The sequence below is a fragment of the Sphingomonas phyllosphaerae genome (assembly GCF_029623345.1).
Lineage (GTDB): Bacteria > Pseudomonadota > Alphaproteobacteria > Sphingomonadales > Sphingomonadaceae > Sphingomonas > Sphingomonas phyllosphaerae_C.
This window is the reverse complement of the sequence record NZ_JAPYKH010000004.1, coordinates 167514-278272: the sequence shown is the minus strand read 5'-3', so window position 1 is coordinate 278272 and position 110759 is coordinate 167514. Positions and strand designations below refer to the sequence as shown.

At 70.3% G+C, this 110759-nt stretch carries 112 protein-coding genes and 1 tRNA gene (2 of these 113 cut by a window edge); 56 read left to right on the top strand and 57 right to left on the bottom strand.

Going from position 1 to position 110759, the window contains the following annotated elements; all coding sequences use genetic code 11:
- The 3 genes from QBJ89_RS06335 to QBJ89_RS06325 all read right to left on the bottom strand — a co-directional run.
- Positions 1 to 363: the 5' end (the start) of a MipA/OmpV family protein gene (locus QBJ89_RS06335; RefSeq protein ID WP_277979675.1), read on the bottom strand. 522 nt of this gene lie to the left of the window's left edge; 363 of the gene's 885 nt are visible here — the first part of the coding sequence; the start codon lies at positions 361 to 363; its stop codon lies beyond the left edge, outside the window.
- Positions 364 to 436: 73 nt separating this feature from the next.
- Entirely contained in the window at positions 437 to 775 is a 339-nt protein-coding gene (locus QBJ89_RS06330; protein ID WP_183922992.1) for a DUF2141 domain-containing protein, read from the bottom strand.
- Entirely contained in the window at positions 732 to 1598 is an 867-nt protein-coding gene (locus tag QBJ89_RS06325; RefSeq protein WP_277979674.1) for a sterol desaturase family protein, read from the bottom strand. Before QBJ89_RS06325 ends, QBJ89_RS06330 begins: the two co-directional genes overlap by 44 nt.
- 45 nt (positions 1599 to 1643) lie before the next feature.
- Between QBJ89_RS06325 and QBJ89_RS06320 the strand changes: the two genes are divergently transcribed.
- A complete protein-coding gene (locus tag QBJ89_RS06320; protein ID WP_277979673.1) occupies positions 1644 to 2471 on the top strand; it encodes an inositol monophosphatase family protein in 828 nt (275 codons plus the stop codon).
- Between the two features lie 351 nt (positions 2472 to 2822).
- Here QBJ89_RS06320 and QBJ89_RS06315 read toward each other — a convergent pair whose 3' ends face one another.
- Both QBJ89_RS06315 and tsaD read right to left on the bottom strand, forming a co-directional pair.
- Complete coding sequence (locus QBJ89_RS06315) at positions 2823 to 3800, bottom strand: NAD(P)H-dependent glycerol-3-phosphate dehydrogenase (protein ID WP_277979672.1); 978 nt, start codon at positions 3798 to 3800, stop codon at positions 2823 to 2825.
- A complete protein-coding gene (gene tsaD / locus QBJ89_RS06310; RefSeq protein WP_223014306.1) occupies positions 3797 to 4822 on the bottom strand; it encodes a tRNA (adenosine(37)-N6)-threonylcarbamoyltransferase complex transferase subunit TsaD in 1026 nt (341 codons plus the stop codon). Before tsaD ends, QBJ89_RS06315 begins: the two co-directional genes overlap by 4 nt.
- Before the next feature lie 149 nt (positions 4823 to 4971).
- Between tsaD and hemC the strand changes: the two genes are divergently transcribed.
- Genes hemC through QBJ89_RS06295 form a run of 3 tightly spaced genes read left to right on the top strand, consistent with a single transcriptional unit; the run spans position 4972 to position 7423 of the window.
- Positions 4972 to 5874 (top strand): hydroxymethylbilane synthase, encoded by a 903-nt coding sequence (gene hemC, locus QBJ89_RS06305; protein WP_277979671.1) that lies wholly within the window; start codon positions 4972 to 4974, stop codon positions 5872 to 5874.
- A gap of 6 nt (positions 5875 to 5880) precedes the next feature.
- Positions 5881 to 6540 carry a uroporphyrinogen-III synthase gene (locus QBJ89_RS06300; protein WP_277979670.1) on the top strand — a complete coding sequence of 220 codons (660 nt, stop codon included), beginning with the start codon at positions 5881 to 5883 and terminating at the stop codon, positions 6538 to 6540.
- A 43-nt stretch (positions 6541 to 6583) separates the two neighbouring features.
- Positions 6584 to 7423 carry a hypothetical protein gene (locus QBJ89_RS06295; protein WP_277979669.1) on the top strand — a complete coding sequence of 280 codons (840 nt, stop codon included), beginning with the start codon at positions 6584 to 6586 and terminating at the stop codon, positions 7421 to 7423.
- 159 nt (positions 7424 to 7582) lie between these two features.
- Here QBJ89_RS06295 and QBJ89_RS06290 read toward each other — a convergent pair whose 3' ends face one another.
- Positions 7583 to 9190 (bottom strand): lysine--tRNA ligase, encoded by a 1608-nt coding sequence (locus QBJ89_RS06290; RefSeq protein ID WP_277979668.1) that lies wholly within the window; start codon positions 9188 to 9190, stop codon positions 7583 to 7585.
- 50 nt (positions 9191 to 9240) lie between these two features.
- Here QBJ89_RS06290 and QBJ89_RS06285 point away from each other — a divergent pair, with 50 nt between their 5' ends.
- From QBJ89_RS06285 to QBJ89_RS06270, 4 genes are all read left to right on the top strand, one after another.
- Positions 9241 to 9768 (top strand): sterol desaturase family protein, encoded by a 528-nt coding sequence (locus QBJ89_RS06285; protein WP_277979667.1) that lies wholly within the window; start codon positions 9241 to 9243, stop codon positions 9766 to 9768.
- A 461-nt stretch (positions 9769 to 10229) separates the two neighbouring features.
- Entirely contained in the window at positions 10230 to 11486 is a 1257-nt protein-coding gene (locus QBJ89_RS06280) for an efflux RND transporter periplasmic adaptor subunit (protein ID WP_277979666.1), read from the top strand.
- Positions 11487 to 11564: 78 nt separating this feature from the next.
- A complete protein-coding gene (locus tag QBJ89_RS06275; protein WP_277979665.1) occupies positions 11565 to 14744 on the top strand; it encodes an efflux RND transporter permease subunit in 3180 nt (1059 codons plus the stop codon).
- 26 nt (positions 14745 to 14770) lie between these two features.
- Positions 14771 to 16168 (top strand): efflux transporter outer membrane subunit, encoded by a 1398-nt coding sequence (locus tag QBJ89_RS06270; RefSeq protein WP_277979664.1) that lies wholly within the window; start codon positions 14771 to 14773, stop codon positions 16166 to 16168.
- A 7-nt stretch (positions 16169 to 16175) separates the two neighbouring features.
- Here QBJ89_RS06270 and QBJ89_RS06265 read toward each other — a convergent pair whose 3' ends face one another.
- The 3 genes from QBJ89_RS06265 to thrC form a co-directional block, all read right to left on the bottom strand.
- The gene (locus QBJ89_RS06265; protein WP_277979663.1) at positions 16176 to 16592 is read right to left on the bottom strand and encodes a DUF1810 domain-containing protein; all 417 of its coding nucleotides are present in this window, start codon (positions 16590 to 16592) and stop codon (positions 16176 to 16178) included.
- Between the two features lie 657 nt (positions 16593 to 17249).
- Entirely contained in the window at positions 17250 to 18119 is an 870-nt protein-coding gene (locus QBJ89_RS06260) for a class I SAM-dependent methyltransferase (RefSeq protein WP_277979662.1), read from the bottom strand.
- 7 nt (positions 18120 to 18126) lie between these two features.
- The gene (gene thrC / locus QBJ89_RS06255) at positions 18127 to 19524 is read right to left on the bottom strand and encodes a threonine synthase (protein WP_277979661.1); all 1398 of its coding nucleotides are present in this window, start codon (positions 19522 to 19524) and stop codon (positions 18127 to 18129) included.
- A gap of 96 nt (positions 19525 to 19620) precedes the next feature.
- On the opposite strand from thrC, the gene QBJ89_RS06250 reads away from it, so the two are divergent.
- Positions 19621 to 20847, top strand: a complete 1227-nt coding sequence (locus QBJ89_RS06250) for an SAM-dependent methyltransferase (RefSeq protein ID WP_277979660.1) — start codon at positions 19621 to 19623, stop codon at positions 20845 to 20847.
- Positions 20848 to 20959: 112 nt separating this feature from the next.
- On the opposite strand, the gene QBJ89_RS06245 is transcribed toward QBJ89_RS06250, so the two are convergent.
- Positions 20960 to 21394, bottom strand: a complete 435-nt coding sequence (locus QBJ89_RS06245; RefSeq protein WP_277979659.1) for an EF-hand domain-containing protein — start codon at positions 21392 to 21394, stop codon at positions 20960 to 20962.
- A 117-nt stretch (positions 21395 to 21511) separates the two neighbouring features.
- On the opposite strand from QBJ89_RS06245, the gene QBJ89_RS06240 reads away from it, so the two are divergent.
- Entirely contained in the window at positions 21512 to 22729 is a 1218-nt protein-coding gene (locus tag QBJ89_RS06240) for an argininosuccinate synthase (protein ID WP_277979658.1), read from the top strand.
- A gap of 130 nt (positions 22730 to 22859) precedes the next feature.
- On the opposite strand, the gene QBJ89_RS06235 is transcribed toward QBJ89_RS06240, so the two are convergent.
- Together QBJ89_RS06235 and QBJ89_RS06230 are read right to left on the bottom strand one after the other, a co-directional pair.
- Positions 22860 to 23894 carry a GGDEF domain-containing protein gene (locus QBJ89_RS06235; protein ID WP_277979657.1) on the bottom strand — a complete coding sequence of 345 codons (1035 nt, stop codon included), beginning with the start codon at positions 23892 to 23894 and terminating at the stop codon, positions 22860 to 22862.
- A 162-nt stretch (positions 23895 to 24056) separates the two neighbouring features.
- Entirely contained in the window at positions 24057 to 24602 is a 546-nt protein-coding gene (locus QBJ89_RS06230) for a peroxiredoxin (RefSeq protein WP_277979656.1), read from the bottom strand.
- A gap of 174 nt (positions 24603 to 24776) precedes the next feature.
- On the opposite strand from QBJ89_RS06230, the gene crtY reads away from it, so the two are divergent.
- Positions 24777 to 25937, top strand: coding sequence for a lycopene beta-cyclase CrtY (crtY, locus tag QBJ89_RS06225; RefSeq protein WP_277979655.1), 1161 nt, complete (start codon positions 24777 to 24779; stop codon positions 25935 to 25937).
- Complete coding sequence (locus QBJ89_RS06220; RefSeq protein ID WP_277979654.1) at positions 25934 to 27406, top strand: phytoene desaturase; 1473 nt, start codon at positions 25934 to 25936, stop codon at positions 27404 to 27406. Before crtY ends, QBJ89_RS06220 begins: the two co-directional genes overlap by 4 nt.
- Before the next feature lie 279 nt (positions 27407 to 27685).
- Here the strand turns inward: QBJ89_RS06220 and QBJ89_RS06215 are convergent, their stop codons facing one another.
- On the bottom strand, positions 27686 to 28030 hold the full coding sequence (locus tag QBJ89_RS06215; protein ID WP_277979653.1) for an MmcQ/YjbR family DNA-binding protein: 345 nt from the start codon (positions 28028 to 28030) through the stop codon (positions 27686 to 27688).
- Positions 28031 to 28228: 198 nt separating this feature from the next.
- Between QBJ89_RS06215 and QBJ89_RS06210 the strand changes: the two genes are divergently transcribed.
- The 4 genes from QBJ89_RS06210 (at position 28229) to QBJ89_RS06195 (ending at position 30699) form a co-directional block, all read left to right on the top strand.
- Positions 28229 to 28537 carry a hypothetical protein gene (locus QBJ89_RS06210; RefSeq protein ID WP_277979652.1) on the top strand — a complete coding sequence of 103 codons (309 nt, stop codon included), beginning with the start codon at positions 28229 to 28231 and terminating at the stop codon, positions 28535 to 28537.
- A gap of 61 nt (positions 28538 to 28598) precedes the next feature.
- Entirely contained in the window at positions 28599 to 29180 is a 582-nt protein-coding gene (locus QBJ89_RS06205) for a TIGR00730 family Rossman fold protein (protein WP_277979651.1), read from the top strand.
- Positions 29181 to 29204: 24 nt separating this feature from the next.
- Positions 29205 to 30161: a phytoene/squalene synthase family protein gene (locus QBJ89_RS06200; RefSeq protein ID WP_277979650.1), complete on the top strand. Its 957-nt coding sequence runs from the start codon at positions 29205 to 29207 to the stop codon at positions 30159 to 30161.
- 154 nt (positions 30162 to 30315) lie between these two features.
- Positions 30316 to 30699, top strand: coding sequence for a hypothetical protein (locus tag QBJ89_RS06195; protein WP_277979649.1), 384 nt, complete (start codon positions 30316 to 30318; stop codon positions 30697 to 30699).
- Between the two features lie 24 nt (positions 30700 to 30723).
- Here the strand turns inward: QBJ89_RS06195 and QBJ89_RS06190 are convergent, their stop codons facing one another.
- Genes QBJ89_RS06190 through QBJ89_RS06180 form a run of 3 tightly spaced genes read right to left on the bottom strand, consistent with a single transcriptional unit; the run spans position 30724 to position 32263 of the window.
- Positions 30724 to 31092, bottom strand: a complete 369-nt coding sequence (locus QBJ89_RS06190) for a Rap1a/Tai family immunity protein (RefSeq protein ID WP_277979648.1) — start codon at positions 31090 to 31092, stop codon at positions 30724 to 30726.
- Positions 31089 to 31937 (bottom strand): hypothetical protein, encoded by an 849-nt coding sequence (locus QBJ89_RS06185; protein WP_277979647.1) that lies wholly within the window; start codon positions 31935 to 31937, stop codon positions 31089 to 31091. Before QBJ89_RS06185 ends, QBJ89_RS06190 begins: the two co-directional genes overlap by 4 nt.
- 14 nt (positions 31938 to 31951) lie before the next feature.
- Positions 31952 to 32263, bottom strand: coding sequence for a hypothetical protein (locus QBJ89_RS06180; RefSeq protein WP_183922676.1), 312 nt, complete (start codon positions 32261 to 32263; stop codon positions 31952 to 31954).
- Positions 32264 to 32509: 246 nt separating this feature from the next.
- Here QBJ89_RS06180 and QBJ89_RS06175 point away from each other — a divergent pair, with 246 nt between their 5' ends.
- Both QBJ89_RS06175 and QBJ89_RS06170 read left to right on the top strand, forming a co-directional pair.
- Positions 32510 to 33856 (top strand): TldD/PmbA family protein, encoded by a 1347-nt coding sequence (locus QBJ89_RS06175; protein ID WP_277979646.1) that lies wholly within the window; start codon positions 32510 to 32512, stop codon positions 33854 to 33856.
- Positions 33849 to 34643 (top strand): 3'(2'),5'-bisphosphate nucleotidase CysQ, encoded by a 795-nt coding sequence (locus QBJ89_RS06170; protein WP_277979645.1) that lies wholly within the window; start codon positions 33849 to 33851, stop codon positions 34641 to 34643. Before QBJ89_RS06175 ends, QBJ89_RS06170 begins: the two co-directional genes overlap by 8 nt.
- 172 nt (positions 34644 to 34815) lie before the next feature.
- Here QBJ89_RS06170 and QBJ89_RS06165 read toward each other — a convergent pair whose 3' ends face one another.
- From QBJ89_RS06165 to gnd, 4 genes are read right to left on the bottom strand one after another with little or no spacing between them, the layout of a single operon-like run.
- On the bottom strand, positions 34816 to 35142 hold the full coding sequence (locus QBJ89_RS06165; RefSeq protein ID WP_277979644.1) for a hypothetical protein: 327 nt from the start codon (positions 35140 to 35142) through the stop codon (positions 34816 to 34818).
- 25 nt (positions 35143 to 35167) lie between these two features.
- The gene (locus tag QBJ89_RS06160) at positions 35168 to 35920 is read right to left on the bottom strand and encodes an HAD-IIB family hydrolase (RefSeq protein ID WP_277979643.1); all 753 of its coding nucleotides are present in this window, start codon (positions 35918 to 35920) and stop codon (positions 35168 to 35170) included.
- The gene (locus QBJ89_RS06155) at positions 35921 to 36727 is read right to left on the bottom strand and encodes a Cof-type HAD-IIB family hydrolase (RefSeq protein WP_277979642.1); all 807 of its coding nucleotides are present in this window, start codon (positions 36725 to 36727) and stop codon (positions 35921 to 35923) included.
- Positions 36727 to 37716 (bottom strand): phosphogluconate dehydrogenase (NAD(+)-dependent, decarboxylating), encoded by a 990-nt coding sequence (gene gnd / locus QBJ89_RS06150; protein ID WP_277979641.1) that lies wholly within the window; start codon positions 37714 to 37716, stop codon positions 36727 to 36729. The genes QBJ89_RS06155 and gnd overlap by 1 nt, the downstream gene beginning before the upstream one ends.
- A gap of 92 nt (positions 37717 to 37808) precedes the next feature.
- Here gnd and wecB point away from each other — a divergent pair, with 92 nt between their 5' ends.
- Entirely contained in the window at positions 37809 to 38951 is a 1143-nt protein-coding gene (gene wecB, locus QBJ89_RS06145) for a non-hydrolyzing UDP-N-acetylglucosamine 2-epimerase (protein ID WP_277979640.1), read from the top strand.
- 116 nt (positions 38952 to 39067) lie between these two features.
- Positions 39068 to 39847, top strand: a complete 780-nt coding sequence (locus QBJ89_RS06140; protein WP_277979639.1) for a sulfite exporter TauE/SafE family protein — start codon at positions 39068 to 39070, stop codon at positions 39845 to 39847.
- Positions 39848 to 39884: 37 nt separating this feature from the next.
- Here the strand turns inward: QBJ89_RS06140 and QBJ89_RS06135 are convergent, their stop codons facing one another.
- From QBJ89_RS06135 to QBJ89_RS06120, 4 genes are all read right to left on the bottom strand, one after another.
- Positions 39885 to 40679, bottom strand: coding sequence for a glutaminyl-peptide cyclotransferase (locus QBJ89_RS06135; RefSeq protein ID WP_277979638.1), 795 nt, complete (start codon positions 40677 to 40679; stop codon positions 39885 to 39887).
- A gap of 341 nt (positions 40680 to 41020) precedes the next feature.
- Positions 41021 to 41362, bottom strand: a complete 342-nt coding sequence (gene fdxA, locus QBJ89_RS06130) for a ferredoxin FdxA (protein WP_183922656.1) — start codon at positions 41360 to 41362, stop codon at positions 41021 to 41023.
- 54 nt (positions 41363 to 41416) lie between these two features.
- Positions 41417 to 41707 (bottom strand): RNA-binding S4 domain-containing protein, encoded by a 291-nt coding sequence (locus tag QBJ89_RS06125; RefSeq protein ID WP_183922985.1) that lies wholly within the window; start codon positions 41705 to 41707, stop codon positions 41417 to 41419.
- Between the two features lie 14 nt (positions 41708 to 41721).
- The gene (locus QBJ89_RS06120; RefSeq protein ID WP_277979637.1) at positions 41722 to 44217 is read right to left on the bottom strand and encodes a helicase-related protein; all 2496 of its coding nucleotides are present in this window, start codon (positions 44215 to 44217) and stop codon (positions 41722 to 41724) included.
- Positions 44218 to 44419: 202 nt separating this feature from the next.
- Here QBJ89_RS06120 and QBJ89_RS06115 point away from each other — a divergent pair, with 202 nt between their 5' ends.
- Positions 44420 to 45889, top strand: coding sequence for a M23 family metallopeptidase (locus QBJ89_RS06115; protein ID WP_277979636.1), 1470 nt, complete (start codon positions 44420 to 44422; stop codon positions 45887 to 45889).
- Positions 45890 to 45895: 6 nt separating this feature from the next.
- Here the strand turns inward: QBJ89_RS06115 and QBJ89_RS06110 are convergent, their stop codons facing one another.
- Positions 45896 to 46252, bottom strand: coding sequence for a hypothetical protein (locus QBJ89_RS06110; RefSeq protein WP_277979635.1), 357 nt, complete (start codon positions 46250 to 46252; stop codon positions 45896 to 45898).
- A gap of 129 nt (positions 46253 to 46381) precedes the next feature.
- On the opposite strand from QBJ89_RS06110, the gene QBJ89_RS06105 reads away from it, so the two are divergent.
- Positions 46382 to 47836 (top strand): S41 family peptidase, encoded by a 1455-nt coding sequence (locus QBJ89_RS06105; protein ID WP_277979634.1) that lies wholly within the window; start codon positions 46382 to 46384, stop codon positions 47834 to 47836.
- Positions 47837 to 47849: 13 nt separating this feature from the next.
- Here the strand turns inward: QBJ89_RS06105 and QBJ89_RS06100 are convergent, their stop codons facing one another.
- Positions 47850 to 48383, bottom strand: coding sequence for a YceD family protein (locus QBJ89_RS06100; protein WP_277979633.1), 534 nt, complete (start codon positions 48381 to 48383; stop codon positions 47850 to 47852).
- Positions 48374 to 48895: a ubiquinol-cytochrome C chaperone family protein gene (locus QBJ89_RS06095; RefSeq protein WP_277979632.1), complete on the bottom strand. Its 522-nt coding sequence runs from the start codon at positions 48893 to 48895 to the stop codon at positions 48374 to 48376. Before QBJ89_RS06095 ends, QBJ89_RS06100 begins: the two co-directional genes overlap by 10 nt.
- 132 nt (positions 48896 to 49027) lie before the next feature.
- On the opposite strand from QBJ89_RS06095, the gene QBJ89_RS06090 reads away from it, so the two are divergent.
- The 8 genes from QBJ89_RS06090 (at position 49028) to QBJ89_RS06055 (ending at position 58200) form a co-directional block, all read left to right on the top strand.
- Positions 49028 to 49501 (top strand): outer membrane protein assembly factor BamE, encoded by a 474-nt coding sequence (locus QBJ89_RS06090; RefSeq protein ID WP_219749826.1) that lies wholly within the window; start codon positions 49028 to 49030, stop codon positions 49499 to 49501.
- A gap of 322 nt (positions 49502 to 49823) precedes the next feature.
- The gene (locus QBJ89_RS06085; RefSeq protein WP_277979631.1) at positions 49824 to 51149 is read left to right on the top strand and encodes a glycosyl transferase family protein; all 1326 of its coding nucleotides are present in this window, start codon (positions 49824 to 49826) and stop codon (positions 51147 to 51149) included.
- Between the two features lie 266 nt (positions 51150 to 51415).
- Complete coding sequence (locus QBJ89_RS06080; RefSeq protein WP_277979630.1) at positions 51416 to 52177, top strand: hypothetical protein; 762 nt, start codon at positions 51416 to 51418, stop codon at positions 52175 to 52177.
- A gap of 58 nt (positions 52178 to 52235) precedes the next feature.
- On the top strand, positions 52236 to 53150 hold the full coding sequence (locus QBJ89_RS06075) for a sulfite exporter TauE/SafE family protein (protein WP_277979629.1): 915 nt from the start codon (positions 52236 to 52238) through the stop codon (positions 53148 to 53150).
- Positions 53147 to 53911: a TIGR02186 family protein gene (locus QBJ89_RS06070; protein WP_277979628.1), complete on the top strand. Its 765-nt coding sequence runs from the start codon at positions 53147 to 53149 to the stop codon at positions 53909 to 53911. The genes QBJ89_RS06075 and QBJ89_RS06070 overlap by 4 nt, the downstream gene beginning before the upstream one ends.
- A 76-nt stretch (positions 53912 to 53987) precedes the next feature.
- The gene (locus tag QBJ89_RS06065; protein WP_277979627.1) at positions 53988 to 55670 is read left to right on the top strand and encodes an ATP-binding protein; all 1683 of its coding nucleotides are present in this window, start codon (positions 53988 to 53990) and stop codon (positions 55668 to 55670) included.
- Between the two features lie 105 nt (positions 55671 to 55775).
- Positions 55776 to 56729 (top strand): aspartyl protease family protein, encoded by a 954-nt coding sequence (locus QBJ89_RS06060; RefSeq protein ID WP_277979626.1) that lies wholly within the window; start codon positions 55776 to 55778, stop codon positions 56727 to 56729.
- Between the two features lie 76 nt (positions 56730 to 56805).
- Complete coding sequence (locus QBJ89_RS06055; RefSeq protein WP_431522516.1) at positions 56806 to 58200, top strand: M20/M25/M40 family metallo-hydrolase; 1395 nt, start codon at positions 56806 to 56808, stop codon at positions 58198 to 58200.
- 205 nt (positions 58201 to 58405) lie between these two features.
- Here QBJ89_RS06055 and QBJ89_RS06050 read toward each other — a convergent pair whose 3' ends face one another.
- The 10 genes from QBJ89_RS06050 to QBJ89_RS06005 all read right to left on the bottom strand — a co-directional run bounded on the left by QBJ89_RS06050 (position 58406) and on the right by QBJ89_RS06005 (position 64684).
- Positions 58406 to 59044: a cell wall hydrolase gene (locus QBJ89_RS06050; protein ID WP_277979624.1), complete on the bottom strand. Its 639-nt coding sequence runs from the start codon at positions 59042 to 59044 to the stop codon at positions 58406 to 58408.
- Between the two features lie 172 nt (positions 59045 to 59216).
- Positions 59217 to 59552: a DUF1491 family protein gene (locus QBJ89_RS06045; protein ID WP_277979623.1), complete on the bottom strand. Its 336-nt coding sequence runs from the start codon at positions 59550 to 59552 to the stop codon at positions 59217 to 59219.
- On the bottom strand, positions 59549 to 60010 hold the full coding sequence (locus QBJ89_RS06040) for a PaaI family thioesterase (protein WP_277979622.1): 462 nt from the start codon (positions 60008 to 60010) through the stop codon (positions 59549 to 59551). The genes QBJ89_RS06045 and QBJ89_RS06040 overlap by 4 nt, the downstream gene beginning before the upstream one ends.
- On the bottom strand, positions 59997 to 60467 hold the full coding sequence (locus tag QBJ89_RS06035; RefSeq protein ID WP_277979621.1) for a PTS sugar transporter subunit IIA: 471 nt from the start codon (positions 60465 to 60467) through the stop codon (positions 59997 to 59999). The genes QBJ89_RS06040 and QBJ89_RS06035 overlap by 14 nt, the downstream gene beginning before the upstream one ends.
- Before the next feature lie 31 nt (positions 60468 to 60498).
- Positions 60499 to 61089 (bottom strand): ribosome hibernation-promoting factor, HPF/YfiA family, encoded by a 591-nt coding sequence (gene hpf, locus QBJ89_RS06030; RefSeq protein ID WP_277979620.1) that lies wholly within the window; start codon positions 61087 to 61089, stop codon positions 60499 to 60501.
- Between the two features lie 54 nt (positions 61090 to 61143).
- Entirely contained in the window at positions 61144 to 61839 is a 696-nt protein-coding gene (gene dnaQ / locus QBJ89_RS06025; RefSeq protein WP_277979619.1) for a DNA polymerase III subunit epsilon, read from the bottom strand.
- A gap of 8 nt (positions 61840 to 61847) precedes the next feature.
- A complete protein-coding gene (coaE, locus tag QBJ89_RS06020) occupies positions 61848 to 62441 on the bottom strand; it encodes a dephospho-CoA kinase (protein WP_277979618.1) in 594 nt (197 codons plus the stop codon).
- A 7-nt stretch (positions 62442 to 62448) separates the two neighbouring features.
- Complete coding sequence (locus QBJ89_RS06015) at positions 62449 to 63264, bottom strand: shikimate dehydrogenase family protein (protein ID WP_277979617.1); 816 nt, start codon at positions 63262 to 63264, stop codon at positions 62449 to 62451.
- Positions 63261 to 63848: a Maf family protein gene (locus QBJ89_RS06010; protein ID WP_277979616.1), complete on the bottom strand. Its 588-nt coding sequence runs from the start codon at positions 63846 to 63848 to the stop codon at positions 63261 to 63263. The genes QBJ89_RS06015 and QBJ89_RS06010 overlap by 4 nt, the downstream gene beginning before the upstream one ends.
- A gap of 5 nt (positions 63849 to 63853) precedes the next feature.
- On the bottom strand, positions 63854 to 64684 hold the full coding sequence (locus tag QBJ89_RS06005) for a pyruvate, water dikinase regulatory protein (protein ID WP_277979615.1): 831 nt from the start codon (positions 64682 to 64684) through the stop codon (positions 63854 to 63856).
- 320 nt (positions 64685 to 65004) lie between these two features.
- Between QBJ89_RS06005 and hemE the strand changes: the two genes are divergently transcribed.
- The 7 genes from hemE (at position 65005) to ribA (ending at position 71562) form a co-directional block, all read left to right on the top strand.
- Positions 65005 to 66045, top strand: coding sequence for a uroporphyrinogen decarboxylase (gene hemE, locus QBJ89_RS06000; protein ID WP_277979614.1), 1041 nt, complete (start codon positions 65005 to 65007; stop codon positions 66043 to 66045).
- 15 nt (positions 66046 to 66060) lie between these two features.
- Positions 66061 to 66516, top strand: a complete 456-nt coding sequence (locus tag QBJ89_RS05995) for a CopD family protein (protein WP_277979693.1) — start codon at positions 66061 to 66063, stop codon at positions 66514 to 66516.
- Between the two features lie 158 nt (positions 66517 to 66674).
- Positions 66675 to 67931, top strand: coding sequence for a transcription termination factor Rho (gene rho / locus QBJ89_RS05990; RefSeq protein ID WP_219755693.1), 1257 nt, complete (start codon positions 66675 to 66677; stop codon positions 67929 to 67931).
- A gap of 154 nt (positions 67932 to 68085) precedes the next feature.
- Positions 68086 to 68802, top strand: coding sequence for a TerC family protein (locus tag QBJ89_RS05985; protein ID WP_277979692.1), 717 nt, complete (start codon positions 68086 to 68088; stop codon positions 68800 to 68802).
- A gap of 73 nt (positions 68803 to 68875) precedes the next feature.
- Positions 68876 to 69484: a LolA family protein gene (locus QBJ89_RS05980; protein ID WP_277979613.1), complete on the top strand. Its 609-nt coding sequence runs from the start codon at positions 68876 to 68878 to the stop codon at positions 69482 to 69484.
- Positions 69485 to 69709: 225 nt separating this feature from the next.
- Positions 69710 to 70492 carry an exodeoxyribonuclease III gene (locus QBJ89_RS05975; protein ID WP_431522514.1) on the top strand — a complete coding sequence of 261 codons (783 nt, stop codon included), beginning with the start codon at positions 69710 to 69712 and terminating at the stop codon, positions 70490 to 70492.
- A 47-nt stretch (positions 70493 to 70539) separates the two neighbouring features.
- Positions 70540 to 71562, top strand: a complete 1023-nt coding sequence (gene ribA, locus QBJ89_RS05970; RefSeq protein WP_277979691.1) for a GTP cyclohydrolase II — start codon at positions 70540 to 70542, stop codon at positions 71560 to 71562.
- 141 nt (positions 71563 to 71703) lie between these two features.
- Here the strand turns inward: ribA and QBJ89_RS05965 are convergent, their stop codons facing one another.
- Positions 71704 to 72921 carry a UbiH/UbiF/VisC/COQ6 family ubiquinone biosynthesis hydroxylase gene (locus QBJ89_RS05965; RefSeq protein ID WP_277979611.1) on the bottom strand — a complete coding sequence of 406 codons (1218 nt, stop codon included), beginning with the start codon at positions 72919 to 72921 and terminating at the stop codon, positions 71704 to 71706.
- Between the two features lie 114 nt (positions 72922 to 73035).
- On the opposite strand from QBJ89_RS05965, the gene QBJ89_RS05960 reads away from it, so the two are divergent.
- Entirely contained in the window at positions 73036 to 75342 is a 2307-nt protein-coding gene (locus QBJ89_RS05960) for an FtsK/SpoIIIE family DNA translocase (RefSeq protein ID WP_277979610.1), read from the top strand.
- A 120-nt stretch (positions 75343 to 75462) separates the two neighbouring features.
- Here the strand turns inward: QBJ89_RS05960 and QBJ89_RS05955 are convergent, their stop codons facing one another.
- On the bottom strand, positions 75463 to 77871 hold the full coding sequence (locus QBJ89_RS05955; protein ID WP_277979609.1) for a ligase-associated DNA damage response DEXH box helicase: 2409 nt from the start codon (positions 77869 to 77871) through the stop codon (positions 75463 to 75465).
- 79 nt (positions 77872 to 77950) lie between these two features.
- A complete protein-coding gene (locus tag QBJ89_RS05950) occupies positions 77951 to 78130 on the bottom strand; it encodes a hypothetical protein (RefSeq protein ID WP_223011731.1) in 180 nt (59 codons plus the stop codon).
- Positions 78131 to 78209: 79 nt separating this feature from the next.
- Here QBJ89_RS05950 and QBJ89_RS05945 point away from each other — a divergent pair, with 79 nt between their 5' ends.
- From QBJ89_RS05945 to QBJ89_RS05935, 3 genes are all read left to right on the top strand, one after another.
- The gene (locus QBJ89_RS05945) at positions 78210 to 79220 is read left to right on the top strand and encodes a ligase-associated DNA damage response exonuclease (protein WP_277979608.1); all 1011 of its coding nucleotides are present in this window, start codon (positions 78210 to 78212) and stop codon (positions 79218 to 79220) included.
- Positions 79221 to 79359: 139 nt separating this feature from the next.
- Entirely contained in the window at positions 79360 to 81003 is a 1644-nt protein-coding gene (locus tag QBJ89_RS05940) for a S10 family peptidase (protein ID WP_277979607.1), read from the top strand.
- A gap of 129 nt (positions 81004 to 81132) precedes the next feature.
- Positions 81133 to 81942, top strand: a complete 810-nt coding sequence (locus QBJ89_RS05935; RefSeq protein WP_277979606.1) for a S1/P1 nuclease — start codon at positions 81133 to 81135, stop codon at positions 81940 to 81942.
- Between the two features lies 1 nt (position 81943).
- Here QBJ89_RS05935 and QBJ89_RS05930 read toward each other — a convergent pair whose 3' ends face one another.
- Both QBJ89_RS05930 and mgtE read right to left on the bottom strand, forming a co-directional pair.
- Entirely contained in the window at positions 81944 to 82351 is a 408-nt protein-coding gene (locus QBJ89_RS05930; RefSeq protein ID WP_277979605.1) for a DUF1489 family protein, read from the bottom strand.
- A gap of 17 nt (positions 82352 to 82368) precedes the next feature.
- A complete protein-coding gene (gene mgtE, locus QBJ89_RS05925) occupies positions 82369 to 83772 on the bottom strand; it encodes a magnesium transporter (RefSeq protein WP_277979604.1) in 1404 nt (467 codons plus the stop codon).
- A gap of 113 nt (positions 83773 to 83885) precedes the next feature.
- Here mgtE and QBJ89_RS05920 point away from each other — a divergent pair, with 113 nt between their 5' ends.
- Positions 83886 to 84341 carry a peptidylprolyl isomerase gene (locus QBJ89_RS05920; protein ID WP_277979603.1) on the top strand — a complete coding sequence of 152 codons (456 nt, stop codon included), beginning with the start codon at positions 83886 to 83888 and terminating at the stop codon, positions 84339 to 84341.
- A gap of 236 nt (positions 84342 to 84577) precedes the next feature.
- On the opposite strand, the gene QBJ89_RS05915 is transcribed toward QBJ89_RS05920, so the two are convergent.
- Positions 84578 to 85462, bottom strand: a complete 885-nt coding sequence (locus QBJ89_RS05915; RefSeq protein ID WP_277979602.1) for a LysR substrate-binding domain-containing protein — start codon at positions 85460 to 85462, stop codon at positions 84578 to 84580.
- 308 nt (positions 85463 to 85770) lie between these two features.
- Here QBJ89_RS05915 and QBJ89_RS05910 point away from each other — a divergent pair, with 308 nt between their 5' ends.
- Positions 85771 to 88065, top strand: a complete 2295-nt coding sequence (locus QBJ89_RS05910) for a CDC48 family AAA ATPase (protein WP_277979601.1) — start codon at positions 85771 to 85773, stop codon at positions 88063 to 88065.
- Positions 88066 to 88241: 176 nt separating this feature from the next.
- Here QBJ89_RS05910 and QBJ89_RS05905 read toward each other — a convergent pair whose 3' ends face one another.
- On the bottom strand, positions 88242 to 88577 hold the full coding sequence (locus tag QBJ89_RS05905) for an antibiotic biosynthesis monooxygenase family protein (protein ID WP_277979600.1): 336 nt from the start codon (positions 88575 to 88577) through the stop codon (positions 88242 to 88244).
- Between the two features lie 151 nt (positions 88578 to 88728).
- Here QBJ89_RS05905 and QBJ89_RS05900 point away from each other — a divergent pair, with 151 nt between their 5' ends.
- On the top strand, positions 88729 to 89343 hold the full coding sequence (locus tag QBJ89_RS05900; protein WP_277979599.1) for a class I SAM-dependent methyltransferase: 615 nt from the start codon (positions 88729 to 88731) through the stop codon (positions 89341 to 89343).
- 131 nt (positions 89344 to 89474) lie between these two features.
- Here QBJ89_RS05900 and QBJ89_RS05895 read toward each other — a convergent pair whose 3' ends face one another.
- From QBJ89_RS05895 to QBJ89_RS05885, 3 genes are all read right to left on the bottom strand, one after another.
- Positions 89475 to 91001: a peptide chain release factor 3 gene (locus QBJ89_RS05895; RefSeq protein WP_277979598.1), complete on the bottom strand. Its 1527-nt coding sequence runs from the start codon at positions 90999 to 91001 to the stop codon at positions 89475 to 89477.
- 467 nt (positions 91002 to 91468) lie between these two features.
- Positions 91469 to 92146 (bottom strand): RlmE family RNA methyltransferase, encoded by a 678-nt coding sequence (locus tag QBJ89_RS05890; protein WP_277979597.1) that lies wholly within the window; start codon positions 92144 to 92146, stop codon positions 91469 to 91471.
- Between the two features lie 25 nt (positions 92147 to 92171).
- Complete coding sequence (locus QBJ89_RS05885; RefSeq protein ID WP_277979596.1) at positions 92172 to 93209, bottom strand: Ppx/GppA phosphatase family protein; 1038 nt, start codon at positions 93207 to 93209, stop codon at positions 92172 to 92174.
- 149 nt (positions 93210 to 93358) lie between these two features.
- Here QBJ89_RS05885 and QBJ89_RS05880 point away from each other — a divergent pair.
- Positions 93359 to 93432, top strand: a tRNA-Gln gene (locus QBJ89_RS05880).
- Between the two features lie 166 nt (positions 93433 to 93598).
- Complete coding sequence (locus QBJ89_RS05875; protein ID WP_277979595.1) at positions 93599 to 93889, top strand: hypothetical protein; 291 nt, start codon at positions 93599 to 93601, stop codon at positions 93887 to 93889.
- Positions 93890 to 94108: 219 nt separating this feature from the next.
- Here QBJ89_RS05875 and QBJ89_RS05870 read toward each other — a convergent pair whose 3' ends face one another.
- A complete protein-coding gene (locus tag QBJ89_RS05870; protein ID WP_277979594.1) occupies positions 94109 to 94777 on the bottom strand; it encodes a hypothetical protein in 669 nt (222 codons plus the stop codon).
- A 252-nt stretch (positions 94778 to 95029) separates the two neighbouring features.
- Here QBJ89_RS05870 and QBJ89_RS05865 point away from each other — a divergent pair, with 252 nt between their 5' ends.
- The 4 genes from QBJ89_RS05865 to holA are packed head-to-tail and all read left to right on the top strand — an operon-like array spanning position 95030 to position 99520.
- A complete protein-coding gene (locus QBJ89_RS05865) occupies positions 95030 to 95464 on the top strand; it encodes a DUF3576 domain-containing protein (protein ID WP_277979593.1) in 435 nt (144 codons plus the stop codon).
- Between the two features lie 14 nt (positions 95465 to 95478).
- Positions 95479 to 97983: a leucine--tRNA ligase gene (gene leuS / locus QBJ89_RS05860; protein WP_277979592.1), complete on the top strand. Its 2505-nt coding sequence runs from the start codon at positions 95479 to 95481 to the stop codon at positions 97981 to 97983.
- Positions 97980 to 98510 carry an LPS assembly lipoprotein LptE gene (lptE, locus tag QBJ89_RS05855; protein ID WP_277979591.1) on the top strand — a complete coding sequence of 177 codons (531 nt, stop codon included), beginning with the start codon at positions 97980 to 97982 and terminating at the stop codon, positions 98508 to 98510. The genes leuS and lptE overlap by 4 nt, the downstream gene beginning before the upstream one ends.
- Positions 98507 to 99520 carry a DNA polymerase III subunit delta gene (holA, locus tag QBJ89_RS05850; RefSeq protein WP_277979590.1) on the top strand — a complete coding sequence of 338 codons (1014 nt, stop codon included), beginning with the start codon at positions 98507 to 98509 and terminating at the stop codon, positions 99518 to 99520. The genes lptE and holA overlap by 4 nt, the downstream gene beginning before the upstream one ends.
- Before the next feature lie 188 nt (positions 99521 to 99708).
- Here holA and QBJ89_RS05845 read toward each other — a convergent pair whose 3' ends face one another.
- Genes QBJ89_RS05845 through QBJ89_RS05820 form a run of 6 tightly spaced genes read right to left on the bottom strand, consistent with a single transcriptional unit; the run spans position 99709 to position 105244 of the window.
- Entirely contained in the window at positions 99709 to 100629 is a 921-nt protein-coding gene (locus QBJ89_RS05845; protein WP_277979589.1) for a ParB/RepB/Spo0J family partition protein, read from the bottom strand.
- Positions 100626 to 101408: a ParA family protein gene (locus QBJ89_RS05840; protein ID WP_277979588.1), complete on the bottom strand. Its 783-nt coding sequence runs from the start codon at positions 101406 to 101408 to the stop codon at positions 100626 to 100628. The genes QBJ89_RS05845 and QBJ89_RS05840 overlap by 4 nt, the downstream gene beginning before the upstream one ends.
- On the bottom strand, positions 101408 to 102016 hold the full coding sequence (gene rsmG / locus QBJ89_RS05835; protein ID WP_277979587.1) for a 16S rRNA (guanine(527)-N(7))-methyltransferase RsmG: 609 nt from the start codon (positions 102014 to 102016) through the stop codon (positions 101408 to 101410). The genes QBJ89_RS05840 and rsmG overlap by 1 nt, the downstream gene beginning before the upstream one ends.
- Entirely contained in the window at positions 102013 to 103725 is a 1713-nt protein-coding gene (gene mnmG / locus QBJ89_RS05830; RefSeq protein ID WP_277979586.1) for a tRNA uridine-5-carboxymethylaminomethyl(34) synthesis enzyme MnmG, read from the bottom strand. Before mnmG ends, rsmG begins: the two co-directional genes overlap by 4 nt.
- Positions 103726 to 103735: 10 nt before the next feature.
- Positions 103736 to 105010 carry a tRNA uridine-5-carboxymethylaminomethyl(34) synthesis GTPase MnmE gene (mnmE, locus tag QBJ89_RS05825; RefSeq protein ID WP_277979585.1) on the bottom strand — a complete coding sequence of 425 codons (1275 nt, stop codon included), beginning with the start codon at positions 105008 to 105010 and terminating at the stop codon, positions 103736 to 103738.
- Positions 105011 to 105244, bottom strand: a complete 234-nt coding sequence (locus tag QBJ89_RS05820; RefSeq protein WP_277979584.1) for a DUF6489 family protein — start codon at positions 105242 to 105244, stop codon at positions 105011 to 105013.
- 122 nt (positions 105245 to 105366) lie between these two features.
- Between QBJ89_RS05820 and QBJ89_RS05815 the strand changes: the two genes are divergently transcribed.
- A complete protein-coding gene (locus QBJ89_RS05815) occupies positions 105367 to 106059 on the top strand; it encodes a dienelactone hydrolase family protein (protein ID WP_277979583.1) in 693 nt (230 codons plus the stop codon).
- A 7-nt stretch (positions 106060 to 106066) separates the two neighbouring features.
- Here QBJ89_RS05815 and QBJ89_RS05810 read toward each other — a convergent pair whose 3' ends face one another.
- Positions 106067 to 106591: a thiamine phosphate synthase gene (locus QBJ89_RS05810; RefSeq protein WP_277979582.1), complete on the bottom strand. Its 525-nt coding sequence runs from the start codon at positions 106589 to 106591 to the stop codon at positions 106067 to 106069.
- A gap of 22 nt (positions 106592 to 106613) precedes the next feature.
- Between QBJ89_RS05810 and QBJ89_RS05805 the strand changes: the two genes are divergently transcribed.
- Together QBJ89_RS05805 and QBJ89_RS05800 are read left to right on the top strand one after the other, a co-directional pair.
- Entirely contained in the window at positions 106614 to 107294 is a 681-nt protein-coding gene (locus QBJ89_RS05805) for a YggS family pyridoxal phosphate-dependent enzyme (protein ID WP_277979581.1), read from the top strand.
- Between the two features lie 8 nt (positions 107295 to 107302).
- Complete coding sequence (locus QBJ89_RS05800) at positions 107303 to 108010, top strand: HAD family hydrolase (RefSeq protein WP_431522515.1); 708 nt, start codon at positions 107303 to 107305, stop codon at positions 108008 to 108010.
- Here QBJ89_RS05800 and pdeM read toward each other — a convergent pair.
- Entirely contained in the window at positions 107972 to 108649 is a 678-nt protein-coding gene (pdeM, locus tag QBJ89_RS05795; protein WP_277979579.1) for a ligase-associated DNA damage response endonuclease PdeM, read from the bottom strand. The genes QBJ89_RS05800 and pdeM overlap by 39 nt on opposite strands.
- A gap of 86 nt (positions 108650 to 108735) precedes the next feature.
- Between pdeM and QBJ89_RS05790 the strand changes: the two genes are divergently transcribed.
- Positions 108736 to 109242, top strand: coding sequence for an MmcB family DNA repair protein (locus tag QBJ89_RS05790; protein WP_277979578.1), 507 nt, complete (start codon positions 108736 to 108738; stop codon positions 109240 to 109242).
- A gap of 29 nt (positions 109243 to 109271) precedes the next feature.
- On the opposite strand, the gene QBJ89_RS05785 is transcribed toward QBJ89_RS05790, so the two are convergent.
- Positions 109272 to 109877: an ankyrin repeat domain-containing protein gene (locus tag QBJ89_RS05785; RefSeq protein ID WP_277979577.1), complete on the bottom strand. Its 606-nt coding sequence runs from the start codon at positions 109875 to 109877 to the stop codon at positions 109272 to 109274.
- 75 nt (positions 109878 to 109952) lie between these two features.
- Between QBJ89_RS05785 and QBJ89_RS05780 the strand changes: the two genes are divergently transcribed.
- Together QBJ89_RS05780 and QBJ89_RS05775 are read left to right on the top strand one after the other, a co-directional pair.
- Positions 109953 to 110543: an SCO family protein gene (locus QBJ89_RS05780; protein WP_277979576.1), complete on the top strand. Its 591-nt coding sequence runs from the start codon at positions 109953 to 109955 to the stop codon at positions 110541 to 110543.
- On the top strand, positions 110531 to 110759 hold the 5' portion of the coding sequence (locus tag QBJ89_RS05775) for a YcgN family cysteine cluster protein (protein WP_277979575.1). Its footprint extends 215 nt past the window's final position; the window shows 229 of its 444 coding nt (coding positions 1–229); its start codon is at positions 110531 to 110533; the stop codon falls past the right edge of the window. The genes QBJ89_RS05780 and QBJ89_RS05775 overlap by 13 nt, the downstream gene beginning before the upstream one ends.

Here is a 110759-nt window from a genome sequence, read left to right as displayed (position 1 = left end):
CTTGTCGTTGCTGCGGTTAAAGTTGACCACGCCGATCGGCCCGGCCTGGATGTCCCAGCTCGGCCCGCTCGGATTGGGGATGAGGTCGACCGAGGCGCGGTTGCCCAGCAGGGAGAAGGAAAAATTGTGGAACGAGCCGATCGCCGCCGGGCCCGGCACGAGACGATAGTCGTTCGATCCCTCATAGTCCGGCAGATAGGCACCCGCGACCGCCACCGTGACCGTGTCGCCGACCACGCCCGGGTCGGGGGTCGGGTTGGGCTCGGCCGGGACGCTCTGCGCCTGGGCAAGCGCCGCCGGCGCGGCGAGCAGCCCGCCGCCGGCGAGCACCGCGGCGAGGGCCGCGTAAGAGAGGACGCGCACGATGTGAAACCCCTGATGTTCTGATGTCGGGCGCGTAACTGATTGGAATCAGATTCGCTCCCGCACCGGATCGTCAGAGGATGTAGTGCATCTTCACCTGTTGCGCTTCTGCATCACTCGCCAGCGTGAAGCGTGCCGCCTTGAAGCGCGGCGGCCCGAACCGGATCGCGGGGTTGTTCGAGAAGCCGAAGCCTTCCTTGGGGATGCCCGCAAAGGTGTCGAGCTTGGCGTTGCCGTTCTCGTCATGGATCACCGCCACCGCATAGTCGCCACGCGGCAGCGCGGCGAAGCGCAGGCTGTGCTGCCCGGCGGGGATCGAACGGGTCACCGCGTCGCGGTCGTCGACGCAGCGCGGAAAGTTCGCCGGGTCAGCGGTGAGGCACACGCGGATCATGCCCTTGGCCGAGCGCATCTGCGCGATCGACACGTCGAGCGAGCCCACCGGCGCCGCGCTCACCAGCGGCGCCGCCACCAGCGCCACGAGCAGCGCGCGCGCGCGCCTGCTGGTGCGAACGCGTGAAATCACCGAGCCCGTCGTCCGTCCCGCAGAGACGGTCCCAGAAGCGGAAGTAGAGACCATAATTGCACCCGTACCGCTCATGATGCCGCTGATGATGGCTGGCCGTGATGAGCCAGCCGCCAAGGCGCCCCCCCCACATGAACTTCGGGAAGATTTCCCAGCCCATATGGTTGGTTACTCCCATAATCGTCATGATCGTCAGCACCAGTCCGAGCGCGCCGACATGGATCGGAATTGCGAGAACCAGTAGCGGAATGGCAACAGCCCCGCTCACCGCCTCGATCGGGTGGAACGCCATCGCCGCCCAGGCGGTCGGCGGGCGGCTGGCGTGGTGGACCGCATGCGCCAGCTTGAACACGCGCGGCCGGTGCATCCAACGGTGCGTCCAGTAGAACCAGGCGTCGTGCGCAACGAGGTACAGCAGCACCGAGACCGGCAGGTACCACAGCGGATAGGCGTGGACGTCCTCGTAGATCCGCGTCCAGCCGTGCGCCTGCCAGCCCCAAGCGAGCACGCCCGCGGGCACGCCGTAGATCGCGGCGGAGGCGAGGCTCCAGCCGATCTCGCGGCGGATCTGCGGGTCGAGCCCGGCGTAGAGGTCGCGGTGGCGCCACCGAGTCGCCAGCGCGAAGCCGCCGCTGGCGAGCAGGTAGCGCACCCCGACGATGAGCGTCATCGCCAGCGCCGACAGTGAGATAGCCACGATCACGTCCATGCAGTGGCTTCTAGCCTAGCGCCGCCGCGCGCGATAGGCAGGGCCATGCCCGTCCGCCCCGATGATATCGCGCTCGCCCATCGCCTCGCCGACGCCGCCGGCGCGGTGATCCGGCCCTATTTTCGCCAGCCGGCCGGGCTGGAGCTCAAGGCCGACCGCTCGCCCGTCACCCGCGCCGACCGCGAGGCCGAGGAAGCGATGCGCCGCCTGCTCGACGCCGAGCGTTCGGGCGACGGCATCGTCGGCGAGGAACACGGCACCAAGGAGGGCGTCACCGGGCGGCAGTGGGTGCTCGACCCGATCGACGGCACGCGCAGCTTCACCGCGGGGCGCGCGATCTTCGGCACGCTGATCGCGCTGGTCGAGGACGGCTGGCCGATCCTCGGCATCATCGACCAGCCGGTGCAGCGCGAGCGCTGGATCGGCGTCACCGGCCGGCCGACGCTGCTCAACGGCGCGCCGGCACGCACGCGCGCCTGCGCGGCGCTGGAGGGTGCGATCGTCGCCACCACCAGCCCGCACCTCTTCGCCGAGGGCGATGTGCCGCATTACATGGCGCTGGTCGCGGCGGCGAGCGGCGGCGCACCGCGGCAGGGGCCGATTTATGGCGGCGACTGTTACAACTACGGGCTGCTGGCGAGCGGACACCTCGACGTGGTGTGCGAGTCGGGGCTGCAGCTGTACGACTTCGCCGCGCTGGTGCCGGTGGTCGAGGGCGCGGGCGGGCGGATGTGCGACTGGAACGGCGACCCGCTCACGAGCGCCAGCGCGGGCCACGTGCTCGCGATCGGCGACCCCGCCCGCGCCGACGACGTGCTCGAGGCGCTGCATGGGGTGCAGGGGCATGGGCACGAGCACGGGCACGACCACTAGAGCGGCGTGCACGGGCCAGGGTGGAGCGCCCTTCCAATAATCCTCCCCTGAGAGGAGTGCGGGCTTTGGCTTGTCCCCGGCAAGCCAAGATGGTGTCCGGGGGACACCATCTCGCCCGCACTGGGCTTTGGCTTGTCCCCGGCAAGCCAAGATGGTGTCCGGGGGACACCATCTCGCCCGCACTGGCGCGCGCAGCGCGACGGGGGGGTACCGCCGGTCGTGAGTCCAGCGACACTCGTCGGCCGGATCACCCCTCCGTCAGGCCTGCGGCCTGCCACCTCCCTCGCAGCGGAGGATCGATCGGCGACGTCGCCGCACCCTCGCTATTCGGAAGAAGTTACCGCGCGCCCCTCACCCCTCGTCGCGCAGCGGCCGCGCCAGCAGCGCGTCGATCACCGCGCGCACCGGCGCGCCGTCGAGCAGCGCACACACCGCCGCGGTGATCGGCATCTCCACGCCCGCGGCTGCCGCCGCCTCGCGCAGCACCGGCGCGGTATAGGCGCCCTCCGCGACGGTGCGGCGCTCGGCCAGCAGCGCCCCCGCCGCCTCGCCGCGGCCGATCCCCGCGCCGAGCGAGAAGTTGCGCGAGGCGGTCGAGGAGCAGGTCAGCACGAGGTCGCCCAGCCCCGACAGGCCCGCCAGCGTCTCGGCGCGCGCGCCCTTGGCCAGGCCGAAGCGCGTCATCTCGGCGAAGCCGCGCGCGATCAGCGCCGCGCGCGCGTTCTGCCCCAGCCCCGCGCCCTCGACGACGCCGCAGGCGATCGCGAGCACGTTCTTCACCGCGCCGCCGATCTCGGCACCGATCACGTCGGCGCTGGCATAGGGGCGGAAGTGCGGCGCGGCGATCAGCTCGGCGATTCGCGCGCGCACGCCGGCGTCCACGGACGCCAGCGTCACCGCGGTGGGCAGGCCGCGCGCGACCTCGTGCGCGAAGGTCGGGCCCGACAGCACCAGCACCGGCGAGCGCGGGTGCTCGGCCGCGGCGACCTCGCTCATCAGCAGGTGGCTGCCCGCCTCGATCCCCTTCGAACAGACCACCAGCGGCTGCGCGTTCGCCGGCAGCGCCGCGAGCACCGTGCGCATCGCCTGCGCCGGCGTGACCATCAGATTGACCTCCGCCTCGGCGACCCAGGCGAGATCGGTGGTCGCGCGGATGAGTGGCGACAGCGCCGCGCCGGGCAGGTAGCCGGCGTTCTCATGGCCAGCGTTGATCGCCGCGACCAGCGCGGCGTCGCGCGCCCACAGTCGCACGTCATGGCCGTTGCTCGCCGCCACCTGCGCCAGCGCGGTGCCCCAGGCACCCGCGCCGATCACGCCGATCGCGCTCACGCCTTCACCCCCGCGCCGCGCACCTTCTCGGCGTCGGGATCGAGCGGCCAGCGCGCGCGCGCGGCGACGTCGAGCGGATCGGTCAGCCCGGCGGCCAGGCGCTCGGCGCCCGCCCAGGCGATCATCGCGGCATTGTCGGTGCACAGCCACGCCGGCGGCGCGACGAAGCGCATCCCGCGCTCGCCGGCGAGATCCTCCAGCGCCGCGCGCACCGCACCGTTGGCGGCGACCCCGCCCGCCACCACCAGAGCGGTGGCGTCCGCGGCGCGGCCGATCGCGCGGCGCGTGCGATCGACGAGGCAGTCGACCACCGCCGCCTGGAAGCTCGCCGCCACGTCCGCCGCGGGGTGGAGCGGCGCCATCCGCGCCACCGCCGCCTTCAGCCCGGCGAAGGAGAAATGCGGCTCGGCCGAGCCCCTGAGCGGTCGCGGCAGCGGGACCGCCCGCGGGTCACCGGTCCGCGCCGCCGCCTCCACCGCGGGACCTCCCGGGAAGCCGAGCCCGAGGATCTTGGCGGTCTTGTCGAACGCCTCGCCCGCGGCGTCGTCGATCGTGGTGGCCAGTCGGCGATAGCGCGCGACGCCCTCGACCAGCAGCAGCTGGCAGTGACCGCCCGAGACGAGCAGCAGCAGATAGGGGAAGGCGAGATCGGCGTCGGCGAGCCGCGGGCTCAGCGCGTGGCCCTCGAGATGGTTGACCGCGACCAGCGGCTTGCCCGCGGCATGCGCCAGCGCCTTGCCGGTGACGAGCCCGACCATCACGCCGCCGATCAGCCCCGGTCCCGCCGTGGCCGCGACCGCGTCGACGTCGGCCAGCGTCACGCCCGCGTCGGCGAGCGCGGCGGCGACCAGCGGTTCGAGCGCCTCGACGTGCGCGCGCGCCGCGATCTCGGGGACCACGCCGCCGAACGGGCGGTGCGCCGCCTCCTGCCCGGCGAGGCGATGCGCCAGCACCCGGCGGTCGCCGGTGACGAGCGCGGCGGCGGTCTCGTCGCACGAGGATTCGAGCCCGAGGATCAGCATGTGCGGGCTCTAACGCCTGCGCGCGCGCTTGTCGAAGGTGGGTTGTCGCAGGCAGCGCATGCCGCGGCTCGTCGCGATCCGCTTGTGAAGCCGGGCCGGGTTCCTCTAACGACCGCTTCTTCGAAGCTGCCGCCCGGATCATCGCTCCCTTGTCCCATGTCTTCAAGCTCGGCACGCGCGGCTCGCCGCTGGCGCTCACCCAGGCGGGGATGGTGCGCGACGCGTTGCACGCGGCGCACGGCTGGGACTCGATCGAGATCGTCGTGATCCGCACTACCGGCGACCGCGTGCAGGACCGCGCGCTCGCCGAGATCGGCGGCAAGGCGCTGTGGACGCGCGAGCTCGATCGCGCGTTGCTGGCGGGCGAGGTCGACGCCTGCGTCCACTCGATGAAGGACGTGGAGACGTTGCGCCCCGCCGCGATCGCGGTCGCGGCGATGCTGCCGCGCGCGGACGTGCGCGACCGGCTGATCGGCGGCGCCAGCGTGGCGACGCTGCGCGAGGGCGCGTCGGTGGGCACCAGCAGCCCGCGCCGCGCCGCGCAGCTGCGCCGCCTCCGCCCCGATCTCCGCCCGGTGCTGTTTCGCGGCAACGTCGACACAAGGCTGGGCAAGCTCGCCGCGGGAGAGGTCGACGCCACGTTGCTGGCGGCGGCCGGGCTCGAGCGGCTCGGGCGCCACGACACCGGCGTTGCGATCCCGCTCGACCAGATGCTGCCCGCCCCTGCCCAAGGCGCTGTCGGCGTCGAGACCCGTGCCGAGGGGTCCGCCCATGACGCGGTCGTGGCGATCGACGACGGCCCGACGCACCGCGCGGTCGACGCCGAGCGCGCGCTGCTCGCCGCACTCGCGGCCGACTGCCACTCGCCCGTCGCCGCGCTGGCGGTGTATGACAGCGACACGCTGCGGCTGCGCGCCGAGCTGCTCAGCCCCGACGGTGCCGAGCATGTGTCGGGCGAGGCGCGCGGCGACGATCCGGTGGCGCTGGGCGCGCGGCTCGCCGCCGAGCTGCTCGAGCGCGCGCCGCCCGCGATCCGCGCGCTGTTCGGCTGAGCCGCGATGCCGCGCGCCGCGCTGGTGCTCCGCCCCGAGCCGGGCAATGCGCACACCCGCGCCGCGCTCGCCGCGGCGGGGATCGAGGCGCGCGCGCTGCCGCTGTTCCAGGTCGAGCCGCGCGCCTGGGCGGTGCCCGACGCGCGCGACTATGACGCGCTGCTGATCACCAGCGCCAATGCGGTGCGCCACGCCGGCGCCGGACTGGCGCGGCTCGCCGCGCTGCCGGTGGTGGCGGTGGGCGCGGCGACCGCCCGCGCAGCCCGCGCCGCGGGGCTGACGGTGGCGCTGGTCGGCAGCGGCGACGCGACCGGCGCGGTGGCGCAGGCACGGGGCTATCCGCGGCTGCTCCACCTCGCCGGGCGCGACCGCGCCGGCAAGCTCGCGCTGCCCGCCGTGACAGTCTACGCCAGCGTGGCGGTGACGCCGCCGGCCGAGGCGCTGGCCGCCGCGCTCGACGCGGTGGTGCTGCTCCACTCGCCGCGCGCGGCGGCACGCTTCGCCGCGCTCGCCGCCGGGCTGCCGCGCGAGCGGGTCCGGCTCGCTGCGCTGAGCGAGGCGGTGCTCGCCGCGGCGGGCGGTGGTTGGCAGGCGCGCGCGGCCGCACGCGCGCCGACCGACCTCGCGCTGGTGGAATGCGCCGCCGGGCTCGCGATTGACCCGTGAGGCGTGCGCGGGGATAAGGATGTTCGGCGGCGAGGATGCGCGAGTGAGCGACGGGATGGACACGGCGCAGGGCGCACAGCGATCGCGGATGGGGCCGGTGCTGGTGATCGCGGTGATCGGCTTTGCGATCGGGCTGGCGCTGATGGCCTATGCCTCGCGCAACGCACCCGGCCTGTTCGGCCGCGCCACCGCGCCCGCCGCCGCACCGACTGTCGCGCCGACCGCGGCGCCGATCATTCCCGATGTCGCGACGCTGGCGCTACGCGAGGCCGCGCTCGCGGCGCAGCTCGCCAACCTTGAGGCGCGCGCGGCGCGGATCGACGGCGAGAGCGCGCAGGCGGAAAGCAATGCCGGGCGCGCCGAAGCGATCCTGATCACCTTCGCGGCACGGCGCGCGCTCGATCGCGGTGTCGGGCTCGGCTATCTCGAGGGCGAGCTGCGCCGTCGCTTCGGTACGGCGTTCCCGCGCGAGGTCGACGGCGTGATCCGCGACTCGCGCGCACCCGTGACGCTGGAGGATCTGCGCGAGGGGCTCACCGCCGCGGCGCCGACGCTGCTGGCGCAGAAAAGCGACTGGTGGGCCGGGATCGGCAGCGAGCTGCGCAGTCTGGTGGTGGTCCACCGCGCCGGCACGCCCTCGCCGCTGCCCTCCGACCGGCTGGCACGCGCGCGGCGCCAGCTCGGCACGGGCAACGTAGAGACCGCGCTGGCCGAGGTCGAACGGCTGCCCGGCGCAGGCGAGGCGAGCAACTGGATCGCGGCGGCGCGGCGCTACGTCGAGGCGCGCGCCGCGCTCGACACGCTTGAGTCGGCGGCGATCACGGGCGCGGCCACCGCGGCAGCGGGCGCGGCGCGGGCGGAGGCGGCGCCGGCGGAACAGTAAGCTAGCGGCCGCTCGCGCAAGGTCTACCCAGCTAACCGCCTCAGGGAGCTCCTGCGCGCGCGGGAGCACCCTGAGGCGACGAACGGTGCTCCTGCGCGCGCCGAAGTCGTGATGCGGTCGAGGATGAGGATAATCAGGGAAGGGCGTCGCCCGCCAGCCTCACCCCCGCGCCAGTGCCTCGGCGATCAGCCGCCGGCTGTTCTCCACGCCGTACAGCGCGATGAAGCTGCCCATGCGCGGCCCCTGGCTGGTGCCGAGCAACGTCTCGTACAGCGCCTTGAACCAGTCGCGCAGCTCGGCGAAGCCGCCCGCCTCGCCGAACGAGGCCTTGCCGATCTCGTAGACGATGTTCTGGATATCCTCGGCACTCGCCCCCGCCGGCAGCGCGGCGAGTTCGGCATCCAGCCGCTCGAGCGCAGGCACCTCGACTCCGATCGGTGCGCGGCGATGAAGCGTCGGCGCCACGAAGTCGCGCGCATAGGCCAAAGCATGGCCGATCAGCCGGTCGAGCGCGGGATAGGTCGCGGGCGAAGCGTCGGGCACGTAATTGGCGAGATAGCCCCACACCTGCTCGCGCGTCGCGTCGCCCCCCATCACGCCGACGAGGTTGAGCAGCAGCCCGAAGGTGATCGGCAGCGACTCCTCGGGCACCTTGCCGTCGTGGATGTGGTGCACCGGGTTGCCGAGCCGCTGCGCGATCGGCTGGGTCGGGTAATTGCCGCGAAACTGCCAATAATCGTCGACCGCGCGCGGGATCACGCCGAAGTGCAGCGCCTTGGCCTTCTTGGGCTCGCGATAGGCGAAGAAGGCGAGACTCTCCTCCGGGCCGTAGGTGAGCCACTGGTCGAGGCTGAGGCCATTGCCCTTCGACTTGGAGATCTTCTCACCCCTCTCGTCGAGGAACATCTCATAGTTGAAGCCCTCGGGCGGGCGCCCACCGAGCACGCGCGCGATCTTCGATGATTGCACGACCGAGTCGATCAGGTCCTTGCCCGCCATCTCGTAATCGACCCCGAGCGCGACCCAGCGCATCGCCCAATCGACCTTCCATTGCAGCTTGGCCTGACCGCCCAGCACCGACTGGACGATGCGCTCGCCGCTCGAGTCGGTGAAGGCGATCGTCCCGGCGTCGGCGTCGACCACCTCGACCGGCACTTGCAGCACCACGCCGGTGGCGGGGCTGACCGGCAGCACCGGCGAGTAAGTGGCGCGGCGCTCGGCCCGCAGCGTCGGCAGCATCACGTCCATGATGCCCTGATAGTGGCGCAGCACGCCCTTGAGCGCCTCGTCGAAGCGCCCGCGAGCGTAATATTCGGTCGAGGAGACGAACTCATACTCGAACCCGAAGCGGTCGAGAAATTGCCGCAGCATCGCGTTGTTGTGCGCGGCGAAGCTGTCGAACTTGCCGAATGGATCGGGGATGCGCGTCAGCGGCTTGCCGAGATGCTCGGCCAGCATCGCGCCGTTGGGCACGTTGTCGGGTACCTTGCGCAGCCCGTCCATGTCGTCGCTGAACGCGATCAGCCGCGTCCTCTGGTCGGACAGAGCATGGAAGGCGTTGCGCACCATCGTCGTGCGCAGCACCTCGTTGAAGGTACCGATATGCGGCAACCCCGAGGGGCCGTAGCCGGTCTCGAACAGGATAGCCTCGCCGCCCGGCTTGCCGTCGGGCCAGCGCTTGAGCAGCTTGCGCGCCTCCTCGTACGGCCAGGCCTTGGATTCGAGGGCGGCGGACGTAAGCTCGTCTGGGCGAAGATCGTCGGTCATGGTGCGCTGCGACGTAGCGAGACGCGCGCGCGATGGCTATATCGTCGCGCATGTCCTGGTGGGCCGCCCTTCTGCTGTTCCTCGTCACCGTCGCGCTAATGGAGGGATTCGCCTACGTGATGCACCGCTGGGTGATGCATGGGCCGGGCTGGTTCCTGCATGCCAGCCACCATCGCGCGCGCCCCGGCAACTGGGAGCTCAACGACCTTTACGCCGCGATCTTCGCGGTGCCGTCGTTCGTGATGATCCTGGGCGGGGTCCAGCTCGGCTGGTGGCCGGGCTTCACCTGGATCGGCGCGGGGATCGCCGCGTATGGCGCGATCTATTTCGGTTTCCACGACGTCATCGTGCACAAGAGGTTGCCGACGCGCTACCTGCCGAAATCGGCGTACATGAAGCGGATCATCCAGGCGCACCGGCTTCACCATGTGGTCGAGACCAAGCAGGGCACGGTCAGCTTCGGCTTCCTCGTCGCCCCCAGGCCCGAGTCGCTCAAGGCGGAACTCAAGCGCCGCGGCCGCGCCGGGGTGCGGCGCTCGACCGGCGCGGAGCTGGGTCATGTCGACCGTCAGGTGTGACGAAGGGATCCTCCCCCGCAGGGGGAGATAAGGGGAATGTCGACACGTCCCTGATGCACGATCCGGCGCAAACGATCGCGCTCACAAGTCGCACATTAGGTCTCGACAAAGAAAACTACCAAGCGGTACAAAAAAGCCGGTTGACCCACGTCAGGTCGCTTTCTATACCAGACGGTATCGAAACGACGGCGGCTGCGTGCCGCCGTGCGATCGACGGAGCCGCCATGGATCCTCTTTCCATCTTCGAGTGTGCCGCAACCTGATCAGGTCCGGCGTCGCGTAACGAATTTTCCCATGCCGTTCGCCGGGTGTCAGCCCGCGCGACCGGATACGTCCGCCCTCGCCCGACGCGTCGCATATCCGCGCGCCGGACCGTGGCCGGCCGACCATCGCACAGGATTTATCTTCATGGCCGATCGCGCCTGCCTGATCCAGCTTTCCGCCGTCGAGGAGACGCGCGCATGAACATGCACACCATCATCGACCCCACCGACTCGGTCGAGGCCGCCCCAGCGTCGCGTCCCAGCACCGCCAAGCGCGCCGCCTGGATCGGCGTCCCGCTCGTCGCGGTAATCGGCGCGGCGACGCTGCTCCACCGCGAGCAGCCCGCGGTCGCCGCGCCGCCGGCTCCCACCGTCACCGTCGCGCCGCCGCTCCAGCGCACCGTCGCCGAGTGGGATGATTATGTCGGCCGCTTCGAGCCGAGCCGCTCGGTCGAGGTGCGCCCGCGCGTCTCGGGCGCGATCAGTGCGGTGCATTTCACCGATGGTGCCACCGTGCGCGCCGGACAGCTGCTCTTCACCATCGACCAGCGCCCCTTCGCCGCGGCGCTCGCCGAGGCGCAGGCGGGCGTCGCCACCGCGCGCAGCGACCTGCTGCTCGCGCGCGCCAACCTCGACCGCGCCGGCCGGCTCGTGGCCGAGGACGCGGTGTCCAAGGGCGAGCTCGACCAGCTCAACGCGCGCGTCCGCGCCGCCAGCGCGCAGCTCGCCGCCGCCGAGGCACGCGTCCGCGCGCGCTCGCTCGACATGGAGTTCACCCAGGTGCGCGCGCCGATCGCGGGCCGCGTCTCCGACCGGCGGATCGATCCGGGGAACCTCGTCGCCGGCGGGGACACCAGCGGCACCTTGCTGACCACGATCAACGCGCTCGACCCGATCTATTTCGCCTTCGACGGCTCGGAAGCGCTGTTCCTCAAGAACAAGCGCGCGCGCGCCGCGGGCGTCTCGGCGCCCGACGTCGATGTGCGGTTGCAGGACGAGAGTGATTACCGCTGGCACGGCCGGCTCGACTTCACCGACAACGGCCTCGACTCGCGCTCGGGCACGATCCGCAGCCGCGCGGTGCTGCGCAACCCGGACCAGTTCCTGACGCCGGGGATGTTCGGCAACATGCGGCTCGCCTCGGGCGCGACGAGGCGCGCGCTGCTGGTGCCGGATGCGGCAGTGCAGACCGACCAGGCGCGCAAGACGCTGCTGACCGTCGCTCCGGACGGTACGGTCGCGGTCAAGCCGGTGACGCTCGGCCCGGTGCTCGCCGGCCTGCGGATCGTGCGCAGCGGGCTCTCGCCGAACGATCGCGTGGTGATCAGCGGCACGCAGATGGCGATGCCGGGCACCAAGGTGCAGATCCGCGCGGGCACGATCGCGCCGGTGAGCGGCGGCGACGCCCCGCCGGGCGCCGCCCCGATCACCGGCGAGGCCACCTTCACCTCCTGATCACGGCGGCGTCGACGCCGCCTCCGATCCGCCGCTCCCCAGCGGCCCCCATCCATCCTCGCATCCGGGGAGCCTGCCATGCGCCTCTCGCGCTTCTTCATCACCCGCCCGATCTTCGCCGGCGTCATCGCGGTGATCATCACCATCGTCGGCGCGATCGCTTACTGGGGCCTCCCCGTCGCGCAATATCCCGACATCGTGCCGCCCACGGTGACGGTCAGCGCCAACTACCCCGGCGCCTCGGCCGAGACGGTGGCGGAGACCGTCGCCGCGCCGATCGAGCAGGAGATCAACGGCGTCGACAACATGCTGTACCAGTCGAGCCAGTCGACCGGCGACGGCAACCTGACGATCACCGTCACCTTCAAGATTGGCACCAACCTCGATGCGGCGCAGGTGCTCGTCCAGAACCGAGTCGCGGTGGCGGTGCCGCGGCTGCCCGAGGAGGTGCAGCGGCTCGGCGTGGTGACGCGCAAGACCAGCCCCGACTTCCTCATGGTCGTCAACCTGATCTCGCCCGACAAGTCGCTCGATCGCGGTTACATCTCCAACTACGCGCTGACGCAGGTGCGCGACCGCCTCGCGCGCATCGACGGCGTCGGCGATGTCCGCCTGTTCGGCAGCCGCGACTATGCGATGCGGGTGTGGATCGATCCCGGCCGCGCCGCCGCGCTCGACCTCACCGCTGGCGACATCGTCGCGGCGCTGCGCGCGCAGAACGTTCAGGTTGCGGCGGGCTCGCTCGGGCAGCCGCCCTACGGCAATGGCAACGCCTTCCAGCTTAACGTCGAGACGCAGGGCCGGCTGGTCGATCCCAACCAGTTCGCCGACGTGGTGATCCGCACCGACGGCAGCGGCCGCCAGGTGCGCGTGCGCGACGTCGCGCGCGTCGAGCTCGGCGCGCAGGACTATAATTCGAACACCTATCTCTCGGGTCAGCCGACCGTCATCGCGGCGGTGTTCCAGCGCCCCGGCTCGAACGCGCTCGCCGCCGCGGAGAAAGTGACCGCCGAGATGGAGGCGATGTCCAAGTCCTTCCCCAAGGGCCTGGAGTATCGCGTGATCTACAACCCCACCGAGTTCATCGCCCAGTCGGTCGATGCGGTGATCCACACCCTGTTCGAGGCGATGGTGCTCGTCGTGCTCGTCATCCTGGTGTTCCTCCAAAAGTGGCGCGCCGCGATCATCCCGATCGTCGCCATCCCGGTCTCGCTGGTCGGCACCTTCGCGGTGCTCGCCGCGGTGGGCTATTCGCTTAACACGCTCTCGCTGTTCGGGCTGGTGCTGGCGATCGGCATCGTCGTCGACGACGCGATCGTCGTCGTCGAGAATGTCGAGCGCAACCTCGAGCAGGGGCTCTCCCCGCTCGAGGCGGCCAAGGTGTCGATGGACGAGGTGTCGGGCGCGCTGGTCGCGATCGTGCTGGTGCTGTGCGCGGTGTTCGTGCCGACATTGTTCCTCACCGGCCTGTCGGGTGCCTTCTACCAGCAGTTCGCGGTGACGATCGCCACCGCCACGGTGATCTCGCTGGTGGTGTCGCTGACGCTGTCGCCCGCGCTCGCCGCGTTGCTGCTGCGCCCGCATGAAGCGCACGGCTCGGGCAATCGCGTCACCCGCGCGCTGCGCTCGGCCGGCGATTCGTTCAACCGCGCGTTCGAGCGGCTGAGCCTCGGCTATGCCAACCTCACCGCCAGGCTGGTGCGCGCGCCCAGGCGGATGATGGCGGTCTACGCCGGGCTCATCGCCGCGACCGTGGCGCTGTTCTGGGCGACGCCGACCGGCTTCATCCCGGCGCAGGACCAGGGCTATTTCCTCACCGTGGTGCAGCTGCCCGCGGGCGCCTCGGTCGAGCGCACCGACGCGGTGGTGCAGAAGGTCGCCAAGCGCATCCTGCCGCTCGCCGGCGTCAAGGGCGTCGTCATGCTCGCGGGCTTCGATGGCCCGTCGCAGACGCTCGCGCCCAACACCGCCGCGGCCTACGTCCCGCTCCAGTCCTTCGCCGAGCGCGAGAGACTGGGCGTCACCTTCGCCGGCATCATGCAGAAGACGCGCGAGGTCACCGGCGACATCGACGAGGCGCGCATCCTCGTCGTGCCCCCGCCGCTGATCCAGGGCATCGGCTCCGCGGGCGGCTATCGCCTGATGGTGCAGGACCGCCAGGGCGCGGGCTACCAGGCGCTCGGCGCGGAGGCGGGCAAGCTGATCGGCGCCGCCAACCAGACCGAGGGGCTGGCGCAGGTCTACACCTTCTTCAACACCGCCACGCCGCGCATCTTCGCCGACGTCGATCGCGCCAAGTCGGACCTGCTCGGCGTTCCCCCGGCGCGCGTGTTCGAGGCGCTCCAGGTCTATCTCGGCAGCGCGTTCGTGAACGACTTCAACCTGATCGGTCGCACCTACCGCGTCACCGCCCAGGCCGACGCGCCGTTCCGATCGACCCCGGCGGACATCGCCAACCTCAAGACCCGCTCGGCCTCGGGCGCGATGGTGCCGATCGGCTCGGTCGCGACCTTCCAGGACCGCACCGGCCCGTACCGCGTGACGCGCTACAACCTCTACCCCGCGGTCGAGGTCGACGGCGACACCGCGCCGGGCTATTCCTCGGGCCGCTCGCTGGTGACGATGGAGAAGCTGGCGCACGACACGCTCCCCTCGGGCTATGGCGCCGAGTGGACCGGCATCGCCTTCCAGCAGAAGGCGGCGGGCAATACCGCCGGCATCGTCTTCGCGCTGGCGGTGGTCTTCGTCTTCCTGGTGCTCGCCGCACAGTACGAGAGCCTGCTGCTGCCGCTCTCGATCGTGCTGATCGTGCCGATGTGCCTGCTCGCCGCGATGGCGGGGGTGAACCTGCGGGGCATGGACAATAATGTGCTGACGCAGATCGGGCTGGTCGTGCTGATCGCGCTCGCGGCCAAGAACGCGATCCTGGTGGTCGAGTTCGCCAAGCAGGCGGAGGAGCGCGACGGCCTCACTCCGGTCGAGGCCGCCGTGCAGGCAGCGCAGGTGCGGCTGCGGCCGATCCTGATGACCAGCTTCGCCTTCATTCTCGGCACCGTGCCGCTGCTGATCGCCACCGGCGCGGGCGCCGAGCTGCGCCAGGCCTTGGGCACCGCCGTGTTCTTTGGGATGATCGGGGTGACCGGCTTCGGGCTGATCTTCACGCCGACCTTCTATGTGGTGTGCCGCGGGCTCGGCGTGCGGCTCGCCCGCCGCCGGCCCACGCGTCCGGACGACGCCGCGCTCCAGCCCGCCGAGTGACTCCTGTTACGGAATCGAGAGACACGATGATCAAGCATTGGCTCGCCGCCACCGCCACGCTGGCGCTCGCCGCCTGCGCCGCCGGCCCCGACTATCGTGCCCCCGCCACCGCCGCGGGCGCGGCCGCTCCCTTCCTCGGCACCGGTGGGACAACGCTCGCCGCCGCCCCCGACGATCACTGGTGGCGGCTGTACGACGATCCCGTGCTGAACGGGCTGGTCGAGTCGGCCCTAGCCGCCAACACCGACGTCCGCGTCGCCACCGCACGGCTTGAGCGCGCGCGCGCCTCGCTGCGGGAGGTCCACAACGACCGCACCCCGCAGGCGACGCTCGGCGCCAGCGGCACCTACAACCGCTTCTCGCAGGCGCAGCGCCCGCCGGGCGTGAGCGGCGAGACCTGGCTGATCGACGGCGGGCTCGACGTCTCCTACGAGGTCGACCTGTTCGGGCGCGTCTCGCGCGGGGTCGAGGCAGCGCGCGGCGACGTCGCGGCGGCCGCCGCCGACGCGGACGCGGTGAGGGTTGCGGTGGTCGCCGACACCACCCGCGCCTATGCCGACGCCGCCGCTGCGGCGGCGCGGATCGCGGTGGCGGAGCGGATCGTCGCCCTGCTCGACCGCCAGGTCGGCACCACCGAGCGCCGCACCGAGGCGGGTCTGACCACCCCGCTCGATACCGCACGCATCGCCGCGTTGCGCGACCAGCGCCGCGCCGACATCCCCTCGCTCGTCGCCGAGCGCCAGGCGGCTTTGTTTCGGCTCGCGACGCTGACCGGGCGCACTCCGCAGGAGCTGCCCCCCGTGGCGGGCGAGCGCGCCACCGCGCTGCGGATCGAGCAGGCCATCCCGGTCGGCGACGGCGCGGTGCTGCTCGCGCGCCGCCCCGACGTGCGCGCCGCCGAGCGCCGCCTCGCCGCCGCCACCGCGCGGATCGGGGTCGCCACTGCCGACCTCTACCCGCGCATCACCTTGGGCGGGTCGGTTGGGCAGACCAGCACCGGCTTCGGCAACCTCTTCGGCGCGGGGCCGCTCAACTTCCTGCTCGGGCCGCTGCTCAACTGGGCAGTCAACCCGGGCAAGGCGCGCGCGCGGGTCGCCGGCGCCGAGGCGGACACGCGCGCCGCGCTCGCCACCTTCGACGGCACGGTGCTGACGGCTTTGGGCGAGACCGAGACCGCGCTCTCCAATTATGCGCGCTCGCTGGAGCGCCGCGCCGCGCTCCAGCAGGCGCTGGGCCAAGCCGATCGCGCCGCGCGGATCACGCGCGCGCAGCGCCGCGAGGGGCAGATCGACAGCCTGTCGCAGCTCGACGCCGAGCGCACGCTCGCCGACGCCCAAGCGGCGCTGGCGCTGCAGGACCAGCTGGTGGCGGACGCGCAGGTGGACCTGTTCCGCGCCTTGGGGGGGCGCTGGAGCGCGGCGTGAGGCGAGGTCAGCGCTCCAGCAGCCGCAGCGTCGCCGGATCGGGTGAGTCGAAGAAGGCGTCGAGCGTGTCGCGTACCGTGGCGGGCGCGCCCGCTCGGTCGAACAGCGTCAGCGACGAGCGCAGCTTGATCGAGTCGATCCCGCCCATGATCGCGGCGGGGTCGCTGCCGCGGTGCGCCAGCAGCGCCGTGGCGCTCTCGACATAGCGGGCGCCGAGCAGCGGGTGCGCGAGATAGGCGCCCGCCTCGGCCAGGTCGCGGATCGCGTAACGTCGCGCCATGTCGCTGTGGCCGAGGCCGGCGATCTGGGGAAAGATGTACCACATCCAGTGGCTGCGCTTGGCACCCGCGCGCAGCTCGGCGAGCGCATTGGCATAACTGGTCGCCTGCGCGGCGACGAAGCGGTCGAGATCACCCTGGGTCATGCCGCGGGCAACGCGTGCCGCGCGGCGCGGTGCCGTGATCAGGCGATCACGGCACTCGCGAGGTCGACGTAGATCAGCAGCGCGGTGGTGGCGAAGCTGGCGGCGGTGAGCAGCAGCGCGTGCGGCAGCGAGGGCAGGCGGGTCATCGTCACGGCTCCGCTCAGGCGATCGGCAGGACGGGGACGGCGGCGCCGACCATCATCGCGGCGACGGTGAAAGCGGCGACGACGGTGGCGAGCGGGCGGGCGAGATCGGCGAAACGAGCGGTCATGATGGAGCTCCGTGGTGGGTGTCGGCCGGACCATCCGGTCGATGCCCGCCACTTTGCAGGGGGCGTGCCAAGTTGAGAAACTCGCGGAAATGCGCGGTTTCTTGATGATGCGGTCAGTGGGGTGGCGGATTTCACCGGCGTGATACGGCGGGATCGGCCAATGGTTGGCAGCAACCGGCGGGACCTCTGCTCGCCGCGCGCTGCTCCTCAGTCCGTCCTCCACGCACGGGCGGGGATCCAGACGCGCGGTACCCGGGACGGAGCCAAGACGTCAGCGTCTCTGGATCCCCGCCTGCGTGGGGATGACAGGGGAATAAGGCGTCAGCGCCTCACCGCGGCAGCCGCACCGCTTCCCCGCGGAGAAGCCAGGGGGCAGGCCCGTCCCGCTACCGCGACCAGCGTGCCCAGATTGCGGTCGGCAGCGCCAGCCCGCGCGCTTCCTCGCGCACCGCCAGTTCGCCCGCCTCGATCGTGCCGGGCAGGTCGGCAAAGGCTTGCCGCAGCATCTCGCCGATCGCCAGCGCGGACATGCGCACCGCGTAGACGGTGAGGAAGAGGTAGCGCGACTCGGCGTCGAGCAACCGGCGGCAGTCCGCGATCAGACCCGGAAGGTCCTCCTCCAGCCGCCACACCTCGCCGGTCGGCCCGCGGCCGTATTTGGGCGGATCGAGCAGGATCCCGTCATAGCGCCGTCCGCGCCGCACTTCGCGCGCGACGAACTTGGCGGCGTCGTCGATCATCCAGCGCACCGGCGCGTCGCTCAGCCCCGACAGCGCGGCATTGCCGCGCGCCGCCTCGACCGACTTCTTCGAGGCGTCGACGTGCACCATCCGCGCGCCCTCGCTCGCCAGCGCCAGCGTGCCCACGCCGGTATAGCCGAACAGGTTGAGGCACTCGGGCGACTCGACGCCGGCAAGCCGCTCGCGCATCCACGCCCACACCGGCGCCATGTCCGGGAAGAAGCCGAGGTGGCGAAAGGGCGTGGTCTGCGCGGTGAAGCGGACCTTGTTCCACGCCAGCGGCCAGCCGTCGCGCGGGACCGGCTCGCTGAAGTCCCAGCGACCGCCACCGTCCTCGTCGCTCCCCGGCACGAACGCGCCGTGCGCGCGCCAGTCGTCGCGCGCAGGCGCCCAGAGCGCCTGCGGCTCGGGACGGATGAAGCGGAAACGGCCGTAGCGCTCCAGCTTGCGCCCGTTCCCTGAGTCGATCAGCCCGTAATCGGCCCAGGGCTCGCCAGTGAGCGTGACGAGGTCCACGCGCGCCTCAGCCGCGCGGGACCGCGTGCGCGGCGACGTGCGCGCTCACCGCGGCATAGGTGGCGTCGAGCGTGACGCAGCGCTCCTCGCGCTCGAACAGGTCGCCGACGCGCGCCGGCAGCGACGGACGCACCCCGGTGGCGCGCTCGACCGCGTCGCCGAACTTGGCGGGATGCGCGGTGGCCAGCGTCACCATCGGCACGTCGGGGGTGAGATGGCGCCGCGCCGCCGCCAGCGCGATCGCGGTGTGCGGGTCGATCACTTGGCCGGCGCGCTCGCAGGCATGGCGCATCGCCAGCGCCATGCCGTCGGGGTCGACGCGCTCGCCGACGAAAAGCCCGGCCGCGCCCTCGCGCTGCGCATTGCTCAGCCGCATCGCGCGCTCGGCCTCGAAGCCGCGCATCTGCGTCGCCAGCGCGGTGCCGTCGCGCCCGCCGAGATCGTACAGCAGCCGCTCGAAGTTGCTCGAGACCTGGATGTCCATCGAGGGCGTCGCGGTGGGCACCACCTCGCGGCTGGAATAGTCCCCCGTGCTGAGCGCGCGCGCGAGAATGTCGTTGACGTTGGTGGCGACCACCAGCTTCGCCACCGGCAGCCCCATCCGCGCCGCGACATAGCCGGCGAAGACGTCGCCGAAATTGCCCGTGGGCACGCTGAACGCGACCGCGCGCGCGGGCGCACCGAGCCGTACCGCGGCGTAGAAATAATAGACCACCTGCGCCATCAGCCGCGCCCAGTTGATCGAGTTCACCGCGGAGAGGCGGAAGCGCCCGGCGAAGGCGGCGTCGTTGAACATCGCCTTCACCAGCGCCTGCGCGGTGTCGAAGTCGCCGCGGATCGCGATATTGTGGACGTTGGGCGCGCCAACGGTAGTCATCTGGCGGCGCTGCACGTCGCTCACCCGTCCCTCGGGGTGGAGCATGAAGATGTCGATCCCCGCCCGTCCCGCCACCGCGTCGATCGCGGCCGAGCCGGTGTCGCCGCTGGTGGCGCCGATGATCGTGAGATGCTCGGTCGTGCCGGTCAGGAAGCGCTCGAACAGCAGCCCGAGCAGCTGGAGCGCGACGTCCTTGAACGCCAACGTCGGCCCGTGAAACAGCTCGAGCAGCCACTGATCGTGGTCGAGCTGGACGACCGGGGTGACCGCGTCGTGCGCGAAGCGACCATAAGCAGTGTCGCACAGCGCGCGCAGCTCGTCTTCGGTCAGCGACCCGGCGACGAACGGCGCCATCACCGCCGCTGCAGTCTCGGCATAGCTTTTGCCCGCCAGCGCGGCGATCTGCTCCTCGGACAGCGTCGGCCAGGCCTCGGGGACGTAGAGCCCACCGTCGGCGGCGAGGCCGGCGAGCGTCGCGCCCGCGAAGTCGAGCATGGGGGCGGTGCCGCGGGTACTGACGTAACGCATGGGGCAGTTCGCCTAGAGCGCGAGGCGCGCGTGCGCAACGCTCACCGACGTATCGAGGCTATGGATTGCGCGATGCAACCTTATTAGCAGAGGCGGATGGCACTCATCGACGTCTTCCTCAGCCGCGCGATCAAGCGCGGGCGCCTCACCCTCACCAAGCCCGACGGCAGCACCGCCAGCTTCGGCAGCGACGACCCCGCGCTCAAGCCCGTCGCGATCCGCATCACCGATCGCTCGGTGTATCGCGCCCTCGCCGCCGACCCGGCGCTGGGGGCGGGTGAGTCGTTCATGGACGGCACGCTGATCGTCGAGCAGGGCGACATCCTTGACCTGCTGCTGCTCGCCACCGCGAACAGCCGCTGGGAGAATGGCGTCAACCGCCTCGCCGCCAATCGCTGGCGCACGCTCAAGGGGCAGATCCGCCACCGCCTCACCGGCAACCAGGCCAAGGCATCGAAGCGCAACGTCGCGCACCACTACGATCTGTCGGACCGGCTGTACGATCTCTTCCTCGACGCCGACAAACAGTACAGCTGCGCCTATTACACCGATCCGACCCACTCGCTCGAGCAGGCGCAGGCCGACAAGAAGGCGCATATCGTCGCCAAGCTGGCGCTCGCGCCGGGGATGCGCGTGCTCGACATCGGCTGCGGCTGGGGCGGCATGGCGCTGTACATTCACGCCAAGACCGGCGCCGAGGTGCTAGGCATCACGCTCTCCGAGGAGCAGCTCAAGGTCGCACGCCGCCGCGCCGAGGAGGCGGGCGTCGCCGACAGAGTGAAGTTCGAGCTGATCGACTATCGCGCGCTGGAGGGCCCGTTCGACCGGATCGTCTCGGTCGGCATGTTCGAGCACGTGGGCTTGCGCAATTTCCGCACCTATCTCAGCAAGTGCCGCGACCTGCTGAGCCCCGACGGTGTCATGCTGCTTCACACGATCGGGCGCGCCGACGGGCCCAACTTCACCGACAAGTTCACCGACAAGTACATCTTCCCCGGCGGCTATATCCCGGCGCTGTCGGAGGTGCTGCACGCCAACGAGTTCATCCGCTGGTTCGTCACCGACGTCGAGGTGCTGCGGCTGCATTATGCCATGACGCTGCGCGCCTGGTACGAGCGCACGGTCGCCGAACGCGACGCGATCGTCGCGCTGTACGACGAGCGCTTCTTCCGCATGTGGACCTTCTACCTGGCGGGCGCGATCGTCTCCTTCACCAATGGGCCGCTGGTGAACTACCAGATCCAGTTCAGCCGCGATCGGCTCGGCCTGCCGCTGACGCGCGATTACATGATCGAGGAGGAGCGGCGGCTGCGGGGCGCGTAAGAACGGTCGCCGGGTCCGATCCGTCGTGCTCCTGCGTGAGCAGGAGCCCAGGACCGCAAGCATATCCTTCCGTGGCCCTAAGCTCCTGCGGCCGCCGGAGCACGAGACGGCGTCACTTCTTCGGCGCCGCCCCGCCCTTCGCCACCCCGTCCGCCATGGCGCGGGCGCGCGCGGCCTCGGCGGCGTCGACCTTCCCGTCATGGTTGAGGTCATAGGCGGAGAAGACCGCTCCCATCAGCTGGTCCGATTCGGCGCGGCTCAGCCTGCCGTCCTTGTCGAGATCGCCGCGCGCCATCACCAAAGCGGCGACTCGCTTGGCATGAACCGCGTCCAGCGCCTTGCCGCGGATCTTCATCTTGGCCATCCGCCCCTCTAGCTCGGCGAGCGAGAGATAGCCGTCCTTGTTGGTGTCCGAGGCGGCGAACTCGGAATCGAGCTTGGCGGTGGCGGTGGCGCGCGTCTCCTGCGCCATGGCGGCGACCGTCAGCGCCGGCGTGGCGAGCAGCGCGACAAGCGCGGCGGCGAGCGTGGTGTGCGTCCTCAGCATGGGCGGCGGCTTGGCGACGGGCGCTTGTACGCGCGGTGAACGGACGCGCGCCGCGCCGGTACGGTTGCCTCGCGCGGCGCGCTCGCGTAGCGCCCGCGCGCGAAAGGAGCCTGCCCCATGACCGACCAGATCAAGCGCGTCGTCCTCGCTTATTCCGGAGGACTCGACACCAGCGTGATCCTGAAATGGCTCCAGACCGAATATCAGTGCGAGGTCGTCACCTTCACCGCCGATCTGGGCCAGGGCGAGGAGCTGGAGCCTGCGCGCGCCAAGGCCGAGCTGATGGGGATCAAGCGCGAGCATATCTTCATCGACGACCTGCGCGAGGAGTTCGTAAGCGACTACGTCTTCCCGATGATGCGCGCCAACGCATTGTACGAAGGGCTGTACCTGCTCGGCACCTCGATCGCGCGCCCGCTCATCGCCAAGCGCCAGATCGAGATCGCGGCACAGGTCGGCGCCGACGCGGTAAGCCACGGCGCCACCGGCAAGGGCAACGACCAGGTCCGCTTCGAGCTCGGCTATTATGCGCTCAACCCCGACATCAAGGTGATCGCGCCGTGGCGCGAGTGGGACCTGACCAGCCGCTCGAAGCTGATCGAGTTCGCCGAGGCGCACCAGATCCCGGTGAGCAAGGACAAGCGCGGCGAGGCGCCTTTCTCCACCGACGCGAACCTGCTCCACACCTCGTCCGAGGGCAAGGTGCTGGAGGATCCGTGGGACGAGGTGCCCGACTACGTCTATTCGCGCACCGTCAATCCCGAGGACGCGCCCGATCAGCCCGAGACGATCACGATCGACTTCGAGCGCGGCGACGGCGTCGCGGTGAACGGCGAGGCGTGCTCGCCCGCGACGCTGCTGGCCACGCTCAACGAGCTCGGGCGCAAGCACGGCATCGGCCGGCTCGATCTGGTGGAGAATCGCTTCGTCGGCATGAAGAGCCGCGGCATGTACGAGACGCCGGGCGGCACGATCTACGCGCTGGCGCATCGCGGGATCGAGCAGATCACGCTCGATCGCGGTGCCGCGCATCTCAAGGACGAGCTGGCGCCACGCTACGCCGAGCTGGTGTACAACGGCTTCTGGTTCTCACCCGAGCGCGAGATGCTCCAGGCCGCGGTCGATCATTCGCAGGCCAAGGTGACGGGCACGGTGCGGCTCAAGCTGTACAAGGGGCAGGCGGTCGTCACCGGGCGTCGCTCGCCGCACTCGCTCTACTCGGAGAAGGTGGTGACCTTCGAGGACGACCAGGGCGCCTATGACCAGCGCGACGCGGCAGGTTTCATCAAGCTCAACGCGCTGCGGCTGCGCCTGCTCGGCCGACGCGATCGGTGACAATAGTCGGGGGGCGCGCGCGGCGCGCCCGCCCCTCCTTCTCTGCCCCGCCAACGTGTCCGTCAGCCTCAGCGAGTCTGAGGCTGAGACCGGGAAGTCGGCAGCGTCGAGTCGCGGGGCTGAGCGCTCGCTAAGCCACGATCGTCCGCGCGCGCCCCTGCTCCTTTGCCCGATACAGCGCGGCGTCGGCGCGCGCCACTAACGCGGCGCGGCCCTCGCTCGCCGCCCCTTCCGTGACCCCCGCCGAGAAGGAAACGGTGCCGATCGGCTCGCCGGTCTCGCGCACGCGCAGCCGGCGTTCGCCGATGTGGACGCGCACGCGATCGATCCGCGCCGCCGCCTCGCCGGGTGTCACCCCCTCGAACAGCATCGCGAACTCCTCGCCGCCGTAACGCGCGACCAGGCAGCCGCCCTCGTCCGCCAGCGTGCGCGCCACGGTGCGGATCACGCGGTCGCCCACCGGATGGCCGAAGCTGTCGTTGATCCGCTTGAAATGGTCGATGTCGCACATCGCGACCGTCACCCGCGCGCCCGGCGCGAGCGCCGCGAAGGCCTCGTCGAAGGCGCGCCGGTTGGGCAGCTCGGTCAGCGGGTCGGTGCGCGCCGAGCCGCGCGCCTCGTCCAGCGCGGTGCGCAGTTCCTCGGTCTCACGCCGCGTGCTCTCCAGCTTGGCCTCGGCGTGCTGGACGCGCTCGATCATCGCCGCGGTGAGGCGGCTGATCTCCTCCACCCCGGCGCCGGCGCCCACGTCCCGCATCTCGGCCGCCGATCGCGCGAGGTCGCGACCGAAGTCGTTGGCCTCGGCGTGCGCGATCCGCACCGTGTCGCCGAAGCCGTCGAGCTGGTGAAGCACGCGCTCGATCATCGCCTCCTGAGTCGCCGCGTCGGCGGTCATCTCGGAGTCGTCGGCGGGGACGGCGGGCGCGCCGCCCAGCACGGTGCCGCCGAGCTGCTCGATGTCGCGTGCGGTCAACCGCACGCCGCCGTCGGTCAGCTCGGCGACCCGACGCGCGACCAGTCCGTCGGGCTGCGCGACCACGGCATAAGCGAAGGCATAATGCGCCGGATCGGGGCTCAGCCGGTGCGCCGACAGGAACGCGCCGACGCGGGTGAACAGGCGGTCGCCCGCCGTCCCCTGCCGCCCGTCGACCGCCCTGCTCGCCACCCGCTCGCCCCCGATCGGCTCCTGTCGAGCCTCGCCTCGTCCCGGCCGGCGCGCCCCCACGCACCGACGGCGCGCCGCCCGCGCGACCCGCCAGACCAGGACGTTAGCGCCCGACTCGCTAAGATATGGTGACCCGGCGTTGACTGCGCCGGATCACGTCGTTCAGCCTTGCTTGAGCTTCTGCACCGCGGCCAGCGTCATCGCGACATGCTCGGCGGGGTTCATGTCGTCGTGGACGAAGACGACCTTGCCGTCGCGGCCGATGACATAGCTGGTGCGGCTGGTGACGCTCTTGCCCTTCACCGCGCGGCCGAGCGCGACGTCATAGCCCGCCACCACCTTGGGGCCGGCGCTGGCGACCGCGAACTTGCCCGCGCACTCGCTCGACGAGAAACGCTGCAGATCCTCGACGTTGTCGGCGGACATGCCGATCACGGTCGCGCCCGCGGCACGGAAGGCGTCGACCTTCTCGGCGAAAGCGCGTGCCTCGGCGTTGCAGCCAGAGGTGAACGCGGCGGGGAAGAAATAGAGCACCACCGGCCCGCGACGCAGCTGCTCGTGCAGGCTGATCGGCACCACCTTGCCCGCGATCGCGCCGCGGGTGGAGAAATCGGGCGCGGCGGCACCGGGCTTGAGCGTCGCCGCGGCCGGCACGGCGAGCGCGGCGGTGAGGGCGGCGGTGACGGCGGTGATGACGGCGCGGCGCATGGCGAACGGCTCCAGCAGAGGAAGGCGCGTCTTGTAGCGCGCTAATCGACGTTAGGACAGGAAAAGGCGAGGCTTTCCATTTCGCATGGCCGTGGCGCCCGCCCGCCCCGGTCTCGCGCCGTCCACTGCCGCGCCGGGCTTCCCCGCGCGGCTGCGATAGGTTAGCGCCGGACCATGCCCGCGACCCACAGATGCGACCTGGCGATCGTCGGCGGCGGTCTCGCCGGTGCGCTGATCGCGCTCGCGGTCCACGCGCGCCATCCGCTGCTCGATGTCCGGCTGATCGAGGCGGGCGAGGCGATCGGGGGCAACCATCTCTGGTCCTTCTTCGGCGGCGACGTCGCGCGCGCCGACCGCCACCTGATCGCGCCATTGGTGGCGCATGCCTGGCCGAGCTACGACGTGCGCTTCCCCGCACACGCGCGCCACCTCGCGCAAGCCTATTACTCCGTTCGCTCGACCGGGCTCGACTCGCACGTCCGCGCCACGCTGCCGCGCCGCGCGCTGATGACCGGGCGGCGCGTGCTGGCGTGCAGCCCCACCGCCGTGGTCTTCGCCAACGGCGACCGGCTCACCGCCGCCGGGGTGATCGACTCGCGCGGCGCGGGCGATCTCACCGCGCTCGACTGCGGCTGGCAGAAGTTCGTCGGCCACGAGCTGCGCGTCGCCGGGGCGCACGGCGTGGCGCGACCGGTGGTGATGGACTCGACCGTGCCGCAGCTCGACGGCTATCGCTTCGTCTACCTGCTGCCCTTCGCCGCCGACCGGCTGCTGGTGGAGGACACCTATTACAGCGACGCGCCCACGCTCGACGTCGCCGCGGTGGCAGCGCGGGTCGACCGCTATGCCGCGGACCAGGGGTGGAGCGTCACCGAGACGATCCACCGCGAACAGGGCGTCCTGCCGGTGGTCTATGGCGGCGATTTCGAGGCTTATTGGCGCAGCGGCGGGAGCAAGCTGGCCAAGGCGGGCGTTCGGGCGGGACTGTTCCATCCCACCACGGGCTATTCGCTGCCCGACGCGGTGAGGCTGGCGCAGCTGGTCGCGGCGCAGCACGACTTCTCGGGTGCGGCGCTCCACGACCTTACTTACTCCTATGCGGCGCGGCTGTGGGCGGCGCGGCGCTTCTACCGGATGCTGGATCTCATGCTCTTCAAGGCCGCCGACCCCGACCAGCGCTACCGCGTGCTGGAACGCTTTTACCGCCTGCCCGCGCCGCTGGTGGCGCGCTTCTATGCGGCGCGCTCGACCGCGTTCGACAAGGCGCGCGTGCTGAGCGGGCGGCCGCCGGTGCCGCTCGGCCGCGCCATCGCTGCGCTGCGGGGCGCGGCATGACGCGCGCGGTGGTAGTCGGCGCCGGCTTCGGCGGCCTGGCGCTGGCGATCCGGCTGCAATCGGCGGGGGTCGAGACGATCGTGCTCGAGTCACGCGACAAGCCCGGCGGGCGCGCGTACGTGTGGCAGCGCGACGGCTTCACCTTCGACGCCGGGCCGACCGTGATCACCGACCCGGCCTGCCTTGAGGAGCTCTGGGCGCTGTCCGGCCAAACGATGGCGAGCGACGTCGCGCTCGAGGCGGTGCAGCCCTTCTACCGGCTCAACTGGCCCGACGGGACCAATTTCGACTATACCAACGACGACACGGTGCTGCGCGCCGAGATCGCCAAGCTCAACCCCGCCGACGTGGCCGGTTACGCGCGCTTCCTCGACTATTCCGCCGGGGTCTACCGCGAAGGCTATGAGAAGCTCGGCCATGTCGCCTTCCTCGACTTCGCGTCGATGATCAAGGCGGCGCCGGCGCTGGCGAAATACCAGGCGTGGCGCTCGGTCTATTCGATCGTGTCGAAATACGTGCAGGACGAGCGGCTGCGCCAGGCGCTCTCGTTTCACACCTTGCTGGTGGGCGGCAACCCGATGACGACCAGCGCGATCTACGCGCTGATCCACAAGCTGGAGCGCGACGGCGGCGTGTGGTTCGCGCGCGGCGGCACCAACCGGCTGATCGCGGGCATGGTGACGCTGTTCGAGCGGCTCGGCGGCACGCTGCGGCTGAACGACGCGGTGACGCGGATCGAGACGTTGGGCGACCGCGTCACCGCGGTGGAGACCGCCAGTGGCTGGAACACGCCCACCGACATGCTCGCCGCCAACGCCGACATCCTCCACGTCTACCGCGACCTGCTGCCCGGCTCGGGCGCGGCCAAGCGGACCGCGACGAAGCTCGAGCGCAAGCGCTACTCGCCCTCGCTGTTCGTGGTGCACTTCGGGATCAAGGGCACGTGGCCCGGCATCCCGCACCACATGATCCTGTTCGGCCCGCGCTATAAGGGGCTGCTCGACGATATCTACAAACATGGCGTGGTCAGCGAAGACTTCTCGCTCTACCTCCACCACCCGACCGTGACCGACCCCAGCCTCGCGCCCGAGGGTTGCTCGACCTTCTACGCGCTGGCGCCGGTGCCGCACATGGGCAAATACACCGGCGACTGGGAGACGGTGCGCCCGATCCTGGAGCAGCGCATCCTTGACGAGGTCGGGCGCCGGCTGATCCCCGACATCCACGATCGAATCGTGACGAAGTTCAGCTACGCGCCGACCGACTTCGCGGCGGACCTCAACGCGCATCTCGGCAGCGCCTTCTCGCTTGAGCCGATCCTCACCCAGAGCGCCTATTTCCGCGTCCACAACCGCGACGACGCGATCCCCAATCTGTATTTCGTCGGCGCGGGCACGCACCCGGGCGCGGGCATTCCGGGCGTGGTCGGTAGCGCCAAGGCGACCGCGGCGCTGATGCTGGGGCGGTAGCGGATCGCCCAGCGAAGAAGACGCTTTCGCAGACGAGTAGGGCGGCAGCGCGATGGCGCGGAGCGCCGCGCGGCGGTTCGACCCGTCGCGCGGCCGCACGCGAATGTTGAGAAAGTTGAGTCTCTGGGAGCCCGCCACGGCCGAATGTTGAGTCGCCTGCCCCGGCCCAGCCAGGCCCGCGACCGGGGCTCCCAGCTGCCGCGTGGGAGCAGGTAGATCGTGTATCGCCCGAGGCATCGCCCGGCAATGTAACGCCGCCACCGCTGCGTAGGACAGCGCTCAGGGCCGCTCGCCGCGCTCCTTGCGTTGCGTGACCGACGCGCGATCCCACCAGGCACGCTCGAGCAGCAGCGCGACCCGTGCGTCGGCGTCGGTGTCGTAGCGCACCAGTACCGCCGGCCAGCCGCGATAATGGTCGGTCTCCCAGAAGGTGGCGGGATCGGTCTCGATCAGCAGCTCCTTCTCGATCGGCGCGACATGGAGCACGAAGCTGGCGCGATCGGGCGCGGTCGTGGCGGCGAGCATCTTGCCGCGCAGCAGCAGTGCCGGCTTGCCGTAGCTGGTGCCGAGCACCACCCCGGGCAGCGTGAGCCCGGTCGCGACGACATCGTCCCAGTCCCTCATGACGCATCTCTCCTACGGGCGAGCATAGATCGACTGCCCCGATCTGGCGACGTCGGGTGACGATCGCCACCGCATCTGCTTCGCTGCGTGCGGAGATAGATCGAGAGGCCCGCCACGCTGCTGATCGCCGCCCTGCTGGCCACCGCCACGGTACCACCACCGCCCCGCTGCGGCCCGCGCGGTGTCGCGGTCGAGACGATGCGCGCGCTGCCGGCGGCGGCGCGGCTCGAGCTGACGCGCTTTCTCGCGACCGGCGGTATCGCCGACGCGGGGCAGCGCCATGACGCGATCGACGTCCGCCACCCCGGCGTGCCGCGCCATCGCTTCGTCCAGGCCGACCAACGGGGGGACGTCTGGATCGTCCGCTACGAATCGGGCGGCATCGCCGCGCGGTGGGACAGCGTCTCGCTGGTGCCCGTCGCCGCCGCCGGTCGCCCGCCGCGCTACGTGTCGCGCGCGGGTGACCGCTGCCCTGCGCCCCTCGCGGCCGCAACGTCGCGCCGCTGAGCGCGCGAGCGGCCGCGCGCGCCATTGCCCCCGGCACGCGCTTCCCGTAGCGCTCGCGGCCATGAAGCGCCTCGCCATCTACTGCGGCTCCGCCACCCCTGCCGATCCCTTCTACCTCGAGCTCGCGCGCGAGGTCGGCCGCACCCTCGCCGAGCGCGGCATCGGATTGGTCTACGGCGGCGGGCGGCTCGGGCTGATGGGCGCGATCGCCGACTCGGCGCTGGCCATGGGGGGCGAGGTGATCGGCGTCATTCCGCAGGCGCTGGTCGACGCCGAGGTGGCGCACCGCGGGCTCACCGAGCTGCACGTCGTCCCCGGCATGCACCAGCGCAAGCAGCTCTTCACCGACCTCGCCGACGGCTTCGTCACCCTGCCCGGCGGCACGGGCACGATGGACGAATTGTGGGAGGCGCTGAGCTGGGCGCAGCTCGGCTATCACGCCGATCCGGTCGGCCTGCTCAACGCACGCGGTTACTATGACGAGCTCGTCGCCTTCTGGGCCAAGATGGGCGAGGTCGGCTTCCTGCGCGCGCAGCACCGCGACCTGCTGATCGTCGGCGACACACTCGACACGCTGCTCGGCGCGATGGCGGCGCACGCGCCGACGCAGCCGATCGTCCGCATGGCCGCCAGCGACCTGTGAGCGCGCTTCTATGAGGAGGGCGGCGTGACCGACTCGCGCGCCGCGTTGGTGGCGACGGCGCGCGAGTCGATCGCGCGCGGCTCGAAGAGCTTCGCCGCGGCGTCGCAGCTGTTCGCGCCGGACGTGCGCGAGCGCGCCTGGCTGCTCTACGCCTGGTGCCGCCGCTGCGATGATCTCGTCGACGGGCAGGATCACGGCCATGACCGCCGCGCCGTCACCGACGCCCCCGCGCGGGTTGCCGAGGTGCGCCGGCTCAGTGCTGCCGCCCTGGCGGGCGAGCCGACCGGCGATCCCGCGTTCGACGCGCTCGGCGTGGTCGCGCGCGAGACGCGGCTGCCGCACGGCTTCGTCACCGACCTGATCGACGGCTTCCAGCTCGATGCCGATGACTGGCGTCCGCGTTCCGAGGCGGATCTGTACCGCTATTGCTACCATGTCGCCGGCGCGGTCGGCTGCATGATGGCGGTCGTGATGGGGGTGCCGCCCGAGGACGAGGCGACGCTCGACCGGGCCTGCGACCTCGGCCTCGCCTTCCAGCTCGCCAATATCGCGCGCGACATCGAGGAGGACGACCGGGCGGCGCGCTGCTACCTCCCCGACGAATGGCTCGCCGAGATGGACGTGCCGCCGGGCCAGCACATGAAGCCGCCGTTCCGCGACCGACTGGTGGTGCTGGCGCGGCGGCTGGCGGCGCGCGCCGAGCTGCACGAGGCGAGCGCGCGGGTGGGCACCAAGGCACTGTCCTACCGTTCGGCCTGGGCGGTGCTGGCGGCGGCGGGGATCTACGGCGACATCGCGCGGCGCGTCGCGGCGCGTGGGGCGCATGCCTGGGACCATCGCGTCACCACGGGCAAGCGCGAGAAGCTCACCTGGATCGCGCGTGCCGCGTGGCAGGCGGCACGGCGACAAGGGATCGCCGACATGCCGCGCGACCCGCGACTGTGGACGCGGCCGCGGTCATCGCCTCTGCCGTCGCGCTGAGCCGTGCTCCGGCGCACGGCGGAGCCCGGGTACCACAAACATCCTCCCAAGCCGCTCCTGCGGGCGCTGGAGCACAAGCGAGCGGGCGGTCAGGCGTCACCCGAAACCAACGCGCGCGCGAGTCATTGATCGAGGTGAGAGGAGCCCCGACCCGATGACGAAACTCGCCCTGACCGCCCCCTTCGCTGCCCTGGCCCTGGCCGCTTGCGGCGACCGGGTAGAGGAACATGCCGACCGGACCGGCAACGCCATCGCGGGCGAGATCGGCGCGGCCGCCGACAATGTCGCCGCCAGCGTCGAGTCGGTGACCGACACGATCGGCAATCAGGTCGACGGCGCCGCGGCGCGCTCGCTCGACCGCGCCGCCGACCGAATCGACGATGCCTCGCGCCGGCTCGAGAGCGGCGTGCGCCACCACGCCGACCGGGTGCGCGATCGCGCCGGAGACGCGCTCAGTGATGCGGGCGAGCGGCTGCGCGATCGCGACGCGCCCGCGAACCGCCGTGCCGATACACCTGCCGCCGACGAGCGACACTGAGTCGGACCCGACCGGCGAGCGCTGTTACCGCCGCTTGCGGACCGGCTTGGGCTTGGGCTGGGGTTTCGGCGCGGCCTTGCACGGGAAGGTTTCCTTCAGCCCCTGCCGCACCACGAAGGCGGGCGCCGCGCTCGACTTCTTGCCCTGTTTGCGCAGGTATTTCCGCGCTGCCGCGGTGACCGCGACATTGGAGCTGCGATCCGGCGCGGGGCAGATCTGGCGCGCGCTCGACAGCGCGTCGAAGGCAGCGAGCATGTAGCCGGTGCAGAAGTCGGCGGTGGGATCGTCGTCCTTGCCGCGGCACAGCTCGACCAGCTGGGGCGTCGTCAGCGAGCTGACCACCACCGGCCGGTCCGCCGCCGCGAGCAGCGCCGCAAGCAATAGCGCGCTCATCGCGCCGCGCCCGACCCGTTCGTGGCGCCAGCAGCGGCGAGATAGGGCAGCAGCCGCACGCGTGGAAACACCTCGTCCAGCGGCTTCACGTCGGGCGTGACGTAGACGATGCCGCCGCGCTTCTCGAACTGCGGACGCAACTTGCCGTTGTAGAAGCGCGCGCCGACGTTGATGCAGCCAAAGGAGATGCGATTGTCCTCGGGCGAGGGTGACAGCAGCCGCTCGACACGGTGCTCGTTCTTGTGGAGGCTGGTGACGACGTGCATCGCCACTGCATTGGCGTAGTCGACCCACAGCACGCGCTGGCGTCCGAAAGCGCGGCCGAATTTGGTGACGAAGCGGCCGGCGGGGGTGGTGCGCTCGGCCGGCCCGATATCGTCGAGGTTCTTGGCGCCAACGCCCGGCGTGGAGTCGTCGCCGATGCCGACGCCGAGCAGCACCGGCGTCTCGCCGAGAAAGTCGCCGTTGGCGGCGAAGAGATACAGCGTCGCGGCGGGCTTATCGATCACCGCATAGGGCAGTTTGCCGTTGTCATGCGAGGCAGCGACCCAGGCGATCATCCGCTCGGCATTCTCCGATCGCGGCACGACCGGCGCCGGCTCTACCCGCTCCACGACGGCCTTGGCCGACTTAGTGGCTTTGCGGGCCGGCTTCACCGCCGCCTTGGCGGCGCCGGCCTTGGCGATCGTGGGTTTGCGCGGCGACGAAGCCTGCGGCGCGGCGATCGCCGCGCCCGACAGCGCCAGCGCCGCCGCCATCGCGACGATCACGCGACCCGCGCCGCGAGACGGACGGCCGGCCATATCGATGATGGCCGGCCGTGCCGCCCCGCGACGCGCGTGCATCGTGTCGTCGTGGCTCAGCCGCGCGGGCGACGCGCGCGCTGCTGCTGGAGCTGCTGCATCTGCTGCTCCGACGCGTCGACACGGGTGCCGAGCTGGTCGATCCGCTGGCTGTTCTGCTGCGCCTGGGCGGCGGCGGCCTGTGCCTGGGTGAGCGCCTGGCCCGAGGTGCCCTCGACCGTGCGCAGACGACCGTCGAGCCCGTCGATACGCTGGTTCACGGTGGCGATCTGGTCACGGACGAAGCCCTTGGAGGCGCAGCCGCCGAGCCCGACGGCGCCGACCGCGATCAGCGTCAGGGCCGTGACGCGGGGAAGGTTGGAACGCATCTACTTACCTCTCGTACCAAAATGGACAGATAGCGCGAATGCGCGGGGCAGGAGAACGTTCCGGCGCCTGAACGAAACGTTAATAGACGGTAAACCGCGCGGTGAGCCGAGACGGGACAGGTGCCGCGACGATGGTGGGATCGACCAGTTCGTCACGCGCCAGGCACCGGGCTCGCATCCATTCCGCGGCACAAGGCGTTGGCCGAGGACTAGCCATCGTGCGGATCTCGGACCTACATCATTCTCATGCTCACCCCCGACCAGGCGCAGGAGCGCGCTACTGATATCGTCCGTCGCGCCCGCGCGGCCGGAGCCGACGCCGCCGATGCGGTGTTCGCCGCCAACGCCTCGAGCGAGGTGTCGGTGCGACTCGGCGCGCTCGAGGACGTCGGCCGCTCGGAGGGTGCTGACCTCGGCCTGCGCGTCTTCGTCGGGCAACGCTCGGCGAGCGTCTCCACCTCCGACGTTTCGCCCGAGTCGCTCGACATGATGGTCGAGCGCGCGGTGGCGATGGCGCGCGAGGCGCCCGAGGACCGCTGGGCCGGGCTTGCGCCCGAGTCGCGGCTCCTGCACGGCGCCGCGCCGCTGCTCGACCTCGCCGATCGCGACGAACCCGATCCCGCCGCGCTGCGCGACGCCGCCGCGCGCGCGGAAGCGGCGGCGCGCGCGGTCGACGGGGTCACCAACAGCGAGGGCGCGGGGGCGGCCTGGGGCCGGAGCGTCTGGGCGCTTGCGACCAGCCACGGCTTCGCCGGCGCGTATGAGGCGACCAGCCACACGCTCTCCGCCAGCGTGATCGCGGGAACCGGCGGCGCGATGCAGCGCGACTATGGCTTCCACGCCACCCGCCACCACGCGCATCTCGACGCGCCCGAGGCGATCGGCACGCTCGCGGGCGAGCGCGCCACGGCGCGGGTCGGCGCCGGGCGCGCGCCGAGCGGCGCGATGCCGCTGGTGTTCGACCCGCGCGTCGGCGCCAGCCTGCTCAGCCATCTCAGCGGCGCCATCTCGGGCAGCGCGGTGACGCGGCGCACCAGCTTCCTGCTCGACTCGCTCGGCACCGCGATCCTGCCGGCGGGCATCAACGTGATCGACGACCCGCACCGCCCCCACGGATTGCGTTCGCGCCCGTTCGACGGGGAGGGGCTGCCGGTCTCGCCCGTGGCCATCGTCAGCGACGGGATGCTCGAGACCTGGCTGCTCGACAGTGCCTCGGCACGCCAGCTCGGGCTCGAGCCGACCGGCCACGCCTCGCGCGGCATCGCCGGCGCGCCCGGAGTCACGACGAGCAACCTCTACATGGAGGCGGGCCACGTGCCGGTGGAGACGCTGATCGAGGACATCGTCGAGGGGATCTACGTCACCGAGCTGATCGGCCAGGGCGTCAATCCGGTGACCGGCGACTACAGCCGCGGCGCCGCGGGCTTCCTGATCGAGCGCGGCGAGCTCACCCGGCCCGTGATTGAGTTCACCATCGCGGGCAACCTGAAGGACATGTTGCGCGCGCTGACGCCGGCGAACGATCTCGTCTTCCGTCACGGCGTCAACGTGCCGACGCTGCGCATCGAGGGCATGACGGTGGCGGGTGGCTGACGCCGCGCTGGCCGACGCGGTGGCGGCGATCGCGCGCGAGGCAGGGCAGATGGCGTTCGCGCGCTGGCGCACCGACTTCGCGCGCTGGGAGAAGGCGCCCGGCAGCCCGGTGTGCGAGGTCGACATCGATGTCGACCGCATGCTCCACGCGCGGCTGAGCGCGCTGCTGCCCGACGCCGGATGGCTTTCCGAGGAGACCGCCGACCGCCCGGACCGGCTCGCGCGCGAGCGCGTCTGGGTGGTCGACCCGATCGACGGCACGCGGGACTATATCCGCGGGCGCGCCGGCTGGTGCGTCTCGGTCGCGCTGATCGAGCACGGTCGACCGGTGATCGGCGTGCTCGACGCGCCCGCGCGCGGCGAGGTCTGGCGCGCGCGCGCCGGCGCTGGCGCAACCGTGGCGCGCGAGGACGGCAAACGCTTCGATCTCGCGGCAGGTGACCGGCATGACTTCGAGGGTGCGCGCGTGCCGGTGGACGCGCTGCCCAAGACCGATCGCACCTTGGTCGCGGTGGAGAAGCCGAACTCGATTGCGCTGCGGATCGCGATGGTGGCGAGCGACCGGGCCGATCTCGTCGCGACGCTGCGCTGGGGCAATGAGTGGGACATCGCCGCGGCGGTGCTGGTGGCGAGCGAGGCCGGCGCGACGGTGAGCGACGCGCTCGGCGCGCCGATCCTGTTCAACAAGCCCGACCCGCGCGCCTATGGCGTGCTGGTGACCGCGCCGGGCATCCACGCCGCTTCGGTGAAGCATCTCGCCGGGCGCGCGCGGGCGGTGATCGGATAGCGGCGTTGGGTGGTCAACGATGCTTGGATTTCTCCCTTATGACCGTCATCCGGCACCTGGTCGGGGATCCACCGCGCCGCTCACTCAGGCCATGTTGATCTAGGGGTGCCGTAGATCCGGGACCAAGTCCGGGATGAAGGTAAGGGGGCGGAGAGTCGCGCCTCTCCCTCGTTCATCGCCGCTGGTCGCGGCGGTGCATCGGGCGCCAGCGCACCGCCGCGCAGATCACGGTCGGCCAGAACAGGGTGTTGATCACGTCGGGGATCGTGTCCCACCAGCGCCACGAGTGATAGTGGAGCCGGTCGAGGACCTCGTTGCCGAGCTCCGCCAGCGCCACCACCGACAGCGGCACGAAGGTGCCGAGCGAGCGCCGCGTCACCAGTCGCGCCAGCATCAGCACCGCCATCCCGGCGTGGATGTGCAGCACCGTGTCGGTGGTGCCGGTGCCGTCACCGATCCAGTGGATGACGCGCGCGTACAGCGCGGGTACGTCGATCATCGCGCGCGTCCGTCGGAGGCCGTGCTCAGCCCTGCTTCTGGCATGCGACGATCGCGGTCACGACGCTGATCGTCTCCTGCGGGTCGCGCACGCGGACGCAGTCCACACCCGCCTCATGCGCCGGATAATCGTTGCCGCCCGGGAAAATCGCGTCGCCGATAAACAGCATCTCGCCGAGCTGGATGCCGCTCTCCGCCGCCAGCTTGCGCAGGCCATACCCCTTGTCGACGCCTTCGCGGGTAATATCGATCGAGGTGGCGCCGCCCATGTTGATCGCCAGCCCCGGCAACCGCTGACGCAGGTCGGCCTGGATCACCTTGCGCTTGGCAAAATCGGGATCCCAGGTCTCTTTCGCCTCGAGCGGGGCCTGCTGGCCGAGCGCGGAGAAGGTGATCTGGCTGCCGCGATCCTCGATGCGCTCGCCCCAGGTCTGCTCGGGGACGAAGCCGGTCGCCTCGAGCGACTGGCCGAACGCGTCGATGATCTTCTGCTTCTCGGCGTCGTCGAACAGCTCGGCGTAAACCGTCTTCCATTCGCCGTCGCGGTGGACGTACAGCTTGGTGCCGGTGGTCGGCATCAGCCACAGCCGGTCGCGGTCGGCGCGGTCGGGCAGGCGGCTCGCCACCTGCTTCTCGAACTGCGGCCAGTCGCCCCCCGAGATCACCGCGACGTCGGCCACCGTCAGCAAGTCCGCCAACGTCTCGCCCATGTCGTCCTTGAGCGCCTGTTTGCTGAGCGCGAGGGTGCCGTCGAGATCGAAGGCGACGAGCTTCTTCATTCAGTGTCTCCGCGGCAGAACAATCGTTTCGATGGCGTGCGCTACGCCATCCTGGTCGTTCGCGCGAGTCACCTCGTGCGCCGCCTGTTTCACCGCCTCGGGTGCGTTGCCCATCGCGATCGGCAGGCCGGCACGCCGCAGCATCGGCAGGTCGTTGGCCTGGTCGCCGATCGCGGCGGTATCCTCCAGCGCGATGCCAAGCGCCTGGCTGAGCGCAGCAATACCGTCGCCCTTGTTGGCGCCCTTGGCGGTGACGTCGAGATAATAGACCTGCGACTGCGCCACCGTGGCACGATCGCCGATCGCGGTGTGGACGCGCGCGTAGAGCGCGTGGAGCATCGCCTCATCGTCGCTGACGAACGTGAGCTTGTCGGCGCGGTCGAGCAACGCGCCGAGATCCTCCGCCACCACGGGCTCCTGTGCCGAGCTGCGCCGCTCGCTGGTCGTGTGCGCACCGTCGGGATCGGTGGCGTACCAGCGGTCGTCGGCGAACAGCCAGGTGTCGACCTCGAACTCGGCGGCGATCATCAACGCCTCCCGCGCCACATCGACGGGAAGCGTTTCGTGGTGAACGATCGTGCCGTCGCGACGAAAGACGATGCCGCCGTTAAACGCGGCGACGTCGCCGTCGAAGCCGAGCTGGTCGAGCAACGGACGAATGCCCGACATCGGCCGCGCGCTGATCAGCGTGAAGGCGACGCCCTCGTCCTGCAGATGCTTCACCGCGGCGATCGTCGCCGCGGTGAGCTGCTTCTCCTTGTCGACGAGCGTACCGTCGACGTCGGACACCAGCAGTCGGATCGGCATTACTGCGGCATCTCGACGTGGCCGCCGAAGCCGAAGCGCATCGCCGACAGCGCCTTCTCGCCGAACGTATGCTCGACCCGGCTTCGATAGCGCGCGAACAAGGCGGTGGTGAGGACGTTCACCGGCACCGCTTCCTCCATCGCCGCCTCGATCGTCCACTGGCCCTCGCCGGAGTCGGCGACGTTGCCGCTGAACTTCTCGAGGTGCGGGTCGCTCGCGAGCGCCTGCGCGGTGAGGTCGAGCAGCCAGGACGAGATCACGCTGCCGCGCCGCCACACCTCGGCGATGTCCGCGAGGTTGAGGTCGTAGCGCTCGTCCTCTGCCAGCTTCTCCGAGGCCTTGCCCTTGAGCACGTCGAAGCCCTCGGCATAGGCCTGCATCAGGCCGTACTCGATGCCATTGTGGATCATCTTGACGAAATGCCCCGCGCCCGCTGGGCCGGCATGGATGTAGCCGTGCTCGGCGCGGTCATCGATCCCCTCGGCGCGGCCACGCGTGCGCTCGATCGTGCCCGCGCCCGGCGCGAGTGCGGAGAAGACGGGGTCGAGGTCGCGCACGACCTGGTCGGGGCCGCCGATCATCATGCAATAGCCGCGCTCCAGCCCCCAGACGCCGCCCGAGGTGCCGACGTCGACGTAATGGACATTCTTCTCGGCGAGTGCCTTGGCGCGGCGGATATCATCCTTGTAGAAGCTGTTGCCGCCGTCGATCACGACCTCGCCCGCGCTTGCGCTGCCCGCGATCTGCTCGATCACGCCATCGGTGATCGCGCCGTGCGGCAACATCACCCACCAGATCGCGGCGGCGCCGCTTTCCTGGCAGCGCGCGCGCGCCTCGTCGAGCGAGCCGACGGCGATCGCGCCTGCCTCGGCGAGCTTGGCGACCGCGTCCGTGTCGCGGTCATAGGCGACGATCTCATGCCCCGCCTGCATCAGGCGACGCGCCATGTTGCCGCCCATTCGGCCGAGGCCGATCATCACCAGTCGCATTCTGCTACCCTCCTCGCTCGCCGCTGAATCGCGCGGCACGGCCGCTAGGTTCCGCGCCGCAGCATGTCCTCCTCCCGCTAGAATAAGAGGACATGCGTGCGGCACCCCGCATCCTGCTCCTATTCGGCACCCGACCCGAGGCAATCAAGATGGCACCGGTGGTCGCGGCCCTGCGCCGTCATCCGGCGTTGACCGTGCGGGTCGCGGTGACCGGCCAGCACCGCGCACTGCTCGATCAGGCGCTCGCCGCGCTGGAGCTGGTGCCCGACGTGGATCTCGACCTGATGCGTGCGGGGCAGCCGCATCGCGCGCTGCTCGGCGGGCTGATCGACTCGGTTGCGGCGCTGCTCGAGGCGGAGCGACCGGTGCGGCTGGTGGTGCAGGGCGACACCTCGAGCGCCTGGGCGGGAGCGATGGCGGCCAACCTGTGCGGCGTGCCCGTCGCGCATGTCGAGGCGGGGCTGCGCAGCGGCGACCTCGCCGCGCCGCGCCCGGAGGAGGGCTGGCGCAGGGCGATCACCGCGGTGGCGGACTGTCACTTCGCGCCCACCGCCACGGCCGCCGCCGCGCTCGCCGCCGAGAACGTGCCGCCGGACGCGATCCACGTCACCGGCAACAGCGGGATCGACTCGCTTCTCGCCATGGCCGCCCGCGTCGCCGCCGTGCCGTCGCTCGGGGCGGCGGTGGCATCGTTCGCCGCCGCGGCGGACGCGCGCCGGATCGTCACCGTGACGGTGCATCGCCGCGAAAAGGACCGGGCCGCGATGGCGAGGGTGGCGCAGGCGGTATGCGTCCTCGCGCGGCGCGATGATGTCGCGGTGGCCCTGCCCACGCATCCGGCGCCGCAGGCGCTCGCGCTGGCGCGACAGCTGGCGCGCGAGCCAAGAGTGACGGTGCTGCCGTCGCTCGACTATCCGGCGATGGTACGACTGCTCGGCATGAGCCACCTGCTGCTCACCGACTCGGGCGGGCTGCAGGAAGAGGCGCCCGCGCTCGACCTGCCCGTGCTGGTGCTGCGCGACACGACCGAGCGGCCCGAGGGGATCGCCTCGGGTTGCGCCAGCCTCGTCGGGACCGACCCGGCGCGCATCGTCGCGGCGGCGACGCGGCTGCTCGATCACCCGGTCGCGCACGCGGCGATGGCGCGCGCGCGCAACCCCTATGGCGACGGCTGCGCCGGCGAGCGTATCGCGGCGATCCTCGCGCGGCTGCACGCGGACCACCCCCGCGACTAACCCCGATGCGCCCGCCGCCACGGCCGCCCCAAGCATTTCTGCGCTTGCCGCGCGCCCCCCCGGCGTCGCACATCGAACGCGATGACGCCGGGACATGCGATGGGGGTACGCGCGACGTGGACTGGCTGAGCACGCTCGCGGGCTTCCTGGTGGGCGCGATCGTCGGATTGACCGGCGTGGGCGGCGGATCGCTGATGTCGCCGGTGCTGATCCTGCTGTTCGGGGTGGCGCCCGCCACCGCGGTCGGCACCGACCTGTGGTTCGCCGCGATCACCAAGCTGGTCGGCGGCGCGGTGCATCACCGCCGCGACAATGCCGACTGGACAGTGGTGCGCCGGCTCTGCCTCGGCAGCCTGCCGGCGGTGGCGCTCACCCTGTGGTGGCTGTGGAGCCACCACGAGCGCGCCGAGAGCGGCGGTCTGATCGTGCGCGTGCTCGGCGCGACCTTGGTGATCTCGGCGCTGCTCACGCCCTTTCGCGCCGCGCTGGCACGCCGCTTCGCGCGGCGCGAGGGCGCGCGGACCGAGGCGCTGCTGCGCTTCCAGCCGGCGCTGACGGTAGCGGCCGGGGCGCTTCTGGGCACGCTGATCACGCTGACCTCGGTGGGCGCGGGTGCACTCGGGGCGACGCTGCTGCTGCTGCTCTATCCCTTCCGGCTGACCGCCAAGAGGCTGGTGGGGACGGACATCCTCCACGCCGTCCCGGTCGCGCTGCTCGGCGGGATCGGCCACGCGCTGATCGGCAACATCGACCTGCACCTGCTCGGCGCGTTGCTGCTCGGCTCGATCCCCGGCGTAATCCTGGGCGCGCGGCTGACCGACCGGCTGCCCGAGCGTGTCGTCACGCCGCTGCTCGCGGTGGTGTTGCTGATCGTGGGCGTGCGGCTGCTGGCCTGAGCCGCGCCCACGCACCCCGCGGCGACGCGCGCGATCCTCAGCGCGCCAGCCGGATCTCGAACAGCGTCGGCCAGCGCTTGCCGGTGACGAACAGGCGGCGCTTGGCGGCGTCCCAGGCGATGCCGTTGGCGACCGCCTCGGGGTCGCGCGCGCCGACCTCGGCGACGATCGCGCGGAGGTCGATCACTTGGGTGATGCGCCCGCTCGCCGGATCGATCCGCACGATCATCGGCTGGTGCCAGACGTTGGCGAGGATCGTGCCGTCGACCCACTCGAGCTCGTTGAGTTGGTCGACCGGCTGACCCATGTAGGTCACCTTGAGCGTCCGCTTGACCGCCAGCGTGACCGGATCGTGGAAGGTCAGATTGGCGCTGCCGTCGGAGCGGATCAGCGCGGTGCGATCGCTCGTCAGCCCCCAGCCCTCGCCGCTGTAGCGCGCGGTGCCGAGCGGCCGCAGCGTCGCCGCCGCCCAGCGGTGCGCGATCCCGTCGTGCCAGGTGAGGCTGACGAGCTGGTCCTTCCACGCCGCCAATCCCTCGCCGAACTGCGCCGGCGGGATGACGGCGCGCGTCACCGCCTTGCCGGTGGCAAGCTCGACACGGCGGACGTCGGAACGGCCTTCGAGCCCGACGCTCTCGTAAAGCGCGGCGCCATGCCAGATCAGTCCCTCGGTGAAGGCGTCGCGGTCATGCGGGAAGCGCGCGACGACGGTCGGGACCACCACCGGCGGTCGGGCGTCGGTGGCGACGGGTGCCGCCTGGGGCGCGGCCGGCGCCGGAGCGGCGAGCGGGAGGAGCAGCGCCAGGAGCGCGGGGACGGGCCGGCGGGTCATGGCCGCAGCGGTACGCGCGCGCCTCGCGGCGAGCAACCGCGCGTGCGCCTTACGTCACCTCGCCCGAGCAGAGGAACCTTTGCAGCGCGTTCGGTACCGCGCGAAATTCGGCTGTTCTCCGCGCTCGCAAGACTTTCGCGTAGCTGGTCTAAGGCCGTCATCCCGGCCCCTGAGCCGGGATCCATGATGCCGCGGCGAACAATGGCCGAGGCGTATGCGGCGCGGTGAATCCAGGCTAAGGACCGGGATAACGAGGTGGCATCGCAGAAGTCCGGCCGACGTGGGCGCCTTCGGGCCACCACGCGCGCGGGGCCACGAGGGAAAGCGTGCTAAAGTCTCGCTCAGTCGCCCTTGCCGGGCTCGGGCGAGAAGAATTTGTCGAACTTGCCGTCCTGACCCTTGAACGAATCGGCGTCGGGTGGGGTCTGGTCGAGCTTGCGCGTGACGTTGGGCCACTGCGCCGAGAAGGTGTTGTTGAGCTCGAGCCACTGCTCCAGCCCGCTCTCGGTGTCGGGCAGGATCGCCTCGGCCGGGCATTCCGGCTCGCAGACGCCACAGTCGATACACTCGGACGGGTTGATGACGAGCATGTTCTCGCCCTCGTAGAAACAGTCGACCGGGCAGACTTCCACGCAGTCCATGTACTTGCAGCGGATGCACGCGTCGGTGACGACGTAGGTCATGATCGGGATTTCCTCGCTTCTCGCGCGCCGCTTTTGCGCCGCATCACGCCCGCGTCAACGCTCCAGCGCGGGTTGCGAGCCGTTCTCGCCGCCGCCGGTGACCAGTTCCTGGTAGCAAGCCTGCGCCTCGGGCGCGGGTCCGCGCCGCCCCGGCAGTGCTTCGACGCGCAGCACGCGCACCCTGCCGGCGTGGAAGAAGGTGAGGATATTGCCGACCCGCACAGGGGCGTGCGCGCGGTCGATCGCGCGCCCGTCGATGCGCAGCCGGCCGTCGCACGCCAGCGCCTGCGCGACGTCGCGCGTCTTGGCGAGGCGGGTGAACCACAAATAGCGGTCGAGCCGCATCGCCTCGGCGCCGCTCACCGCCGCACCAGCTCGGCAAGTGCGGCGAAGGCGTTGTCGGGCGTGGGCCGCGATTCGCGCGCGCGGGCACGGCCGCGCCAGACGTACAGCGGTGGCCCCTCGGCGCTGACAGACGCGGGGCGGAAGCCAAGCTCAGCCATCAACCGCGCGATCGTCGCCGACTCGAGCCCGATCGACACCGCCAGGGCCGGATCGGGCGCGAACGGCGCGCGGCCGTCCGCGGCGCGCGCGTCGTGCGCGGCGCGCGCCACTCGCTCGACCAGGTCGATCCGCACCGCCTGCGCGCCGAGCGGGCGATAGCCCATCAGCGGCACCGCGCCCGTGCTGCCGCGCGGCAGCGTCGTCGCGCCGACGCGCGGCAGCGGGGGGGGCGACGTCCCCGCCGCGGCGAGCAGCGCGCGGCGCCACGCCTGTGCGCCAGGCTTGAGCAGCCGCGCGTCGAACAGGTCGAGCGCGCCGATCGTCACGCCCTGGCGTCGCAGCCAGTGGCGATCGCCCGCGCTGAGCGAATCGATCGCGGCACGCAGCGGCAGCCGCTCGGTGAACCCCGCGCCGCTCTCCAGCGCCGCCGCGACGCTGCGCAGTGCCGGGCTCGCCGCGGGCGCCCGCGCCGCCTCCGCCGCCGCCGCGACGCTGCGCAACACCCGGCCGATCGCCGCCGTCAGCCACGCGCGCAACCGCGCCATGATCGAGTCGCGCACGGCGGGATCGAGGCAATCGAGCGCCGCGTCGAGCGCGAGCTGCGGCCGCGCCAGCGATGCGCCGCGCTTGAGCCGCGCCACCGCCAGCCCGTCCGCCAGGATCACGCAGTCGTCGTCGAGCGCGAAGCCGGCGTCGTCGCGCGCCACCAGCGCGTCGGCGCGTCGACGGCGCTCGGCGCCAAGCCGCTTCTCCGCGGTGGCGAGCAGCAGGCGCTTGTCCGAAGCGGTGGCGTCGGGCGCGACGACGAAGCGAAAGCCCTCGAGCCGCCCGATCGCGTGCGTGTCGATCGTCACCTCGCCCTCGGCGTCGATCTCCACCGGCAGCGCGCCGACGCCGCTGCCGATCTTCTTCGCCAGGGCCGTGGTGCGCTTGTCGACGAAGCGCTGCGTCAGCTTTTCGTGGAGCGCATCGGACAGCCGCTCCTCCACCGCCAGCGTCCGCGCCGCCCAGTGCTGCGGGTCAGCCAGCCAATCGGGCCGCTGCGCGATATAGGCCCAGCTGCGGATCGCTGCGATCCGCCCCGCGATCGTCTCGACATCGCCCTCGATGCGGTCGAGCCTAGCCACCTCGTCGGCGAACCATTGGTGCGGCACGTAGCCTTGCGCGAGATAGCCGAACACGCGCCCGACGAAGCGCGCGTGCGGGTCGATGCCCAGCTTGGCGAAATCGGGGATGCCGCACGCCGCCCACAGCCGCGCGACATTGCCGCGCGCGCGGTCGCGCACCCCGACCTCGTCGGCGAGCCGCTTGAGCACGCGCAGGTCGGTCGCCTCGGGCGCGGCGCGCAGCCGCTCGTGCTCGGGGCGGCGCGCGAGCGAGGCGAGCAGGGCGTCGATCGAGGCGAGGTCGGGCGTGCCGTCGCGCCAGTAGAGCCAGTCGAGCCGCGGGAAGCGATGCGCCTCGATCGCCGCCACTTCCTCGGGCTCGAACGCCTCCGGCCCTTCCTCGGTCAGCCCGCCGAATGTGCCGTCGCGCTGGTGGCGCCCGGCGCGGCCGGCGATCTGCGCCATCTCGGCGACGGTGAGGCGGCGGCGCTGCTGACCGTCGAACTTGGACAGGCCGGCGAAGGCGACGTGGCCGACGTCGAGGTTGAGCCCCATGCCGATCGCGTCGGTCGCGACGAGATAGTCGACCTCGCCCGCCTGGAACATCGCCACCTGCGCGTTGCGCGTGCGGGGGCTGAGCGCCCCCATCACCACCGCGGCGCCACCGCGCAGCCGCCGCAGCATCTCGGCGGTGGCATAGACCTCCTCGGCGGAGAAGGTGACGATCGCGGAGCGCCGCGGCAGCCGCGACAGCTTCTTCGCGCCGGCGTAGCTCAGCGTCGAGAAGCGCGGCCGCTCGACGATCTCGGCCTCGGGCACCAAAGCGCGCAGCACCGGGCGGAGCGCCTCCGAGCCGAGGATCATCGTCTCCTCGCGCCCGCGCGCGCGCAGCAGGCGATCGGTGAAGACATGGCCGCGCTCGCGGTCGGCGCCGAGCTGCGCCTCGTCGAGCGCGACGAAGGCGACCTCGCGCTCCAGCGGCAGGCTCTCCGCGGTGCACAGGAACCAGCGCGCGTCCTTGGGGACGATCCGCTCCTCGCCGGTGATCAGCGCGACCCGCTCCGGCCCCTTGATCGCGACCACGCGGTCGTAGACCTCCCGCGCCAGCAGCCGCAGCGGGAAGCCGATCATGCCGCTGGCATGCGCACACATCCGCTCGATCGCGAGATGCGTCTTGCCGGTGTTGGTCGGACCCAGCACCGCGATCACGCGCGAGCCGTCGTGCGGGCGAGGGATGAGCGACATGACCCAGACTACATCGGGTCTGTGTTGACCGGATGCAATCGCGCTCAGTCTCCGGCGCGGCCCGCCGCCGGACACCACCGGCCCGCCGCAGCGATCGCCGCGGCGGGGTGCGGTTAATTTGACTTTAGCACCTCTTCTCCACAACGCTCGCACCCAAGCGCCGGGGGGTAGGTTCGGCGCGTGACGGAAGGCGGCGGCCGACGTGTTCTTGCGCGACGATCAGGGGATGGAGCTGGCGGGCGCCGGCGGGCGCGGCAGCGGTCGCGCGTTCGGACGCCAGCTGGTGCCGCTCGCCGAGCGCGGCGCGCTCGATCGCGCCCGAGTCGCGCTGGCCCGCGCCGACTGGGTCCCCGACCTCGGCCAAGACATCGGCAGCCGCACCTGGTGGCGCGGCCTCGCCACCTGCGCGGCGCTGTGCTGGGGGGCGTGGCAGCTCAACCCCGGACTCCCCGCGATCACCGGTGACGTCGCCGCGCCGGGCGACCGCGCCAGCCTCGAGGAGGCGCGTACCCAGGGGGTCGCGCCGCTCGCGCTCGGTGCCACCACCGGGCGGCGCATGGCGGCGACCGCGCTGGTGCGCCCGCTCGCCGAGACGCCCGAGCGCCCGCAGATCGAGCTCAGCGCCGCGCTCGCCGACGGCGACACGCTGCGCACCGCCTTGCAGCGCGCCGGCATCGGCGGCGGCGAGGCGGGACGGATCGCGGGGCTGGTCGGCGACGCGGTGGCGCTCGACTCGCTCAAGCCGGGCACGGTGCTGGCGCTGACGCTCGGCCGCCGCCCGACCAAGTTCCAGCCGCGCCCGCTCGAGCGGCTCGCCTTCCGCGCCGCCTTCGACCTCAAGCTGGTGGTGCAGCGCGCCGGCGAGGGGCTGGTGCTCGATCGCCAGTCGATCGCGATCGATCGCACCCCGCTCCACGTCACTGGCACGGTGGGCGCCGGACTCTACCGCTCGGCGCGCGCCGCGGGCGTTCCCGCGCGCGTGGTCGAGACCTATATCAAGGCGATCGCGGCGCAGCTGCCGATCGGCCAGCTCGGCAGTGACGACCGCTTCGACATCGTCGCCGACCAAGCGCGCGCCGCCACCGGCGAGGTCGAGATCGGCCAGCTGCAATATGCCGGCCTGGCACACGGCCGCCGGCAGCTGCGGCTGGTGCGCTGGGGCGACAAGGACGGCGAGGGCGGACAGATGCTGGACCCCTCGGGCACGATCGAGCACCGCGGCGCGATGGGGATGCCGGTGGCGGGGCGGATCACCTCCACCTTCGGGATGCGGATGCACCCGCTGCTCGGCTTCATGCGGATGCACAAGGGCACCGACATCGGCGCGCCCTACGGCAGTCCGATCTACGCTGCGATGGACGGGGTGGTGCAGTTCGCCGGGCGCGCCGGCGGCTACGGCAATTTCATCAAGCTGGCGCACGGCGCCGGCCTCGTGACCGGCTACGGCCATATGAGCCGCTTCGGCGTCGGCCAGGGGGCGCGGGTGCGGCGCGGACAGGTGATCGGCTATGTCGGCTCGACCGGCATCTCGACCGGGCCGCACCTGCACTGGGAAGTCTGGAAGAACGGCCAGCCGGTCAACCCGCGCACCTTGTCGCTGTCGAGCGTGCAGACGCTGCCTGCCGAAACGATCCGCGCGTTGCGTGCCAAGATCGCGCGGCTGATCGGATAGACGAGCTCAGCCGGTCGCGCTGCGCCCCGCGATCGCGCGCGCGTCGGTGACGGTGGCGGTGCCGGTATCGTCCAGCGTGATCAGCCAGGCGGACTGGTCGTCGCAGGTGGCGACCCAGGCGGCCTTGCCCGCGACCGGGTCGGTCGGCACCGAACGGTCGACCTGCTGGCACGAGCGGCCCGCGTCACGGATCGCGCGGAACAGCGCAACGTTGCGTTCCTTCTCGTTGAGCGCCTGCATCTTCGCGACATAGTCGCCGCGCGGCGTCGCCGCGGCGGCCTGGTTGGCGGTCTCGCCGCCACCGCAGCCGGCGAGCGCGAGCAGGACGGGGAGGGCGAGCGGGAAGAGCGGGCGCGGGGTCATGGCGGCACGCTAGCAGATCGCGGCGCGATGGCGCCAGTCTGGGGCGTTCTCCGCCGCGGCCGCCTGGCGGCGCCATATACAAGTAGCTGAGGTCACGATACCAATGAGGTGGGTTCGTAGGAGTAAGTGATGCGTACACCGCGGTGGGTGGGCGCGCTCGCGCTGGCAGGGATGCTGGCGGGGTGCGGCGGCGGCGATGATCGTGCCAGCGGGGGCGTCACGGGCGGCGGATCGGCTGCGGTGGGCGGCGGCACCGGCAGTACCGGAAGCACCGGCGGCTGCACGCTGCGCGCACGGCAGGACTGGGCGTTCTCGATCCTCAACGAATGGTACCGCTATCCCGAGCTGCTCGCGGGCAACGTCAACCCGGCCAGCTACAGCACGCTCGACGACTATGTCGACGCGCTCACCGCCCCGGCGCGCGCGCAGAATCGCGATCGCCATTTCACCTATGTCACTTCGGCGTCGGCCGACGCGGCCTATTATGCCTCGGGCAAGACCGCCGGGATCGGCGTTCGGCTCGCGCTGACCGCGAGCAACCGGCTGTTCGTTCGCGAGGCGTTCGAGAACACGCCCGCGTTTGCCGCCGGCATCGATCGCGGCACCGAGATCCTCGCGGTCGGGACCTCGACCGCCAACCTGCGCGACGTCAGCGACATCATCGCCAAGAACGATTATGACGCGCTCAACGCGCCGTTCGATGACACGACGCCTGGCAGCGCGCGCGTGTTGCGCGTCAGCGACGCCGCCGGAACACGGGTGGTGACGCTTACGACCGCCAATTACTCGCTGGCTCCGGTATCGTCGCGCTACGGCGTCAAGGTGCTCGACTCGGGTGGTCGCAAGGTCGGCTACATCAACCTGCGCACCTTCATCTCCAGCGCCGACGACGAGCTGCGCAGCGCCTTCGCCACCTTCCGCGCGCAGGGGGTGGCCGATCTGGTGATCGACCTGCGCTACAATGGCGGCGGACTGCTCGCCACCGCCGAGACCTTCACCGACCTGCTCGGTGGAGGCCGTTCGACCTCGGACGTGCAGGCGTACACCAGCTATCGCCTGTCAAAATCCAGCCAGGACCGCATCCGCTACTTTCGGCAGGAGGCGCAGGCGATCGCGCCCACGCGCATCGCCTTCATCGGCACCGGTGCGACCGCCTCGGCGAGCGAATATGTCATCAACGCGCTGATCCCCTACCTCCACGCCAATGTCGCGCTCATCGGCAGCAACACCTATGGCAAGCCGGTCGGCCAGATTCCGTTCGACAATCCGTCATGCACCGACGACCGGCTGCTCGCGGTTTCGCTCGCGCTGCAGAATTCGGCTCGGCAGGGCGACTATTTCAACGGCCTCGCCACCAAGGTCGAAGCGAGCTGCCAGGCGGATGACGACGTTTCCCACGCGCTCGGCGACCCCGCCGAACTCTCGCTGCGCACCGCGCTCGACTATATCGCCGGGCGGAGCTGCACCCCGATCGGCACGAGCGCGAGTGCGAGCCGCTCGACGCAGCTGTTCGCGCCGGCCAACCGGCCGCTGACCGTACCGCACCCGAACGCAGCGCAGCGCGACCAGCCCGGCCTGTTCTGATCCTCGGGGCGGCTCAGTCCTTCGGCGCGGCAAGCTTGGCCTTGAGCCCGGCGAGCGCGCCGAAGGGTCCGGCCTCCTCCTCGCTCAGCACGCCCGCCACGCGCAGCACCGCCTCGGCGCGCGGGCTGCGCGGGAACGGATCGAGCGCGAGCGCCATCGTCTCCGCCGCGACCTCGCCAAGGTCCACGCCCCCGCCCTCGAGCTCGACCGTATCGATCGAGTCGCCGCCGAGCTCGATCTCGTCGTCGCCACCGGCGCTCGGCGCGACGAAGCGCAGCGCGACGGGCTCGTCGATCGTCGCGGGCAGCGGGTCACCCGTGACCGAACAGGCCTGCACCACGTCCGCGCGCACGGTGCCGCTCACCAGCACACCAGCGGGATCGCGCCGCACCGCGAACGCGCCGGCGAGCCGCTCGACCGCGACCAGGTCGAAGCGACGCGCCAGCGCGGCGCGCTCGTCGGCGTCGGCCGCGATCGTCACCGCGCGATCCTCGCCGCCGATCGTGTCGAGCCGCTCCACGCGGGAGAATTCCGTCGTCACACCCATCGTCCTTCCATCAATTCACTCACGCTCAGCGGGTCGAGGTCACGGCGCAGTGCCTTGAGCTCGGCGCGCACGTGCGCCAGCGCGGCGGCGTCGGGCGTCGCGCCGCGATAGAGGTTGCGCACCAGCGCGGCGTCGAGCACGAGGTCGTCCGGAGCGGCCAGTCCCTCGCGATAGACGCCGAGTCGTCCGCCCAGCATGCCCATCATCTTACCGACATGCTTGCCCACGACCATGTCGCCGAAGCCGATCTGGCGCACCTGCGCGTCCATGTCGTCGACGAACCGCTCGGTGAGCCGCACCGAAGCGTCGGTACCGTCGGGCGTCTGCTCGAGCCGCAGCAGCACCATCGCCAGCACCGCGGCGACCATGTCGAAGCGACCGTCGAGCGTGTCTGGCACCGCGCCGTCGAGATACCAGTGCGGCCGGCGCGCGCGCGCCACCACCGCGTCGTACAGCGGCAACGCCTCGTTGCGCGGTCCGCGCCCGCGCAGCCACCCACTCAACCAACCCACCTGTAGCTCTTCCTCTCGACCGATCGGCGCGGCGCTTGTCTCGCCCCGCGCGGCGGCATATTGAGGCGCGAGGCCGCAATGTCCACGCGCGCGTGCCGCGCGGGCAAGCAGCTACGTTTCCGCGGAGTATCGATGCGCCCCCTTCTTCCTCTCGCTTTGGCTGCCGGCGTCCTCGCCGCCGGGTGCACGCCGCTGCGCTCGCACCAGGGCTATATCGTCGACGCCGATCTGGTGAACTCGATCCAGCCCGGGGTCGACAATCGCCAGTCGGTGCTGGCCACGCTCGGTACGCCCAGCTTCGCGAGCCAGTTTAACCAAGGCGACTGGTATTATGTGTCGCGCGACAGCCGCAACCTGGCGTTCACTCCGCCCAAACCGCGCGACCAGCTGACGATGCAGATCAGCTTCGACCAAGCCGGCAACGTCACCACGGTGCGCAAGTCGGGGATCGACCAGGTCGTCTCGCTCAAGCCGGACGGCAAGACGACCCCGACGCTGGGCCGCAAGCGCGGCTTCTTCCAGGACCTGTTCGGCAACATCGGCACGGTCGGCGCGGCGGGCGCGGGCGGTGGCGGTGGCCCGGGGGGCGGCAGCACAGGACCGTGATCTCGCCGTCGCGGGCTGCGCTCATGTAATCCTGCGCCGCGACGGTCGATTGACCCACCTACAAGACTCGGGTGTCTAGCGAGCCTACGAGCCTGTCACTCCTCACCCGCGGTTCGGCCGCGTCGCTACTAACGCCGCGACGCGGCCAGTACCGGCTTGGGGTCGGCACCGGTCCCGAAAGGGGGAAAGGGACCGCGGCGGCTAACGCGCGCGCTGGCGCTTTGTTCGCGACGGTTAACGCTTTCTCGCGAGCGTTGCCGATTGGCCACAGGTCAGCAGAAAAATCTGACGTAGATCATGTGTCAGCGACGGGACGGCGGCCGTGACCGGGCTCGATCTGCTCGACCGTGGCGGCATTGAGGCGACGCTGTTCGCCGCGGTCGTGCTCTTCGTCCTAGGCTTGGACGACCTGATACTCGATCTGATCGCGGCGGTGACACGACGCGCCGACTCGGAGATCCGAACCGGCTTGTCGTCGCCGCGCCTCCGCTTCGCGGTGTTCATTCCCGCCTGGCGCGAGGAGCAGGTGATCGGCGCGATGCTCCGCGCGACGCTCGAACGCTACGACCATTCCGCCTATCGCCTCTACGTCGGCTGCTATCCGAACGATCCCGCCACCGCCGCGGCCGTGCGCGCGGTCGACGATCCGCGAGTCCGGCTGGTAGTGGGCGACCATGATGGCCCCACTACCAAGGCCGACTGCCTCAACCAGCTGTGGCAGGCCCTCACCGCCGAGCCTGCGTCGCGGCCCGACGCGGTGGTGCTGCACGACGCCGAGGACATGGTCCACCCGCTCGAGCTGCGCACGGCCGAGCAGGCGCTGCGTGGCGCGGGGCTCATTCAGCTGCCGGTGCTGCCGCTGATCGATCCGGCGCAGCGCTGGGTTACCGGCCACTACGCCGACGAGTTCGCCGAGACGCACGCGCGCGACCTCGTGGCGCGCGCCGCGCTCGGTGCCTCGCTGCCGCTCGCCGGGGTGGGTTGTGCGATCCGCTACGACGCTTTGGAGCGGCTCGCCGGCGCCACCGGCCTGCCGTTCGCGGCGGACAGCCTGACCGAAGACTATGAGCTGGGGCTCCGCGCAGCCTCGCTCGGCATGGCGGTGCGCTTCGTGCGCCAGCGTGACGCGGACGGTGGACTGATCGCGACGCGCGCCTACTTTCCCGACACGCTGACGCATGCGGTGCGGCAGAAGGCGCGCTGGATCGGCGGGATCGCGCTCACCGGCTGGGACCGTACCGGATGGGGCGCGTCGCGCCTGGCCGAACGCTGGATGCGCTGGCGCGACCGCCGCGCGCCGCTCGCCGCCGCCGCGGTGGCGACGGCTTATGCCGCGGCGGTGCTCGCGACGATCAGCATGCTCGGCCACCACTGGCGCGGCGAGTCGCCGCCGGCGACAGGCCACGGCCTTCGTACGCTCGTCGCGGTCAACGGGATCCTGCTCGGCTGGCGGCTGATCGCACGCGCTCGACATACGACCGCGGCTTATGGTTGGCGCGAGGGACTGCGCGCGCTGCCGCGGATCGTGGTCGCCAATACGGTGCTGATGCTGTCGACGTGGCGCGCGCTGCGGCTCCACGTCGCCGCCCTGTGCGGCACGCCACTGCGGTGGGACAAGACCGCGCACCGCTTCCCGGACCTGCCATGACACGGGGCGGCGCGCTGCGTTGCTGGGGGCTGCTGCTCGCACTATGGATGGGCGCGCGCGGGGCGTGGCTGTGGCGCGAGAGCGTGTTGTGGCGGCCCTCGGCGGTGACGGTGACATCGACCGCCGGCCGTCCGCACGTCGCATCATCCCTCTCCTACCGGCGAGCAGCCGCGACCGCTCGCGTAGAGCCCCGGCGGTCGATGCCCGCCTCCGGCAATCGGTCCGACCATGTCTCTCCGTTGCGGCCGCTCGCCTTGCACCGACCCGTGCATCCACCGGTGCTGATCGCCGCGGTGGCGAGTGCGGCGGAACAAGTGCCGGCCCCGCTCTCCGGCGCTGTCGTCGCAGAGCAGCCGGCTTCGGCCGAGCCGATCATGCAGCAGATCGGGGACGTCGCGCTCCACGCCTCCGCCGGACCGTCCCCGCGCTGGTCGCAGACCGGTTGGCTGCTGCTCCGCAGCGGTGCGACGACGAGCACCGCCGCGCCCCAACTCGGCGGCGCACAGCTGGGCGTTCGAGTCGCCCGGGCGCTCGATGACAAGGGGCGACTCGCGGTCTCGCTGCGGCTGGTGTCGGCGCTCCAGGCGCGCGAGCGCGAGGCGGTCGCGGCGGTCGAGTGGCACCCGCCGGCGGTGCCGCTCCGCCTGCTGGCCGAGCGCCGCGTCGGCGTGGCGGGGCTGCGCGGCGGCTGGGGTCTCGGCGCCAGCAGCGGGGTCAGCGACCGGGCGCTGAGCCACGGGGCGCGGCTCGACGGCTATCTCCAAGCCGGCGTGATCGAGCGGCGCGGCGGCTACGCCGACGGCGCGGTAAGTGTCGAGCATTCCGTGACGAAGCGCGGCGGCGCCACGCTGCGGCTGGGCATCGGTGCTTGGGGCGCGGCGCAGCGCGGTGCCGAGCGGCTCGACGTCGGCCCGACCGCAACGCTGCGGCTCGGGCGCGCTCGCGCGACGCTGGCGTGGCGCGCTCGGATCGCCGGTGACGCGCGGCCGGGCTCGGGCGCGGCGCTGACGATCGGCATCGATCATTGAAGTCAGCGGATCGCGCGGTGGCATCGGCGCGTCGAACCGGCTAGCGGCTGGGAGCGTCATGGACATCTACCTGCCGATCGCGAATCTGTCGGTGAACGCGCTCGTGATGGTCGCGCTCGGCGCGGGCGTCGGGTTGCTCTCGGGCATGTTCGGCGTCGGCGGGGGCTTTCTCACTACCCCGCTGCTGATCGTCTACGGCATCCCGCCCACGGTCGCCGCCGCCTCCGCCGCGACGCAGGTGACCGGCGCGAGCGTCTCGGGGGTGTTCGCGCACTTTCGCCGCAACGGCGTCGACACGCGCATGGGCACGGTGCTGGTGATCGGCGGCGTCCTCGGCTCGCTGTTCGGCGCCTGGCTGTTCCGGCTGCTCCAGCGCTGGGGACAGATCGATACGACGATCGCGATCACCTATGTGCTGCTGCTCGGCTCGATCGGGCTGCTGATGCTGCGCGAGGCGGTGAGCGCGATCCTGGTGGCGCGCGGGCGCCGCGCCGCGCCGCCGCGCCGCCGGCGTCACCATCCGCTGGTCGCGGCGCTGCCCTTCCGCATGCGCTTCTACGCCTCGGGGCTGTACATCTCCCCACTGGCGCCGCTGCTGCTCGGCTTCTTCACCGGCATCCTGACGATCCTGCTCGGAGTCGGCGGCGGCTTCGTACTGGTGCCGGCGATGATCTACCTGCTCGGCATGGCGACCTCAGTGGTGGTCGGCACCAGCCTGTTCCAGATCCTGTTCGTCACCGCGGCGGCGACGATGGTCCACGCCACCACGACTCGCGCGGTCGACATCGTTCTCGCCGCCTTGCTGCTGGTCGGCTCGGTGGTCGGCGCGCAAGTCGGCGCGCGGTTCGCCGCGCGCGCCCGGCCCGAATATCTGCGCCTCGCGCTGGCGGTGATGGTGCTGCTGGTGGCGGGACGGATCGCGCTCGGGCTCGGCTGGCGCCCCGACGAGATCTACGCGGTGGAGCTGTCGTGAGGCGCGCCGCCTGGGCGCTGGTGCTCGCCGCCCCGCTGCTCACCGCGCAGAGCAAGCCGGTGCTCGTCCCCGACGTGTCGCAACGCGACATCGAGATCGCGTACAGCTTCACCGGCGCCGAGCTGCTGCTGTTCGGCGCGATCCTCTACCCCGGGGGCCGCGTGCCCGCGGGCGAGCGCCCCGCCGACATCGTCATCGTGGTGAAAGGGCCGACCCAGTCGATCACCATTCGCGAAAAGGAGAAAGTTGCGGGCATCTGGGTCAACGCGGGGCGGCTGCGCTACCGCTCGGCGCCGTCCTTCTACGCGCTGGCGTCGTCGCGCCCGCTCGGCCGGCTGGTCGACGCGCGCACCCGCGCGATCTACGAGCTCGGGCTCGACAGCCTCCAGCTCTCGCCCGCCTCCGCCGCGCCGACCGAGGTGCAGGACCGCTTCACCCGCGGTCTGGTGGAGCAGCGCCGTCGCGCCGGTCTGTTCTACGAGGCGCCGGGCGCGGTCGAGATCACCGACGGCGTGCTCTACCGCGCGCGAGTCGCGATTCCGGCGCGCGTGCCAGTGGGGCGCTTCACCGCCGAGACCTTTCTGATCCGCGATGGCCGCGTGCTCGCCGCCGCGGTGCGCGACATCGATATTCGTAAGTCGGGCTTCGAGCGCTTCGTCGCCGCGGCGGCGCAGCGTCACGAGATTCTCTACGGCCTGGCGGCGGTGGCGCTGTCGGTGCTGCTCGGCTGGGCCGCGGGGCGCTTCGCGCAGCGCGGCTGAGGCGCGCCTCCATCCTATCTTTACGAAGCCGCCGTAACGCTGACCTCCGCGGAATCGCAGGGAAAAGCAGCTTCGTATGAACGATATCGTCGGCCAGGGCGAGTTTCGCGCGGCGCTCGCCGCCGCCTTCCCGGACGCGCCGCTGGCGGCGCCGGCGCCCGCCGGTCCGGCACCGCTCGGCTATGTGCTCGAGATCGCGGGCGGGCAGGGCGAGCTGGTGCTCGACTCGCCCTCGCTCGCCGCGCTCGCAGGCCATCCCGATCCGCTGGTCGCCAGCGCCGGTCAGGTCGGCGGCCAGCTCAAGGTGCGCGCCGGCGCAATGTGGCTGGTGGCGACCGTGCGGACGGTGCGGCTGGGACGCGGCCAGGCCGACCAGGTGATCGCCGCGATCGACTTCATCGGCGAGGGCGAGATCGAGCGGCTGACCGGCCACCTCCACCATTTCCGCCGCGGCGTCACCGCCTTCCCGCTGCCGGGCGCCGAGGTGTTCGCGGTGACCGGGGCCGACCTCGAGCAGGTCCACGCCGCCTCGGGCCGCGCCGCGATCGCGATCGGCACCGTCCACCCGACCCGCGATGTGCGCGCCTCGCTCTACGTCGACGCGCTGCTCGGCAAACATTTCGCGCTGCTCGGCTCGACCGGCACCGGCAAGTCGACCGCCGCGGCGCTGATCCTTCACCGCCTGTGTCAGCTCGCACCGCAGGCGCATGTGGTGATGATCGATCCCCATGGTGAGTACGGCGCCGCCTTCGCGGACGAGGGCGCGCTGTTCGACGTCTCCAACCTGCAGATGCCTTATTGGCTGATGAACTTCGAGGAGCATTGCGAGGTGCTGCTGACCAGCGCCGGTCCGGAGCGTCAGGTCGACGCCGACATCCTCGCCAAATGCCTGCTCGCGGCGCGCGGCAAGAGTCGGCTGGGTCAGGAGATCGCTCGTCTCACCGTCGATGCGCCGATCCCCTATCTGCTCAGCGACCTCGCCCAGATCCTGCAGCAGGAAATGGGCAAGATGGACCGCGCCGGCGACACCTCGCCCTATCTGCGGCTCAAGAACAAGCTCGACGAGCTCAAGGCCGACCCGCGCTACGGCTTCATGTTCTCAGGACTATTGGTGGCAGACACGATGGCGGCATTCGTCCAGCGCATCTTCCGCTTCTGCGGCGACGGCAAGCCGATCTCGATCATCGACGTCTCGGGCGTGCCGAGCGAGATCACCGCGGTGGTGGTGGCGGTGCTCAGCCGCATGGTGTTCGACTTCGCGATCTGGTCGAGAGCCGAGCCGCAGCGCCCGATCCTCCTGGTCTGTGAGGAGGCGCATCGCTACGTCCCCGCCGGGCGCGAGGAGCGCACCGCCGTCGGTCGCATCCTCGGCCGTATCGCCAAGGAGGGGCGCAAGTACGGCGTCTCGCTGGGGCTGGTGACGCAGCGTCCGTCCGACCTCGCGGAAGGCGTGCTCTCGCAATGCGGCACGATCATCTCGATGCGGCTCAACAACGAACGCGATCAGGCGTTCGTCCGCGCCGCCATGCCGGAGGGTGCGCGCGGATTCCTCGACGCGTTGCCCGCGCTGCGCAATCGCGAGGCGATCGTGTGCGGCGAGGGCGTGGCGATCCCGATCCGGGTCGCCTTCGACACGCTCGAAGAGGGCAAGCGGCCCGCCTCCGACGATCCGATCTTCTCGGAGCTGTGGCGCGAGGGCGGTGGCGAGGAGCAGATCGTCACGCGCACGATCCAGCGCTGGCGCGGCCAGGGGCGGTAAGCGTCGGGGCGGGGACAGCCGCGTCATCTCACCGGCGGGGATCTCCGCTGGTGCGGCGTCCGGATCGGGCGTACCACCGTCGCCATGGAGAGATGGCTCGCGCTCATGCTGGCCAGCATCGCCCTGCCCGCGTCGGCGCAGGCGGGGGCGCCCTCGCCTGCGCCGACAGCCGCGCTCGGGGTCGTCCCCGTAACCCTGCCCGACGACCTGCCTGCCGACGCCGGCGACGCGCTCGACTTCCTCACCGCCGAGGATCGAATGACCGTGCCGGTCGAGATCGCCGGCGCGGGGCCCTTCCCCTTCATCATTGACACCGGCGCGCAGCGCAGCGTGATCTCGCGCCAGCTCGCCGCGCATCTCGGCCTCGCCGCGGGGCGCCGCGTGCGCGTCGTCGCGATGGCTGGGACGAGCGACGTCGATACCGCCATCCTTCCCTCGATTTCGGTGAGTCCGAAGCCGGTCGCGCGAGTCGGCGGCGAGCGCATCGAGGCGCCGATGTTCGAGGCGCGCCACCTCGGCGCGCCGGGCATGCTCGGCATCGACACGTTGCAGGGACAGGCGCTGACGATCGACTTCGACGCGCAGCGGATGCAGGTCACGCCGTCGAGCAAGCGCGAGCGGCTCAAGCGCGAGCCCGGCGAGATCGTGATCCAGGCGCGCAGCCTGTTCGGCCAGCTCGTCGTCACCAACGCGACGGTCGCGGGCCGTCGCGTGCGCGTCGTGCTCGATACCGGCACCAGCGTCAGCCTCGGCAATCTCGCGCTCCGCCGTCTGCTCTCCGGCCGGCGCGGCGAGACCACGGTGCTGACCAGCGTGCTCGGGGTACAGATTGCCGCCGATTATGCGATGCTGCCTGAGATGACGCTGGGACCGGCGAAGATCCGCGCGCTCCCGATCGCCTTCGCCGATGCCGCGCCCTTTCGCGTCTTCGGCATCGACGACAAGCCGGCGCTGATGCTTGGCATGGACGCGCTCCGACTGTTCCGCCGCGTCCACATCGATTTCGCCAATCGCGAGCTGCGCCTCCTCCTGCCGCGCGACCTGCGCCGCAGCGGCTGAGCCCCGTTGCGCGCCGCCCGCTTCGCTGCGAGGCTGGCGGCGGACGAACGAGGGAGGATCGATGCGCGGGATCGGGATGGCGGCGGTGCTCGCCGGGCTGTTGGCGGGGACGACGGCGGGGAGCGGCGCGGCGGCGCAGGCACGGCCGGACGAGAAAGCCTTCTTCGATCTATATCGCGAAATGGTCGAGACCAACACGGTGGTCAACGTCGGCAGTTGCACCCAGGCGGCCGAGCAGGTCGCGACCCGACTCAAGCGCGCCGGCTATGCCGACTCCGACGTGACGCTCTTTTCTACCCCGGAGCACCCGAAGGACGGCGGCGTCGTCGCGGTGCTGCGCGGCAGCGACGCGGCGCTCAAGCCGATGCTGCTGCTCGGCCACCTCGACGTGGTCGAGGCCAAGCGTGCCGACTGGCAGCGCGACCCGTTCAAGCTCGTCGAGGAGGGCGGCTATTATTACGCGCGCGGCGCCGTCGACGACAAGGCGATGGCGGCGATCTGGGCCGACGCGATGGTACGGTTCCGCCAGCAGAGCTATCGACCGAAGCGCACGATCAAGCTGGCGCTGACCTGCGGCGAGGAGACCACCTTCGCCTTCAACGGCGCGCAATGGCTGGCGCAGCACCGCCCCGAGCTGGTCGCGGCCGAGTTCGCGCTCAACGAGGGCGGCGGCGGGCGGCTCGACGCGCAGGGCAAGCGCCAGCTGCTGGCGGTGCAGGTCGGCGAGAAGGCGGCGCAGAACTTCACCTTCCTGGCGACCAACCCGGGCGGGCACAGCTCCACGCCCGTCCCGGAGAACGCGATCTACGAGCTCGCCGACGCGATCAAGGCGGTGCAGAATTACGAGTTCCCGGTGCGGTTCACCGACACGACGCGCGCCTATTTCACCGCCACCGCACAGCGCGTCGGCGGCGAGCAGGCGGTGGCGATCACGCGGCTGCTCGCCAACCCGCAGGACCGCGCCGCCGACGCGATCGTCAGCCGCGACAAGGTGATGCACTCGACGCTGCGCACCACCTGCGTGACGACGCTGCTGAATGGGGGCCATGCCGAGAACGCGCTGCCGCAGCGCGCCACCGCCAACGTCAACTGCCGCATCTTTCCGGGCGAGACGGTCGACGGCACGCTCGCCAGGCTGCGCGCGCTGGCGGGTAGCAAGGTGACGGTCACTGCCAACCAGCCGATCCGCCCCACCGCGGTGCCGCCGACGCTCGACCCGAAGATCATCGGCCCGATGGAGGCATTGGCGAAGAAGCATTTTCCCGGCGTGCCGCTGCTGCCGACGATGTCGACAGGGGCGACCGACGGGGTGTTCCTCGAGGCGATTGGTATCCCGGTCTACGGCGTGCCGGGGACCTTCCTCGATCCCGATTTCAACGGCGTGCACGGGTTGGACGAGCGGATCCGGGTGGAGTCGCTCTATGCCGCGCGCGACTATCTGTACGATCTCGCCAAGGCGTATGCGGGCTGAGGGCGCGAAGAGCACGCCCCTTCTCGCACAACATCGGCACCCCCGCGAAGGCCGGGCTCCAGGTGGGAAGGCAGTAGTGAGACCCACAACCGTTCCGTAGCTGGACCCCGGCTTTCGCCGGAATGACGATCGTGTCGGAGCCTGTAAGGGCCCGATCAGCGAGGCGCGGTGACGCTCATCCCATTACTCGCGAACGCGACGACGCTCAGCGGAAGAAGACGTGGTTGCCGATCGAGGCGACGCGCTGGCCGGCGGCGCGGCCGGTGCTGCGGTGGTGGAAGTAGAGCGCGTTCGACGCGTCGGTCTCCCACGCGTCCTTCATCGCGACCTTGGCCACCGCCATTGCGGTGCGCCAGTCGTCGTTCGACGGCGCCGCCGGCATCACGCCGCCGCGCACGAAGGAGAACTGACCTTTCTGGGTGATGACGTCGCACACGCTGCCGCCGAAGCGGCGCGACTTGGTGCGGTTGAGGATCACCTCGGCGACTGCGAGCTGCCCGCTCAGCGGTTCACCGCGCGACTCGAAATAGATCGCGCCGGCGAGGCAGCGCATGTCCTCGTCGGTGTTCGAGGGGATCGACTGGTCCGCGACCGCGGCGGCGAGGGTGGGATAAGCGACCTGATCGTCCGCCTGCTCGGCAGCGGCCTGATCGAGGATCTGGTCAGCGCTGTCAGGCGCTGGCGCCGCCGTCGCGGGAACCGCGTCGGTGACGGCGAGCTGGCTCGCGGTGACCCCCGGGAGCGTCGGCACTTCGGCGGCGAGGCCGGGCGCGCTCTGCAGGGCTAGCGAGACGATCGAGGCAGTGAACGCTGCGAAAGCGGCAGCGCGGGAACCTAAAGGCATTCCACGTCTTGTTTGTGCGGTGGGTACGCGGAAACGGTCGCTGAATCAGCGTTAGCTGCTCAAAAGACCGACCGGGTGCCCCCCCGACTGCGTCACCGTTCGGGATCGCACCCCGGATCGGCACAACGCCTGTTGTCGATCTCACCTCGCTACGGGCGAGGGGTTAACAGCGTCAATCGACCAGCATCGTTTCAGCGACGAACCGTTCGGCGTCCGGGACGTCCAGTTCGATCACCCACAGGTCGGGGTCACGACGTCGTCGTAAACGCCAATAATCCTCGATCGCGGCCGAGTCGCCGTCACCCGGGCCGGCCGCGATCAGCACGTCGCGGTCGTCGATCCCGCGCATCCGCTCCACCGCGCGCAGCGAGCGACCCTCGCACAGCAGCACCAGCACCGCGCCTGACTGCGCCTCACCCGAGGCGCGCACCACCGCCATGCCGCCACTGTCGTTGACTCGCCTGAGCAGCGCGCCGACCGCGAGGTGGGTGGGCAGCCGCGCGCTCACGCCGCGGCCGCCGCATAGCCGGGCAGGCTGGCGAGCGCGATCCGCGAGCGCATGAAGGTGCCGGTGCCGCGCGCCACCTCCTCGCCGTCGGCGGCGACCAGCCGTGCCTCGGCGACGAAGACGCGCCGCTGCCCACTGATCCAGCGGCCCTCCGCCACCACCTCGCCCTCGCCAAGCGGGCGCGTGAGCAGCAGGCTGAATTGGGTGGTGAGCAGGAAGCGGTCGGTCACCAGGCTGTTGCACGCGTAGAAGGCGGCATCGTCGAGCATCTTGAAATAGCTGGTGCCGTGCGCCGCGCCGGCGGCGTGGAAGTGGCGCTGGTCAACGCGGAAGCGGATCCGCGCCACGCCGGGCTCCACGATCTCGAGCCGCGACTCGAACAGACGGTTGATCGGCGCCGCGGCGTACAGCGACTCGAGCGCGCGGTGATGCGCCACGGCCCCCTCAGGCGGCGTCACGCGTATCGTCCGCGGTGAGCAGCGCGTAGATTGCGTCGGGCGAGCCCGCGCCGCGCAGCTTGGCGACCAAGGTACGGTCACGGAAGCGCCGTGCCACGCGGGCCAGCGCCTTGAGATGCTCCCCGCCGGCATGGGGCGGCGACAGCATCGCCACCACCACGTCGACCGCGACGTCGTCCACCGCGGCGAAGCCGAGCGGCTGCGCCAGCCGCGCCACGATCAGCGCCACCCGCTGCATGCCCGCGAGCCGCGCGTGCGGGATCGCGACGCCGCCACCGAAGCCGGTCGACCCCTCCTTCTCGCGCGCGGACAGCCCCTCGGCGATCGCGCGCGCGTCCAGCCCCACCCAGGGCGCCGCGAGCGCGCCGAGCTGGGTGAAGAGAGCCTTCTTCGACGCCGCGGGCAATCCCACGACGACGAGCTCAGGCACGAGCAGGTCGCTCAGGTCAGTCGCCATGATCGACGCCACGTAGGTGGTCGCGCGCGCCTCAGCCAGCGCGCTGTGGTTCGACCCATCCGATTGTGCCGTCGCCGCGGCGATAGACCATGTTGTACGAACCCGTGCCGGCGTTGCGGAACAGCAGCGCCTGGGTGTTGCGCAGGTCGAGCATCATCACCGCGTCGGAGACGCTCGCCTCGGGCACGTCGACGCGGGTCTCGGCGATCACCAGCGGTGCGTCGCCCGCTTCCTCCTCGTCGGCCGACTCGGCGAAGAGCGTATAGCCGGCGTTGTCGTAACCGTTGCGCTCCTGCTCTGCCTCGACCGCGGCGTGGGCAGGCGTGCGATCCTTGAGTCGGCGGACGTAGCGACGCAGCTGCTTGTCGATCTTCTCGGCGGCACCGTCGAAAGCGAGATGCGCGTCATGCGCATCGTGGCGGCCCTTCAGCACCAGCCCGCGCGTCACGTGCGCGACGATATCGCAGGTGAAGCCATTGTCATGCGGCCCCTTGCCGAAGGTGGTCTCGGCCGAGATGGCACGCGCGAAATATTTGTCAGCGATACCCTGGAGCCGGTCCTGCACATGGGCCTTCAGCGCCTCGCCGATCGCCACCTGGTGACCTGATACCCGGATATCCATCACTTCTTCTCCATCGTTGCCGGTCGAGCCCCCGCCCGGCTGGTGCTAAGCGCGTCATCCGGACGCGTCGGCCCCCCATAGGGGTTCTTTGACCCCCTTCAGAAACGCGGCGTGCGCAGCCAGTTCCGCCGCGTTCGCCGAAAAGAGCCGCGGCGGACGCGCGCGGGCCTGAGTCGGCGCGCCGCTGGCGGTCGCCGCGCTCACCATGATCGGCTCGCTCACGAGGCCGAGCCCGATCTGCCGACCGCCCTGGAGCTCGACATACACCTGCGCGAGCAGCTGCGCGTCGAGCAGCGCACCGTGCAGCACGCGGTGGGAGCGATCGATGCCGTAGCGATTACAGAGCGCATCGAGCGTGTGCTTGGCGCCGGGGTGGCGGGTTCGCGCGAGCTGGAGCGTGTCGACCATGCGCGAGCGGCACACCGCGGTGCGGCCGCAGCGCTCGAGCTCGCCATTAAGGAAGGAAAAGTCGAAACCGGCGTTGTGCGCGATCAGCGGCGCGTCGCCGATGAACTCGAGCAAGGCCTCGACCGCGAGCGCAAATACCGGATGCTTGGAGAGGAAGTCGATGCGCAGGCCGTGGATCCGCGCGGCCTCTTCGGGCATGTCGCGCTCGGGGTGGAAGTACGCGTGGAAGGTACGCCCCGTCTCGCAGCGGTTGACCAGCTCGACGCAGCCGATCTCCACCATCCGGTCGCCGCCGACGAAGCTCAGCCCCGTGGTCTCGGTATCGAAGACGATCTCGCGCATGCGCAGCGTTATCGGCCCGCCGCGGCGTGGGCGCAAGCGATCAGGCGCAACACCGCCGCGCGCGTCTCGGCGAGCGGCACGTCGGTGGCGATCACCGCGTCGGCGCGCGCGCGCTTCTCGGCGTCGGGCAGCTGGCGCGCCAGGATGGAGTCGAGCTTGGCCGCGGTCATGCCCGGCCGCGCCAGTGTCCGTTCGCGCTGCACTGCCGGCGCGGCGGACACCACCGCGACCTGGTCGACCGCGGCGTCGCCCCCGGTCTCGAACAACAGCGGCACGTCGAGCACCACCAACGCTTCGGCGGCGTGACGCGCGAGAAAGGCGGCGCGCTCGGCCGCGACCGCGGGGTGAACGATCGCCTCCAAGTCGCGCAGCGCGACTTTGTCCCCCAGCACGGCGGCGCCGAGTGCGGCGCGGTCGACCCCCGAGGTGCCGGTGGTACCGGGAAAGCGCGCCGCGATCGCCGCGACCAGCGCACCGCCCGGCCCCTGCAGCCGGTGGACCACCGCGTCCGCGTCGAACACGGGCACGCCCGCCTCCGCGAACATCCGCGCCACCGTGGTCTTGCCCATGCCGATCGAGCCGGTGAGCCCGAGTACGATCATCGCGCGCTCACGCCAGCAGCAGCGCGCGCAGGTCGTCGTCGCGCTCACGCGGCGGCGCAGCACCGAAGAACAGCTCGAATGCGAGCGCGGCCTGACCGATCAGCATCTCCAGCCCGTCGACGGTGTCGAGCCCGCGCGCGCGCGCAGCGGCGAGCAGCGAGGTCTCGAGCGGGGCATAGACGATGTCATAGACGATCGCGTCCTCGGGCAGCGGGTCGAGGTCGAGCGCCAGCGGCGGCTGTCCCGCCATGCCGAGCGCGCTGGTGTTGACGAGCAGCGCCGTATCGGGGCGCAGCCGCGCCTCGAGCGAGAGCGCGTCGCCCTTGAGCCCAAAGCCGGCGAGCAGCGCGGCGCCCTTGAGCGGCGTGCGGTTGAGCAGGGTGATCCGCCCCACCCCCACCCTCGACAGCGCGAACAGCACCGCGCGCGCCGCGCCGCCCGCGCCGACCACCGTGACCGGCGCGCCGGAGAGGTCGAGGTCGGCGATCGGCGAGAGGAAGCCGGCGGCATCGGTATTGGTCGCGGCGAGCTTGCCCGACTCGTCGCGGAAGACGGTGTTGGCGGCACCGATCGACGCGCGCACCCCGCCGGGATCGGGGACATGGTCGAGCGCCGCGACCTTATGGGGCACGGTGACGTTGCAGCCGCGCCAGTCGGGATCGCGCGCGCGCTCCGTGAAGAAGCGGCCGAGATCGTCCGCGACCACACGCTCGGCGCGATAGTCGCCGGCGATCCCGAGCCGCTCGAGCCAGAAGCGGTGGATCAGCGGCGACTTGGAATGGGCGATCGGGTCGCCGATCACTTCGGCATAAGGGGTCGTCACGTCGGCAGCACCTCACGCGTGCGGAGATAGTCGAGCACCGGCAGCAGCGGCATGCCGAGCACGGTAAACTGGCTGCCCGACACCTTGGCGAAGAGCTGCACGCCGGGGCCTTCGATGCGGTAGCAGCCGACGCAGCCCGCGATCGCCGGCCATTCGGCGTCCAGATAGGTCTCGATGAACAAGTCGGACAGCGGGCGGACGACGATCCGCGCGGCATCGACCACGCGCCACACCGGCCGTCCGCCCTCGGCGATCACCGCCGCGCTGACGAGATCGTGGTGACGCCCCGACATGCGGCGGAGGTGATCGCGCGCCTCGTCGCGAGACTCCGGCTTGTCGAGCACGCTGCCGTCGTCGAGCACCGCGAGGCTGTCCGAGCCAAGCACCAGCGCCCCCGGGTGGCGCGCCGAGACCTTGAGCGCCTTGAGCTCGGCGAGCGCGTCGGCGAGGTCGCGCGGGCGCGCGCCCGCCATCGCCGCCTTGAGCGCGGCCTCGTCGGCGTACGCCGGCTCGGCGGTGAAGGGCACACCCGCGGCGGACAGCATGGCGGTGCGCGAGGCGCTCTGCGAGGCGAGGATCAGCATGGCGGTCAGTCCGTGGCGCGGGTGGCGGTGCCGCGGCGCTCGTTGACCAAGGCGATGATCGCCGCGGCGGTCTCCTCGATCGAGCGCCGCGTGACGTCGATCACGGGCCAGCCATTGTCGGCGAAGATGCGGCGCGCGAAGGCGATCTCGCGCGCCACCGCGTCCTGGTCGACGTAATCGGTCTCGGGCGCCTGGTTGAGCGAGAGCAATCGGTTGCGCCGCACCTGGATCAGCCGGTCGGCACTGGTCGTCAGCCCCACCACCAGCGGATAGTCGAGCGCGAACAGCGAGGCCGGCGGCGGGCTCTCGACCACGATCGGGATGTTGGCGGTCTTGTAGCCGCGGTTGGCGAGATAGATCGAGGTCGGCGTCTTGGACGATCGGCTCACCCCGGCGAGAACGATGTCGGCCTCCTCCCAGTCCTCGTGCGCGATCCCGTCGTCGTGCGCGATGGTGAACTGGATCGCATCGACGCGCGCGAAATAGGCCGCGTCGAGCACGTGCTGGCGGCCGGGGCGCGCCTTGGCCTGCTGGCCGAGCAGCATCGACAGCGCGTCGTTGACCGGGTCGAGCGGCGCCACCGTCGGCAGGCCGAGCGCGCGGCAGCGGCTCTCCAGCGCGGCGCGGGTGACCGGGTTCACGAGCGTGAACACGACGAGCCCGGGATTCTGCGCGATCTCCTGCAGGATGCGATCGAGGTGCATCTCGGTGCGCACCATCGGCCAGAAATGCCGCACCGTCTCGACGTCGTCATATTGCGCCAGCGCCGCCTTTGCGATGTTCTCCAGCGTCTCGCCGGTGGAATCGGAGAGCAGATGGAGGTGGAGGCGCACCATCCTCAGCCGCCTGGGGATCGAACTGTGGACAACATGGGGACGCGCGCTAGCGCAACTCACCCCCGCCGCCAAGCGAGCGTCTCCGCGGTGGATGAATCCGATTCCATCCACAATCTCGTCCGCAGCCGCGATGTTCCTCCACAGCCTGTGGATAGCGGGGACGAGGGGTCGCGAATCCCCGACTCCTCGTCGGACCCGCGCGGTCAAGCTGTTGGCATTTCCGGTGACGGCGGATTAAGCCACCGCAACCCACGCGCCATCCGCATCAACAACCTTCTTCAAGATTCTCTTATCTGAAGGGGGCGAGGACGATCTCACCCGTGCTTACTGCCTCGGACCAGACCACCAAATCGCTGTTGCGCACGCTTCGCGGCGAGCGGCAGGAGCGACCGCCGCTGTGGCTGATGCGCCAGGCCGGGCGCTATCTGCCGGAATATCGCGCGCTGCGGGCCGAGAAGGGCGGCTTTCTCGCGCTCGCGACCGATCCCGAAGCCGCGGCCGAGGTGACGCTCCAGCCGATCCGCCGCTTCGGCTTCGATGGCGCGATCCTCTTCTCCGACATCCTGATGGTACCGTGGGCGCTCGGGCAGGAGCTCAGCTTCGGCGCCGGCGAGGGGCCGCGGCTCGCGCCCGCGCTGGTCGACGCCGCGCTGGCGTCGCTCGAGCCGGCGCCCGCGCGGCTCGATCCGGTTTATGCCACGGTGCGGCGCGTCGCCGCCGCGCTGCCGCCGACAACGACCTTTCTCGGATTCGCCGGATCTCCCTGGACGGTGGCGACCTATATGGTCGCAGGCCAGGGCAGCCGCGACCAGGAGGAGACGCGGCTGTTCGCCTATCGCGATCCCGCCGCCTTCGCCACGATCATCGACGCGGTGGTCGCGCTCACGATCGACTATCTCGCCGCGCAGCTCGACGCCGGGGTCGAGGCGGTGCAGCTGTTCGACAGCTGGGCGGGCAGCCTCTCGCCCGAGCAGTTCGAGCGCTGGGTGATCACGCCCAACCGCGCGATCGTCGACGGCCTGCGCGCGCGGCGCCCGGGCGTCACGATCATCGGCTTCCCGAAGGGCGCGGGCGGCAAGCTCGCCGCTTATGCCGCGGGCACCGCCGTCGACGCGATCGGACTCGACGAGACCGTCGATCCCGGCTGGGCCGACCGCGTGCTGCCGCCCGGGCTGCCGGTGCAGGGCAATCTCGACCCGCTCGCACTCCGGATCGGCGGCGCCGCGCTGGACCGCGGAATCGACCGCGTGCTCGCTGCCTTCCCGGAGCGGCCGCACGTGTTCAACCTGGGCCACGGCATCGGCCAGCACACGCCGGTGGCGCACGTCGAGCATCTGGTCGCGCGCGTCCGCGGCGCGTAAGGGCGGGACATGAACATGGCGGGTTTCCTCGGCGCGACCTATGATTGGGTGAAGGCGGCGCACCTCATCTTCGTGATCTTCTGGATGGCGGGCATGTTCATGCTGCCGCGCTACCTCGTCTATCATCAGGAGGGTCTCGCCGACCCCGCTGAGGCGGCGCGCTGGGTCGAGCGCGAGGGCAAGCTGCGCGCGATCATCCTCACCCCGGCGATGATCCTGGTGTGGATCCTGGGTATTGCGCTCGCGCTCAACGCCGGCATCGCCGATGGCACGCCCGGCCTCGGCTGGCTCCACGCCAAGATCGCGCTGGTCGTGCTGCTGTCGGGCTATCACGGCTGGGCGGTGGGTTATGCGCGCAAGCTTGGCGCCGGCCGCGCCACGCTTTCCAACCGCGCGCTGCGGCTGGTCAACGAGGTGCCGGCGATCGCCGCGGTGCTGATCGTCATCTTGGTGATCGTGAAGCCGTTCTGAGCCGCGTGCGCCGGCTTGACTAAGCCGCGCACGACTCTTACCTCGCGGTCACGGCGCGACCGGTCCCGGTCTCCCGCCTCCTCTACAGCTTCGTATCTCGAGCGTATTCTTCGCCGGCCGAGCTTCCCCCCACTCCCGAGCACATCGGACACGTCTACATGCATCTCAAGGATTTGAAGAAGAAGGCCCCGGCCGACCTCGTGCAGCTCGCCGAGGAACTCGGGGTCGAGGGCGCGTCGACGCTGCGCAAGCAGGATCTGATGTTCGCCATTCTCAAGGTCCAGGCCGAGAACGGCGAGCAGATCATGGGCGAGGGCACGATTGAGGTGCTGCCCGACGGCTTCGGCTTCCTCCGTTCGGCGCAGGCCAATTATCTCGCCGGGCCGGATGACATCTACGTCAGCCCCAATCAGGTGCGGAAGCACGGGCTGCGCACCGGCGACACGGTCGAGGGCGAGATCCGCGGGCCCAAGGACGGCGAACGCTATTTCGCGCTGGTGAAGATCACGCAGGTCAATTTCGAGGATCCGGACCGCGTCCGACACCGCGTCAACTTCGACAATCTCACGCCGCTCTACCCTGACGAGCGACTCAAGATGGAGATCGAGGACCCGACGATAAAGGACAAGTCGGGCCGTGTGCTCGACGTCGTGGTGCCGATCGGCAAGGGCCAGCGCTGCCTCATCGTCGCGCCGCCACGCGTCGGCAAGACGATCATGATGCAGAACATCGCGCGCGCGATCAGCCACAACCATCCCGAGGTGTTCCTGCTCGTGCTGCTCATCGACGAGCGCCCCGAGGAAGTCACCGACATGTCGCGCACGGTGATCGGCGAAGTGGTCTCCTCCACCTTCGACGAGCCCGCGACGCGCCACGTGCAAGTCGCCGAGATGGTGATCGAGAAGGCCAAGCGCCTGGTCGAGCACAAGAAGGACGTGGTGATCCTGCTCGACAACATCACCCGCCTCGGCCGCGCCTACAACACCGTGGTGCCCTCATCGGGCAAGGTGCTGACCGGCGGCGTCGACGCCAACGCGCTGCAACGCCCCAAGCGCTTCTTCGGCGCGGCGCGCAACATCGAGGAGGGCGGCAGCCTCACCATCATCTCGACCTCGCTGATCGACACCGGCAGCCGCATGGACGAGGTGATTTTCGAGGAATTCAAGGGCACCGGCAACGCCGAGATCGTGCTGGACCGCAAGGTCGCCGACAAGCGCATCTTCCCCGCGATCGATGTCGGCAAGTCCGGCACGCGCAAGGAGGAACTGCTGGTCGAGAAGGACAAGCTCAGCAAGATGTGGGTGCTGCGCCGCATCCTGATGCAGATGGGCACCGTCGACGCGATGGAGTTCCTGCTTGGAAAGATGAAGGATTCCAAGACGAACGACGACTTCTTCGACTCGATGAACCAGTGAGCCGCGCGCGCGCCCGCGGTCGTCGGGGGCGTGCGTGACAGGCGGGTGAAAGCTCACCCGGCGTAGCAGGCGGCTACTTTTCGCGGGCGGTGCGTTGGTTCGACGTGCCGCCCGCTCGTATCTTCAGGGGAGTGATGTCGTGAGCCTGATCGCCATGCTGGTCGCCGCGGGGGCAGCCGTCGCGCCCCAGGGACCCGGGTCGCTCGGCGACATCTGGCAGCATATCGTCGCCGACTTCTCCAATCTCGGCGATCCCGCCGCGCTGGCCGCCTTCGGCTCGGTGCTGATGATCGACCTCGTGCTGGCCGGCGACAACGCGATCGTCGTCGGCGCACTCGCGGCGGGCCTGCCCTCGGATCAACGCAAGAAGGTGATCCTGATCGGCATCGGCGCCGCGCTGGTGCTGCGCATCTTCTTCGCGCTGATCGTGACCTGGCTGATGGGAATCGTCGGGCTGATCTTCGCCGGCGGCCTGCTGCTGCTGTGGGTGAGCTGGAAGTTCTGGCGCGAGATCCGCGCCGGCGGCCATCAGCCCGACGCTGAAGGCAACGGGGACGCCGCGGTGGCACCCGCACGCAGCTTTGTCGGCGCCGCCTGGGCGGTGGCGGTGGCGGACGTGTCGATGAGCCTCGACAACGTGCTCGCCGTCGCGGGCGCGGCGCGCGAGCATCCTGGCATCCTCGTCGTCGGCCTGCTGCTGTCGGTCGCGCTGATGGGGCTGGCGGCGAACTTCATCGCGCGGATCATCGATCGCTATCGTTGGATCGCCTATGTCGGCCTCGCCGTGATCCTCTTCGTCGCGGGCAAGATGATCCATGAGGGCTGGGTCGGCGCCGAGAACACGCCGGGGCTGGCGACGCTGTTCGGCTGAGGGGATCGCGTCGGGTTCACGGCGCGTTCAACGCCGCCGCGGCAGCACAAGCCGCGAAGATCACGGAGTGACGATGCGAACTTTCCTCCTGCCGCTGGCGGCGATCGCGGTGGTCGCCGCGCCGGCGAGCGCGCAGAGCGGCGACCTCGCCACGGTGCAACGGTTCCTCACCGTCGCCGAGACGATGACGGCCAATTTCAGCCAGACCGACCGCAACGGTCGCGTGCTGACGGGCGTGCTGACGCTCAAGAAGCCGGGCAAGATCCGCTTCCAATATGAGAAGGGCGTGCCGCTGCTCATCGTCAGCGATGGCAAGGCGTTCACCTTCATCGACTATTCGGTCAAGCAGGTGCAGCGCTGGCCGATCGGCAACTCGCCGCTCGGCGTGCTGATCGATCCGAGCCGCGACATTTCGCGCTACGCCAGGGTCGTTCCCTCGCCCAACCCAGACGTGCTGTCGGTCGAGGCGAACGATCCGAAACATCCCGAATTCGGTCGAATCACCATGGTGTTCGCGCGTGATGCCGCGGCGCCGGCGGGGCTGATGCTGCAGGGTTGGGTCGCGCTCGACAGCCAGGGCAACCGCACGACGATCCGGCTGAGCGGGCAGAAGTTCAACGCGCCGGTGAGCGACGCCGCGTTCCGCTGGACCGACCCGCGCCGGCAGGGCCGCAGCGGGTGACGAATTTCTACAATCCGTTCATCTGACTGACAGCTTAATTGTCCTAAATAAGAGCCGTGGGGGCGGACGCCTCGGGGATTTTCCCCCTGTTGCCCTGAGCCCTTCTCCCCCGCTTGCGTGATGAACGCTGTGTCGGCCCTCGCTCCATGCCCCCGGAGCGGGGGCCTTTCACGTTTGACGGCGGGGGTGTTTGCGCGACGCGAGCGACCGCCTATGTCGCGCGGCGTGAAGATCGTCTCCTGGAACATCAACTCGGTCCGCTTCCGCCTCGACATCGTCGAGCGCTTCCTGCGCGAGGCCGCCCCCGACATCCTGTGCCTGCAGGAGACCAAGGTGATCGACGCCGACTTCCCGATCGCGGGCTTCCGCGCGCTCGGCTACGAGCATGTCCTGCTCAACGGGCAGCGCATGCACCACGGCGTCGCGATCATCAGCCGCGTGCCGATCGAGGCGGACGAGCGGCTCGACTGGCAGGCGAATCGCGAGGCGCGTCACCTCGGCGTGCGGCTGCCCGGCGGCGTGCGGCTGGAGAATGTCTACGTCCCCGCCGGCGGCGACGTGCCCGACCGCGAGGTCAATCCGAAGTTCGGCCAGAAGCTTGACTTCGTCGAGCGGATGACGCGCTGGTCCGCGACGCTCGAGGTGCCCACCATCCTCACCGGCGACTTCAACATCGCGCCGTTGCCGAGTGACGTGTGGAGCCACAAGGCGCTGCTCAAGGTGGTGAGCCACACGCCCGTCGAGGTCGACGCGCTGGAGCGATTGCGCGCGTCGAACGACTGGGTCGACCTCGGTCGCCACTTCCACCCCGCGCCGGCGCGGCTCCACACCTGGTGGAGCTATCGCTCGCCCGACTGGACCAAGAACGACCGCGGGCGACGGCTCGACCATATGTGGGCCACCGCCGACGTCGCGCGCACCGCGACGGCACACACCGTCTTCGAACCCTGCCGCAGCTGGCTCAAGCCGAGCGACCACGTCCCGATCATGACCGAGTTTGCGTGGTGAACGAGACGAGCGCCGACCCGCGCGACGCCGCGCGCGCCATCGACGCGATGCGGCGCGGCTGGCCGATCGCGCTGCACGCGCCGGGCGAGCCGCCGCTGGTGCTGCTCGCGATCGAGACCGCCGACGCCGCCCGCCTCGCCGCCTTCGCTCCCGGGGACGCCTATGCGGTGCTGATCTCGGCCGGGCGGGCCGAGACGCTGACGCTCACCAACCAGCGTGCCGCCGCCGCGCCGGATTTGCCGGTGCTGATCGAGCGCGCCCCGTGGTTCGACATGGCGCTTGCCACCGCGCTGGCCGACCCGCAGCTCGATCTCGCCACCCCGCTCAAGGGCCCGTTTCGCACCGCCGCGCTGGCGAGCCCGGTCGCGGGCGCCGCGGCGTTGCGGCTGGCGCGGGTGGCCGGGCTGCTCCCCGCCTTCTTCACCGGCGGAATCGAGCCAGCGGTGGCGATCGACGTGGTCGCGATCGACGCGCATGAGGATGCCACCCGGCTCTCGATCGCGGTGCGCGCGCGGCTGCCGGTGGCGCAGGCGGAGAACGCCGAGATCGTCGCCTTCCGCTCGCCCGAGAGCGCCGACGAGCATGTCGCGCTGCTGATCGGCCAGCCGACCGGCGCGCCGCCGCTGGTGCGGCTGCACAGCGAGTGCCTGACCGGCGATGTGCTCGGCAGCCTCAAGTGCGACTGCGGCCCGCAGCTCGATGCCGCGATCCACCGCATCCGCAACGCCGGCTGGGGCATTCTGCTCTACCTGCGCCAGGAGGGGCGCGGCATCGGGCTGGTCAACAAGCTGCGTGCCTATGCGCTACAGGACCAGGGCCATGACACGGTCGACGCTAACACCCGCTTGGGCTTCGCGGTGGACGCACGCGACTTCGGCGTGGCGGCGCGGATGCTGGTGCTGCTCGGGCAGGAGCGCGTGCGGCTGCTGACCAACAATCCCGCCAAGGTCGCCGGGCTTGAGGCGGCGGGGGTGAGCGTCGTCGAGCGCGTGCCACATGCACTGCCGGCCAACCCGCACAACGCGCGCTATCTCGCGACCAAGCGCGACCGGACCGGGCACCAGTTCTGAGCGACCGGCACGCAAGGCTGTGGGGATCCTTCTCAGCCTTCCGACGCTTCGCGCGACCCTCTCCGTTGGGAGAGGGAAGGGTCCGCCGGGCGCGGCCGGCTAGGCGGAGAAAGGGTCAATTCTTCGAGCCGACGCCTTCCCCTACACCGTCGCGCCCAACAGCAGCTTGGGCAGGTCGCCGCTCTCGCCGCGTGCCTCGCTCATGAAGCGGTCCTTGAGCGGCGGGATGCGATCGACCGCGCTGATGCCGAAGCGGCGCACCGCGCTCGCCGCCCTGCCGGGGATTGCAAACAAACGGGTCAGCGTGTCGGTCGCTGCCGCCACCATGAAGGTGTCGAGCCCGCGCCATGCCTCGTAGCGGCGGAGCAGCTGCGCGTCGCCGGCGTCGAGCCCCAGCCGCCGCCCCTCGACCAGCACCTCGACCAGCGCCGCGACGTCGCGATAGCCGAGGTTCACCCCCTGCCCCGCGATCGGATGGATGCCGTGCGCCGCGTCGCCCACCAGCACCAGCCGCGTATCGGTCACACGCGCGGCGTGATGGAAGCCGAGCGGGTAGCTCGCGCGCGGGCTGGCGTGCGACAGCGCGCCGAGGAAGCCGCCCATGCTTTTCTCCGCCTCGGCAAGGAAGCCGCGGTCGCCGAGCTTGAGCATGCCTGCCGCCTGATCCGCCGCGACCGTCCACACGATCGCCGAGCGGTGCCCGACGGCGTCGTCCGGCAGCGGCAGCAGCGCGAACGGCCCCGCGGGGTAGAAGATTTCGTAGGCGACGTTCTCGTGGCTGCGCTCGTGGTGGAACGCGCCGACGATCGCGGCATGGTGATACTGCCAGCGCGCCACCGCGATCCCCGCCGCCTCGCGCGTCGGCGACTGGCGCCCCTCGGCGCCGACGAGCAGGTCCGACGTGACCATGCGCCCGTCCGACAGCGTCACGCGCACCCCGTCCTGATCGCGCTGCACCGTCGTGGCGTGCGTGCCCATGCGCAGATCGACCAGCGGCGCGGCGGTGACGGCATCGTACAGCGCGCGGCGGAGCAGCCGGTTCTCGTACATCGTGCCAAGCGCGGCATCGTCGGCGGCGGGGACGAAGTCGAGCTTGCCCGGAGCGAGGCCGTCGCTGACGCGAATATGGCGGATCGGGCAGCCTTGGCCGCGCAACGCCTCGCCCACGCCGATGGCGTCGAGCATGCGGTGGCTCGCGCTCGCCACCGCGGAGGCGCGCCCGTCGAACGCCGGCGCGAGCATCACCGCGGGATCGGCCGGGTCGACGACGATCGCGGAGAGGCCGTGGCGGTCGAGCGCGACCGCGAGCGCGCTGCCGACCAGCCCGCCGCCAAGGATAAGCACGTCTGCATGGTCCATGGCCCCTGCCCTACAGGGTCGCGCGCAGGCGCGAAAGGGCGGCTCTCTTGACGCGGACTCGCACTCGGCGGACAATGTGCACCGGGCATTTCAGACATCGCTGAGGACGAGAGCATGGCGACCAGGGCCGACGCGCCGCTGTGGCGCGAGACGGTGAAGGCGGGGGCGCTGCGCAGCGGCGCGCTGATCGTCGCGGTGGCGCTGTTCGCGCTGACGCTGGCGATGGCGGTGGCGCTGGCGAGCTATCATCCGAGCGACGCGGCGTTCAACACCGCGGCGGGGGGCGCGGGGGGCAATCTGCTGGGGGCGCCCGGCGCCTGGTTTGCGGATCTCGCGCTCACGCTGTTCGGACCGGCGGTGGCGCTGCTGCTGCCGGTGGCGCCGCTGGTGGCGGTGCGGCTGTGGCGTGAGCAGCCCGCCGGCGAGTGGCCGCGGATGCTGCGCGGCACCGTTCTGGCGGTGGCGCTGATGGCGGTGGCGCTCGGCTGCGTCGCGCCCGGCGCGGTGCCTGCGCTGCCGTTCGGCTGGGGCGGTGCGGTCGGGCTCGGCGTGGTCGCGGGGACGCGCTGGGCGCTGGGCTTGATCGGCGACGCGTCGGTGCGCTGGTGGGGCGTGGTCGCGCTCGGCGTGGTGAGCGGCATTGGCGGCGCCTTCCTGTGGGGCCGCAGCTTGGAGATCGACTTCGCTCGGCTCGCGCCGCGCGGTGGGCTCCGCCGTGCCCGCGGCGACACGGACGAGGCGTACGACGATGCGGACGCGCCGCTCGAGCGCGACGACGCGCCCGTGCTGGCGCGCCGCCCGGCACCCCGGGCGGTCGCCGAGCCCAACGACCGCCCCGCTCCCGTCATCAGCGACCGCACGCTCGCACCCTCGGCGGCGGCGCCCAAGCCGCAGCAGCGGCTCGACCTCCGCGACAGCTACACGCTGCCGGGGCTCGACCTGCTCACCCCCTCGCCCGCCAACCAGAGCAACCCGATCGACAAGGCCGCGCTGGAGCGTAACGCGCGCCTGCTCGAGACCGTGCTCGACGACTTCAACGTTAAGGGCAACATCACCGAGGTCCGTCCCGGCCCGGTGGTGACGATGTACGAGCTCGAGCCCGCGCCGGGGATCAAGGCCACGCGCGTGATCTCGCTCGCCGATGACATTGCGCGCAACATGTCGGCGATCTCGGCGCGCGTGGCGACTATCCCGGGACGCACCGTGATCGGCATCGAGCTGCCCAATGCCAGGCGCGAGATGGTCTCGCTCCACGAATTGGTGGCAAGCCAGGCGTTCGAGGACCAGTCGGCGCAGCTGCCGGTCATCCTGGGCAAGAACATCGCCGGTGATCCCGTCATCGCCGATCTCGCGCCGATGCCGCACCTGCTCGTCGCCGGCACCACCGGCTCGGGCAAGTCGGTCGGGCTCAACGGCATGATCCTGTCGCTGCTGTACCGGCTGACGCCGGACCAGTGCCGGATGATCATGATCGATCCGAAGATGCTCGAGCTGAGCATGTACGACGACATCCCGCACCTGCTCTCGCCCGTCGTCACCGACCCCGCCAAGGCGGTGCGCGCGCTCAAATGGGCGGTCGAGACGATGGAGGACCGCTACCGCCAGATGTCGTCGGTGGGCGTGCGCAGCCTCGCCTCGTTCAACGAGAAGGTCCGAGCGGCGCGCGTCAAGGGCGCGCCGCTCGGCCGCCGCGTGCAGACCGGCTATGGCGAGAACGGCCAACCGGTCTACGAGGAAGAGCAGCTCGATTACGACGTGCTGCCGCAGATCGTCGTTATCGTCGACGAGCTCGCCGACCTGATGATGACCGCGGGCAAGGAAGTCGAGTTCCTGATCCAGCGACTGGCGCAGAAGGCGCGCGCCGCGGGCATCCACCTGATCATGGCGACGCAGCGCCCCTCGGTCGACGTCATCACCGGCGTGATCAAGGCCAATCTGCCGACGCGCATCTCCTTCCACGTGACCAGCAAGATCGATTCTCGCACGATCCTGGGCGAGCAGGGCGCCGAGCAGCTGCTCGGGCGCGGCGACATGCTCTACATGCCCGGCGGCAAGGGCATCGTCCGCGTCCATGGCCCGTTCGTCAGCGACGACGAGGTGCGCGCGGTGACCGATCATTGGCGCGCGCAGGGCCAGCCCGATTACATCGAGTCGGTCACCGAGGAGCCGGCCGAGAGCTTCGCGCTGGAAGGCGCGCCGACCGGCGAGGATACGGCCGAGGACCAGCAGTATCGCGCCGCAGTGGCGATCGTATGCGGCAGCCAGAAGGCGTCGACCTCGTGGCTCCAGCGCCAGCTGCGCATCGGTTATAATTCGGCGGCGCGGCTGATCGAGCGAATGGAGAAGGAGGGCGTGGTGAGCCGGCCGGACCATGTCGGACGGCGCGAAGTGCTGCGCGACACGGATGGAAACCAGGTGTGAGGTGAGGAGGATGGCTGCGCAGCGGCTACGTTGGTGCACCTACAGCGCTAAGGTTCCGCCGCATCGGAGGAACGCTGCCCTCTCCCTTTGGACGGTAGGAAGGGAGGGCGGACCATCCCCTCAATCCACCCGCATCGCCTCCGCCGCCAGCGCCTCGGCCTCGATCAGCAGCGAGTCATCGGCGCTGCCCGTCGCCACCTTCTCGCGCCCGATCAGCGTCAGCACCGGCACCGCCAGCGGCGTGACGCGCGGCAGGTCGACGTGCACCATCGTGTCGGCGGCGCGGTCGAGCAGATGCGCAAGTCGTCCGACGTCGGTCATGCGCGCGCGCGCGTCGGCCCACGCCGCCTGGAGCAGCACGTGGCCGGGCTCATATTGGCGCAGCACGTCGTAGATCAGGTCGGTCGAGAAGGTCACCTGCCGCCCGGTCTTGCGCTTGCCGGGATGTTGGCGCTCGACCAGCCCGCCGATCACCGCCACCTCGCGGAAGGCGCGCTTGAGCAGGTGCGAGCGCTCGACCCATTCGACGAACTCATGCTCGAGGATGTCGGCGGAGAACAACGCCGCCGGATCGGTCACCTTCTCCAAACCGTAGCAGGCGATCGCATAATCGTTGGCGACGAAGCCGAGCGGCCTGAGCCCGAGCGTCTCCATCCGCTTGGTCACCAGCATGCCGAGCGACTGGTGCGCGTTCCAGCCCTCGAAGCTGTAGGCGACCATGTAGTGGCGCCCCTCGCGCGGGAAGGTTTCCACCAGCAATTGCTCGGGCGCGGGCAGCGTCGAGCGGCGCGACTGGATCTCGAGCCAGTCGCGCACGTCGGCGGGGAAGCGGTGCCACTCGCCCGGCTCGGCGAGGAAACGCCGCACGCGCGAGGCGAGGTTGGTCGATAGCGGCATGCGGCTGCCGCCGTAGGTCGGGATCCGCGCCGGCCGGCTGGTGGCGCGGACGATCAGGTCCTCGGTGTCGATCTTCTCAACCTCGAGGCTCAGCCCGGCGAAGAAGAAGGTGTCGCCGTGGCTCAGCGTCGCGGCGAACCCCTCCTCCACCTTGCCGAGCGCGCGCCCGTTGCGGAAGCGGACCTTGAGCATCGTCGCCTCGACGATGATCCCGGCGTTGAGGCGATGCTGCGCGACGAAGCGCGGGTGGCTGACGCGCCACGTCCCGTCTAAATCCTGCGTCAATCGCTTGAACCGGTCGTACACCTTGAGCGAATAGCCGCCGTCGCGGATGAACCCGAGCACGCGCTCGAACAGCTCGTCGCTCAGCGCGGAATACGGCAGCGCCGAGCGCACCTCCGCCAGCATCGCCGCCTCGGCGAAGGGCGCGGCGCAGGCGCACGCCATCACATGCTGCGCCAGCACGTCGAGCGCGCCCATGCGGAAGACATCGGCGTCGAGCTCGCCCGCCTCCACCGCGTCGAGCGCGGCGCGCGCCTCGAGATATTCGAAGCGGTTGCCGGGCACGACGATCGCCTCGCTAGGCACATCGAGCCGGTGGTTGCTGCGCCCGATCCGCTGCAGCAGCCGCGACGAACCCTTGGGCGCGCCCATCTGGATCACGCAGTCGACGTCGCCCCAGTCGACGCCGAGGTCGAGGCTGGCGGTCGCCACCAAAGCGCGCAGCCGCCCCGCCGCCATCGCTCCCTCGACCTTGCGGCGCGCCTCCTTCTCGAGGCTGCCGTGGTGGATGCCGATCGGCAGCTGCATCGCGTTGGCCTTCCACAGGTCCTGGAAGATCAGCTCGGCGAGGCTGCGGGTGTTGCAGAAGACGATCGAGGTGCGGTGGGTCTCGATCTCGGCCATCACCTGCTCGGCGGCGTAGCGGCCGGAATGGCCCGCCCAGGGGACGCGGTCCTCGGGAAGCAGGATGGCGATGTCGGGGTCGGGGCCGGGCTCGCCCTCGACCAAAGCGACCTGGTCGATGTCGCCGTCAGGGGCGAGCCAGGCGCGATAGCCGTCGGGATCGGCGACGGTGGCGGAGAGCGCGACGCGACGGCACGCCGGCGCGATCGTCTGAAGTCGCGCCATGCACAGCGACAGCAGATCACCGCGTTTGCCGGTGGCGAAGGCGTGGACCTCGTCGACCACGATCGTGCGCAGCCCCGCGAACATGGAGAAGCTGTCGGGATAGCTCAGCAGCAGCGACAGCGACTCAGGCGTGGTCAGCAGGATCTGCGGCGGGCGGATGCGCTGGCGCGCCTTGCGGTCGGAGGGCGTGTCGCCGGTGCGCGTCTCGACGCGGATGTCGGCGCCCATCTCGTCGATGGGAGTGACAAGGTTGCGCTGGATGTCGACCGCCAGCGCCTTGAGCGGCGATACGTAGAGCGTGTGGAGGCCCTCGCTGGGCGTCTCGATCAGCTCGGCGAGCGTCGGCAGGAAACCAGCCAGTGTCTTGCCGGCGCCGGTCGCGGCGATGAGCAGCGCGTGGCGGCCCGCGCGCGCCTCGTCGAGCATGTCGAGCTGGTGGCGACGTGGCTGCCACCCGCGTCGCGCGAACCAGTCGGAGAGGAGCGGGGGAAGCGCGGCCAAGGTCAACGAGATGTAGCGACGCGACCGCTCGCGGCAAGGTGCGCCAACACGCCCCTAGTTCCAGGCCTCCTCGCCCGCGTCAGGGCGTGCGCGCGCGATCCTCGGCCGACTGCTCCTTGTAGAGCGCCCGCGTCGCCTCCTCGGTGCGCGCCTCGTCGTGGCGGCTACGGCGATTGCGCAGGATCGCGAACAGCAGCGCCGCGACCAGGATGATCGGCCCGGCGATTACCACGAAGCTCCACAGGCCATCGCCCGCCATGTCACTCTCCGTCCGCTGTTTCTTGCCCCGCTAACGTCCCCGCGGTGAACTTCGATCCGCCGCCGCGGTTGTTCCCGCCATGGCGACCCGCGCACCGGCACTCGGCGACTGGCTCGAGCCGTACCCCAACGGCATCTACGTGCGCCCGGCGGACGCCTGGATCGATCCCTCCACGCCCGAGCCGCGCGCGCTCGTCACCCACGGCCACGCCGACCACGCGCGCGGCGGTCACGGCGAGGTTTGGGCGACCCCCGAGACGCTCGCGATCATGGCCGCGCGCTACGGCGAGCAGACCGGGCGCCCGGTCGCCTACGGCGAGACGATCCGGCTCGGCGAGGTCGAGATCGGCTTCGTTCCCGCGGGCCATGTGCTGGGCTCGGCGCAGATCGTGCTCGACCACCGCGGCGAGCGCGTCGTCGTCTCGGGCGATTACAAGCGCCGCGCCGACCCGACCTGCGCGGCGTTCGAGCCGGTGGCGTGCGACGTCTTCGTCACCGAGGCGACCTTCGGTCTGCCGGTCTTCCGTCATCCCGACACCGGCGACGAGATCGACAAATTGCTCGAGCGGCTCCACGCCAATCCCGAACGCTGCGTCGTCGTCGGTGCCTACGCGCTCGGCAAGGCGCAGCGCGTGATCGCCGAGCTGCGCGCGCGCGGGCATGCGGCGCCGATCTATCTCCACGGCGCGCTCCAGCGGCTGTGCGACTTGTACGAGGAGCTCGGCGTGCGACTCGGCGAGCTGCGCCCCGCCACCGGGGCGGCCAAGGCGGACATGGCCGGGCACGTCGTGATGTGCCCGCCCTCGGCGCTCAACGACCGCTGGGCGCGCCGCCTGCCCGATCCGATCACCGCGATGGCGAGCGGCTGGATGCGGGTGCGCCAACGCGCGCGGCAGAAGAACGTCGAGCTGCCGCTGATCCTCTCCGACCACGCCGACTGGGACGAGCTGACCGCGACGCTGACCGAGATCGCGCCCAAGGAGGTGTGGGTGACTCACGGGCGCGAGGAGGCGCTGGTCCACTGGTGCATGACACGCCAGATCCGCGCGCGCGCGCTGGCGCTGTCGGGGTTCGAGGACGAGGACGACTGAAGAGGGGGTGGCGGCGTTCGCCTTTGTTGAGGCGCTAGTTTGTTCAGGCGCTAGGTTGCGCCCGATGACCGCACGCGCTTGCCCCTGCCCTCGTCAGGCGATTAGACAGCGACACTCACGTAAAAATTGGGGGAACATCATGCGCCTCGGTCTCGCCACCGCCTTGCTCGCTGCCGTCGCCCTGCCCGCCGCCGCGCAGGAGAAAGATGCGGCGGCCTCCAAGCAGCCAGCCAAGACCAATGCCGAGGCGCAGAAGGCGGCGGTCGAAGGCGCCTATGCCAACGCGCCGGTCGACGAGCGTGAGGAGCGGTCGAAGGGTGCGGTGACGGTCGGCGGCCGCAAGCTCGGCTATACCGCCACCGCCGGTACGCTGACGCTGCGCGACCTCGAGGGCAAGCCGACCGCCTCGATGTTCTACACCGCCTACACGCTCGACGGGACGAAGCCGGGCACGAAGCGGCCGATCACCTTCTTCTACAACGGCGGGCCGGGCAGCCCGACCTTCTGGCTCCACATGGGCTCGTTCGCGCCGGTGCGGCTGCAGACGGGCAACCCCGAGTTCATCCGGCCCGCGCCCTATGACTTCGGCCCCAATCCATACACCTTGCTCGACAAGACCGACATGGTCTTCCTCGACGCGATCGGTGCCGGCTATTCGCGCCCGCTCGGCGACATGAAACCGGGCGCTTTCTACGGCGTCGACGAAGACGCCGACGCGTTCGCCAAGGCGATCCTGCGTTACGCCACCAAATACGGCCGGTGGAACTCGCCGAAGTTCATTTTCGGCGAGAGCTACGGCACGCTGCGGTCGGGCGCCCTGGCCTATCAGCTGCAGGACCGCGGCATGGCGCTCAACGGCGTGGTGCTGCTCAGCTCGATCATGAACTATGGCTATCGCCAGCCCGGGCTCGACCAGGTGTATCTAAACTATCTGCCGAGCTACGCCGCCACCGCTTGGTACCACAACCGGCTGGCGAACCGACCCGCCGACGTCGCCACGATCGTCCAGCAGGCGCGCGACTTCGCGGTCGGGCCCTATATGTCGGCCCTCGCCAAAGGGCAGAACATCTCGGACGCCGAGCGCGATCAGGTCGCGCAGCGGATGAGCGAGCTGATCGGCCTCTCGCCCGACTTCATCCGCCGCGCCAACCTGCGGATCGACCTGCCGCGCTTCCAGAAGGAGCTGCTGCGCGGCACGCGCCAGACGATCGGCCGTTTCGACTCACGCTATATGGGCACCGACAGTGACGCCGCGGGCGAGCGCCCCGAAACCGACGTCTCCTCCGATGCGATCTCTGGCGCGTTCATCGCCACCTTCACCGACTATGTGACCCACCAGCTCGGCTACAAGACCGACATGCCCTACCGCCTCTCCGCACGCGACGCGGCGGGCTGGACGTGGAACTGGAAGCACGAGTCGCCGCTGCGCGGGGCGGGGCCGCAGAACAATCCCAACACCGCGGTCGACCTCGCCGCGGCGATGCGCGCCAACCCCTATCTCCAGGTACTGTCGATGAACGGCTGGTACGACATGGCGACGCCTTTCTTCGGTACCGAGAACGACCTCGGCCACATGATGCTCGAGCCGAGCCAGCGCGGGAACCTGCGCTTCACTTATTACCCCTCCGGGCACATGGCCTATCTCAATCCCGAGGCGCTGACGGCGATGAAGCGCGACCTGTCGGGTTGGTATGACCGCGCGCTCGCGGTGGCGCGCTCGGACGTGCCCCCGGCGCGCGGGTCGGTCTCGACGGCGGAAGGGCCGGGGTCGTCGCCCAACTGAGTGGGCGTCGTTCCCTCCCGTCCCACTGCCGTCGAGGAGGACAGGAGTTTCGGCGAGCGCCAGCTAACCTCCTGTCCGTCCACGCGAAGGCGCATTTACTAAGCGCTTAACCATGGGCAGAGGCGGCTCATGCCCGCCCTCCCCTCGCGCGTTCTCCTCGCGCTTCTCGCCGCGCTCGCGGCCATCCTCCCCGCGCCCGCGCTCGCCTGGGGCAAGACCGGACATCGCGTCGTCGCGCAGGTCGCCGACGCGCGGCTCACCCCGCGCGCGCGCCGGGCGGTGAAGGCGATCCTCGGGGTCGAGACGCTGGCGGAGGCGGCGAACTGGCCCGATACGATGAAGTCGGACCCATCGCCTTTCTGGCAGCGCCAGGCGTCGCCATGGCATTATGTCACCGTGCCGATCGGCAAGATCTACGCCGATGTCGGTGCCCCGCCGGAGGGCGATGCGGTCACCGCGCTCACCCGCTTCAGCGCCACGCTGCGCGACCCGCGCGCGCCGCTCGCCGAGCGGCAGGCGGCGCTGCGCTTCGTCGTCCATCTCGTCGGCGACCTGCATCAGCCGCTCCACACCGGCAACGGCAGCGACCGCGGCGGCAACGATCGCAAGGTCACCTTCTTCGGCCGCGCCACCAACCTCCACACGGTGTGGGATTCGGGGTTGGTCGACGACGAGCAGCTCTCCTTCACCGAGCTGTCGACCTGGCTCGGCGCGCGAATCACGCGGGCAGAGGCACGAGACTGGGCGGCGACCGATCCGCGCGTCTGGATCGCCGAGAGCGCGGCGCTGCGCGACCGGATCTACCCCGCGGCGGGGCAGGACGCGCTGTCCTACGCCTATGTCTACGAGAACACGCCGCGGATGGAACTCCAGCTGGAGAAAGGCGGGGTGCGGCTTGCCGCCTATCTCAACCTGCTGTTCGCCCAGCGGCGCCGCTGAGTCACAGCAGCGCGAGCATGCTCAGCTCGGCCGCGAGCGCGGGCGGCAGCGCCGCAATACCTTCGCCCGCGGCCCCGCCGACATCGACCGGCGCGTCGCTCGCCTCGAGGTAGCGCCAGCCCTGGTGCGCGCGGCGCGGCAACGCCAGGACGAGCCGCAGCTCGGGATCGATATGGATCGCCACACGCCCGCCTTCCGCCTCGCCGAAGCGCAGGATCGGCGAGCGCGCCACCAGCTGGTGCTTGATGATCCAGTAGAGCGAGCCCTGCCCCGCCACCTCCTCGTGGCGCTTGGGCAGGTAGCGCGTCGTCAGGAACACGGGGCCGGCGGCGGCGCGCGCACGGAGCCGCTCGGCGAGCAGGTCGACGCTCGCCGCGCCGAACGCGACCTTGGTGAGATGGAGCGGCATGCTCTCGCCGATGTGGGTCAGCCCCCCAGGCCCCACAAGGTGGCAAGGCCGAGGAAGGAGAGGAAGCCGCCCGTGTCGGTCAGCGTCGTCACGAACACCGCCGAGGACACCGCCGGATCGACGCGGAAACGGTCGAGCGTTACCGGCACCAGCACCCCGCCCAGTCCCGCGAGCAGGTTGTTGATCACCATCGCGAGCGCCATGACCAGCGACAGCTGCTCGTCGCCATAGACGATGTAGCTGCCGAGCCCGACCAGGCAGCCCAAGGTCAGGCCGTTGACCGCGGCGATGCGCAGCTCGCGCACGATCATCCGCGCCGTATTGGTGTCGGTCAGCTGGTTGGTCGCGATCGCGCGCACCACCACCGCCAGCGTTTGCGTCCCGGCGTTGCCCCCCATGCCCGAGACGATCGGCATCAGCACCGCCAGCACCGCGTAGCGCGCGATCGCACCCTGGAAGAGCCCTACCACCGAGGCCGCGAGCATGGCGGTGGCGAGGTTGACCACCAGCCAGGTCAGCCGCGTCTTCACGGTGAGCCGGATCGGCTCGTTGATGTCGCCTTCGCCCGCGCCGGAGAGCAGCAGCGTGTCCTCGCCGGCCTCCTGCTGGATGATGTGGACGACGTCGTCGACGGTGATCATGCCGACCAGCCGCCCCGCGCCGTCGACCACCGCGGCCGAGATCAGCGCGTATTTCTGGAAGCGGAGCGCGACCTCCTCCTGGTCCATGTCGACGGGGATCAGCGTCTGCTCGCGCTGCATCACGTCGGCGATGGCGACCGAACGCGGCGCGCGCAGCACCCAGCTCAGCATGCAGGTGCCGACCGGGCGATGCGCCGGGTCGACCACGTAGATTTCCCAAAAATCGGTGGTGAGACCGTCGTCGCGGCGCAGATAGTCGAGCGCGTCGCCCACCGTCCAATGTTCCGGCACCGCGATCAGGTCGCGCTGCATCAGCCGGCCGGCGGATTCCTCGGGGTAGGACAACGCCTCCTCGATCGCGGCGCGATCGTCCGGCTCCATCGCGCGGAGGACCTCGCGCTGGTCCTCCGGTTCCATGTCCTCGATGATCGCGACCGCGTCGTCGGTGTCGAGCTCGCTGGCGATGTCCGCCACCTGGCGCGCGTCGAGCGCGTCGATCAGGCTTTCGCGGACGTAATCGTTCATCTCCGCGAACACGTCGGCGTCGACCAGGTCGGCGATCGCGGCGGCGAGGTCGCGGCGGCAATTCTCGGGCGTGAGCTCGAAGAGGTCGGCGATGTCGGCGGGGTGGAGCGGCTCGACCAGCGCGTGCGCGGCGGCGACGTCGCCGGCCTGCACCGCGTCGATCACGGCGCGGACGAACTCGGGCTTGAGCCGGTCGTCCTCGTCCATCCGGTCGTCGGCGGCCTCGATCGGATCGGCCAGCTCGCTCTCGCTCATGCGCTGCCGCCTCCTGTTCGTGCCGGACCGCACCGCCCTACCGCGCGTTCGCACCATTTGCCAGCCGCGCGCCCAGCCACTAACGCGCCCGCATCGTACCGAAAGGATCTTCCATGGCCGATACTTACTCCACGCTGACGATGACGCTCGAGGGCGGTGACGTCACCATCCGGCTGCGCCCCGACCTCGCGCCCGAGCATGTCGCGCGCATCGCCGAGCTGGCCAACGACGGCTTCTACGACGGTGTGGTGTTCCACCGCGTGATCCCGGGCTTCATGGCGCAGGGCGGCGATCCGACCGGCACCGGTATGCACGGTTCGGACAAGCCCAATCTCAAGCAGGAATTCAGCAAGGAGGCGCACGTGCGCGGCACCTGCTCGATGGCGCGGACGATGGACCCCAACTCGGCCAACTCGCAGTTCTTCATCTGCTTCGACGACGCGCGCTTCCTCGACGGCCAGTACACCGTCTGGGGCGAGGTGACCGAGGGCATGGAGCTGATCGACGCGCTGCCCAAGGGTGAGCCGCCGGCCAACCCGGGCAAGATCGTGTCGATGAAGGCGGCGTAAGGACAGCAGGTCGTCAACGTGGGCGTGGTGGGCTGTGGCACGCCCCCCGCGCTCCCCGTCGTTACGGGCGGCGTCGTTCCTCTGCCCACCGTCGTCATCCCCGTGAACGCAGGGATCCAGACGATTACACTCGCGGCTCAAGTCGCAACGATAGCGCGTCTGGATTCCTGCCTTTGCAGGAAGGACCGCGATGGGCGGCTGAAGACGGCCGTGATAGTGCGTAGGCCGGCGCCCCCTCACTCCTCTCGCAGCGTGCGGATGAGCCAGTCGCGGAACAGCCGCACCGGCTTGGTCTGCAGCGCGCGTGGGCGGCAGGCGAACCAATAGCTGTACGGGCTGGTGACATCGATGTCGAAGAGACGCACCAGCCGCGGATCATTGGCGTCCTGAAAGTGGTTCTCGTGCATGAAGGCGATGCCGAGCCCCTGCGCCGCCGCCTCGAGGATCAGCGCGCCCGAGTCGAAATAGTCGATCGCGACCGACTCGACCGCCGGCACCCCGGCGGCCTGCGCCCAGGCGGCATAGGTGTCGGGCATGTCGCGGTGGAGCAGGATCGTATGCCCCTCCAGCTGCTCGGGCGAGCGCAGCGGGTTCGACCCCTCCAGCAGCGAGCGCGCACCGATCGGATAGACCATGTTGCGGTCAAGTCGCTCCGAGTAGAGCAGCGGGTCTACGTCGCGCGCCACCACGATCACCGCGTCGAGCCCCTCGCCTAGCCGCCCCAGCGCGTTACCGCCGGTATCGATGTCGAGGTGAAGCTCGGGATGCGCGGTACGCAGTTCGCCCAGGCGGGGGAACAGCCGCTGCGACGCGTAGAGCGGCAGCACGCCGAGTCGCAGCCGCAGCACCTCGCTGCCACTGGTCATCGCCTCGATCGCGTCGGATAGGCCGTCGAGCACGGGCGCGATCGCAGAGAGCAGCCGTTCGCCATCGGCATTAGGCACCATCGCCTGGTGGCGGCGGTCGAACAGCGGACGCGTGAGGAAACGTTCGAGCGTCTGGATGCGCCGGCTGAGCGCGGGGGGTGACAGCGCCAGCTCCTGCGCCGCGGCCTTGATCGAGCCGAGGCGGGCAACGGCGACAAAGGCCTCGATCGCGGTCAGGGGCGGCAGGCGGCGCATGGTTCTTTCAACATCGGTCCCGCGCCGGATGATGCAACTCGCACGGATCGGCGCGACCGTACGAACGAGGTCGAATGCAACTTTTGCAAGTATAGCGCTATCATTCGCACTTGCACAATGGTTCGCAGCTCCGCATTTATGGCGTGCCTTTCAGGCATCCTCTCCTAAAAACTTTCATGGGCCGCTCCTCGTTGAGCGGCCTTTTTTTTCACTCACGTCGAACCCGTAGCGGCGGGTGCCGCCCTCGCAATCCGGAACGCTGGCCCTATCTCCTGCGCTCGACCGCGCGAGCGAGGAAAGGGAGCAGGATGGCGGACGCCGAACCCCGAGTGATCAAATTGCAGGTGGCGAACGCACGCCCCGAAGACAGCGGCCGCGGCATCGCACATCTGCCGCGCTCGGTGCTCTCCGCCCTTGGCCTCGCCGACGGCGACGTGGTCGAGATCGTCGGCAAAAAGACCACCCCGGCCCGAGCCGTCGGCCCCTATGCCGAGGACGAGGGACTCGAAATCATCCGCATCGACGGTCTCCAGCGCGCCAACGCCGGCGTCGGCTCGGGTGACTTCGTCGAACTGCGCCGAGTCGATAGCAAGGCGGCGACTCGAGTGGTCTTCGCCCCGGCGCAGCAGAACCTGCGGCTCCAGGGCTCGACCACCGCGCTCAAGCGCACCTTCTTCGGCCGCCCTTTGTGCGCCGGCGACGTCGTCGCCACCGCCGGTCACCAGCGCGTTTCGAACATGCCGCCGGGCATGGAGCGCTATATCAACGCGCCCGCTTACGCCCTGCAGGAGATCCGCCTTTCCGTCGTCTCCGCCAACCCCAAGGGCGTGGTGCATATCGACGAGAATACCGAGATCGAGCTCCGCCCCGAATATGAGGAGCCCGAGGCGGCGCGTCGTGCCGACGTCACCTATGACGACATCGGCGGCATGGCGGCGACGATCGACCAGCTGCGCGAGATGGTCGAGCTGCCGCTGCGCTATCCCGAGCTGTTCCAGCGTCTCGGCGTCGATCCGCCCAAGGGCGTGCTGCTCCACGGCCCGCCCGGCACCGGCAAGACGCGGCTGGCGCGCGCGGTGGCGAACGAGTCGGACGCGCAATTCTTCCTGATCAACGGTCCCGAGATCATGGGTTCGGCCTATGGCGAGTCGGAGCAGCGGCTGCGCAGCGTGTTCGAGGAGGCGACCAAGGCCGCGCCCTCGATCGTCTTCATCGACGAGATCGACTCGATCGCACCCAAGCGCGGCCAGGTCTCGGGCGAGGCGGAGAAGCGCGTCGTCGCACAGCTGCTGACGCTGATGGACGGGCTGGAGGCGCGCGCCAACGTCGTCATCATCGCCGCGACCAACCGGCCCGAGGCGATCGACGAGGCGCTGCGCCGTCCCGGCCGGTTCGACCGCGAGATCATCGTCGGCGTCCCCGACGAGCGTGGCCGGCGCGAGATCCTGGGCATCCACACGCGCGGCATGCCGCTGGGCGACAAGGTCGACCTCGACGAGCTGGCGCGCACCACCTTCGGCTTCGTCGGCGCCGATCTCGCCGCGCTGACCCGCGAGGCCGCGATCGAGGCGGTGCGGCGGATCATGCCCCGGCTCAACCTCGAGGATCGCAGCATCCCGCCCGAGGTGCTCGACACGTTGGCGGTGACGCGCGAGGACTTCATGGGCGCGATCAAGCGCGTCCAGCCCTCGGCGATGCGCGAGGTGATGGTGCAGGCACCGACGACGCAGTGGAGCGACGTCGGCGGGCTCGACGACGCGCAGATGCGGCTCAAGGAGGGCGTCGAGCTCCCGCTCAAGGATCCGGACGCGTTCCGCCGGCTCGGCATTCGCCCGGCCAAGGGCTTCCTGCTCTACGGCCCGCCCGGCACCGGCAAGACCCTGCTCGCCAAGGCGGTGGCGCGCGAGGCGGAGGCGAACTTCATCGCCACCAAGTCGAGCGACCTGCTGAGCAAATGGTACGGCGAGAGCGAACAGCAGATCGCGCGGCTGTTCCAGCGCGCGCGTCAGGTGGCGCCATGCGTGATCTTCATCGACGAGCTCGACAGCCTCGTTCCCGCGCGCGGCGGCGGGCTGGGCGAGCCGCAGGTGACCGAGCGCGTGGTCAACACCATCCTCGCCGAGATGGACGGGCTCGAGGAGCTGCAGTCGGTGGTGGTGATCGGCGCGACCAACCGGCCCAACCTGATCGACCCGGCGCTGCTCCGCCCGGGGCGGTTCGACGAGCTGATCTACGTCGGCGTGCCCGACCAGGCCGGGCGGCGGCGCATCCTGTCGATCCAGACGCAGAAGATGCCGCTCGCCGGCGACGTCGATCTCGACGCGGTGGCGCGCCGCACCGAGCGCTTCACCGGCGCCGACCTGGAGGACGTGGTGCGTCGCGCCGGCCTGATCGCGCTGCGTGAATCGCTGGACTCGCGGCAGGTGACCGCGGCGCATTTCGACCGCGCGCTGGAGGAAAGCCGCGCCAGCGTCACACCGGAGGTGGAGCGTGACTACGAGCAGATGGCGTCGCGACTGAAGCAGGACGCCAACGCGATCCAGCCGATCGGCTTTATCTCGCCGGGCCAGCTCACCCCGCGCGGGCCGAAGGGAACGGACTAAGCGCCTGTGATCCTCCCCGGCACGGGGGGCGTGCGGGCGAGATCGTGTCCCCGGACATGATCTTGGCGTGCCGGCGGCGCGCCAAAGCCTGCCCGCTCGCGAAACGAGCGGTGGAAGGGGCTCTCCACGCACCGCAGCGCCTGGCGATCCCCCCTCCCCGCCAAGCCGGGAGGATCTTACTCGCTCACGGCCGCCCAGCGATAATTACGCATCACCGTCGCCACCGTGACCGCGTAATCGTCGTACCAGCGCTCGCGCCCTCGCTCACGCGTCTCGGCATGCTCGGGATGGTCGCGCCAGGCGATCGCGCTCGCCTCGTCGGCCCAGTAGCTGAGCGTGATTCCCAGCCCGTCCGCGGCGCGGACACTGTCGACCCCGCGATAGCCCGGCTGTGCCGCGGCGAGCGCGTCCATCCGCGCCGCCGCCGCGGCATAGCCCGCCTCGTCGCGGCCGTTGCGGCGCGAGACGAAGGTAACCACTACTTGTCCGACCCGTTCGCCGTCGGTCCGCATGCGTCCGCTCCCACCGCGCCAACGGCCGGGCGAATAGGCGCTTGGGGGCGGGCTGCAACCCCGCTATGGCAACCGCCGCGCTTGCAAGGCGTTCGTCATCGTGGTGACACGCGGCTGTCACCTTCAGGGTTCGGGAGCGACATCTTTCCACATGCCTAGTTCGACCAACGCCATGCGGCGCAGCCGCAGCAGAGCCGCCGGCGTGCCCGGTCCCTGGCAGATGTTCTTTTCCGGGTTCCTCAAGCACCCCGTGATGGTCGGGTCGATCATTCCTTCGTCGGACCGGCTCATTGCCAAGATGCTCGGCCCGGTCGACTGGGCGAACTGCAAGCTCTTCGTCGAATATGGCCCCGGCGTCGGCACCTTCTGCCGCCCGATCCTCGAGAAGATGGCGCCCGACGCGACGCTGATCGCGATCGACACCAACCCCGATTTCATCCGCTACCTCAACCACACGATCACCGATTCGCGCTTCGTCGCGGTGCATGGCTCGGCCGCCGACGTCGAGGCGATCGTCGCCGAGCACGGCCATGAGGCGGCCGACTATGTCCTCTCCGGCCTGCCCTTCTCGACACTGCCCGACGGCGTCGGGCCTGCAATCGCAGCGGCGACGCAGCGCGTGATCCGCACCGGCGGCGCCTTCCTGGTCTACCAGTTCAGCCCCAAGGTCCGCGACTTCATCGCGCCGCACTTTCCGCGCATCGACCATGACATGGAATGGTGGAACGTACCCCCGGCGCAGCTCTACTGGGGCTGGAAGGACTGACGCGGGCGGGCGGACCGACTGCCGCCCTCCCACCGGTATCTTCCTGAACTCGTTTCAGGATGACGCCGGTAGGAGGGGAGCGGGTGACTGCCCCACACGCCGACGTTGGCTTCACGTGGAACAACCCGCGTTCACCGCTCCCGCGTCGCGGCGAAGCGCACCGTGGAATACCGATCGGCGATATAGCCGACCTCCCAGGCGCTCTTCGCCAGAAACACCGGGTTACCGTCGCGATCCTTCGCCATCGCGCCGCGGTTGAGGTCCATGAAGTCCTTGAGCGCGGCGGGGTCCTCCGCCGAGACCCAGCGCGCGGTGTCATAGGGTGCCGGCTCCAGCCCCGCCGCGACCTTATATTCCACCTCGAGCCGCGATAGCAGCACCTCCAGCTGGAGCTGACCCACCACGCCGATGATCCAGTTCGACCCGATCTCCGGGTAGAAGACCTGGGTCACGCCCTCCTCGGCCATGTCGTCGAGCGCCTTGCGCAGCTGCTTGGTCTTGGTCGGGTCCTTGAGCTGGACGCGGCGCAGGATCTCGGGGGCGAAATTCGGCAGGCCGGTGAAGCGCACGTCGGCGCGCTCGCTCAGCGTGTCGCCCACGCGCAACGTACCGTGATTGGGGATGCCGATGATGTCGCCGGGGAACGCCTCGTCCGCCACCTCGCGGTTCTGCGCGAAGAACAGGATCGGCGAGTGGACCGCGATCGGCTTGCCGTGACCGGTCGGGGTCAGCTTCATGCCGCGCTTGAACGTGCCCGAGCACAGCCGCATGAACGCGATCCGGTCGCGGTGATTGGGGTCCATGTTGGCCTGGACCTTGAACACGAAGCCGGTGACCTCGTCGTTATCGGGGGCGACCGGCGCGGGCTCGGCCGGCTGCGGGCGCGGCGGCGGCGCGTGCTCGGCCAGCGCCGCGATCAGCTGCGCCACGCCGAAGTCCTTGAGCGCGGAGCCGAAATAAACCGGCGTCAGGTCCCCGTGGCGATACGCCTCGGGGTCGAAGGCGGGATAACCGATCTGCGCCAGCTCGATCTCCTCCTGCCAGCGCTCGGACAAGGCCGGCGAGTCCTCGACCGTGCCGAGGAAGGCGCGGCTGTCGCCCTCGGGGCGGCTGATCCGGTTGGTGGTAAGGTCGAGCACGCCCTCGAACTCGCCCCCCATCCCGATCGGCCAGCTCATCGGCGCGACGTCGAGCGCGAGCATGTCGGCGATCTCGTCGAGCAGCTCGAACACCGGCCGGCCCTCCCGGTCGACCTTGTTGACGAAGGTGATGATCGGCACCGAGCGCAGCCGGCAGACCTCGAACAATTTGCGCGTCTGCGGCTCGATCCCCTTGGCGGCATCGATCACCATCACCGCGGAATCGACCGCCGTCAGCGTGCGATAGGTATCCTCAGAGAAGTCCTCGTGGCCCGGCGTGTCGAGCAGGTTGAAGGTGATGCCGTCATGCTCGAACGTCATCACCGAGGAGGTGACCGAGATGCCGCGCTGCTGCTCGATCTTCATCCAGTCCGAACGCGCGCGCCGGTTCGCCCCACGCGCCTTGACCTCGCCGGCGAGATGGATCGCACCGCCGAAATACAGCAACTTTTCGGTGAGCGTGGTCTTGCCCGCGTCCGGGTGGGAGATGATCGCGAAGGTGCGGCGAGGGGAGGTCATGCGGGGGTCCGGGTCAGGCGCGCGCGGCGCGAATGTTGCGAATGTTGAGTCGGTGGACGGTGTCGGTCGTGGATTGCGCGCTGCGGAGGCGCGAATGTTGCGAACGTTGAGCCAGTGGCAATGGTGCGACGAGGTTGGGGCGGGCGGTGGGGCGAGCTCCCCTCGCCGACGTGCCGATAGCAAAGCGGGGCGATGTGGGACAGGGGCGGCAGGGTAGATCAATGGCAAGGCGGCGTGCCGGCGCTTCGCGACGAGGCTTGGACGGTTTCAGCCTCTCCTCAGCGCAGACGCTCAGGGGCCGCAGCCACCACAGCTGAGAAGGTCCGATCATGCTTCTCCGTTCGTGCTGAGGGGCCGCTGAGCTCGTCGAAGCCACGTCTCGAAGCACCTGACGCGCCGGTACGGAGCGCGACTCGAGGCGGCGACACGGTCCGTCTCGCGCGGGGTGGGCGAACCCACCCGTCACCTCACCCCTCCGCCGGCTCGCCGCGCCCTTTGAAACCCTGCGCCACCACGAACCACTCCACCGAGCCCTTGCGGCTCGCGGGCGGCTTGGCGTGTTTCACCGCGGTGAAGTTGCGCTTCATTTCCGCCACCAACGCCGAGTCGGCACCGCCCGCGAACACCTTGGCGACGAAGGTACCGCCCGGGCGCAGCACGTCGACCGCGAAGGCGAGGGCGGTCTCCACCAGCGCCATGGTGCGCAGCGCATCGGTCTGCGGATGCCCCACGGTGTTGGCCGCCATGTCGGACAGCACCAGGTCGGGCGCGCCGCCCAGCGCCGCCATCAGCTCACCCGGCGCGGCGTCGTCCATGAAGTCCATCTCGAAGATGGTGACGCCGTCGATCGGGTCGACCGGCAGCAGGTCGATCCCGACCACCGCGGCGCCCGGCGCCTGGCGCCGTACCACCTGGCTCCACCCGCCCGGCGCGATCCCGAGATCGACCACACGCTTGACACCCTTGAGCAGCCCGAAGCGCTCGTCCAGCTCGATCAGCTTGTACGCCGCGCGGCTGCGATACCCCTCGGCCTTGGCGCGGCGGACATAAGGGTCGTTGAGCTGGCGCTCGAGCCAGCGAGTGGATTGCGCGCTGCGGTTGCGCGCGGTCTTGACGCGTTGGCGTCCCGCCCCGGTCCCCCTCACGCGTCGCTAGGTCCCGTCACGTGAGTCACGCCTCGGTCTCCATCAGTCGGCGCAGGATGCCCTCGCGGATGCCGCGGTCAGCGACGCCGAGCCGCTCCGCCGGCCACAGGTCGAGGATACCCTCCAGGATGGCGCAGCCTGCCACCACGAGGTCGGCGCGCTCGCGGCCGATACAGGGCAGCTGCGCGCGCTCGCCGAGCGACATCGCCGCCAGCTCCTGGCTGATCTGGCGCATCGCCGCGGCGGGTGCGATCAACCCGTCGACCTGCGAGCGGTCGTAGCGCTCGAGCCCGAGATGCACGCTCGCCAGCGTCGTCACCGTGCCCGAGGTGCCGAGCAGCCGCGGCGGCGTCGCCGGTCGCGGCAGCCGTGCGGCGAAGGGCGCGAAGCTCTCCGCCACCAGCGCGCGCATCCGTTTATAGGCCCGCTCGCGCTCCTCCGCGGTGGCGCCGCCGCCTGCGCTCTCGGTGAGCGAGACGACGCCCCAGGGCGCGGAATGCCAGTCGCGCACCACCGGCACGGTGGTGTCGGCGTCGATCAATACCAGCTCGGTCGAGCCGCCGCCGATGTCGAACACCAAAGCCGGGCCGGTGCCGGGCTCGAGCAGGGCGTGGCAGCCGAGCACCGCGAGTCGCGCCTCCTCCTCCGCCGAGATGATGTCGAGGTGGATGCCGGTCTCGGCGCGGACGCGGGCGATGAAATCGGTGCCGTTGCTGGCGCGGCGGCACGCCTCGGTCGCGACCGAGCGCGCCAGCGTGACGTTGCGGCGACGCAATTTGTCGGCGCAGACGCGCAGCGCCGCGATGGTGCGCTCGATCGCGGCGTCGGACAGCGCACCGTTATGTGCCAGCCCCTCGCCGAGCCGGACGATGCGCGAGAAGGCGTCGACGACCGCGAAGCCGTCGCCGTGCGGCCGCGCGATCAGCAGCCGGCAATTGTTGGTGCCGAGATCGAGCGCGGCATAATGCCGCGCGCCGCCGCGCGCGGGGCGCGGCTGGGGTCGGGCCGAACGGGCAGGGTCGTCTTCCTGCCGGCGCGGCAATTGGGCGGGGAAGTCCACCATTGCCGTCAGACTTTCTCATTTCTTCCGGACGCGACCCGCGCGCGACGCGCGATCACCCGGTGCTTGGTGGTAACGCTACACGCTGTGGCGATGAGCGGCAAGGCGGCCATTGACAGGGGTCCCCACGCCTTCTAGTTGCGCCCCCCTGTTGCCCCGTCGTCTAACGGCAAGACTACGGACTCTGACTCCGTCAATCGTGGTTCGAATCCACGCGGGGCATCCAGCTTCCTCCATGCCGACGTTCGAAGTCCGGACACCGCGGCGCCGCGGCCGGATCGCGTGGACGCGCCATTCCAGCGCCGATCGATGAACCACCGCCCGGCTGCGCGAGTTATCAGGCGGCCGCGGAGGCGCGTCGGGCGCCGCGCCGCGGGGAAGGAAGGATCGTCATGAAGATCAAGCATGTCGCCGCCGCGTTGAGTGCCGCCACGCTCCTCGTCGCCGCGCCGGTGGTCGCTCAGACCACGCATGAGACGAAGGTCGACCACGACACGCGCGTCCATGACGGCACCGCCACCACTACCACCCGGGTCACCGAGACGAGCAAGCGCAAGACGCACCGGCCGAAGAAGATTTTGGGTGTGAAGGTCGGCCACAAGACGGAGACCACCAAGGTCGTGCGGGAGACCGCGGTGAGCTCGAACGGCGATCACAAGACGGTGGTCAAGACGAGCCATTGAGACCGGTGCCGGCGTCCGCGTCATGCGGCGCCGGCAGCGCGGGGCGGATCGCGCGCCCAGCGCTTGAGTCTATGCGCCTGATCAGCATCGTCCATGCTTGCTGTGAGCAGCGGGGCGCCGGTCAGCCGTCACTCGCGTTCCTCGTATCTCGTCAGCGACTGTGAGGTCTGACGAGATCCACGATAATCGACGCTACAGTGACGACGAACACCTTCGTCCTCAGAACCGGAACGCCGTCCCTACGTACACCGCCTGGCTGTCGCGGCGCTCGTCGTCGATCCGGGTCAGCCGGTCGCGCTCGCTCTTCAGCCGCATGCCCGCGGTCAGGTCGAGGTTGCGGGTAAGCGAATAGCTGCCGCCGACGTCGAGCGAATAGGACTGCGGCTCGGCCACGGCACGCGCGACACCCGGTAGCGCGCGATCGCTGCTCGCGCTGACGCGGCCGGTCCACTTGCTCGCCGAATAGCTGAGCGCCACGTCGGCGGCCTCGCGTCCACCCGGCAACGCGCCGAGATCGACCTTGGCGAGGTCACCAGAGACGGCGAAGCGCTTCCAGCCGACCGCGACACCCAGATTGTACGCGATCGGCGCGACGCCGACCGTCGTGGGCGTGGCCGAGGCCAGCCGCGCCTCGTCGCGCGCTGTCGCCGACGAGCGCGCGCGCACCGCCACGGTGACCGCGCGATTGCCGCTGCGCGACTCGGACGGGGTGAAGCGGAAGCCGCTCGCGTCGAGCCCGCCGCGTGCGAACAGCGCCGCCAGCTTGGGATCGGCGGCCGAAGGTGTGAACGATCCCGCGAGTCGCGGCAGCCCGGCGTCGCGACGCGCCGACCTGGGCGCCGCGTCGGGCGCGCCCAGCGCGGGGACAGCCAGGACCGCGGCGACCAATGTGGCCCCCGAGACACATGCTGCGATGTGGCGACCTGCGGCCACGATCTTGTCCGTCCCCCTTATGCCCGGCGAGTCTGCACGCCGGCCTCTGGAGCGGGCGTAACAGGAATCCGTTCCTTGTCCATCGGGGCGCTGGCTCTTTTCGGAAACTCTGTTGCACTATGTCCACAATGAGGCGCGCTTGCCCGGCGACAGGGCGGCGGGTAGAGCAGGCGCGACACCCCGTTTTCGCCCTGAAGGACCTTGCCGATGCTCCGCCCCTCGCGCCTCGCGGTTGGCCTGTTCGCCGCTTTTGCCCTGTCCGCCTGCGGCGGCAAGGCGGCGCGCCCCGAGGGTGACCTCGCCGCCTCCAAGGTCACCACGATCGGCGTCAACAGCTATCTGTGGCGCGCTTCGCTCGACACGCTCAGCTTCATGCCGCTGCTGCAGACCGATTCCAATGGCGGCGTCATCGTCACCGACTGGTACGTCAATCCGCAGGTGCCGACCGAGCGGATGAAGGTAACCGTCTCGATCCTCGACCAGGACCTGCGCGCCGACGCCGTCCGCGTCGCCGCGCTGCGCGAGATCAGCCGCGGCGGGCAGTGGATCGCCGCGCCGGTCGAGGCCGCGACGACGCAGAAGCTCGAGGACATCATCCTCACCCGCGCGCGTGACCTGCGCCGCGGCGCGATCACCGGCTGAGGCGCACCCAGCCGATGGCGTCACGCTTCAACGCGCTCAAGGCCGACACCCACTGGCAGCAGGTGTGGGACGAGTCGCAGACCTTCGCGGCGCGCGACGACAGCCCCAAGCCGCGCAGCTACGTGCTCGAGATGTTCCCCTATCCCTCGGGGAAGATCCACATGGGGCACGTCCGCAACTATACGATGGGCGACGTGCTCGCGCGCTTCCGGCGGATGACCGGGCATGAGGTGCTTCACCCGATGGGGTGGGACGCGTTCGGCATGCCCGCCGAGAATGCGGCGATGGAGAAGAAGGTCCATCCCGGCGAGTGGACCCGCCAGAACATCGCGGCGATGAAGGCGCAGCTCAAGCGGCTCGGCTTCGCGCTGGACTGGTCGCGCGAACTCGCCACCTGCGACCCGAGCTATTACGGCCACGAACAGGCGCTGTTCCTCGACTTCTACCGCGCCGGACTGGTCTATCGCAAGGAATCGGCGGTCAACTGGGACCCGGTCGACATGACCGTGCTTGCCAACGAGCAGGTGATCGACGGGCGCGGCTGGCGCTCGGGTGCGCTGGTCGAGAAGCGCAAGCTGTCGCAATGGTTCCTGCGCATCACGCGCTTCGCCGACGAGCTGCTCGAGGGCCTCGGTTCGCTCGAGCATTGGCCCGACAAGGTCCGGCTGATGCAGGAGAATTGGATCGGCAAGAGCCAGGGGCTGCAGTTCCGCTTCGCGCTTAGCGACGGCGACAGCGTCGAGGTATTCACCACGCGCCCCGACACGATCTTCGGCGCCAGTTTCGTCGCGGTCGCGGCGGACCATCCGATCGCGCAGGCGCTCGCCGCGCGTGATCCGGCAGCGGCGGCCTTCATCGAGCGCTGCAAGCAGGGCGGCACCACCGCGGCCGAGCTCGAGACGCAGGAGAAGCTCGGCTACGACACCGGACTCACCGCGGCGCACCCGCTCGGCGCGGGCGACCTGCCGGTGTACATCGCCAATTTCGTGCTGATGGACTACGGCACCGGCGCGGTGTTCGGCGTCCCCGCGCACGACCAGCGCGACTTCGAGTTCGCCAGCAAATATGCGCTGCCGATCCGCCGCGTCGTCGCCGATGGCGAGCGCACCGACCCCGCCTTCGACGGTACCGAGGCCTATACCGGGCCGGGTAATTTGGTGAACTCGCACTTCCTTGACGGGCTCGCGGTCGAGGAGGCCAAGCGCGTCGTGATCGAGCGTGCCGAGCGGGAGGGCTGGGGCCAGGGCTCCACCGTTTACCGCCTGCGCGACTGGGGCGTCAGCCGCCAGCGCTACTGGGGCACGCCGATCCCGATCATCCACTGTGCCGCCTGCGGCGAAGTGGCGGTGCCGCGCGAGCAATTGCCGGTGGCGCTGCCCGAAGACGTCAGCTTCGACGTGCCCGGCAATCCGCTTGAGCGTCACCCGACGTGGAAGCACGTCGCTTGTCCGCAATGCGGCGGCGAGGCGCTGCGCGACACCGACACGCTCGATACCTTCGCGGACTCGTCCTGGTATTTCATCCGTTTCGCCAGCCAGCCCGAGGATCGTCCGTTCGACCGCGAGCAGGCCGAGCGCTGGCTGCCGGTGGGGCAATATATCGGCGGGGTGGAGCATGCGATCCTCCACCTGCTCTACGCGCGCTTCTGGACGCGCGCGTTGCGCCATGTCGGGCTGATCGACCTGGCCGAGCCGTTCACCGGCCTGTTCACTCAGGGCATGGTGACGCACGAGACCTACAAGGCCGCGGACGGCCGCTGGCTCGCGCCCGAGGAGATCGGCGGCGGCGTGGAGCTCGCCACGGGCACGCCGGTGACGGTCGGCCGCGTCGAGAAGATGTCCAAGTCGAAGAAGAACACGGTCGATCCGGCGCCGATCGTGGATCAATATGGCGCGGACGCGGTGCGCTGGTTCATGCTCTCCGACTCGCCGCCCGAGCGCGACCTGGAGTGGAGCGAGAACGGCATCGAGGGCGCGTGGCGTTTCGTCCAGCGGCTGTGGCGGCTGTTCGACGCGCTCGGCGCGGGCGAGGCGCCCGGCGAGGGCGCGGACGCTGCGCTCGACCGCAAGCTCCACCAGACGATCGCGGGCGTCGCTGCGGATGTCGAGGCGCTGTCGTTCAACAAGGCGGTGGCCAAGCTGTACGAGTTGGTCAACGCGGTAGAGAAGGCACCGCCGTCGGCTTCGCGTGACGCTGCGGTGCGCACCCTGGTTTCACTGGTCTCCCCGATGGTGCCGCATATCGCCGAGGAGGCTTGGGCAATGCTCGGAGGTACCGGGCTGGTCGCCGACGCGCCGTGGCCCGCGGTCGACGAAGGGTTGCTGGTCGAGGACGAGGTAACCGTGGCGATCCAGATCAACGGCAAGCTGCGCGACACGCTGACGCTGCCCAAGGGGCTGGCGCGCGACGCGGTCGAGGCGGCCGCGCTCGCCAACGAGAAGGTCGTGCGGCAGCTCGAGGGCCGCTCGCCGCGCAAGGTGATCGTGGTGCCCGACCGGCTGGTCAACATCGTCGCATGACGCCCGCGCTGTCTCGTCGCTCCCTGGCCGCCGTGCTGGTGCCGCTGGCGCTCGCGGTCTCGGGTTGCGGGCTCAAGCCGCTTTACGCCGGCGGCACCGGCGGCGCGGTCGCCGCGACATTGGGCAGCGTCGACGTCGCGCCGATCCAAGGCAGATCGGGCTGGCTCATGGCCAACGCGCTGCGCGACCGGCTCGGGGCGATGGGGCAGGGGGGCGGCGCCGCAAAATACCGGCTCACCGTGCGTCTCGACGACGATATCGTCGGTCTCGGCACGCGGACCGACGACTCGATCGCGCGCGAGCGACGGACCTTGCGCGCGCGCTATCAGCTGATCGACGCTGCGCAGGGCACGGTGGTGGTCGACGCGACGGCGGGGTCGGACGCGGGGATCGACGTGGTCGGTTCGGAATATGCCACGATCGCGGCCGAGAACACTGCGCTGGAGCGGCTGTCCGAGACGGTGGCGGATCAGATCGTGGCGCGGCTGGCGCTCTACGCGCGGCGGACGCAGCCCTCGCCACCATGAAGGCGAGCGAGGCGCGGCTCATCGCCGCGCTCGACCGGCCGCCGGCGGACCTCCGCCTCTATCTACTCCACGGCCCCGACGAAGCGACCGCGCAGGCGCATGCGGCGCGGCTCGGGCGCGCGTTGGGGCAGGCCGTTGAGCGCGTCGATCTCGACGGAGCAACGCTGCGTAGCGATCCGGCGCGCCTCAGCGACGAGGCGGCGGCGATCTCGTTGTTCGGCGAGAGCCGCTACATCCGCGTCACCAGCGCGGGCGAGGAGGCGCTGGAGGCGGTCATAGCGTTGCTCGATTTAGCGCGGGCGGGCAACCCCGTCGTGGTGATCGCACCGTCGGTCAAAGCCACCGGCAAGCTGGTCAAGGCAGCGGTCGACTCGGATCGCGCGCTCGCCTTCGCCTGTTATCCTCCCAACGCGCGCGACGCCGCCGCGGTCGTGGCCGAGCTGGGCCGGGCCGAGGGCTTGCGGATCGCGCCCACCGCCGTGCAGCGCATCGTCCGAGCGAGCGACGGTGACCGCGCGGTGATGGCGCGCGAGATCGAAAAGCTGGCGCTTTACCTTGACGCTGCGCCGGATCGTCCGGCTGACGCCGACGAGGAGGCGCTCGATGCGATCGGTGCCGATATCGCTGAAGGGGAGATTGGCGACGTGGTGCTCGCTGCCGCGGGCGGGGACGTGCCCGCGCTGGTCGAGGCGCTGCGGCGGATGGCAGGGGCGGACAGCTCTCCGATACCGCTGCTGCGTGCGCTTGGGCGGCGGCTGCTGTCACTCGCCGACATGCGCGCCGCGATCGATTCGGGCGAGGGTGTGGACCAGGTGATGAAGCGTCACCGTGTCTTCTGGCGCGAGGAGGCGAGCACCGCGGCTGCGCTGCGGCGCTGGCGCGCGCCGGCGCTCGCCGCGGCGCTCGCGGCGGCGCGGCGCACCGAGCGCGAGGTGATTGCCGCCGGTCCGGCAGGACGCGTCATCATGGAGACGTTCCTGCTGCGGCTGGCGCAACGCGTCGCGCGATAGCGGAGGCGTGGGCCGATGCAGCGGCCGAGGGTAGAGGGTGGCAGGGTCGGCGGCTTAGCGATCTAAGCCGCACCCTGCTTCCGCCCGCGCCGTTGTCTAAGGCGACGGAACCGCGACGTTCGTCGCCTAGGCCTCCGGCATGCGCCGGAGCAGGCTGGGGGTGCTAATGAAGCGGATCAGACAGTGGATCAGATCCGCTCGCCACTTAGACGCTGGCACACCATATCGAGCTGCTCGAGTGAGCTGTAATCGAGCGTGATCGAGCCGCGTCCGTCCTCGTTGAACGCGATATGTACCTTGAGCCCGAGCAGGTCGGCGAGCTGGTTCTCCAGCGCGGCGAGGTCGGCGCTGCCGCCGCTCGCCGGCGCCATCGCCCGGGCGCCGCTGGTGGCCGAGCGGGGCGCCGCGCTACCGCCGCGCTTGTCGCTGCTGGCGAGCTTCTCGGTCTGGCGGACCGAGAGACCCTGCGTCACCACCTGGTCGGCGAGGGCGACGGGATCATCGGCGCTGACCATCGCGCGCGCATGCCCCATCGTCAGCGTGCCGCTCACCACCTGCGACTGGACCTCGTCGGGAAGGTCGAGCAGGCGCAGCAAATTGGCGACGTGGCTGCGCGACTTGTGCACTGCGCGGGCGAGGGCGTCCTGAGTATGGCCGAATTCGTCGATCAGCCGCTGGTAAGCACGGGCCTCTTCGATCGCGTTAAGGTCCTCGCGCTGGATATTTTCCAGCAGGGCGATCTGGAGCGTCTCGCTGTCGCTATACTCGCGAACGACGACCGGCACCTCGTGGAGCCGAGCGCGCTGCGCCGCGCGCCAGCGGCGCTCACCCGCGACGATCTGATAGTCATGACCATGCGGGCGGACGATGATCGGCTGTATCACGCCGCGCTCGGCGATGGAGGCGGCGAGTTCGTCGAGCGCTGCCTCGTCGAAATGGCGGCGCGGCTGGTCGGGATGCGGCGCGATCGCCGACACCGGAATCATCCGCACCGCGCCGCGCGCCGGAGCCTCGCCCGCCTCGCGCTCGTCCTGCGCCACGTCACCCAGCAGCGCGTTTAACCCACGCCCGAGACCATTGCGCGTTCGCCGCGCTCCTGCATCACTCATGCTGCTACATTCTCCACTCGGGGCAAGCGCTGGATCAGCTCGCGTGCCAGCGCAATATAAGCCTCGGAACCACTGCAGCGATGGTCATAGATCAGCGCCGGCAGGCCATGGCTCGGCGCTTCCGACAGGCGAACGTTACGTGGGATCACCGTATCGAACACGACCTTTCCGAGCACAGCACGGACGTCTGCCGAGACCTGCTCGGTGAGCCGGTTGCGCCGATCGTACATCGTCAGCGCGACACCCAGAATCGAGAGTGACGGATTGAAGCGCGAACGGATGCGTTCCACCGTGTTGAGCAGCTGGCTCAGCCCTTCAAGCGCGAAGAACTCGCATTGGAGCGGAACGAGGAGCGCATCAGCCGCCACCATGGCGTTGATCGTAAGCAGGCCGAGAGAGGGCGGGCAGTCGATGAGGATCACGTCCCAGTTGGGGTCCGCTCGATCAAGTGCGCGCCGAAGACGGTGGGTGCGGTCGCTCGACTCGACAAGCTCGATCTCTGCGCCTGAGAGATCGACGGTCGCGGGAATAACATCGAGATGGGGGATGCCGCTCGGCACTGCCGCATCCGCGAGCCCGGCATCATCTAGCAGCACGTCGTACGTCGATCGCTCGCGTTGGGCCTGCGCGATGCCGAGACCAGTGGAAGCATTACCCTGCGGGTCGAGGTCAATCAGCAGCACCCGATGCCCCGAGGCGGCAAGGGCTGTCGCGACATTGATCGCGCTCGTCGTCTTGCCGACTCCGCCTTTCTGGTTGGCGATAGCTATGCAGAACATCAGACAGATACTCCGTCGGCGATGACGATGAGCGATTCAGGGTCGGTGAGGCTGTGTTCCACGTGGAACATACCCTGCCATCGTGACCGCGCGAGATCAATCTCGGCTCCAGCCCCCCGACCGCGTGGTAGAACAAGCCGCGTGCGCACGTCGCGCAGGTGCCGTGTCATAGCAAGAAGATCCTCAAGCGCCGCCACTGCACGTGCCGAGATGACCGCAAAGGTGTGAGCAGGTAGGCTTTCCGCCCGACTCTTGACAACTCTGACGTGCGCAAGGCCAAGTTCGTCGGCAGCAGCGCTGAGGAAGTTTGCTCGTCGCGCACGGGGCTCCACCAAAGTGACGCTATGATCACTCAACAAAGCGATGACCATGCCGGGAAAGCCGGCGCCGCTGCCGATATCCAGCCAGTCGCCCGGACCCTCACTAAGGGCGAGAAGCTGCGCCGAGTCGAGCAGATGGCGCGACCATATCTGCGCGACTGAGGCCGGCGCGATTAAGTTCTGCCTGCTGTTTTCCGATACAACCAGCGCGCCGAATTGCTCCAGCCGACGCGCCGCTGGCTCACCGAAGTGAGTAACGACCCAATCGCGCGCGTCTTCCTCGGTCACGCTTTTTTCCGCACATGCAGCCATAAGGCAGACAGCGCCGCCGGCGTGATGCCGCGAATGCGCGAAGCCTCATCCAACGTGGTCGGACGAGCAATGCGTAGACGCTCGATCATCTCGGTAGACAAGCCGGGAACGCCGCCCAGCGTATCGGGAGCGGGAACCGCGATGTCACGATCCGCGCGCATGCGTGCGATCTCCACCGCCTGCCGTTCGAGGTAAGGCGCATAGCGAGTATCCTCATCGATCTCGCGACGCACGTCAGCATCGACATCTACGTTCTCACCGGCTCGCGCTTGCTCGCGCATGATCTGACGGCGATCGAACGATGCGCGGCGTTGTTCCCGCACCGCGCCGGCTGCAATGCCAAGGCCCGTGAGCCGCGTCTCTGCATTATCGGCCCTTAGCGCGAGCCGATATTCGGCGCGCGCGGTGAGCATCCGGTACGGCTCACTTACTCCCTGCAGCACCAGATCATCTATCATGACTCCCATATAGCCGCTTGCGCGGTCACAGATGAAGCCATCGAGAGAAAGCGCGTGCCCCGCGGCGTTGAGCCCTGCGATCAGCCCTTGAGCGGCCGCCTCTTCGTACCCTGTACTTCCATTGATCTGGCCAGCGCAAAACAGGCCTGGAAGGACATGAAGAGCAAGACGGTGATCCAACGACCGCGGGTCGAGATGATCATATTCTACCGCATAGCCATAGGTCGTGATGCGCGCTCGCTCCAGCCCGGCGATGGTCGCGATCAGCTGATCCTGCGTCTCGCGTGAGAGCGAGGTCGAGATCCCGTTGGGATAGATCGTATGATCATCCAACCCCTCTGGTTCGAGGAAGATCTGGTGCCCGTCACGATCACCGAAACGATGTACCTTGTCTTCGATCGAGGGGCAGTAACGCGGACCGCTTCCTTCAATCGCTCCCGCGAAAAGCGGAGAATCGGACAAGCCGGCTCGAATGACATCATGCCCGCGCGCGTCGGTCCGCGTGATCGCACAGGAGAGCTGAGGCAGGGATAGGTGCGCGCGGGGTAGAAAGGACATGCGCCACCTGTCTGCGTCACTCGCTTGTCGTTCAAGTCGCGACCAGTCGATGGTTCTACCATCGAGACGAGGCGGAGTCCCCGTTTTCAGACGCGTTATAGGTAGATCAAGCGCGCGCAGCTGCTGGCTCATTCGCTGGCTTGGACGTTCATCGATCCGGCCGCCGTCGAGTCGCTCGTGTCCTCTAAAAAGTCGCCCACCGAGGAATGTGCCGGCTGCGATCACCATTGCTCGCGTCCGCACGACCGAGCCGCTTTCGAGGCGAATGCCTGAGATCGAACCTCCCGTTGTTTCCAGCGCCACTGCTTCGTCTTGGATGATCGTCAGAGAAGCATAGGTGCGCAGCTGCGTTTGGATCGACGTTCGATAGATCCGTCGGTCGGCCTGGATGCGCGGGCCTTGCACTGCCAAACCCTTGGAGCGGTTAAGCATGCGACGGTGGATCGTTGCATCATCGGCCGCGATGCCCATCAGGCCGTCGAGCGCATCGACCTCGCGCACGAGATGGCCCTTGCCAACGCCGCCGATCGATGGGTTGCACGACATTGCGCCGATCTGGTCGACGCGCTGTGTCACCAACAGCACCGTCGCGCCGCGCCTCGCAGCCGCTGCCGCTGCCTCGGTCCCGGCATGACCGCCACCGACTACCACAACGTCATAGTGTTTCACGTGGAACAACTCACTTGCCGAGGCAGAAGCGTCCGAAAAGAGCGTCCAGCATCGCTTCGGTCGGATCTTCGCCCACTAGACTGCCGAGCCGCCGTCGCGCAATGCGCAAATCCTCCGCGCTGATAAGCGCATCTGTCTCACGCAGCGCAGCGCCTAGTAGATCGGAGACCTCCTTGATCACGGTGCGCTGCGCTTCCGCAATGGCGACGTCGGACGTGAATGACAGTAGCTCGCGAGCTTTATCAGCAAGTAGCCCCCACAGGCGTTCGATGGTCTCGATCGATCGCGTCGAGACGACGATGTCTGCGACGCCATTTACCGCGACGTCAGCCTTGGCCGCTACGCGCACTGCCCCTGGCGGCGCCGCTTGCGGGTCACCGAGCCACAAGATCACATCCGCGCGGTCGCTCAGTGCTCGAGCACGGTCAACGCCGATCTGCTCTACCACGTCTGCGGTATCGTCGGTGAGACCCGCCGTGTCACAGAGTCGGTAAGGTATGCCGCCGCGAACGATCTGCGCCTCGATCACGTCGCGCGTCGTCCCGGCGAGGGGGGTTACAATCGCTGCATCGCGGCCGAGCAGCGCGTTGAACAACGACGATTTTCCGGCGTTCGGCGGACCGGCGAGAACAACCAGCATCCCGTCGCGCAGCCGCTCCACCGATGGCTGCGCCAGCAGTGCGACCATCTCACTATGCGTGCCATTGATCATTGCACGCCACGTATCGGCATGATCCGCGGCTACGTCCGCCTCCTCATCATAATCGATCACCGCCTCGATCATGGCTGCGGCGTCACTGAGCGCGCCCATCCAGCCGGTCAGCGTCTTTCCAACTACGCCATCGCTCCTGGCCAGCGCGGCGCGACGTTGATCCTCCGTCTCGGCTTCGAGCAGGTCGGCGAGACCCTCGGCCTGGTCCAAGTCGATCCGGCCGTTCATCAGGGCGCGCCGCGTGAACTCACCGGGCATGGCGCGGCGCACTCGCGGCTGGACGGCGAGCGCGGCGGCGACGGCCGCGACCACCGCCCGCCCGCCATGAAGATGCAGTTCGACGAGGTCCTCCCCCGTTGCGCTGTTCGGGCCGGGAAATACCAGCACCAACGCGCGATCCAGCGCTGTGCTGTCGCCGCTGCGGAGTGTCCGCACGCCGGCTCGGCGGGGCGGGGGCAGCCGCCCCGCCAGCGCCGCAGCCGCCGCTTGCGCATCGGGACCGCTGATGCGCATCACCGCAATCGCTGCGGGCGGTGCGCCGCTCGACAGCGCATAGATCGTTTCCGTGTCCACTCAGCCAGACTTGCCGGCGCTAGCGGTGAACAGCTGGCGCCAGAAGTCCATCCCGGCATCGCCCACGGGAGTCCAACTGCGCATCATCGCAGCGACGGTCTCGGGCGCGACGCGGCCGTCAAGCGCCTCGCGCATCCGCGAGAGATACAAATCGTGCAGCGGCGTGAGATCGGGCAGGCCCATCATCCGGCGCGCCTCTTCGGGCGTACAGTCGAGCTCGATCGTCACCTTCATCGTCGCGGCTCCTTGAGCGCGCCCTGAGGGCGCGATAGCGTGGCGCCGCTTATGCCCGTGATCGTCGCGGCTCCGCAATGTCCGCGGGGCAGCGCGCCGGGCGCCAGGAGAGAGACCCCTGCATGACCGCCCTCGCTACCATCACCGCGCTCGACGGCGGTGACATGCCCGCGTATCGCGCTGATCCCGCCGGCACGCCACGCGGCGCTATCGTCGTGATCCAAGAGATCTTCGGCATCAACGCGGGCATTCGCCGCAAGTGCGACACGCTGGCCGAGGCAGGCTATCTGGCGATCGCGCCCGACCTTTTCTGGCGGATCACGCCGGGGATCGAGCTTGATCCCGATATCGCGCCCGAGATGGAGCGTGCGCTGGCGCTGATCGGCGAGTTCGATCAGGATGGCGGCGTCCGCGATATCGAGGCGGCGATCCGCTACGCGCGCGCCGAGAGCGGGAAGAAGGTCGGCGCGGTCGGCTACTGCCTGGGTGGCCGTCTCGCCTACATGACCGCGGCGCGGACCGACGTCGACGCGAGTGTCGGCTATTACGCCGTGGGGATTGACGGGCTGCTCGGCGAGAAACATGCGATCGCGCGCCCGCTGCTGCTCCACATCGCCGGCGCAGACGGCTTCGTCGACGCGGCGACCCAGCAGGCGATGCACGAGGGCCTCGACGATCATCCGCGCGTGACACTCTACGATTATCCCGGGGAGGATCACGGCTTCGCCACCGAGTTCGGGCGGCGCCGCTCGGACGTGGCGGCCGAGTTGGCGGACGAGCGCACCGCGGCGTTCTTCGCCGAGCACATCGGCTGAGACGGGTTCAGTCGCCGGGGCCGGCCCAGGCGTCGATCGCGGCATAGCCCGCGAAGCCGAGCGCGCGCAGCCGTCGACGGTAGCGGCGCTCGTCAACCCCGCCGAGCGCGACCGCCGCAACCGGCAGCCCGCGCGCGATCGCGGCGGCGCGCAGTGGCCCGAGCGCACGCGCGCCGGGATGCGAGCGGGTCGCAAACACGGGGGAGACGAAGACGACGGCCGCCCCCGCGCGCACCGCGGCGATCGCCTCGGGACGCGAGTGCGCGGGCCAAGTCACCAGACCACTACCGCGCCGCGCGTGGCGGCCGCTCTCGCCGCGCAAGGGGGGCGCGCCGGCACGCACCAGCACCAGCCCGCGCCGACGCGCCACCGCCGCGACACGCGCGAACAGCCGCGCCCGCTCCCGAGCGGGCGTGGCGTGGTGGCGAAAGACGATTCCGCCGCCGCGCGGCAGTCGCTCCAGCGCGCGCCATAATGCCTCACCCTGGCGCTCGTCGGTCATCAGCCAGCGGTCGGGGTGGCGGGCAAGCATCGCGCCACCTATAGCGCCGGGCATGATCCAGGACGACCTCTCCCGCGATGCCGAGGCGCGGCTCGCCGCGGTGCGCGACCGTATCGCCCGCGCCGCTCGCGTGGCGAAACGCGCGCCCGCCGACGTGGCGCTGATCGCGGTATCGAAGACGCATGACGCCGCGGCGATCCGCCCGCTGCTCGCCGCCGGGGTGCGCGACTTCGGCGAGAATCGCGTGCAGGAGGCGCAGGCGAAATGGCCGGCGCTGCGCGAGGACTATCCCGACGCGCGGCTCCACCTGATCGGTCAGCTGCAGTCGAACAAGGCCGGCGATGCGGTCGCGCTGGCGGATGCGATCCACTCGGTCGACCGGCCCTCGCTCGTCGAGGCGCTGGCGCGCGCGATCGCGTCGCAGCGGCGCGCGCCCGACTGTTTCCTCCAGGTCAACATCGGCGCCGAGCCGCAGAAGGGCGGCTGCGCGATCGCGGAGCTGCCGGCGCTGCTGCGCCAGGCGCGTGACGCCGGCCTCCCGGTCGCCGGGCTGATGTGCATTCCGCCCGCCGAGCTCGAGCCCGCGCCCTATCTCGCGCTCTGCGCCAAGCTGGCGCGCGACCACGACCTGAAGGGATTGAGCATGGGAATGTCCGACGATTTCGAGACCGCGGTAACGCTCGGCGCCACTTACGTGCGCGTCGGTTCGGCGCTGTTCGGCGCACGGCGATGAGCGCTGCGATGCCGATCCAGGCGCTGCTCTTCGATTTCGACGGCGTGCTGATCGAAAGCGAGGCCAGCGGCAACCGCCATCTCGCCGATTATCTCACCGCCGCGGGCCATCCCACCTCCGCTGATCAGGCGATGGCGCAGTTCATGGGTCTATCGGGCACCGACTTCACCGGCGCGGTGGAGCGCTGGATCGGGCGCCCGCTGCCCGACGACTTTCGCGCCGCACGGCAGGCCGAGGACGAGCGCTGCCTGGTCGAGGGGATCGCCGAAGTGGAGGGGGCGGCGGCCTTCGTGCGCTCGCTGCCCGACGACCTGCCGCGTGCGGTGGTGTCGTCGAGCCGCGTGCGCTGGATCCGCACGCACCTCCAGCACCTCGGGCTGCTGACGTCGTTCGGCGACCATCTTTATTCGGGCGCGGAGCATGTCGAGCGCGGCAAGCCCGCGCCCGATCTCTATTGGTACGGCGCGGAACGGCTGGGCGTGCCGATCGAGCGCTGCGTGGTGATCGAGGATTCGCCGGTCGGCGCGACCGGAGCGGTGGCGAGCGGGGCCTATGTCATCGGGCTGGTCGCTGCGTCGCATTGCGGGCCGGGTCACGCCGAGCGGCTGCGCGCGATCGGCGTCGACGCCATCGCGCGCGACTATGACGAGGTCGCCGCGCTGCTGACCCGGCTGCGCTCAGGCGGCGAGCGGAAAGCGCAGCAGCCGGTCGGGTAGAGCGACCAGCGCCTCGGCGGGTCCGCCCGCGGCGCGAACGATCTCGGGATGGGTCGCGTCCAGCCCGCCGGTGAGCGCGCCGAAGGCGGGGAGGATCAACTTGCGCGGGCCGGCGATGAAGCAACGCCGTGCCACCAGCTTGCCGCGCACGCGCACGCGCAACTTCGGATGAAAATGGCCCGACAGCTCGGGCCGCATCTCGCCGCGCGCCGCCTCGTGGCGCAGCACGACTCCGTCCACCAGCGCCTCGTCGACCGCCTCGCCGCCGCAGCGGTCGACATAGACGCGGTCGTGGTTGCCCGTGATCCAGGTCCAGCGCGTCGCGGCGGTCAGCCGGGTGAGCAGGGCGCGCGCGTCGGCGGGTAGGCGGTCGCATCCCTCGACGTCGTGGAAGCTGTCGCCCAGGCACCACGCTTCCTCCGGCGCGAGTGAATCGACCAGCGCGGCGAGACCGGTCAGCGTCCCGATCGAGTCATAAGGCGGCAGCATCTGCCCGCCGCGTGCGTACCAGCTCGCCTTTTCAAGGTGCAGGTCGGCTACCAGCAGCGCGCGTCGCGCCGGCCAGTAGAGCGCGCCCTGCGGCAGCGCACACCAGTCGTGGCCGGCGAAGGCGAGGGCGGCGAACGGAACGGGAACCATCCCACCGTCCATGCCCGAGGCGGCGGGCGCGTTCAACCACTTGCGTGCGCCTGCCGACTCTTCAGGGCTTTGCCAGCGTTCGCGGGATGTTCTATCGCGCTGCGATGCTCACCACACCCGAATCGTGCGTCGACTCACCCGGCCCGATGTGCGCGGCCGATGTCGCACGCGGCGTAACGCGGATGCTGTTGCGCCACGAGCTCACCGCGATCGCCGAGGTGCCGCTCGACGGCGGGCGGCGTGCCGACCTCATGGCGCTCGACCAGCGTGGCCAGTTGGTGATCGTCGAGATCAAGGTGTCGCGCGCCGACCTGCTCGGCGACGCCAAGTGGCAGGACTATCTCGCGCACTGCGACCGCTTCTACTGGGCGGTGCCGGCCGGGTTCGACGCCGCGCCGATTGACGGTGCCGCCTTCCTGCCCGAGCGCACCGGGCTGATCGTCGCCGATCGCTACGACGCCGCGATCGTGCGCGAGGCGCGCACCGAGCCGCTCGCCGCACACGTACGAAAGCGCTGCACGCTCGCCTTCGCGCGCCGCGCCGCGCGCCGCCTGATCGCGGTGCACGATCCCGAGGCGGTGCAGGGCTTCTGAGCGGGCCCGCCACAGCGCGCGCCGGCCGCTCACATCCGCGGGCCGGCCACCGCGCGCTGGGTCTTCGCCGGCGTCTCGTCGAGCACCTTGGCGATCGCGGTCGAGCGCGTGTCGCGTTTGGCATAGTCGCGCGCGGACATGCCCGCGACGTTGTCGGGCTGGTCGGGATTTCCCCCTGCCGCCAACACCGCGCGGACCAGCGTCAGGTCGCGGCGCTGCACCGCGCGGATCAGCGGGGTCTCGCCGCTGCCGTCGGCGAGATTGGCATTGGCCTTGGCGTTGGCGAGGATCTGCACCATCTCGGGCTGGCCGGCCTGGACCGCGAGCATCATCGGCGTCTCGCCCTCGCGGTCGCGCAGATTGGGGTCGGCGCCCTTGGCGAGCAGGTAGCGCAGATAGGCCGAGTCGCCGCGTTTGACGACGATGTGGAGCGCGCCCTCGCCGGTGGTGACGTCGCGCGTGTTGATGATCGTCTGGCCGGGCTGATCGAGCGTCGCGATCACCGCGTTGCCGTCGCCCTTCCGAATCGACTCGAGGAACTTGTAGCTCTGCGACTGCTGCTGCGCCGTGGCGGGGAGGGGGAGTGTGCCGAGCGGGAGCAGCAGCGCGGCGGCAGGAAGCAGGCGGCGGATCATGGTTCGGGCGGTCTCGCGTCGGCGGAGCGGAAAGGGTTGCGGGATGGGCTATAACGCATCACATCTGCCGCCACCATGAACATGCGTCGTCCCATCGCCGCCGCGCTGTCGCTCGCGCTGGCCGGAACGGTGGCGGCCTGCTCGAGCGAGCCGGCCGCCACCCCGCCGCTCGCCGGCGCACGCATCGGCGGCGCCTTTGCGCTGACCGACCAGGAAGGGCGCGCGCGCACCGAGCGCGACTTCGCCGGGCAGTATCGCATCGTCTATTTCGGCTATACCTTCTGCCCCGACGTCTGCCCCACCGACGTGCAGAACATCGCCGCGGGGCTGCGGCTGATCGAGCGGAGCAATGCCGCGCTGGCGGCGCGAATCACACCGATCTTCGTCACGGTCGACCCGGCGCGCGACACGCCCGCCGCGCTCAAGCGCTTCGTCTCGGCCTTCCACCCGCGGCTGGTCGGGTTGACCGGCTTGCCGCCGCAGATCGCCGCCGCAGCCAAGACGTTCGGCATTTATTACGCGCGCGGCAAGGGCAACGCCGATGGCTATCTGATGGACCACAGCCGCCAGATCTATCTGTTCGATCCGCAGGGTAAGCCGCTCGCGCTGTTGCCCGAGGGGCCGCCGCAGGCGATCGCCGACGAGGTGACGAAATGGGCGCATTGACCGGCCGCTTCTGGGAGGACGTGCCGCTCGACCGGCTCGACCGCGCGCAGTGGGAGGCGCTGTGCGACGGCTGCGGCAAATGCTGCCTGCACAAGCTGGAGGACGAGGACACCGGCGAGCTGGTCGCCACCAACGTCGCTTGCCGCCTGCTCGATCGCCGCAGCGGGCAATGTTCCAACTACCGCCACCGCCGCGCTTATGTGAGCGAGTGCGTGC

Bases quoted from the DNA above. Each gene is read 5' to 3' on its own strand.
- QBJ89_RS06330 (WP_183922992.1), bottom strand. From the start codon at position 775: ATGCGCTCGGCCAAGGGCATGATCCGCGTGTGCCTCACCGCTGACCCG.
- QBJ89_RS06325 (WP_277979674.1), bottom strand. From the start codon at position 1,598: ATGGACGTGATCGTGGCTATCTCACTGTCGGCGCTGGCGATGACGCTC.
- QBJ89_RS06320 (WP_277979673.1), top strand. From the start codon at position 1,644: ATGCCCGTCCGCCCCGATGATATCGCGCTCGCCCATCGCCTCGCCGAC.
- tsaD (WP_223014306.1), bottom strand. From the start codon at position 4,822: ATGCTGATCCTCGGGCTCGAATCCTCGTGCGACGAGACCGCCGCCGCG.
- QBJ89_RS06300 (WP_277979670.1), top strand. From the start codon at position 5,881: ATGCCGCGCGCCGCGCTGGTGCTCCGCCCCGAGCCGGGCAATGCGCAC.
- QBJ89_RS06290 (WP_277979668.1), bottom strand. From the start codon at position 9,190: ATGACCGACGATCTTCGCCCAGACGAGCTTACGTCCGCCGCCCTCGAA.
- QBJ89_RS06285 (WP_277979667.1), top strand. From the start codon at position 9,241: ATGTCCTGGTGGGCCGCCCTTCTGCTGTTCCTCGTCACCGTCGCGCTA.
- QBJ89_RS06280 (WP_277979666.1), top strand. From the start codon at position 10,230: ATGAACATGCACACCATCATCGACCCCACCGACTCGGTCGAGGCCGCC.
- QBJ89_RS06275 (WP_277979665.1), top strand. From the start codon at position 11,565: ATGCGCCTCTCGCGCTTCTTCATCACCCGCCCGATCTTCGCCGGCGTC.
- QBJ89_RS06270 (WP_277979664.1), top strand. From the start codon at position 14,771: ATGATCAAGCATTGGCTCGCCGCCACCGCCACGCTGGCGCTCGCCGCC.
- QBJ89_RS06265 (WP_277979663.1), bottom strand. From the start codon at position 16,592: ATGACCCAGGGTGATCTCGACCGCTTCGTCGCCGCGCAGGCGACCAGT.
- thrC (WP_277979661.1), bottom strand. From the start codon at position 19,524: ATGCGTTACGTCAGTACCCGCGGCACCGCCCCCATGCTCGACTTCGCG.
- QBJ89_RS06250 (WP_277979660.1), top strand. From the start codon at position 19,621: ATGGCACTCATCGACGTCTTCCTCAGCCGCGCGATCAAGCGCGGGCGC.
- QBJ89_RS06245 (WP_277979659.1), bottom strand. From the start codon at position 21,394: ATGCTGAGGACGCACACCACGCTCGCCGCCGCGCTTGTCGCGCTGCTC.
- QBJ89_RS06240 (WP_277979658.1), top strand. From the start codon at position 21,512: ATGACCGACCAGATCAAGCGCGTCGTCCTCGCTTATTCCGGAGGACTC.
- QBJ89_RS06230 (WP_277979656.1), bottom strand. From the start codon at position 24,602: ATGCGCCGCGCCGTCATCACCGCCGTCACCGCCGCCCTCACCGCCGCG.
- crtY (WP_277979655.1), top strand. From the start codon at position 24,777: ATGCCCGCGACCCACAGATGCGACCTGGCGATCGTCGGCGGCGGTCTC.
- QBJ89_RS06220 (WP_277979654.1), top strand. From the start codon at position 25,934: ATGACGCGCGCGGTGGTAGTCGGCGCCGGCTTCGGCGGCCTGGCGCTG.
- QBJ89_RS06215 (WP_277979653.1), bottom strand. From the start codon at position 28,030: ATGAGGGACTGGGACGATGTCGTCGCGACCGGGCTCACGCTGCCCGGG.
- QBJ89_RS06210 (WP_277979652.1), top strand. From the start codon at position 28,229: ATGCGCGCGCTGCCGGCGGCGGCGCGGCTCGAGCTGACGCGCTTTCTC.
- QBJ89_RS06205 (WP_277979651.1), top strand. From the start codon at position 28,599: ATGAAGCGCCTCGCCATCTACTGCGGCTCCGCCACCCCTGCCGATCCC.
- QBJ89_RS06195 (WP_277979649.1), top strand. From the start codon at position 30,316: ATGACGAAACTCGCCCTGACCGCCCCCTTCGCTGCCCTGGCCCTGGCC.
- QBJ89_RS06190 (WP_277979648.1), bottom strand. From the start codon at position 31,092: ATGAGCGCGCTATTGCTTGCGGCGCTGCTCGCGGCGGCGGACCGGCCG.
- QBJ89_RS06185 (WP_277979647.1), bottom strand. From the start codon at position 31,937: ATGCACGCGCGTCGCGGGGCGGCACGGCCGGCCATCATCGATATGGCC.
- QBJ89_RS06180 (WP_183922676.1), bottom strand. From the start codon at position 32,263: ATGCGTTCCAACCTTCCCCGCGTCACGGCCCTGACGCTGATCGCGGTC.
- QBJ89_RS06175 (WP_277979646.1), top strand. From the start codon at position 32,510: ATGCTCACCCCCGACCAGGCGCAGGAGCGCGCTACTGATATCGTCCGT.
- QBJ89_RS06165 (WP_277979644.1), bottom strand. From the start codon at position 35,142: ATGATCGACGTACCCGCGCTGTACGCGCGCGTCATCCACTGGATCGGT.
- QBJ89_RS06160 (WP_277979643.1), bottom strand. From the start codon at position 35,920: ATGAAGAAGCTCGTCGCCTTCGATCTCGACGGCACCCTCGCGCTCAGC.
- QBJ89_RS06155 (WP_277979642.1), bottom strand. From the start codon at position 36,727: ATGCCGATCCGACTGCTGGTGTCCGACGTCGACGGTACGCTCGTCGAC.
- gnd (WP_277979641.1), bottom strand. From the start codon at position 37,716: ATGCGACTGGTGATGATCGGCCTCGGCCGAATGGGCGGCAACATGGCG.
- wecB (WP_277979640.1), top strand. From the start codon at position 37,809: ATGCGTGCGGCACCCCGCATCCTGCTCCTATTCGGCACCCGACCCGAG.
- QBJ89_RS06135 (WP_277979638.1), bottom strand. From the start codon at position 40,679: ATGACCCGCCGGCCCGTCCCCGCGCTCCTGGCGCTGCTCCTCCCGCTC.
- fdxA (WP_183922656.1), bottom strand. From the start codon at position 41,362: ATGACCTACGTCGTCACCGACGCGTGCATCCGCTGCAAGTACATGGAC.
- QBJ89_RS06125 (WP_183922985.1), bottom strand. From the start codon at position 41,707: ATGCGGCTCGACCGCTATTTGTGGTTCACCCGCCTCGCCAAGACGCGC.
- QBJ89_RS06120 (WP_277979637.1), bottom strand. From the start codon at position 44,217: ATGTCGCTCATCCCTCGCCCGCACGACGGCTCGCGCGTGATCGCGGTG.
- QBJ89_RS06110 (WP_277979635.1), bottom strand. From the start codon at position 46,252: ATGACCCCGCGCCCGCTCTTCCCGCTCGCCCTCCCCGTCCTGCTCGCG.
- QBJ89_RS06105 (WP_277979634.1), top strand. From the start codon at position 46,382: ATGCGTACACCGCGGTGGGTGGGCGCGCTCGCGCTGGCAGGGATGCTG.
- QBJ89_RS06100 (WP_277979633.1), bottom strand. From the start codon at position 48,383: ATGGGTGTGACGACGGAATTCTCCCGCGTGGAGCGGCTCGACACGATC.
- QBJ89_RS06090 (WP_219749826.1), top strand. From the start codon at position 49,028: ATGCGCCCCCTTCTTCCTCTCGCTTTGGCTGCCGGCGTCCTCGCCGCC.
- QBJ89_RS06075 (WP_277979629.1), top strand. From the start codon at position 52,236: ATGGACATCTACCTGCCGATCGCGAATCTGTCGGTGAACGCGCTCGTG.
- QBJ89_RS06065 (WP_277979627.1), top strand. From the start codon at position 53,988: ATGAACGATATCGTCGGCCAGGGCGAGTTTCGCGCGGCGCTCGCCGCC.
- QBJ89_RS06060 (WP_277979626.1), top strand. From the start codon at position 55,776: ATGCTGGCCAGCATCGCCCTGCCCGCGTCGGCGCAGGCGGGGGCGCCC.
- QBJ89_RS06055 (WP_431522516.1), top strand. From the start codon at position 56,806: ATGGCGGCGGTGCTCGCCGGGCTGTTGGCGGGGACGACGGCGGGGAGC.
- QBJ89_RS06050 (WP_277979624.1), bottom strand. From the start codon at position 59,044: ATGCCTTTAGGTTCCCGCGCTGCCGCTTTCGCAGCGTTCACTGCCTCG.
- QBJ89_RS06035 (WP_277979621.1), bottom strand. From the start codon at position 60,467: ATGGCGACTGACCTGAGCGACCTGCTCGTGCCTGAGCTCGTCGTCGTG.
- hpf (WP_277979620.1), bottom strand. From the start codon at position 61,089: ATGGATATCCGGGTATCAGGTCACCAGGTGGCGATCGGCGAGGCGCTG.
- dnaQ (WP_277979619.1), bottom strand. From the start codon at position 61,839: ATGCGCGAGATCGTCTTCGATACCGAGACCACGGGGCTGAGCTTCGTC.
- coaE (WP_277979618.1), bottom strand. From the start codon at position 62,441: ATGATCGTACTCGGGCTCACCGGCTCGATCGGCATGGGCAAGACCACG.
- QBJ89_RS06010 (WP_277979616.1), bottom strand. From the start codon at position 63,848: ATGCTGATCCTCGCCTCGCAGAGCGCCTCGCGCACCGCCATGCTGTCC.
- QBJ89_RS06005 (WP_277979615.1), bottom strand. From the start codon at position 64,684: ATGGTGCGCCTCCACCTCCATCTGCTCTCCGATTCCACCGGCGAGACG.
- QBJ89_RS05995 (WP_277979693.1), top strand. From the start codon at position 66,061: ATGGCGGGTTTCCTCGGCGCGACCTATGATTGGGTGAAGGCGGCGCAC.
- rho (WP_219755693.1), top strand. From the start codon at position 66,675: ATGCATCTCAAGGATTTGAAGAAGAAGGCCCCGGCCGACCTCGTGCAG.
- QBJ89_RS05985 (WP_277979692.1), top strand. From the start codon at position 68,086: ATGCTGGTCGCCGCGGGGGCAGCCGTCGCGCCCCAGGGACCCGGGTCG.
- QBJ89_RS05980 (WP_277979613.1), top strand. From the start codon at position 68,876: ATGCGAACTTTCCTCCTGCCGCTGGCGGCGATCGCGGTGGTCGCCGCG.
- ribA (WP_277979691.1), top strand. From the start codon at position 70,540: ATGCGGCGCGGCTGGCCGATCGCGCTGCACGCGCCGGGCGAGCCGCCG.
- QBJ89_RS05965 (WP_277979611.1), bottom strand. From the start codon at position 72,921: ATGGACCATGCAGACGTGCTTATCCTTGGCGGCGGGCTGGTCGGCAGC.
- QBJ89_RS05960 (WP_277979610.1), top strand. From the start codon at position 73,036: ATGGCGACCAGGGCCGACGCGCCGCTGTGGCGCGAGACGGTGAAGGCG.
- QBJ89_RS05950 (WP_223011731.1), bottom strand. From the start codon at position 78,130: ATGGCGGGCGATGGCCTGTGGAGCTTCGTGGTAATCGCCGGGCCGATC.
- QBJ89_RS05945 (WP_277979608.1), top strand. From the start codon at position 78,210: ATGGCGACCCGCGCACCGGCACTCGGCGACTGGCTCGAGCCGTACCCC.
- QBJ89_RS05940 (WP_277979607.1), top strand. From the start codon at position 79,360: ATGCGCCTCGGTCTCGCCACCGCCTTGCTCGCTGCCGTCGCCCTGCCC.
- QBJ89_RS05935 (WP_277979606.1), top strand. From the start codon at position 81,133: ATGCCCGCCCTCCCCTCGCGCGTTCTCCTCGCGCTTCTCGCCGCGCTC.
- QBJ89_RS05930 (WP_277979605.1), bottom strand. From the start codon at position 82,351: ATGCCGCTCCATCTCACCAAGGTCGCGTTCGGCGCGGCGAGCGTCGAC.
- mgtE (WP_277979604.1), bottom strand. From the start codon at position 83,772: ATGAGCGAGAGCGAGCTGGCCGATCCGATCGAGGCCGCCGACGACCGG.
- QBJ89_RS05920 (WP_277979603.1), top strand. From the start codon at position 83,886: ATGGCCGATACTTACTCCACGCTGACGATGACGCTCGAGGGCGGTGAC.
- QBJ89_RS05915 (WP_277979602.1), bottom strand. From the start codon at position 85,462: ATGCGCCGCCTGCCGCCCCTGACCGCGATCGAGGCCTTTGTCGCCGTT.
- QBJ89_RS05910 (WP_277979601.1), top strand. From the start codon at position 85,771: ATGGCGGACGCCGAACCCCGAGTGATCAAATTGCAGGTGGCGAACGCA.
- QBJ89_RS05905 (WP_277979600.1), bottom strand. From the start codon at position 88,577: ATGCGGACCGACGGCGAACGGGTCGGACAAGTAGTGGTTACCTTCGTC.
- QBJ89_RS05900 (WP_277979599.1), top strand. From the start codon at position 88,729: ATGCCTAGTTCGACCAACGCCATGCGGCGCAGCCGCAGCAGAGCCGCC.
- QBJ89_RS05895 (WP_277979598.1), bottom strand. From the start codon at position 91,001: ATGACCTCCCCTCGCCGCACCTTCGCGATCATCTCCCACCCGGACGCG.
- QBJ89_RS05885 (WP_277979596.1), bottom strand. From the start codon at position 93,209: ATGGTGGACTTCCCCGCCCAATTGCCGCGCCGGCAGGAAGACGACCCT.
- QBJ89_RS05875 (WP_277979595.1), top strand. From the start codon at position 93,599: ATGAAGATCAAGCATGTCGCCGCCGCGTTGAGTGCCGCCACGCTCCTC.
- QBJ89_RS05865 (WP_277979593.1), top strand. From the start codon at position 95,030: ATGCTCCGCCCCTCGCGCCTCGCGGTTGGCCTGTTCGCCGCTTTTGCC.
- leuS (WP_277979592.1), top strand. From the start codon at position 95,479: ATGGCGTCACGCTTCAACGCGCTCAAGGCCGACACCCACTGGCAGCAG.
- lptE (WP_277979591.1), top strand. From the start codon at position 97,980: ATGACGCCCGCGCTGTCTCGTCGCTCCCTGGCCGCCGTGCTGGTGCCG.
- holA (WP_277979590.1), top strand. From the start codon at position 98,507: ATGAAGGCGAGCGAGGCGCGGCTCATCGCCGCGCTCGACCGGCCGCCG.
- QBJ89_RS05845 (WP_277979589.1), bottom strand. From the start codon at position 100,629: ATGAGTGATGCAGGAGCGCGGCGAACGCGCAATGGTCTCGGGCGTGGG.
- QBJ89_RS05840 (WP_277979588.1), bottom strand. From the start codon at position 101,408: ATGTTCTGCATAGCTATCGCCAACCAGAAAGGCGGAGTCGGCAAGACG.
- QBJ89_RS05820 (WP_277979584.1), bottom strand. From the start codon at position 105,244: ATGAAGGTGACGATCGAGCTCGACTGTACGCCCGAAGAGGCGCGCCGG.
- QBJ89_RS05815 (WP_277979583.1), top strand. From the start codon at position 105,367: ATGACCGCCCTCGCTACCATCACCGCGCTCGACGGCGGTGACATGCCC.
- QBJ89_RS05810 (WP_277979582.1), bottom strand. From the start codon at position 106,591: ATGCTTGCCCGCCACCCCGACCGCTGGCTGATGACCGACGAGCGCCAG.
- QBJ89_RS05805 (WP_277979581.1), top strand. From the start codon at position 106,614: ATGATCCAGGACGACCTCTCCCGCGATGCCGAGGCGCGGCTCGCCGCG.
- QBJ89_RS05800 (WP_431522515.1), top strand. From the start codon at position 107,303: ATGCCGATCCAGGCGCTGCTCTTCGATTTCGACGGCGTGCTGATCGAA.
- pdeM (WP_277979579.1), bottom strand. From the start codon at position 108,649: ATGGTTCCCGTTCCGTTCGCCGCCCTCGCCTTCGCCGGCCACGACTGG.
- QBJ89_RS05790 (WP_277979578.1), top strand. From the start codon at position 108,736: ATGTTCTATCGCGCTGCGATGCTCACCACACCCGAATCGTGCGTCGAC.
- QBJ89_RS05785 (WP_277979577.1), bottom strand. From the start codon at position 109,877: ATGATCCGCCGCCTGCTTCCTGCCGCCGCGCTGCTGCTCCCGCTCGGC.
- QBJ89_RS05780 (WP_277979576.1), top strand. From the start codon at position 109,953: ATGAACATGCGTCGTCCCATCGCCGCCGCGCTGTCGCTCGCGCTGGCC.